The 113,826-nt window shown below is 52.8% G+C and carries 123 protein-coding genes, 1 tRNA gene and 1 pseudogene (1 of these 125 only partly in view); 40 read left to right on the top strand and 85 right to left on the bottom strand.

Going from position 1 to position 113,826, the window contains the following annotated elements; genetic code table 11:
* The 5 genes in view from VB016_02300 to VB016_02280 are tightly spaced (at most 4 nt apart) and all read right to left on the bottom strand, a layout consistent with a single transcriptional unit that may run on beyond the window.
* Positions 1–872: the 5' portion of a complex I subunit 1 family protein gene (locus VB016_02300; protein ID MEA4977372.1), read on the bottom strand. 301 nt of this gene lie to the left of the window's left edge; 872 of the gene's 1,173 nt are visible here — the first part of the coding sequence; it begins with the start codon at positions 870–872; its stop codon lies beyond the left edge, outside the window.
* Between the two features lie 4 nt (positions 873–876).
* Positions 877–2,043: an NADH-quinone oxidoreductase subunit NuoD gene (locus tag VB016_02295; protein MEA4977371.1), complete on the bottom strand. Its 1,167-nt coding sequence runs from the start codon at positions 2,041–2,043 to the stop codon at positions 877–879.
* Complete coding sequence (locus VB016_02290) at positions 2,043–2,522, bottom strand: NADH-quinone oxidoreductase subunit C (GenBank protein MEA4977370.1); 480 nt, start codon at positions 2,520–2,522, stop codon at positions 2,043–2,045. Before VB016_02290 ends, VB016_02295 begins: the two co-directional genes overlap by 1 nt.
* Before the next feature lie 2 nt (positions 2,523–2,524).
* Positions 2,525–3,088 (bottom strand): NADH-quinone oxidoreductase subunit NuoB, encoded by a 564-nt coding sequence (gene nuoB, locus VB016_02285; protein ID MEA4977369.1) that lies wholly within the window; start codon positions 3,086–3,088, stop codon positions 2,525–2,527.
* Entirely contained in the window at positions 3,079–3,441 is a 363-nt protein-coding gene (locus tag VB016_02280) for an NADH-quinone oxidoreductase subunit A (protein MEA4977368.1), read from the bottom strand. Before VB016_02280 ends, nuoB begins: the two co-directional genes overlap by 10 nt.
* Positions 3,442–3,552: 111 nt before the next feature.
* On the opposite strand from VB016_02280, the gene proC reads away from it, so the two are divergent.
* Positions 3,553–4,359 carry a pyrroline-5-carboxylate reductase gene (gene proC / locus VB016_02275; GenBank protein ID MEA4977367.1) on the top strand — a complete coding sequence of 269 codons (807 nt, stop codon included), beginning with the start codon at positions 3,553–3,555 and terminating at the stop codon, positions 4,357–4,359.
* 35 nt (positions 4,360–4,394) lie between these two features.
* Here proC and VB016_02270 read toward each other — a convergent pair whose 3' ends face one another.
* From VB016_02270 to VB016_02225, 10 genes are read right to left on the bottom strand one after another with little or no spacing between them, the layout of a single operon-like run.
* A complete protein-coding gene (locus VB016_02270) occupies positions 4,395–6,122 on the bottom strand; it encodes a TIGR04190 family B12-binding domain/radical SAM domain protein (GenBank protein ID MEA4977366.1) in 1,728 nt (575 codons plus the stop codon).
* Positions 6,123–6,125: 3 nt separating this feature from the next.
* A complete protein-coding gene (gene uppS, locus VB016_02265) occupies positions 6,126–6,902 on the bottom strand; it encodes a polyprenyl diphosphate synthase (GenBank protein MEA4977365.1) in 777 nt (258 codons plus the stop codon).
* Between the two features lie 5 nt (positions 6,903–6,907).
* A complete protein-coding gene (locus VB016_02260) occupies positions 6,908–7,858 on the bottom strand; it encodes a DUF1743 domain-containing protein (GenBank protein ID MEA4977364.1) in 951 nt (316 codons plus the stop codon).
* On the bottom strand, positions 7,859–8,569 hold the full coding sequence (locus VB016_02255) for an RNA 2'-phosphotransferase (GenBank protein ID MEA4977363.1): 711 nt from the start codon (positions 8,567–8,569) through the stop codon (positions 7,859–7,861). It abuts the gene before it with no gap.
* Positions 8,566–9,459: a tetrahydrofolate dehydrogenase/cyclohydrolase catalytic domain-containing protein gene (locus VB016_02250; protein MEA4977362.1), complete on the bottom strand. Its 894-nt coding sequence runs from the start codon at positions 9,457–9,459 to the stop codon at positions 8,566–8,568. Before VB016_02250 ends, VB016_02255 begins: the two co-directional genes overlap by 4 nt.
* Before the next feature lie 36 nt (positions 9,460–9,495).
* Complete coding sequence (locus VB016_02245) at positions 9,496–10,293, bottom strand: polysaccharide deacetylase family protein (protein MEA4977361.1); 798 nt, start codon at positions 10,291–10,293, stop codon at positions 9,496–9,498.
* A 1-nt stretch (position 10,294) separates the two neighbouring features.
* Positions 10,295–11,809, bottom strand: a complete 1,515-nt coding sequence (locus tag VB016_02240) for an AMP phosphorylase (protein MEA4977360.1) — start codon at positions 11,807–11,809, stop codon at positions 10,295–10,297.
* The gene (locus tag VB016_02235; protein ID MEA4977359.1) at positions 11,806–13,047 is read right to left on the bottom strand and encodes a RuBisCO large subunit C-terminal-like domain-containing protein; all 1,242 of its coding nucleotides are present in this window, start codon (positions 13,045–13,047) and stop codon (positions 11,806–11,808) included. The genes VB016_02240 and VB016_02235 overlap by 4 nt, the downstream gene beginning before the upstream one ends.
* Before the next feature lie 5 nt (positions 13,048–13,052).
* A complete protein-coding gene (locus tag VB016_02230; GenBank protein MEA4977358.1) occupies positions 13,053–13,979 on the bottom strand; it encodes a ribose 1,5-bisphosphate isomerase in 927 nt (308 codons plus the stop codon).
* Between the two features lie 34 nt (positions 13,980–14,013).
* The gene (locus VB016_02225) at positions 14,014–14,502 is read right to left on the bottom strand and encodes a ribonuclease III domain-containing protein (GenBank protein ID MEA4977357.1); all 489 of its coding nucleotides are present in this window, start codon (positions 14,500–14,502) and stop codon (positions 14,014–14,016) included.
* Positions 14,503–14,583: 81 nt separating this feature from the next.
* Between VB016_02225 and VB016_02220 the strand changes: the two genes are divergently transcribed.
* Positions 14,584–16,089, top strand: a complete 1,506-nt coding sequence (locus VB016_02220) for a hypothetical protein (protein ID MEA4977356.1) — start codon at positions 14,584–14,586, stop codon at positions 16,087–16,089.
* Here VB016_02220 and VB016_02215 read toward each other — a convergent pair.
* The 9 genes from VB016_02215 to VB016_02175 all read right to left on the bottom strand — a co-directional run bounded on the left by VB016_02215 (position 16,072) and on the right by VB016_02175 (position 23,359).
* Positions 16,072–17,100, bottom strand: coding sequence for a class I SAM-dependent methyltransferase family protein (locus tag VB016_02215; protein MEA4977355.1), 1,029 nt, complete (start codon positions 17,098–17,100; stop codon positions 16,072–16,074). The genes VB016_02220 and VB016_02215 overlap by 18 nt on opposite strands.
* Entirely contained in the window at positions 17,097–18,239 is a 1,143-nt protein-coding gene (locus tag VB016_02210; GenBank protein MEA4977354.1) for an NAD(P)/FAD-dependent oxidoreductase, read from the bottom strand. Before VB016_02210 ends, VB016_02215 begins: the two co-directional genes overlap by 4 nt.
* A gap of 2 nt (positions 18,240–18,241) precedes the next feature.
* Positions 18,242–18,889, bottom strand: coding sequence for a fructose-6-phosphate aldolase (gene fsa, locus VB016_02205; GenBank protein MEA4977353.1), 648 nt, complete (start codon positions 18,887–18,889; stop codon positions 18,242–18,244).
* A 4-nt stretch (positions 18,890–18,893) separates the two neighbouring features.
* Positions 18,894–19,832, bottom strand: coding sequence for a transketolase family protein (locus tag VB016_02200; protein ID MEA4977352.1), 939 nt, complete (start codon positions 19,830–19,832; stop codon positions 18,894–18,896).
* Positions 19,829–20,674: a transketolase gene (locus tag VB016_02195; GenBank protein MEA4977351.1), complete on the bottom strand. Its 846-nt coding sequence runs from the start codon at positions 20,672–20,674 to the stop codon at positions 19,829–19,831. Before VB016_02195 ends, VB016_02200 begins: the two co-directional genes overlap by 4 nt.
* Positions 20,675–20,679: 5 nt before the next feature.
* Positions 20,680–21,417 carry a proliferating cell nuclear antigen (pcna) gene (gene pcn / locus VB016_02190; protein MEA4977350.1) on the bottom strand — a complete coding sequence of 246 codons (738 nt, stop codon included), beginning with the start codon at positions 21,415–21,417 and terminating at the stop codon, positions 20,680–20,682.
* Between the two features lie 20 nt (positions 21,418–21,437).
* On the bottom strand, positions 21,438–21,734 hold the full coding sequence (locus VB016_02185; GenBank protein ID MEA4977349.1) for a transcription factor S: 297 nt from the start codon (positions 21,732–21,734) through the stop codon (positions 21,438–21,440).
* 71 nt (positions 21,735–21,805) lie between these two features.
* The gene (locus VB016_02180) at positions 21,806–22,603 is read right to left on the bottom strand and encodes a hypothetical protein (GenBank protein MEA4977348.1); all 798 of its coding nucleotides are present in this window, start codon (positions 22,601–22,603) and stop codon (positions 21,806–21,808) included.
* Positions 22,604–22,762: 159 nt separating this feature from the next.
* Positions 22,763–23,359: a hypothetical protein gene (locus VB016_02175; GenBank protein ID MEA4977347.1), complete on the bottom strand. Its 597-nt coding sequence runs from the start codon at positions 23,357–23,359 to the stop codon at positions 22,763–22,765.
* A 211-nt stretch (positions 23,360–23,570) separates the two neighbouring features.
* Between VB016_02175 and VB016_02170 the strand changes: the two genes are divergently transcribed.
* Positions 23,571–24,806, top strand: a complete 1,236-nt coding sequence (locus VB016_02170; protein MEA4977346.1) for an MBL fold metallo-hydrolase — start codon at positions 23,571–23,573, stop codon at positions 24,804–24,806.
* Complete coding sequence (gene nadC, locus VB016_02165) at positions 24,803–25,618, top strand: carboxylating nicotinate-nucleotide diphosphorylase (GenBank protein MEA4977345.1); 816 nt, start codon at positions 24,803–24,805, stop codon at positions 25,616–25,618. The genes VB016_02170 and nadC overlap by 4 nt, the downstream gene beginning before the upstream one ends.
* On the opposite strand, the gene VB016_02160 is transcribed toward nadC, so the two are convergent.
* Complete coding sequence (locus VB016_02160) at positions 25,615–26,388, bottom strand: heterodisulfide reductase-related iron-sulfur binding cluster (GenBank protein MEA4977344.1); 774 nt, start codon at positions 26,386–26,388, stop codon at positions 25,615–25,617. The two genes, nadC and VB016_02160, sit on opposite strands and share 4 nt — an antisense overlap.
* Positions 26,385–26,813, bottom strand: coding sequence for a 4Fe-4S dicluster domain-containing protein (locus tag VB016_02155; GenBank protein MEA4977343.1), 429 nt, complete (start codon positions 26,811–26,813; stop codon positions 26,385–26,387). The genes VB016_02160 and VB016_02155 overlap by 4 nt, the downstream gene beginning before the upstream one ends.
* A 65-nt stretch (positions 26,814–26,878) precedes the next feature.
* Here VB016_02155 and VB016_02150 point away from each other — a divergent pair, with 65 nt between their 5' ends.
* Entirely contained in the window at positions 26,879–27,082 is a 204-nt protein-coding gene (locus VB016_02150; protein ID MEA4977342.1) for a hypothetical protein, read from the top strand.
* A gap of 39 nt (positions 27,083–27,121) precedes the next feature.
* On the opposite strand, the gene purH is transcribed toward VB016_02150, so the two are convergent.
* Together purH and VB016_02140 are read right to left on the bottom strand one after the other, a co-directional pair.
* Positions 27,122–28,663: a bifunctional phosphoribosylaminoimidazolecarboxamide formyltransferase/IMP cyclohydrolase gene (gene purH / locus VB016_02145; GenBank protein MEA4977341.1), complete on the bottom strand. Its 1,542-nt coding sequence runs from the start codon at positions 28,661–28,663 to the stop codon at positions 27,122–27,124.
* Between the two features lie 136 nt (positions 28,664–28,799).
* On the bottom strand, positions 28,800–30,404 hold the full coding sequence (locus VB016_02140) for a glutamate synthase-related protein (protein MEA4977340.1): 1,605 nt from the start codon (positions 30,402–30,404) through the stop codon (positions 28,800–28,802).
* A gap of 221 nt (positions 30,405–30,625) precedes the next feature.
* Here VB016_02140 and VB016_02135 point away from each other — a divergent pair, with 221 nt between their 5' ends.
* The 4 genes from VB016_02135 to VB016_02120 are packed head-to-tail and all read left to right on the top strand — an operon-like array spanning position 30,626 to position 32,564.
* Complete coding sequence (locus VB016_02135) at positions 30,626–31,219, top strand: METTL5 family protein (protein MEA4977339.1); 594 nt, start codon at positions 30,626–30,628, stop codon at positions 31,217–31,219.
* A 6-nt stretch (positions 31,220–31,225) separates the two neighbouring features.
* Positions 31,226–31,786: an exosome complex RNA-binding protein Csl4 gene (locus tag VB016_02130; protein ID MEA4977338.1), complete on the top strand. Its 561-nt coding sequence runs from the start codon at positions 31,226–31,228 to the stop codon at positions 31,784–31,786.
* Positions 31,783–31,941, top strand: a complete 159-nt coding sequence (locus tag VB016_02125) for a hypothetical protein (GenBank protein MEA4977337.1) — start codon at positions 31,783–31,785, stop codon at positions 31,939–31,941. Before VB016_02130 ends, VB016_02125 begins: the two co-directional genes overlap by 4 nt.
* Complete coding sequence (locus VB016_02120; GenBank protein MEA4977336.1) at positions 31,929–32,564, top strand: tRNA 4-thiouridine(8) synthase ThiI; 636 nt, start codon at positions 31,929–31,931, stop codon at positions 32,562–32,564. Before VB016_02125 ends, VB016_02120 begins: the two co-directional genes overlap by 13 nt.
* Here VB016_02120 and VB016_02115 read toward each other — a convergent pair whose 3' ends face one another.
* The 7 genes from VB016_02115 to VB016_02085 form a co-directional block, all read right to left on the bottom strand.
* The gene (locus VB016_02115) at positions 32,565–32,819 is read right to left on the bottom strand and encodes a hypothetical protein (protein ID MEA4977335.1); all 255 of its coding nucleotides are present in this window, start codon (positions 32,817–32,819) and stop codon (positions 32,565–32,567) included.
* 24 nt (positions 32,820–32,843) lie between these two features.
* Positions 32,844–34,727 carry an ATP-dependent DNA helicase gene (locus tag VB016_02110; protein ID MEA4977334.1) on the bottom strand — a complete coding sequence of 628 codons (1,884 nt, stop codon included), beginning with the start codon at positions 34,725–34,727 and terminating at the stop codon, positions 32,844–32,846.
* A 38-nt stretch (positions 34,728–34,765) separates the two neighbouring features.
* Positions 34,766–35,152, bottom strand: coding sequence for a DUF6015 family protein (locus VB016_02105; protein MEA4977333.1), 387 nt, complete (start codon positions 35,150–35,152; stop codon positions 34,766–34,768).
* Between the two features lie 16 nt (positions 35,153–35,168).
* Complete coding sequence (serA, locus tag VB016_02100; GenBank protein ID MEA4977332.1) at positions 35,169–36,758, bottom strand: phosphoglycerate dehydrogenase; 1,590 nt, start codon at positions 36,756–36,758, stop codon at positions 35,169–35,171.
* Entirely contained in the window at positions 36,755–37,822 is a 1,068-nt protein-coding gene (locus tag VB016_02095) for an aminotransferase class V-fold PLP-dependent enzyme (protein MEA4977331.1), read from the bottom strand. Before VB016_02095 ends, serA begins: the two co-directional genes overlap by 4 nt.
* Before the next feature lie 89 nt (positions 37,823–37,911).
* Positions 37,912–39,066: a pyridoxal phosphate-dependent aminotransferase gene (locus VB016_02090; GenBank protein MEA4977330.1), complete on the bottom strand. Its 1,155-nt coding sequence runs from the start codon at positions 39,064–39,066 to the stop codon at positions 37,912–37,914.
* 61 nt (positions 39,067–39,127) lie between these two features.
* The gene (locus VB016_02085) at positions 39,128–40,201 is read right to left on the bottom strand and encodes a formate--phosphoribosylaminoimidazolecarboxamide ligase (protein MEA4977329.1); all 1,074 of its coding nucleotides are present in this window, start codon (positions 40,199–40,201) and stop codon (positions 39,128–39,130) included.
* 140 nt (positions 40,202–40,341) lie between these two features.
* Here VB016_02085 and VB016_02080 point away from each other — a divergent pair, with 140 nt between their 5' ends.
* Both VB016_02080 and VB016_02075 read left to right on the top strand, forming a co-directional pair.
* Positions 40,342–41,667: a single-stranded DNA-binding protein gene (locus VB016_02080; GenBank protein MEA4977328.1), complete on the top strand. Its 1,326-nt coding sequence runs from the start codon at positions 40,342–40,344 to the stop codon at positions 41,665–41,667.
* Positions 41,664–42,569 carry a glycerol dehydrogenase gene (locus tag VB016_02075; GenBank protein ID MEA4977327.1) on the top strand — a complete coding sequence of 302 codons (906 nt, stop codon included), beginning with the start codon at positions 41,664–41,666 and terminating at the stop codon, positions 42,567–42,569. Before VB016_02080 ends, VB016_02075 begins: the two co-directional genes overlap by 4 nt.
* Before the next feature lie 21 nt (positions 42,570–42,590).
* On the opposite strand, the gene amrB is transcribed toward VB016_02075, so the two are convergent.
* From amrB to VB016_02060, 3 genes are read right to left on the bottom strand one after another with little or no spacing between them, the layout of a single operon-like run.
* Entirely contained in the window at positions 42,591–43,409 is an 819-nt protein-coding gene (amrB, locus tag VB016_02070) for an AmmeMemoRadiSam system protein B (protein ID MEA4977326.1), read from the bottom strand.
* Positions 43,410–43,450: 41 nt separating this feature from the next.
* Positions 43,451–44,074 (bottom strand): 30S ribosomal protein S2, encoded by a 624-nt coding sequence (rpsB, locus tag VB016_02065; GenBank protein ID MEA4977325.1) that lies wholly within the window; start codon positions 44,072–44,074, stop codon positions 43,451–43,453.
* 13 nt (positions 44,075–44,087) lie between these two features.
* Positions 44,088–44,258 carry a DNA-directed RNA polymerase subunit K gene (locus tag VB016_02060; protein ID MEA4977324.1) on the bottom strand — a complete coding sequence of 57 codons (171 nt, stop codon included), beginning with the start codon at positions 44,256–44,258 and terminating at the stop codon, positions 44,088–44,090.
* Positions 44,259–44,408: 150 nt separating this feature from the next.
* On the opposite strand from VB016_02060, the gene VB016_02055 reads away from it, so the two are divergent.
* Positions 44,409–44,891, top strand: a complete 483-nt coding sequence (locus VB016_02055) for a DUF2240 family protein (GenBank protein MEA4977323.1) — start codon at positions 44,409–44,411, stop codon at positions 44,889–44,891.
* A 3-nt stretch (positions 44,892–44,894) separates the two neighbouring features.
* Here VB016_02055 and VB016_02050 read toward each other — a convergent pair whose 3' ends face one another.
* Positions 44,895–45,404: a multiprotein bridging factor aMBF1 gene (locus tag VB016_02050; protein ID MEA4977322.1), complete on the bottom strand. Its 510-nt coding sequence runs from the start codon at positions 45,402–45,404 to the stop codon at positions 44,895–44,897.
* A gap of 111 nt (positions 45,405–45,515) precedes the next feature.
* Between VB016_02050 and VB016_02045 the strand changes: the two genes are divergently transcribed.
* The gene (locus VB016_02045) at positions 45,516–46,724 is read left to right on the top strand and encodes a proteasome-activating nucleotidase (protein ID MEA4977321.1); all 1,209 of its coding nucleotides are present in this window, start codon (positions 45,516–45,518) and stop codon (positions 46,722–46,724) included.
* Positions 46,725–46,726: 2 nt separating this feature from the next.
* Here the strand turns inward: VB016_02045 and VB016_02040 are convergent, their stop codons facing one another.
* Positions 46,727–47,503, bottom strand: a complete 777-nt coding sequence (locus VB016_02040; GenBank protein MEA4977320.1) for an ATP/GTP-binding protein — start codon at positions 47,501–47,503, stop codon at positions 46,727–46,729.
* 97 nt (positions 47,504–47,600) lie between these two features.
* Between VB016_02040 and VB016_02035 the strand changes: the two genes are divergently transcribed.
* The 3 genes from VB016_02035 (at position 47,601) to VB016_02025 (ending at position 49,341) form a co-directional block, all read left to right on the top strand.
* Entirely contained in the window at positions 47,601–48,182 is a 582-nt protein-coding gene (locus VB016_02035) for a DUF998 domain-containing protein (protein MEA4977319.1), read from the top strand.
* Positions 48,183–48,204: 22 nt separating this feature from the next.
* The gene (locus VB016_02030; GenBank protein MEA4977318.1) at positions 48,205–48,576 is read left to right on the top strand and encodes a hypothetical protein; all 372 of its coding nucleotides are present in this window, start codon (positions 48,205–48,207) and stop codon (positions 48,574–48,576) included.
* 108 nt (positions 48,577–48,684) lie between these two features.
* Positions 48,685–49,341 carry a DUF120 domain-containing protein gene (locus tag VB016_02025; GenBank protein MEA4977317.1) on the top strand — a complete coding sequence of 219 codons (657 nt, stop codon included), beginning with the start codon at positions 48,685–48,687 and terminating at the stop codon, positions 49,339–49,341.
* Between the two features lie 3 nt (positions 49,342–49,344).
* On the opposite strand, the gene purQ is transcribed toward VB016_02025, so the two are convergent.
* Genes purQ through VB016_01995 form a run of 6 tightly spaced genes read right to left on the bottom strand, consistent with a single transcriptional unit; the run spans position 49,345 to position 55,853 of the window.
* Positions 49,345–50,151, bottom strand: coding sequence for a phosphoribosylformylglycinamidine synthase subunit PurQ (gene purQ, locus VB016_02020; protein MEA4977316.1), 807 nt, complete (start codon positions 50,149–50,151; stop codon positions 49,345–49,347).
* Positions 50,148–52,478 (bottom strand): phosphoribosylformylglycinamidine synthase subunit PurL, encoded by a 2,331-nt coding sequence (gene purL, locus VB016_02015; protein MEA4977315.1) that lies wholly within the window; start codon positions 52,476–52,478, stop codon positions 50,148–50,150. The genes purQ and purL overlap by 4 nt, the downstream gene beginning before the upstream one ends.
* 4 nt (positions 52,479–52,482) lie before the next feature.
* Positions 52,483–52,722: a phosphoribosylformylglycinamidine synthase subunit PurS gene (purS, locus tag VB016_02010; GenBank protein ID MEA4977314.1), complete on the bottom strand. Its 240-nt coding sequence runs from the start codon at positions 52,720–52,722 to the stop codon at positions 52,483–52,485.
* Between the two features lie 47 nt (positions 52,723–52,769).
* The gene (locus tag VB016_02005; GenBank protein ID MEA4977313.1) at positions 52,770–53,531 is read right to left on the bottom strand and encodes a tRNA (adenine-N1)-methyltransferase; all 762 of its coding nucleotides are present in this window, start codon (positions 53,529–53,531) and stop codon (positions 52,770–52,772) included.
* 38 nt (positions 53,532–53,569) lie between these two features.
* Complete coding sequence (proS, locus tag VB016_02000; GenBank protein ID MEA4977312.1) at positions 53,570–54,994, bottom strand: proline--tRNA ligase; 1,425 nt, start codon at positions 54,992–54,994, stop codon at positions 53,570–53,572.
* A gap of 4 nt (positions 54,995–54,998) precedes the next feature.
* Positions 54,999–55,853 (bottom strand): ribose-phosphate diphosphokinase, encoded by an 855-nt coding sequence (locus VB016_01995; protein ID MEA4977311.1) that lies wholly within the window; start codon positions 55,851–55,853, stop codon positions 54,999–55,001.
* Between the two features lie 92 nt (positions 55,854–55,945).
* Between VB016_01995 and VB016_01990 the strand changes: the two genes are divergently transcribed.
* Positions 55,946–56,245: a DUF357 domain-containing protein gene (locus VB016_01990; protein MEA4977310.1), complete on the top strand. Its 300-nt coding sequence runs from the start codon at positions 55,946–55,948 to the stop codon at positions 56,243–56,245.
* On the opposite strand, the gene VB016_01985 is transcribed toward VB016_01990, so the two are convergent.
* Genes VB016_01985 through VB016_01965 form a run of 5 tightly spaced genes read right to left on the bottom strand, consistent with a single transcriptional unit; the run spans position 56,229 to position 59,581 of the window.
* Positions 56,229–57,032, bottom strand: coding sequence for a pantothenate kinase (locus tag VB016_01985; GenBank protein MEA4977309.1), 804 nt, complete (start codon positions 57,030–57,032; stop codon positions 56,229–56,231). The genes VB016_01990 and VB016_01985 overlap by 17 nt on opposite strands.
* Before the next feature lie 53 nt (positions 57,033–57,085).
* Positions 57,086–58,276: a bifunctional phosphopantothenoylcysteine decarboxylase/phosphopantothenate--cysteine ligase CoaBC gene (coaBC, locus tag VB016_01980; protein MEA4977308.1), complete on the bottom strand. Its 1,191-nt coding sequence runs from the start codon at positions 58,274–58,276 to the stop codon at positions 57,086–57,088.
* A gap of 1 nt (position 58,277) precedes the next feature.
* Positions 58,278–58,865: a dTMP kinase gene (gene tmk, locus VB016_01975; protein MEA4977307.1), complete on the bottom strand. Its 588-nt coding sequence runs from the start codon at positions 58,863–58,865 to the stop codon at positions 58,278–58,280.
* A gap of 36 nt (positions 58,866–58,901) precedes the next feature.
* Positions 58,902–59,288, bottom strand: coding sequence for a Toprim subdomain protein (locus tag VB016_01970; GenBank protein MEA4977306.1), 387 nt, complete (start codon positions 59,286–59,288; stop codon positions 58,902–58,904).
* Positions 59,285–59,581: a DUF167 domain-containing protein gene (locus VB016_01965; protein MEA4977305.1), complete on the bottom strand. Its 297-nt coding sequence runs from the start codon at positions 59,579–59,581 to the stop codon at positions 59,285–59,287. Before VB016_01965 ends, VB016_01970 begins: the two co-directional genes overlap by 4 nt.
* Positions 59,582–59,668: 87 nt before the next feature.
* Here VB016_01965 and VB016_01960 point away from each other — a divergent pair, with 87 nt between their 5' ends.
* On the top strand, positions 59,669–60,415 hold the full coding sequence (locus VB016_01960; protein MEA4977304.1) for a hypothetical protein: 747 nt from the start codon (positions 59,669–59,671) through the stop codon (positions 60,413–60,415).
* Here VB016_01960 and VB016_01955 read toward each other — a convergent pair.
* The gene (locus tag VB016_01955) at positions 60,399–61,166 is read right to left on the bottom strand and encodes an MBL fold metallo-hydrolase (protein ID MEA4977303.1); all 768 of its coding nucleotides are present in this window, start codon (positions 61,164–61,166) and stop codon (positions 60,399–60,401) included. The two genes, VB016_01960 and VB016_01955, sit on opposite strands and share 17 nt — an antisense overlap.
* Positions 61,167–61,177: 11 nt before the next feature.
* Complete coding sequence (locus VB016_01950) at positions 61,178–61,654, bottom strand: CBS domain-containing protein (GenBank protein MEA4977302.1); 477 nt, start codon at positions 61,652–61,654, stop codon at positions 61,178–61,180.
* 121 nt (positions 61,655–61,775) lie between these two features.
* On the opposite strand from VB016_01950, the gene VB016_01945 reads away from it, so the two are divergent.
* Positions 61,776–61,852, top strand: a tRNA-Lys gene (locus VB016_01945).
* 211 nt (positions 61,853–62,063) lie between these two features.
* On the opposite strand, the gene VB016_01940 is transcribed toward VB016_01945, so the two are convergent.
* Positions 62,064–63,725 carry an MFS transporter gene (locus tag VB016_01940; GenBank protein MEA4977301.1) on the bottom strand — a complete coding sequence of 554 codons (1,662 nt, stop codon included), beginning with the start codon at positions 63,723–63,725 and terminating at the stop codon, positions 62,064–62,066.
* A 126-nt stretch (positions 63,726–63,851) separates the two neighbouring features.
* On the opposite strand from VB016_01940, the gene VB016_01935 reads away from it, so the two are divergent.
* Together VB016_01935 and VB016_01930 are read left to right on the top strand one after the other, a co-directional pair.
* Complete coding sequence (locus tag VB016_01935; GenBank protein MEA4977300.1) at positions 63,852–64,448, top strand: DUF5714 domain-containing protein; 597 nt, start codon at positions 63,852–63,854, stop codon at positions 64,446–64,448.
* Between the two features lie 240 nt (positions 64,449–64,688).
* Entirely contained in the window at positions 64,689–65,810 is a 1,122-nt protein-coding gene (locus VB016_01930; protein MEA4977299.1) for an acyltransferase, read from the top strand.
* A gap of 38 nt (positions 65,811–65,848) precedes the next feature.
* Here the strand turns inward: VB016_01930 and VB016_01925 are convergent, their stop codons facing one another.
* Positions 65,849–66,655 carry a DUF1638 domain-containing protein gene (locus VB016_01925; GenBank protein ID MEA4977298.1) on the bottom strand — a complete coding sequence of 269 codons (807 nt, stop codon included), beginning with the start codon at positions 66,653–66,655 and terminating at the stop codon, positions 65,849–65,851.
* Positions 66,656–66,753: 98 nt separating this feature from the next.
* Between VB016_01925 and VB016_01920 the strand changes: the two genes are divergently transcribed.
* On the top strand, positions 66,754–67,233 hold the full coding sequence (locus tag VB016_01920; protein MEA4977297.1) for a peptidylprolyl isomerase: 480 nt from the start codon (positions 66,754–66,756) through the stop codon (positions 67,231–67,233).
* A complete protein-coding gene (locus VB016_01915; protein ID MEA4977296.1) occupies positions 67,230–68,060 on the top strand; it encodes a methanogenesis marker 8 protein in 831 nt (276 codons plus the stop codon). Before VB016_01920 ends, VB016_01915 begins: the two co-directional genes overlap by 4 nt.
* On the opposite strand, the gene VB016_01910 is transcribed toward VB016_01915, so the two are convergent.
* The 13 genes from VB016_01910 to VB016_01850 form a co-directional block, all read right to left on the bottom strand.
* Positions 68,053–68,412 carry a twitching motility protein PilT gene (locus tag VB016_01910; protein ID MEA4977295.1) on the bottom strand — a complete coding sequence of 120 codons (360 nt, stop codon included), beginning with the start codon at positions 68,410–68,412 and terminating at the stop codon, positions 68,053–68,055. The genes VB016_01915 and VB016_01910 overlap by 8 nt on opposite strands.
* 4 nt (positions 68,413–68,416) lie before the next feature.
* Positions 68,417–69,655 (bottom strand): translation initiation factor IF-2 subunit gamma, encoded by a 1,239-nt coding sequence (locus VB016_01905; GenBank protein MEA4977294.1) that lies wholly within the window; start codon positions 69,653–69,655, stop codon positions 68,417–68,419.
* A complete protein-coding gene (locus VB016_01900) occupies positions 69,655–70,056 on the bottom strand; it encodes a 30S ribosomal protein S6e (protein MEA4977293.1) in 402 nt (133 codons plus the stop codon). Before VB016_01900 ends, VB016_01905 begins: the two co-directional genes overlap by 1 nt.
* A 112-nt stretch (positions 70,057–70,168) precedes the next feature.
* Positions 70,169–71,224, bottom strand: a complete 1,056-nt coding sequence (locus tag VB016_01895) for a bifunctional phosphoglucose/phosphomannose isomerase (GenBank protein ID MEA4977292.1) — start codon at positions 71,222–71,224, stop codon at positions 70,169–70,171.
* Positions 71,225–72,970, bottom strand: a complete 1,746-nt coding sequence (infB, locus tag VB016_01890; protein MEA4977291.1) for a translation initiation factor IF-2 — start codon at positions 72,968–72,970, stop codon at positions 71,225–71,227.
* A 58-nt stretch (positions 72,971–73,028) separates the two neighbouring features.
* Positions 73,029–73,484, bottom strand: coding sequence for a nucleoside-diphosphate kinase (gene ndk, locus VB016_01885; protein MEA4977290.1), 456 nt, complete (start codon positions 73,482–73,484; stop codon positions 73,029–73,031).
* A gap of 4 nt (positions 73,485–73,488) precedes the next feature.
* Positions 73,489–73,722, bottom strand: a complete 234-nt coding sequence (locus VB016_01880; GenBank protein MEA4977289.1) for a 50S ribosomal protein L24e — start codon at positions 73,720–73,722, stop codon at positions 73,489–73,491.
* Between the two features lie 4 nt (positions 73,723–73,726).
* Positions 73,727–73,939 carry a 30S ribosomal protein S28e gene (locus VB016_01875; GenBank protein MEA4977288.1) on the bottom strand — a complete coding sequence of 71 codons (213 nt, stop codon included), beginning with the start codon at positions 73,937–73,939 and terminating at the stop codon, positions 73,727–73,729.
* A gap of 11 nt (positions 73,940–73,950) precedes the next feature.
* A complete protein-coding gene (rpl7ae, locus tag VB016_01870; GenBank protein ID MEA4977287.1) occupies positions 73,951–74,316 on the bottom strand; it encodes a 50S ribosomal protein L7Ae in 366 nt (121 codons plus the stop codon).
* 98 nt (positions 74,317–74,414) lie between these two features.
* Positions 74,415–75,071: a hypothetical protein gene (locus VB016_01865; protein MEA4977286.1), complete on the bottom strand. Its 657-nt coding sequence runs from the start codon at positions 75,069–75,071 to the stop codon at positions 74,415–74,417.
* A gap of 1 nt (position 75,072) precedes the next feature.
* Positions 75,073–75,687 carry a hypothetical protein gene (locus VB016_01860; protein ID MEA4977285.1) on the bottom strand — a complete coding sequence of 205 codons (615 nt, stop codon included), beginning with the start codon at positions 75,685–75,687 and terminating at the stop codon, positions 75,073–75,075.
* Between the two features lie 39 nt (positions 75,688–75,726).
* Positions 75,727–76,656 carry a hypothetical protein gene (locus tag VB016_01855; protein ID MEA4977284.1) on the bottom strand — a complete coding sequence of 310 codons (930 nt, stop codon included), beginning with the start codon at positions 76,654–76,656 and terminating at the stop codon, positions 75,727–75,729.
* Positions 76,653–78,107: a hypothetical protein gene (locus tag VB016_01850; GenBank protein MEA4977283.1), complete on the bottom strand. Its 1,455-nt coding sequence runs from the start codon at positions 78,105–78,107 to the stop codon at positions 76,653–76,655. The genes VB016_01855 and VB016_01850 overlap by 4 nt, the downstream gene beginning before the upstream one ends.
* A gap of 11 nt (positions 78,108–78,118) precedes the next feature.
* Here VB016_01850 and VB016_01845 point away from each other — a divergent pair, with 11 nt between their 5' ends.
* The 3 genes from VB016_01845 to VB016_01835 are packed head-to-tail and all read left to right on the top strand — an operon-like array spanning position 78,119 to position 80,942.
* Positions 78,119–79,270 carry a glycosyltransferase gene (locus VB016_01845; protein MEA4977282.1) on the top strand — a complete coding sequence of 384 codons (1,152 nt, stop codon included), beginning with the start codon at positions 78,119–78,121 and terminating at the stop codon, positions 79,268–79,270.
* On the top strand, positions 79,270–79,857 hold the full coding sequence (locus VB016_01840; protein MEA4977281.1) for a hypothetical protein: 588 nt from the start codon (positions 79,270–79,272) through the stop codon (positions 79,855–79,857). Before VB016_01845 ends, VB016_01840 begins: the two co-directional genes overlap by 1 nt.
* The gene (locus VB016_01835) at positions 79,854–80,942 is read left to right on the top strand and encodes a glycosyltransferase family 4 protein (protein ID MEA4977280.1); all 1,089 of its coding nucleotides are present in this window, start codon (positions 79,854–79,856) and stop codon (positions 80,940–80,942) included. Before VB016_01840 ends, VB016_01835 begins: the two co-directional genes overlap by 4 nt.
* A 40-nt stretch (positions 80,943–80,982) precedes the next feature.
* On the opposite strand, the gene VB016_01830 is transcribed toward VB016_01835, so the two are convergent.
* Both VB016_01830 and VB016_01825 read right to left on the bottom strand, forming a co-directional pair.
* Positions 80,983–81,906, bottom strand: coding sequence for a branched-chain amino acid transaminase (locus VB016_01830; GenBank protein MEA4977279.1), 924 nt, complete (start codon positions 81,904–81,906; stop codon positions 80,983–80,985).
* Between the two features lie 23 nt (positions 81,907–81,929).
* Complete coding sequence (locus VB016_01825) at positions 81,930–82,292, bottom strand: acetolactate synthase (protein ID MEA4977278.1); 363 nt, start codon at positions 82,290–82,292, stop codon at positions 81,930–81,932.
* A gap of 71 nt (positions 82,293–82,363) precedes the next feature.
* On the opposite strand from VB016_01825, the gene VB016_01820 reads away from it, so the two are divergent.
* Both VB016_01820 and VB016_01815 read left to right on the top strand, forming a co-directional pair.
* Entirely contained in the window at positions 82,364–83,092 is a 729-nt protein-coding gene (locus tag VB016_01820; GenBank protein ID MEA4977277.1) for a glycosyltransferase, read from the top strand.
* Positions 83,089–83,979: a glycosyltransferase gene (locus tag VB016_01815; GenBank protein MEA4977276.1), complete on the top strand. Its 891-nt coding sequence runs from the start codon at positions 83,089–83,091 to the stop codon at positions 83,977–83,979. Before VB016_01820 ends, VB016_01815 begins: the two co-directional genes overlap by 4 nt.
* On the opposite strand, the gene VB016_01810 is transcribed toward VB016_01815, so the two are convergent.
* From VB016_01810 to VB016_01795, 4 genes are read right to left on the bottom strand one after another with little or no spacing between them, the layout of a single operon-like run.
* Complete coding sequence (locus VB016_01810; GenBank protein ID MEA4977275.1) at positions 83,974–85,005, bottom strand: HAD-IIIA family hydrolase; 1,032 nt, start codon at positions 85,003–85,005, stop codon at positions 83,974–83,976. The genes VB016_01815 and VB016_01810 overlap by 6 nt on opposite strands.
* Positions 84,998–86,008 (bottom strand): kinase, encoded by a 1,011-nt coding sequence (locus VB016_01805; protein ID MEA4977274.1) that lies wholly within the window; start codon positions 86,006–86,008, stop codon positions 84,998–85,000. The genes VB016_01810 and VB016_01805 overlap by 8 nt, the downstream gene beginning before the upstream one ends.
* Positions 86,005–87,045, bottom strand: coding sequence for an NDP-sugar synthase (locus VB016_01800; GenBank protein MEA4977273.1), 1,041 nt, complete (start codon positions 87,043–87,045; stop codon positions 86,005–86,007). Before VB016_01800 ends, VB016_01805 begins: the two co-directional genes overlap by 4 nt.
* A 31-nt stretch (positions 87,046–87,076) precedes the next feature.
* Positions 87,077–87,952 (bottom strand): ARMT1-like domain-containing protein, encoded by an 876-nt coding sequence (locus VB016_01795; GenBank protein ID MEA4977272.1) that lies wholly within the window; start codon positions 87,950–87,952, stop codon positions 87,077–87,079.
* An 84-nt stretch (positions 87,953–88,036) separates the two neighbouring features.
* Here VB016_01795 and VB016_01790 point away from each other — a divergent pair, with 84 nt between their 5' ends.
* Together VB016_01790 and VB016_01785 are read left to right on the top strand one after the other, a co-directional pair.
* Entirely contained in the window at positions 88,037–88,201 is a 165-nt protein-coding gene (locus tag VB016_01790) for a zinc finger domain-containing protein (protein ID MEA4977271.1), read from the top strand.
* A gap of 9 nt (positions 88,202–88,210) precedes the next feature.
* Positions 88,211–88,480, top strand: a complete 270-nt coding sequence (locus tag VB016_01785) for an elongation factor 1-beta family protein (protein MEA4977270.1) — start codon at positions 88,211–88,213, stop codon at positions 88,478–88,480.
* Between the two features lie 30 nt (positions 88,481–88,510).
* Here VB016_01785 and VB016_01780 read toward each other — a convergent pair whose 3' ends face one another.
* From VB016_01780 to VB016_01765, 4 genes are all read right to left on the bottom strand, one after another.
* Positions 88,511–89,542 (bottom strand): glycosyltransferase family 4 protein, encoded by a 1,032-nt coding sequence (locus VB016_01780; protein MEA4977269.1) that lies wholly within the window; start codon positions 89,540–89,542, stop codon positions 88,511–88,513.
* Positions 89,543–89,617: 75 nt separating this feature from the next.
* Positions 89,618–90,622, bottom strand: coding sequence for a hypothetical protein (locus VB016_01775; GenBank protein ID MEA4977268.1), 1,005 nt, complete (start codon positions 90,620–90,622; stop codon positions 89,618–89,620).
* Positions 90,619–91,962, bottom strand: a complete 1,344-nt coding sequence (locus VB016_01770; protein ID MEA4977267.1) for a glycosyltransferase 87 family protein — start codon at positions 91,960–91,962, stop codon at positions 90,619–90,621. Before VB016_01770 ends, VB016_01775 begins: the two co-directional genes overlap by 4 nt.
* A 115-nt stretch (positions 91,963–92,077) precedes the next feature.
* The gene (locus tag VB016_01765; GenBank protein MEA4977266.1) at positions 92,078–93,100 is read right to left on the bottom strand and encodes a glycosyltransferase family 4 protein; all 1,023 of its coding nucleotides are present in this window, start codon (positions 93,098–93,100) and stop codon (positions 92,078–92,080) included.
* A gap of 152 nt (positions 93,101–93,252) precedes the next feature.
* On the opposite strand from VB016_01765, the gene VB016_01760 reads away from it, so the two are divergent.
* From VB016_01760 to VB016_01745, 4 genes are all read left to right on the top strand, one after another.
* Positions 93,253–94,233 (top strand): glycosyltransferase, encoded by a 981-nt coding sequence (locus VB016_01760; protein MEA4977265.1) that lies wholly within the window; start codon positions 93,253–93,255, stop codon positions 94,231–94,233.
* On the top strand, positions 94,230–95,141 hold the full coding sequence (locus VB016_01755; GenBank protein MEA4977264.1) for an NAD-dependent epimerase/dehydratase family protein: 912 nt from the start codon (positions 94,230–94,232) through the stop codon (positions 95,139–95,141). The genes VB016_01760 and VB016_01755 overlap by 4 nt, the downstream gene beginning before the upstream one ends.
* Before the next feature lies 1 nt (position 95,142).
* Positions 95,143–96,843 carry a hypothetical protein gene (locus tag VB016_01750; GenBank protein ID MEA4977263.1) on the top strand — a complete coding sequence of 567 codons (1,701 nt, stop codon included), beginning with the start codon at positions 95,143–95,145 and terminating at the stop codon, positions 96,841–96,843.
* Positions 96,844–97,044: 201 nt separating this feature from the next.
* On the top strand, positions 97,045–98,115 hold the full coding sequence (locus tag VB016_01745) for a bifunctional phosphoglucose/phosphomannose isomerase (protein ID MEA4977262.1): 1,071 nt from the start codon (positions 97,045–97,047) through the stop codon (positions 98,113–98,115).
* On the opposite strand, the gene VB016_01740 is transcribed toward VB016_01745, so the two are convergent.
* Positions 98,086–100,710 carry an ATP-binding cassette domain-containing protein gene (locus VB016_01740; protein ID MEA4977261.1) on the bottom strand — a complete coding sequence of 875 codons (2,625 nt, stop codon included), beginning with the start codon at positions 100,708–100,710 and terminating at the stop codon, positions 98,086–98,088. The genes VB016_01745 and VB016_01740 overlap by 30 nt on opposite strands.
* Positions 100,710–101,507, bottom strand: coding sequence for an ABC transporter permease (locus VB016_01735; protein MEA4977260.1), 798 nt, complete (start codon positions 101,505–101,507; stop codon positions 100,710–100,712). Before VB016_01735 ends, VB016_01740 begins: the two co-directional genes overlap by 1 nt.
* Positions 101,508–101,730: 223 nt before the next feature.
* Between VB016_01735 and galE the strand changes: the two genes are divergently transcribed.
* Entirely contained in the window at positions 101,731–102,714 is a 984-nt protein-coding gene (galE, locus tag VB016_01730) for a UDP-glucose 4-epimerase GalE (protein ID MEA4977259.1), read from the top strand.
* A gap of 305 nt (positions 102,715–103,019) precedes the next feature.
* Positions 103,020–104,003, top strand: a complete 984-nt coding sequence (locus VB016_01725; protein MEA4977258.1) for a nucleotide sugar dehydrogenase — start codon at positions 103,020–103,022, stop codon at positions 104,001–104,003.
* Positions 104,004–104,197: 194 nt separating this feature from the next.
* Here VB016_01725 and VB016_01720 read toward each other — a convergent pair.
* The 4 genes and pseudogenes from VB016_01720 to VB016_01705 form a co-directional block, all read right to left on the bottom strand.
* A pseudogene (locus tag VB016_01720) lies at positions 104,198–105,040 on the bottom strand (glycosyltransferase family A protein).
* Positions 105,041–105,377: 337 nt separating this feature from the next.
* Entirely contained in the window at positions 105,378–105,941 is a 564-nt protein-coding gene (locus VB016_01715) for a hypothetical protein (GenBank protein MEA4977257.1), read from the bottom strand.
* Between the two features lie 20 nt (positions 105,942–105,961).
* On the bottom strand, positions 105,962–106,630 hold the full coding sequence (locus VB016_01710; GenBank protein ID MEA4977256.1) for a hypothetical protein: 669 nt from the start codon (positions 106,628–106,630) through the stop codon (positions 105,962–105,964).
* 62 nt (positions 106,631–106,692) lie between these two features.
* A complete protein-coding gene (locus VB016_01705) occupies positions 106,693–106,860 on the bottom strand; it encodes a hypothetical protein (protein ID MEA4977255.1) in 168 nt (55 codons plus the stop codon).
* A gap of 390 nt (positions 106,861–107,250) precedes the next feature.
* Between VB016_01705 and VB016_01700 the strand changes: the two genes are divergently transcribed.
* The 4 genes from VB016_01700 to VB016_01685 all read left to right on the top strand — a co-directional run bounded on the left by VB016_01700 (position 107,251) and on the right by VB016_01685 (position 111,889).
* Positions 107,251–110,040: a glycosyltransferase gene (locus VB016_01700; GenBank protein MEA4977254.1), complete on the top strand. Its 2,790-nt coding sequence runs from the start codon at positions 107,251–107,253 to the stop codon at positions 110,038–110,040.
* Positions 110,041–110,551: 511 nt separating this feature from the next.
* A complete protein-coding gene (locus VB016_01695; protein MEA4977253.1) occupies positions 110,552–110,992 on the top strand; it encodes a hypothetical protein in 441 nt (146 codons plus the stop codon).
* 61 nt (positions 110,993–111,053) lie between these two features.
* Positions 111,054–111,389 (top strand): hypothetical protein, encoded by a 336-nt coding sequence (locus VB016_01690; protein MEA4977252.1) that lies wholly within the window; start codon positions 111,054–111,056, stop codon positions 111,387–111,389.
* Entirely contained in the window at positions 111,374–111,889 is a 516-nt protein-coding gene (locus VB016_01685; protein MEA4977251.1) for a hypothetical protein, read from the top strand. Before VB016_01690 ends, VB016_01685 begins: the two co-directional genes overlap by 16 nt.
* A gap of 70 nt (positions 111,890–111,959) precedes the next feature.
* Here VB016_01685 and VB016_01680 read toward each other — a convergent pair whose 3' ends face one another.
* Positions 111,960–113,438: a transposase gene (locus VB016_01680; GenBank protein MEA4977250.1), complete on the bottom strand. Its 1,479-nt coding sequence runs from the start codon at positions 113,436–113,438 to the stop codon at positions 111,960–111,962.
* Positions 113,439–113,826: the final 388 nt, after the last annotated feature.

Below are 113,826 nucleotides of genomic sequence, written 5' to 3'. Positions count from 1 at the left end.
CATTTCATTCCGGCGTACTCTGTCTGCCATCCCTCGACCAGTTCGGCCTCTGCTTCTGCCAGGTCGAAGGGCGAACGCTCGGATTCTGCACACGCACATGTGAAGAACACGATGAAACCTATGAACAGCGGGATGATGTACCACATCGATTCGTTCTGAGCGGCCACTATGCCGCCGATATTGAATGTTCCAGACAATACTGCCACGGAACATACGATGATGAGCATCGGAATCTCGTATGATATCATCGACTCCGCAGCCCTCATTCCTCCGATCAGAGAATATTTGTTGTTCTGCGACCAGCCGGAAACCAGGATGAAGAATGGCGCCAAAGCGTACAGCGCCATAACGATCAGGAGACCGGAATCGAAGTTCACGATGTAGAACCTGTCGGAAAGAGGCAACATGCACGCAACAAGGACCGACGTGCCTATGACCAGTGAAACGGTCCACATGTAGGTCATTTTGTCGATCTTCTTGGGCATGGTGTTCTCTTTCATGAAGGTCTTGAGACCGTCGGCGACGCACTGCATGAATCCCTTCATGCCTATCATGGTCCCTCTTCTGTCCATGAACCTTCCGAGAACTTTACGCTCTTCCCACAGCGATATCAGTACCCCGACGAATATCACCAGGAATATCAGCAGCGCCAGTATGATTATCGCGAACGCGTTGACTACGGCATCTGATACCAGCCATTCCGAAAGCCAGTTCCCGGGTATCAGAAGGTTGATGAGCCAGGCTACAATTCCTCCTAGGAACTGGTACACCTCGAAACCGATGTCATAGACCACGTTGTACGTGTCGTACGGATAGTACGCGTTGGACATCGGGTCCCCATATTGAATCCAATCTTTCATTGAAGAAACCATAGTATCACCTGTCCGTTTCTCCCATGCAAACATCGATCATAGCCATCACTGCCGGAACATCGGCGACCCTGACTCCTTTGACCATGGGCCTCGATGCGGATATGTTAGTGAACAGCGGCGCGCGGACCTTAAGCCTGAAGGGCTTGTCCGTGCCGTCCGATATCAAGTACATCAGCGACTCGCCGCGAGGGTCCTCGAGCTTGCAGAATGTTTTTCCTGCCGGTACCTTGGAAGGTACCTTGAGCCTATAGGGCGCATTCTTGCCGAGAGCATTGATCTTGCGGACAGCCTGCCTGATTATCTCACAGGACTGGAACATCTCTTCGATCCTGACCATATATCTGGCATAGGTGTCCCCTTCTTTCAGGACGGGCACCTCGAAATCGATGTGCTCATAGTTGTCGTACGGGTCGTCGCGACGCAGGTCGAAGTCTACTCCGCATCCTCTCATCGCGGGCCCCGTTATGCCAAGGTTGGCGCACTGCTCGCGCGTGAGATAACTGATGCCTTTCATCCTCGATACATAGATCGAGTTGGTGTCGATCATATTGATAATGTCCCAGAGTGCTTTCTCAAAGCGCTCGGTGCACCTCATTACATCCCTGTCAAATATATCGGTAGTGTCGTTCCTGACTCCGCCGATACGCGGGTAGTTGGTGGTCATCCTCTGACCGCACAGCCTGACATTAAGGTCGAGCCAGTATTCCCTCTCCCTCATTCCCCACAGGAAAATCGTGAGGTTACCTAGGTCCGTTCCGACGGCCGCAAGCCACATAAGATGCGACTGGATACGGCAGATCTCGTCCGCCACTATCCTGATATACTTGGCTTTCTCGGGAACTTCTATCCCCAGGGCTTTCTCAACGGTCATGCAGTAGAGGTGAGTATAGGTCATCGATGCCGAATAGCAAAGACGGTCTGCCATCGGGATGATCTTCGGATAGGTCCTGTTCTCGGCCTCTTTCTCCCAGCCGCGGTGCAGGTAACCGATAACGGGTTCCGCATCCGTGACTATCTCTCCGTCGACCCTGACTTTCAGTGTCCAAAGTCCGTGGGAGAAGGGATGCTGCGGACCCATGTAGATCCACATCTGGTCCGTTTCGTACTTCTCTTTCCCGATTCTCTCCTCAGGAGGTGAATCGAATGTGTCTATTGTATTTTCGACTACCATCATTCCTGCCCCCTTAGTTTATAGGACTTCCTGAACGGGAAGAACGTATATGTGTCCGGAGTGAGAAGCCTCTGTAGTTTCGGGTGCTCATCGAAAATTATCCCGAAAAGCTCGAACGTCTCCCTCTCGTGCCAGTTCGCGCCTTCCCATACGAGTGCGACCGAGTGCACGTGGAGATCGTCAAGCGGTAGCTTGGTAAAGATCTCGATCACCGTTCCGCTGTGATAGTTGGTAAGGAGATATATGACCTCCAAATGGTCGATCATATCCGCGCCCATGACGATCGTGCAGTGCTCGAAAGTCAGGTTGTCGTGGATGTAGTTACATACGTCGAAAGCATCCTTTTTGTCCAAAATCTCCGCATGAACGCGGCGGACATCGGTCTTGCTGACCGTTACCTTCCCTTTGAATTTTGTTTCAAGTAGATGCTTTATCTCGGAGACCGAGGGCTCCTGATAGATCGCTTCTGTGTCCATCATCTTCAGTCCTCCAGGAAAACGCCTCTGTTGAAGTAATCGCCGATTTTCTTCTGAAGCAGCATGAAGCCGTCGATCATCGCGTCGGGCTTAACGGGGCATCCGGGAATGTAAAGGTCTACTGGCACAATCTGGTCGACTCCCTGAACGCAGTTGTAGGAATCATACCAGGGTCCGCCGGAAATGGCGCACTCGCCCATGGCTATGACCCACTTGGGGTTGGGGATCTGCTCGTAGAGACGCCTTATGGAGGGACGGACCTTCTTTCCGATCCATCCGTTAATGAGCAGAATATCTGTCTGCCTCGGGGATGAACGATAGATGATTCCGAGACGCTCTGCGTCGTGCCTTGTCGTAGAGGCGGATGCCATCTCGAGGGCGCAACAGGCCAGTCCCCAGTGCAACGGGTGCATGGAGTTTTTCATAGCCCATGTCCAGACAGGACCTGTGAGCTTGTCGACGGTTTTCTTGGTCCCAGCGCTTAGAAGGTCGTTGATGACCAGAGTGGACCAGTCCATGAACTCTTCCGCGCTCATGGCGACGGCATGAGGGTACAAACTCATATCCATATTTTTTCCTCCTTTTTGAGCGCATAAGATACGCCCAGGATCATCACGCCGAGGAATATGAGAATCCAGATGCGAGCCATGGTCGATAGACCGGAAAATCCTACAGCCCAAACCATCAGAAGGGTCGCGACAAGGTCGAAAACCACGAAAATGATGGCAAAAGCATAGTATTGGAACCTGAACTGGACGTGTGCGTCCCCTATCGGTTCCGACCCGCACTCATAGGTTGACTCCATCCACGGCGTCGTTTTCGTAGGTCTTATAAACCTAGACACGACCCACGCTAGCGGCGCGAAGCCCATACAGACCACGCCTAGTACCATCAGCGGAATGTAGTACGTTATCAGTGACATTGGGGCGTCGCGACGTCTTAAAAGTATATAACGATTGAGTCACGCATTTTCCCTATTGCGCGAGCGCGGGAACAAGTTATTATGGAGGTAACCGATTTGCCTATGATTCCAATGTCTGTCAAAATCGGTTTTATCGGCGCGGGTAACATGGCTTCCGCTATGATCGGAGGCATAATAACGAGCGGACTTTACACAAAGGACGAGGTGGTCGCTTGTGCTCCGAGCGCTTCTACGAGGGACAAAGTGTCAGCGAAATACGGCATTAAGGTCTACGGGACCGCTGCGGAGGTCGTTCGCCTTGCAGATTTCATAGTACTCTCGGTAAAACCGAACCAGCTTCAGGACCTTTTTGCGGAGGAGGGGCTGAAATTCAATAGCTCCCACCTCATAATGAGCATAGTTGCAGGAGTGAAAATCTCTACTTTAGAGACGTATGTGCCAGACTGTAAAATAGTACGAGTTATGCCCAATCATTGCTGCCTTGTAGGCGAGGGTGCCGCGGGTTATTCCCGGGGGATAAGGGCGACAAACGAGGATATGGAGAGGGTCCGCGGCGTGCTGTCTTCGTCCGGAATGGCAGAGGAGGTAAAAGAATCGGACCTGGACGCTGTGACCGGAATAGCGGGGAGCTCCACGGCCTTCATGTACATGGTCATTGACGCAATGGCCGACGGAGGCGTCCTATGCGGACTTACCCGCGAAAAAGCGATAAGGCTTGCGGCCCAGTCGATGCTGGGTTCTGCGAAAATGGTTCTAGAGACGGGGGAACACCCGGACAAGCTGAAGGACAGCGTGTGCTCTCCGGGAGGGACGACCATCGAGGGCGTCCGCGTCCTTGAGGACTCGTGCGTCAGGGCGGCCTTCATAGCAGCAGTCGAAGCGAGCACCATAAAGTCCAGGGAAATGGGGCGCAGGTGACCTTCGCGCGCTCTTATATTACTAGGTAATGATAATTAGCGATGTCTGAGCGGGAACAGCAATCCCCTGAGCGCCCTGGGGGCGCTGTACCATACGGGTTTGGTGTCCCAGGCCAGGTCTTCCTTCTCGCATACCGTGGAGTTCATCATCTCCATTCCTTTCTCTTTGATCCCCCAGAGGAGCGTCTCGCGCTCCGCGGAGTCCCGAACGGCCATTATCTTGTCGACCTCATGCATTAGTGAACGTGCCAACTCGGTCCTCTCGGTACGGTCGATCAACCGTGACTCCGATATCCTGCCGGCCTCGAACTCACATTGTGCCAGTACATTGGCCGCATCGTAAGATGTCTCTGCTATCCGGTCACGGGTCATAAAATCGGTCTCGTAGGACAGCGTTAGCTTCCAAGAAGGGCTGTCCAGCAGCACGCGGTGCTCCTCCAGTGTCCTCGCGTAGAATTTATAGCCCCATTTATCGGGCTCTTCGAAGGCTCTGCTACCGGGATCGACGAAGGGCGAGAAGGGAGAGTTGTATATAAACAACCCATCTTTCCTATCGACTAGCGACCATAGTTTCTTTGATGCTCTGGCACTGTTGACGGCCGACTCTGATGACTGGAATGGCAGCCCGGTCATATAGAACAGGTCCATCCGCATACACCCTCCTTCAAAGGCGTTTTGGACTGTTTTTTCGATGTTTTCGTTGGTGTATCCCTTGCCGAGCGCGAAACGCACCTCTTCATCGTGGGAATCGGGTGAGAACTCGATCGTGTACCCGCCGTCGAACGCGTGGTCCAGTGATTTGAAGTAATCGGCACTTGCACCGTTGAACAGCTCGATCACGACGTGGTTGTCTATCCCACGTTCCCTGACAGACCTGAGAAACCTTTCGGAGTAATCGTCTCCGTTCTGCCTTATGTCCCCTACGACAAAGATCGGTGCTTTCATGTAGCTCTGTATCGCATCGAGGTCCTCGGCCAGTTTCTCCGGGCTCCTGAATGCCGGTCTGCTCCTGCATACCACTTTTCCGTTCGCGTAATGCGATCCGCCGCATTCTGCACAATTCAACGAGCATCCGCGTACCGACAGGGCCATCGTGAGCGGTTCGGAATCCCAACCTGCCCACGGAAGCGAGCTCTTGACGTCCATGGTCTTCAATACACCCTTGATCATGGTGCCGTAATCGAAAATCACATCGTCCAGAGTATCTGGAACAAATGTCAAGCCGTTGTCATGGACTTTCCCCTGGCAATCCTTCCAGACCAGATTGGGAACTTCCGACATGTCCCCTCCGGACTCGAGGGTCTGCATCATCTTGACCGTCGGCTCCTCGGTAGAATCGCCACGCATTACGAAGTCTACCTCGGGACGGGCGATCAGCTCTTCCCAGAAGTACGATGATGTCAGCCCTCCGAGCTCCACCTTCGCATCCGGATGGTGCTTCTTTACGAGCTTGGCAAGTTCCAGCGCCCCGTGGGCATGGGGCATCCAATGAAGGTCGATAAAGTATACCTTGGAATCGAGCTTTCTGATAGCCTTCTCGGCATCGTACTTCTCGCTCATCAGCATCCTTACCGCGATGTTGACGATCCTTGTCTTGAAACCGGCCCTCTGCAGGTGGGCACTTAGGGTCATGAACCCTATCGGGTACATCTCGAACACCGGCGAAGAAGGTATCACATCGCTCACCGGGCCGTAGAATATCGGCTTTTTCCTGAAATCATAGACGCTGGGGGCGTGTATGAACACTGCATCGTATCTTGTCATCGTTCACTTCCCATAGCGCCTTCCGCGCTGCTGGTACGTCCTTATGGCACGCAGGAAGTCGATGTACCTGAACCCGGGCCAGTAGACGTCTGTAAAATAAAGTTCTGAATATGCGAGCTGCCATAGGAGGAAATTGGATATCCTGACCTCCCCGGAGGTCCTGAGCACCAGGTCCGGGTCCGGGGTGTCGGACGTATACATGTGCTCAGACAGCATGTTCTCGTCGATATCTTCCACTTTTATGTTCCCGTCGGCCACCTTCTGGGCGACGCTCTTCACGGCCGCTATGATCTCCTGCCTGCCACCGTAGGCGATGGCCATGTTGAAATGGTAGTCGGAATAATCTTTCGTCTTCTCATCGGCGTAGTCCGCAGCTTCTTTCACATGATCTGGAAGCATCGTAACGTCTCCGAGGACCTTGAGGCGGACCTTCTTCTCGTGGACCCTGGGGCTCTCTGCGAATTTGATCAGGGACTGCCTCAGCAGTTCCATCAGGAATTCGACCTCGTCTTTCTCCCTGTTGAAGTTCTCGGTTGAGAAAGCGTACACCGTCAGGAATCTGACCCCGTCCTCCACGCACCAATTGAGCACTTCCTCCAGCTTTTCGCTGCCGAGTCTGTGCCCCTCCTCTTTTGTCTCCCCTCGCTCCTCCGCGTACCTGCGGTTGCCGTCCATTATTATGGCAACGTGTTTGGGGACCTGGCCCGCAAGCACCTCCTTCCTGAGCTTTGTCTCATAAGTGGAGTATGCCTTGTTGGTCAGTATATTTGAGATCGGCATCTATATCACTCGAAATCGCTGGGAATACCTGCGGCACGGACGCCCATGTCGAAGCATCCTATGGCCGCCACCGCACCGATTACTCCGCCCATGCCCGTAACGGAGATTATCTGTACGCCGTTCTCCTCGGCCAGTTTTATCGCGGCCTGGTGATCGTAGAGCACTGTTTTGGCGCTCCATCCGAAATCGCTCAGTTGCTCTGGTATTTTGAGCCCCTTATAAACGGCCATTACGGCTTCTTCAGAGTATGACTCCTTCCTCACGAAATCTACAGCGTACTCTATTATCTTCGGTACGTCTTCCTCGACAGCAGCGAAAGATATGGCTGTAGAGCAGCAGTTCGTCGTCTTGCTTGGTACGTCGGGGTTGAGTTGGATTATCTTGTGCTCGATGAACTTGCCGTAGGGGCATGACCTTCCGAGCTTCATTCCTACGACCCATGTGGCACCTTTCTCTTTGGTGTCCGTGTCGTCTATCCCGATGACGAGACGTATCATCTTGGGGGTGACGATTTCGACGCTGGCGGCATGGGCGCCGCCCATCTTGAAACCGTCCGGATATACCGTCTCGATGACGTCCGGGCATTGCGGGATGCATGCACCGATCCCGACCGACGCTCCTGCGAGCCCTTTCCATACGGTGCGGACACGGTCTCCCTCGACCTTGAGCGAAGAAACGCCCTGTCCTCCCAGGTTGGCGGAGACGGGTCCGAAGTTCAGGGCCCTCTCGCCTATCTCGACGTTCATTATCAGAGTCTGGCCGTCCAGATCTATGTCTTTGATTATGCCGCCGGTGCGGCGGCGGTTGACTATATCCCATTCTGCCGGACCTCTGGACGAGCATACCTCGACTATCTGTGCTATGCCGTTATCTTCGTCCACCATGGTGTAGAACCCGCGGCAGAACAGGGGGCCGTATTTTGCTTTGACCTCGTCCGGCTTCAGGATAGTTGGCATTCAATCCTCCTTTTCCTCTTCGTGTCCATCTTCTGAAGAATTTTCATCTTCGTAATCGTCATCGTCGTAGTCGTCTTCGGGCTCCGCGGCGAGGTATAGACATTCGGGAGGGACTTTATCGCACAGGAATACCGTCTTTGCGGCTTTTCCGACTGGAAAACCGGCTTCTGCGCAGGCATATGTGTCCACGGCTATGATGACCGGGTCCTCGCTGCGCACGGAGCCCGCCGTTACCGCATCATCGTATGTCAGGGACAGATGGACCATCGCACGGTCCGTCGGCATAAGGCCGGCTTCGAGGATCAGTTCCGCCTCCTCGTCGGTGGCCGGATAATATAGCTCCTCGGGGACGTTGTCGGTCGGCAGGTTGAGCTCCAGCTTTACAGTGTGCCCGTAGGTCGCCCTGACGTCCGCTCCGGATAGCTGGTACCTGCCCTTCGGGTCCGTCTCGACCATTGCCTCGATGTGGTGGGGCCTGAGCCATTTCCATCTGTTCTGGTCCCTGCTTTTAACCATCGAAACGATGTCGCGTGTGTCCACGAAACCCTGCTCATCCATATCTGGATCCCCGTTGCCGTGCCTGAGGATCGCCGCCATGCTCCTTCCGAGTTTTTCAACCTCGTAGTCGCTCATTATGAATTTACCTTCCTCGCCGCAGAGCGGGCACAACTCGCCGCGGAAATAACCGTGTTCCTCGCACTCGTGTATCATTGACTGCACTTCCTCTCGTAAGTCCTCTCCGCCGCATGGACGGTGTTGGACATGAGCATACAAATCGTCATCGGGCCGACGCCGCCGGGGACCGGCGTTATGGCCGACGCCTTCTCTTTCACATTCTCGTCGACGTCTCCTACGAGACGCGTTCCCTTTTTGGAGTTCGGGTCGGGTATGTGGTTTGTCCCCACGTCTATGACGACCACTCCCTCTTTAACCATATCGGGAGTTATGAAACCCGCTCTTCCCATCGCCACGATGAGTATATCCGCCTGACGGGTAATCGAGCCGATATCTTTGGTCCTGGAGTGAACCACTGTGACAGTGGAGTTTGCCCCTTCGGCCTTCTGCATCATCATCGCCGCCATCGGTTTCCCGACGATGTTGCTCCTTCCCACTACCACTACGTGCTTCCCGTCGGTCTGGATCCCGGAGCGGATAAGAAGTTGCTGGACGCCGGCCGGCGTCGCGGGAAGGAATTCGGGGTCTCCGACTAGCATCCTTCCGACGTTGAAGGGATGGAAGCAGTCCACGTCCTTAGATGGGTCTATGGCGTTTATCACCGCCTGCTCATCTATGTGCTTCGGTAGCGGAAGCTGTATGAGGAATCCATGGATGTCAGGGTTTTTGTTGAGGGCACCTACCCTGGCGAGAAGATCTGCCTGGCTCGTGTTCCCGGGCATGATTATCGTGTCCGAATGCATCCCCAGTTCCTGGCACATCTTGCCTTTCATGCGAACGTATGTCTGGGATGCCGGATCGTCGCCGACAAGTACCACGGCGAGTCCCGGAGTGATGCCTTTTTTCTTCAGCGCGGCTATCCTGGCCTCGAGCTCCCCGTATATCTCCTGGGAGATCTCTTTACCTAGGATAAGTTCGGCGGTCATGCTACCGTGAGCGAACCGAGCTTTATATTTATTACTTTAGCGCACGTCGTAATGCTTTGCCGCCTCGGGCAGGGTCTCGGCCGCGAATCCCATATCCAGTATCCCGGCTATCGCTTCTCGGACATTATCTGTGTTCTCTTTCGCAGCATGTTTGGAAATAATCCCGCCGTCTATGAATTCCGACATGTGCCAGCTGTGTGTTGCTAGTATGAATACTCCGTTCTCCAGGCGGGAGGCCATCTCGACGTAGTCCTCCGGAGAACGCTTTCCCTCATGCATCGGCCAGAGGTACCCGACTATCTTTTTGTCTGAGGCGTCCCTGCCAACCGGTACCGGGAATTCCAGCACTCCGCCCAGCTTGTAAGGAATAATCTCTTTTTCCATCGGCTGGTACTTTGAAGAGTCGTACTTTATCCCGATCTCGGCAAGTATGGAAGGGACCTCCTCGGACATCTTCATATAAGGCATCCTTGAACATCTGGGTCTTTTACCTGTAAGATCCTCGACGGTTTCGCATGCCTTTGAAAGGACCTCCTTTTTCCCTCCCGGTGGAAAAGTACCGGTGAAATCCTCGTGGTCGAAACCGTGTATGCCCACCTCGCGCCCGGCCAGATGCTGGGCGCCGATGTTCGACAGCGTTCTCGCCTCGGCGAAATATGTGGCATTTACGCCCATCTCGTCCAGTATCCCTGTAAGCGTTCCGATCCCCTCGCCGGAGGACTTGAACCTGGGCGCGGTGCCGAGGCCCCTGTTGTATGAGCCGGCCTGGCTCATTCCGGGTACGGGGATGTTGGCATCCCTGTCTACATCGACGGTAAAGCAGAAGGACCTCATATCATCTTTTTACATTTGGTACCGACATGCGTTTGATCAACATACCTTCGATGTCCACAGGCTGGTATCTTTCGGCCAGGACCATTGCGCGCTGCAGCTTGGCTTCGTTGTCCGCGTATATCTCCATCAGAACTTCCCCTGCCTCGACCCTCTGTCCTTTCTTGCGGAACAGCAGCAGGCCGGCCCCCTTGTCGTTGGGGGATCCGGCAGCCTTCGCGACGGCTACGATATCCTTGTTCTTAATCCCGTGAACGTATCCGCTCTTCGGGGACCTGAACTCCGCCATGAACTGCCCCGGCTTGAGGTCTTCGGACTTTACGTTGCAGTCACCGCCCTGGGCGTCTACGATCTGTCTGAACTTCTTTAGCGCCTCTCCGGAGTCGAGGATCTCTCTCGCCTTGACGTTGCCGTTGGACATCCCGCTCATCTCCAGTATGATCCCGGCGAGCTCACATGCCTTCTCCGCGACACTGGCAGGATGCCCCTGGCCCTCCAGTATGCGTATGCATTCCCTCGCCTCCAGGTTGGGCCCGACCGCGCTTCCCACAGGCTGGTCGGCATATGTTATCGCGCATTCGACATGTATTCCCAGCTTGTCGCCCAGGTCCATGAAGTCCCTCGCGTAGGTACGGGCGGCCTCGATGGTCGGGACCTTTGTGCCTGCTCCCATCGGTATATCGATAAGCAGATATTCTGCGCCGATGGCGAGCTTCTTGCTCACTATGGAAGCCAACATCTGGGCGCGCGGGTTTATCCCCAGCGGGTGCTCGATTTTTATGACCAGGTCGTCCACGGGCGCAAGGTTGATGGCCCCGCCCCATGCGAGGACCCCTCCGATCTTCTCGGCGACCTCCTTCAGACGTTCTGACGAAAGTTCCACGTCGCAGAACGTCTCTACGAAGTCGGAAGTTCCGCAGGCGCTGCTTATCGCGCGCGAAGACGTCTTCGGTAACATTAGGCCCGCGGCGGCAACGATGGACACTACTATCGGCGTGACCTTGTTACCGGGGACCCCTCCCATGCTATGGAAGTCATATACTGGCTTTCTGTCGAAGACTATCCTCTCCCCGGTATCGACCATCGCAGTGGCGAAGTCGGCGATCTCGTCGATGCACATCCCGTTTATGTAAAGGGACGTCAGCCATGCGGATATCTCGATCTTGGACAGCTTTGTGTCCAGTATATCGCGGACGATACCGAATATCTCGTCCTTGGAAAGAACCTCTCCGTCCATCTTTTTACGTATGCTGCGTACCGACTCGGGAGATTGTGCGAACTCGACGGATACCGTGTAGCCGTCCTTGGCCCCTATGGCCGCCATCGTCTTTGCGGGCACCAATATGGTGCCCCGCTCGACCAGCGTATCCGTCCTGCTGACCAGGGCTGTTGCAAAACCTTTGTTCTCAAGCCTCACCCGGTCGTTCTCTTTGACCCCGATCTCCTCGCAGTCGTCGTCATGCATCAGGACCGTCGGCTCGGACGAGTCCACATCGAAATATTTTACATTCAGTTTCATTCTTTAAGCCCCCATTTTTCAAGTGCCTGTGCGAGTTCCTTGTGATCCTTGGCGTATTCCTTCAGAGGTATCCCGTCGTAAATAGCACTGACCGCCTGGGACATGGCCATCGCTCCGCTCCTCACTCCGCCGGGATGCCCTGCCACGCCTCCTCCCGCCTGTATCTGGACGTTTAGTCCTGACGCGCGTACCATCTTCTCCAGCATTCCGGGGTATACTCCTCCGGAACATACGGGCATTACAGTCCTGTATTGCGAAGAGGGGTCGAGACACGCATCAAGGTTGTCGTGGTCTCCTTCGATGTCGCCGGACATCTTGCCTGCTCCCAGCGTCCCGATGTGCAACGCATCTCCTCCGCACATCCTTATGATCTTGACCATTGGAAGCATCGCTATCCCGTGCTCCGGATTTTTTGTCATTGCACCATGCATCGTCCTGTGGACATGGATCGGCACCTTTATCGAAGGGTCCTCGGCAAGGGCCTGAACCGCCCCGAACCCGCATGTTATCACATCGACCATAAGCTGCTTGGCCCCCCAGCCCTGGGCCCTTTCGGCCACTTCGAGTATCTTGTCGCCGTTGGTGCTTACGTTAACCGCGTGCACCATCCTGTGGCCCTCGCTGGCAAGCCTGTCGAGAGATTCGGCCACCGCTATAGTGCGGTCCTGCATCGGGCAGAACTTCTGGTCCACGAGTGTCTCGTCGTCCTTGCTGTTGGTCAGTCCTCCCGCCCCGGCCTCATAGACGTATTCGGCCGTCTCCTTCGGCGATAGCCCTATCTTTGGCTTAACGATGGTTCCGATCAGCGGCTTCTCGGGGCGTCCGAGTATCTTCCTCAGACCTTCCGCACCGAACCTCGGCCCGTTGTACATCGACCTGATGCTCCTCGGAAATTCTATGTCCTCGAATCTGACCGCTTTGAGGGCCTCGAGCCCATAAAGGTTCCCCGATACCACGCTGAGTATCTGCGGTATACCTCCGACCTCTATGCTGAAATCGACGTCAGGGAATGCTATCGTAACCAGGTCCCCTTCTATGGCCAGAACCCTGGCCCCATAGTTCGCAAGGGTTTTCTCGGTCAGCGTGGATATGCCTGTCCATGTTCCAGTGGACTGCTCGGCCGCAATGGCCTCTGCCGCCTTCTCTATCGGAAGATCTGTCGTGACACGGTATTTGCAGACCACATCGGTTGCCGGGTCCGCCTCCTCTCCCAGATGCAGATATGAAAATCCTGCCATTTGGTTCACTCCTCAAAAAGGCTGTCGCCGAGCTGTCTGACCATCACTTCGTAGACTGCGCCCGGATGTATCATCCCTACATCGGTTATTATCGCATCTATGTATGCCGCAGGCGTGCTGTCGAAAACAGGGTTGAATATCTTTACGGATTCGGGGATCTCCCCCTTTTTGACGACCTCGTCGAGGCTACGCTCCTCGATAGTCACCATATCGCCGAAAATGGTCGCCGGTGAGAATTTGTATGTTTCACTGCAGACATAGAACTGCACCCTGGCTTCGTGCGCGGCAAGTGCCAGCTGCGACGTGCCGATCTTATTGATAAGCGCGCCATGGGAAGTTATTGTGTCAGCGCCCACGAATACCTTGTCCACTTCCTTCATGACCGTCCGCACGGCGCTGTCGACTATCAGGGTGGTATCTATTCCTGCTTCGGCAAGCTCTTTGACTGTGATTATTCCCTGCCTCCATGGGCGGGATTCGGTCGCATAGACCTTAATGTCCTTGCCCTGACGGTGGGCTTCTTTGATGACGCCGATCGCTGCGCTGCTGTTGCAGTGCGTCATTATAACGTCGCCGGACTTGATGCGATTGGCACCGATCTTGGCTATCGTCGCCACGGCTCTGGCCGATATCTCGACGAACTCTACGGCGTTGGAAGAGACCGTATCTCTTGCCTCCTGTAGTGTCGATACGGTGGACAGACCCCTCATTGTCGCCCTGACCCCGTTCCAAAGAGAAACTGCCGTGGGGCGGGATGCTATCAGGACGTCGGCGCTTTTCTTGATGTCGCGGCGAAAATCTTCCAGCGACGTGCCCTTGTAATCCATGGCGAAATCGCCCATTGCGGAAGCTCCGGCACGTGCAATCCTCCCGGCACCTCGAATGGTCATGTTTCTGATGGATTCCGCCGTATTTTCAATGATTTCTGCCACAGTTGATAATGTCCATTCCCCATTAAATACGTGACTAGCGCACTACAAGGACTTCCTGGACTATCCTTCGGACATCTTCGATCCCATAGGTCAGGTAGATTGCGGCCAGCAGTGCTTCGAACGCATCGGCCCTCATGTTCTCGTTTACTATAGGCCTCTTCGTCATGGGGTCTGTGTGCCCCCCGCCAACGAGAAGTATCTCGTCCAGCCCGATCCCGTAGGCAATGACCGCCTCGGATATGTTGCGGTTACGGACGATCTCCTGTTTCAGTCCTGTCATCCTCCCCTCGGTCAGATCCGTGTTTCTATAGATGTGCTCGCAGGCGACGAACTCCAGAACCGCATCGCCGAGGAACTCCAGCCTTTCGTTGTTGCACATGTTGCCGGCCTCGTTGGAATAACTGTCATGAACAAGTGCGGAAGCAAAAAGCTCCAGGTCGTTGTCCGGGATGTTCCTGTAGCCGAACGGCGGCTTCGCAAGGAGCTCCCTGATCGCCCTCTTATGCTGCCCTAATACGTCCACGCTCGGTAATCCTGTTCGAAATATTTGTACTGTTCATGGCTCGCATTAGGATTATTAGCCTGTATGCCGTTGCGTGTCAGCATGGCAGGCAAAAAGCGCATCAGAATGAGGGGAGTGAAACATGCCTCGAAGCGGCTTGAGGAGGAGCTTTTAGACCGCTCTGCCGAGCTTGCGGCCGATCCCGGGATCCTCAGACCGATGTGCGCAGGAAACTGCCGCAAGTGTCATTTCGATAAGACTTTCAAAGACATCGGAGTGATAGCAACGCATGCCAACAATTCCGATGCTTTACTCAAGGATGCGACCAGAGGAAGCGACGACATCGTCCGCGCATATGCCGGGACTATCTCCCTGGCGGCCGCGGGCACTGCACCTTTGCTCGCCACCGCCAAATTGGGCGAGGAAAAGATCTCCTATGCCGTTAGGGGAACTGTAGGGGCCGACAAGCTCATCGGCTGCCAGTACTACAACGACCCGAAGATCAGACTCTTGATGTACAACACCATGATCAAGAAGAACCGTCTGTACCTGTACTCTTTCGGCGATAACATCGTGTGCTCGGACAAACCCAATATGCCTGAAGATTATCTTTACGACACATTCTGGGAGACCCCTTACGAGTTTCCGGACGATTCCCTCGACTGCGGGCACGATGCCCTCGCATCGCTGGAGATAAAAATAAAATCCCTGGGCCAGAGCATTCGCATATGCTCGGACTGCGCAAAGGATATCTCCACGGTCCAATACATCATTTCTCGGATAGCTACTATCAATCCCCTCGACGACATTGAAGTTTCCGTGGTCCACAAATACCGTAAGGAGGGAGATGACGGAAGGGTGATGATCGAAGGCGATACCCTAAAAAAATACGCGGGAGGAGGGAGCACCGACAAGAGCCTCATCTCATCTGTGATGAGGACAGGGATGGACAGCCTCAAGAGCGGGAGCACCGCGACTTATGTCGTAGGGAAAAAGAATTACGGTTCCGACCTCAGCGCTTTCCTATCCTCTCTGAAGGGTTCCGACGAGGACCGGGATTCGCTCAGACTTTTCCTTGAGAACTTCCCCACGCCTGTTGTAATAAGGACCGAAAGAGTGAACGAGGCTCTTTCGGCGGTCTGGGAATCGAATTACAAAAAAATCATCGAGCTTTCGACCTCTAAAGAAACTGCAGATTCTATGGGGGATGTCTCCAAAGGTGTCCCGGCGGATGCGCTTTCCTATGCAAGAAAAAAGTTCGCACTGGCCGATGTGATGGGGTCGCTTCCGGTTTTCCAGAAATCGGGCCCGATAACCCAGATGTGCGACAAACTTGCCAAATCGGCAAAGGTTGGAGGCGCGAAGATGGTGCTGGATTCCCTAGAACGCGGTTTCGCAAAGGACGGCAGGTTCCGCTCCATATCCGCGTCCTTCCTGGCCGCGTGCGACAGATCGGAGAAGTACCCGTTCAAACTTTCCAAGGACGAATCGGAGTACATGGAATATCTGGTGCCGTTCGCAAAGGCGCTCATCGAGTCGGAGCCTTCAAAATATACCAGCAACATGAATACTATGCTGACCGCCTGCAGCTCAGGCGAATCTGTCTGAGATCCTGACGTCCGCGACATAGTGGGATACGGACGGGGCAAAGGATTTGACCTCCCTTATACCCAGTATATCGAAATCGTTGCATACTTCAGAAAAGATCCTGCTTATGCGTTGCTCTTGTTCGCCTGTAGGGAACGTGTCGTGATAGTGTATTGTTCCGCCGGGGCGTATCATCGACATGGCCTTCGGAAGGAACGCGGAGGTAGTCTGTACGTATCCCATGATTATCCTGTCGGCGAAACACTGACCCGGAATGCTGCGGTTATCGCCCAGCATGGGGATCACTTTGTCAATGACCCCGTTGAGCTTTACGTTCTTCAGCAGGAATCTGTAGGATTCAGGATTCTTCTCACATGCGAAAACCCTCCTGGCACCTGAGAATTTGGCTATCGGCAGAGTAAAGTACCCTATGCCTGCGAACATATCGACAACGGTTTCTCCGGTGCAGTCTGTTACGCGCATCCTCATCCTTTCATCGGTATTCCCTGACGCGAACATCACACGTGTAACATCGAAATCATACAATATGCCGTTCTCCAGCCTTACGGACTCGGTCGCGGTACCATAAATTAATTGGGTGCTGGGTCTTCTGAATTCACCCGATATGCCCGAAATATCGGCGCACACTGTTTTAACCCCTAGGACGTCCGCATATGCCCGCCCTATCTCCTCTTTGTAACCTATACATATGTCGGGAAGCTTTATTATCGCCACATCGCCGACAAACTCCCATTTCATCGGCAGGACTGACCTGATTTCTTCAGGAAAATGTGCCAGCACGTCAGATATCCTTCCCTGAGGAGTCATTCTTTCTATGGAATATGCCGTTGTTTCGCAGAGTTCGAACCTTGCCTGCGCTTCTGCGATCCTTTCATGAACTATGGGTACAAGCTTGAATTTACCTGCCTTGGAGATCTTTGCCGTCCTGTCGGCTATTCCTTCGGATATTAGCTCAGGGATGATTTCTGAAGCTATGTCCTGGGGCACCATTGCCGCAGTAACCTTTTTCATAATATAGCCCTCAGGACCACCGGCAGGAACCTCGCCATGTCCCTGATCCTCATTTGCGAAACTACAGAGCTGGGTCTGTCCAAACTTATTCCGTCCAGCACGCTCCGTACAGATTCGTGGGATGTGGCAAGGTAGGCTCTGTCAAAATCTTCATCATCAAATTTCAGGTATGCTTTCCTAAGCCTGTAACCGTTGCGCATCTCTCCGCCTACCGCTGCCTTCCATCTTTTTTCGTAGTGAGACATTGCCTTTATTGAAAAGTCGCCCGATCCGAACGATGCGTCGGCCGTCTCCTTGAGCGCATCCGCGGACCTGAACGCGGGATATAGACCTCCTCCGGATATCGGTTTGACCTGCCCGGCGGCGTCTCCTATGAGCATGAGGCGCTCGCCATATGTCTTAGCCCGTCCCCCCAGAGGGATTTTTCCCGAATATTTCTTTATGACTTCTGCATCTTCCAGGCCGGATGCCTTCAACAACGACCTCATGTATTCAAAGGGGGGTCCGGCAGACCAAGATGTGCAGAGCCCCACGCGGACGCATTCGCCGAAGGGGATCTCCCATGAGAAGAACCCGGGGGCCACTTTCGAACCCAGCCTGATATTGATCATGTCCTGCTCTTCATACGTCTTACGTACGTCCATCTGGAATCCGCGAACGTACTCCCTTGGCCCGTTGTCGGTTCCGAGCGACATCGCCACCTTGGAAGAGTGACCGTCCGCACCTACGATGAGAGAACATTCAGTGGCGCCGTTTGTCGATTCGACAGTGACGCGGTCCGTGACCCTGTGGCCGATATACCGTTCGTTGTACCTGTATTCGGCACCGGAATCCTCCGCCTTCCATGCCATTTTGCGGTCCATGTCTGCCCGGTCTATCACGTTCGCTTTGGGCCATCCGGACCTGACAGATATCCTGCCCCCTCCGGGAAAAAATACATTGGCCCCGTATAGTACGTTCAAAATGTCCGGGCGTACGCCGGAGAGGCCTATGACGTCGTCGGTGACCAGCCCCGCACATTCCATGGGGGTGCCTGATTCGCGGTGCTCCTCGAGAACCAATACGTCGCGGTCCCTGGCCAGCAACTCCGCCGCCTTGCTGCCTGCCGGTCCGCCGCCGATTACGACGGCTTCGCGCATGATCACTTCTTCTTCGTCTTCTCGTAGTCGGAGATGAACTTGGCGATGCCTTCGTCCGTCTTCGGGTGAGAGACCATTTTCAGAAGAATATCGTATGGAATTGTAGCTATGTCGCATCCGGAAAGGGCCGCGTCCAGAACGTGGACGGGGCTCCTTATGCTGGCCGCGATCACTTCCGTCCCATAGTCGTAGTTGCCTAGCACGCCGCAGATCTGGTTGAGCAGATCGATGCCGTACATCCCTATGTCGTCGAGACGGCCTATGAACGGAGAGACGTATTTCGCTCCGGCCTTCGCAGCCATCAGCGCCTGTTGGGGCGAGAATATCAGCGTCATATTGACATCGATGCCCTCGGAAGAGAGGACCTTCGCGGCCTTCATCGAGTCGATGCACATCGGCAGCTTCACGTTGATATTCTTGTGTATCTTAGACAGTTCCCTTCCTTCTTTTACCATGTCTTCCCATTTCGGGGACATGGCCTCAGCGGATATCGGCCCGTCGACGATCTGTGCGATCTCCTTTACACGTGTCCTGACGTCCGTGCCTTCCTTAGCGATTAGGCTGGGGTTCGTGGTAACTCCATCGAGTATGCCCCAGCTGTTGATCTCCTTGATCATGTCCAGATTTGCGGTGTCTATGAAAATCTTCATATTGTCATCTCTTTTTCTTTATTGCCCTGCGGGCCGCTTCCGCTATATCGCTGGATGTGAGCCCATACTTTACAAAAAGCTCGGCAGGGGACCCGGATTCGCCAAACATGTCCATTGTGCCGATCCTCTGAACGGGCGATGGCAGTTCTTCAGAAATCAGTTCCGAAACCGCGGACCCGAGTCCGCCTATGATGCTGTGCTCCTCGGCGGTGACGGCACACCCAGTCCCGGACACGGATGCCAGGACTGTTTCTCTGTCGAGCGGTTTTATCGTCGATACGTTGATCACTTCAGCGGAGATGCCTTCTTTCCTCAGCTCTTCCGCGGCCTCGATGCAATTGAAGACCATCTGCCCGGTACCGAACAAAGAAACGTCCTTCCCCTCGAGGAGGACCTTTGCCTTGCCTATCGTAAATTTCTCGCCCTCTTTGCTGACAGTGGGAACAGGCGAGCGACCCATCCTCATGTAGACCGGTCCGTCGTATTCGGCTATGGCCATCGTCGCCGCGTACGTCTCGTACGCGTCCGCAGGCGATATGACCGTCATGTTCGGAAGAGTGCGCATAAGCGAGATGTCCTCAAGGGCCTGGTGGGTCGCGCCGTCCTCTCCCACGCTGATGCCGCAGTGGGTCGCCACTATCTTGATGTTCAGTTTAGGATATGCCGCACAGAGCCTTATCTGCTCCCAGCACCTTCCTGTCGCGAATACTCCGAAAGTGGATGCGAAAACAGTCTTCCCTTCGGCAGCGAGACCGGAAGAAATGCCTATCATGTTCTGCTCGGCTATGCCGACCTCGACGAACCTTTCGGGACAGACCTTCTGGAACTCCGATGTTTTGGTCGAACCTGCCAGGTCCGCATCCAATACCACTATGTCTTCACGGCATGCGAGGGCCCTGAGCGCCTTTCCGTAATAGTCGCGTTGCGCTAACATCTGGCTCATCTGCAGAACCTCATTGCTTCCTCTAGTTCGTTCTCAGCGCAGACCGCCTCTTCTTGGTTACAGCTCTTTCCGTGGAAGGCCACATTGTTCTCCATGAACGAGACGCCTTTGCCTTTTATCGTGTTCATTATGACCACTGTGGGCCTGGTGCGGGCCCTCTTGGCCCAGTTGCAGGCATTGATTATCTGTCCGATGTTGTGGCCGTCTACCGTGACGACCCTCCATCCGAACGACTCCCATTTGCGTTCCAGTGGCTCTATGCTCATCACATCGTCGGTACAACCGGATATCTGGAGACGGTTGCGGTCCACGAAAGCCACAAGGTTGTTGAGCTTGTATTGGGAAGCGAACATCGCCGCCTCCCAGTTCATTCCGCTCTGCAGCTCGCCGTCGCCGATAAGACAGTAGACCCTGTGCTTCTTACCGTCCATTTTGGCTGCCAGCGCAAAACCGCAAGCCATGCTGAGGCCCTGTCCCAGCGATCCCGTGGACATCTCGACCCCGGGGACCTTCCCGCGCACCGGGTGCCCCTGGAGCCTGCTGTTGATCTTTCTGAGAGTCATCAGCTCGTCGACCGGGAAGTACCCGGATTCGGCCAGCGATGCATATAATATGGGAGCTACGTGCCCTTTGGAAAGTATGAACCTGTCTCTTCCATCCCATGAGGGATCGGAGGGGCGGTGGTTCATCACCCTGAAATAGAGCACGGCCATAAGGTCGGCGGACGAAAGAGAGCCTCCGGGATGCCCGGACCCGGCCTCGGACGTCATCTCTATGACATCGAGCCTGAGTTTGTTTGCGACTTCCTTTAGCTCCTTTTCGCTTTTGGCCAACCTTATCACCAAAATCAGTCGCTCTCTATCCTCGGAGCCAAGAGGTAATCTACTTTGCCTTTTCCTTCCGCTATCTCGAACCTTATATTGATCGGATAATCTTTATCGAGCTCGATGTTCACGACCGTACCTGCGGGAATCGCCTTTACCAGGTTCGCGAAATAATCGAGGGGGAAGAGGCTGCAGTATGTTCCTTCGGCCTCGAGACTTACAAGTTTCTCCTTGGGAACTATCAGGCTCGCAGAGTCTGTGTCTCCCTCACACGAAAGCTCGAATCCTTCCGGGCTCGCTGTGAGCGCGATGTGGTCCGATATTGTCTCGGATGCACGGATGCCCTGCTGTAGCTCGTCCACGGCAATCCTCACCTTGGCGGATAAAGAAAGCTGCGGAACCTTTGGATCGTTCATCCCCGAAGTGTCCACCAGGTGCATGCGGCGAGTGATATTCCCCACCTTGAATATGAGTTTACCATGGTCGTCGTCCTGCTCTATGGTGATTATGTCACCTGACGATGCCAGTTTGAGCACGCTCTTCACCTTGTCGAGATCGAGCCCGATCTCTGTCTCGTCGGCTACGTAAGATTCGAAGGCGCCGGCATCGATGCGGAGCTCTATCATGGCAACATGTGCCGGGTCTACCGCTTTCAAGCTCATTCCCTCGGGATCCACGGTGAACTTGACCTCGTCAATGAGCGTGGAAACGATATTTACGAGCCCCTTCATCGTATCGGACTTTATCTCTGCCTTGAACATTGTTTCACCTTCTGGATTGCTCAATATTCTCTCCAGGAATGGTTGCACTTGCAGCAACGGTAAATCCTGGTTTCGGGTTCATCGGCGGCACGTGTCTGCCTTATGACAAAGTATGCCTCCGTATGGCTGCAAAGGGGACACGCTATGCGCGTCTTGGGAAGTGTCGCCACATCCTCCTTGATCACAGTCATTTCCTTTTCGTTGGAGCCGGTGACGATTACGTGCGATGCTCCGATTTCCTTTTCTTCGTCGCAAGCGCTGCAGACGTACTTCCCTTCATTAGGGAACATCAAAGATCCGCACTGAGAACAAAACAAGCTATCACTGATATCCCCATTGGATGACGATATTAATAAGTTATCACGCGCACGAGGATTAGCATCCGTCTTTACTTCTGGACACCATCTTTACCATTGCCGTGGACCTCGGAGCGCCTAAGAATATCTGAAAACGGGCTCTGGGTCTTTTCATGTGAAGATGCGGTCGGCGTGACCCCTTCACCAACGGTCGTTGTTACCGCCTGCACTGTAGTTGTCACCGCTTTCTTTTTCATCGACGCTGCGGCGTCCGAACGCTGCCTGGTATCCTTGCCGACGCTTACTGCCGATTCCCTGACGGATGTGCAGTCGTTGTAGGACTCGAACCCCAGCTTCTTGCCTTTCTCATAGAGTTGCACAGACCTTGCCAAAGGCCTGATCGCCGAATAGACCGCCCCTGACGCAATAAGCGATGTGGCTTCCCGGCGGTACAGGCCGGAAAGGGAACCGCCTACGCAACCGAAGGCGACCATTATGCCCAGAGGCGTCAGAGCTAGCTCCGCCGTCCCGGGGTTAAAGAAATAATTGATATAAATCCCGGCCCTCGAGTATACTCCTATCAAAGTGCCGGCTGCCGCATCCACAGCCGTATTTGGGAACCCCGCGGGGCCGAGAAGATAATATGAAGCGGCCATTACGGCCAACATTAGGCTGCCACCAGCTATGGAAGAGGAGATAGCTCCTTTTATGAATGACCCAGATCTTCTGCCGACATAATAGCCTGCTACAGCTGGGCCTATGAATGGGATCCACCACAGTACGGCGGCCAGGGCGAACCCTCCGGCCATAGCCCTGCCTGTGCTATACGGTGCGTTGCCGCCTGCGCCACCAATATTTTTGGCTGACGAACTATACTTAGTAGTTTGCATCCCATCTCCCCTTATTCGTTATGCGTTTAATAAGTTTGGGTAGAACGTCCCGGCAATGGGCTCTCGATCCCTGCTTCGCCCTTACGTCGAGCATCGTGTTTTTGGGACAGCCTGGCTGTTTGTTTTTTGTAGGCTTTGTAGGCTTCCTTATCTCTGTATTTACTTTGTTTTGTAGTTCTTGCCGTTCTTATTCCACTTGAAATCTTCGGCCTCCGGCTCCAGATCGTATACTGCCATCATAAGCGAGACCATGATCACCCAGACGAGAGCAGATATGATGAATGCCATTCCGTACAGTATGTTCGAATAGTACGTTACGGCCATTATGAGCGCCAAAACTATCGACAGTATCAGGGACACGTACTCTCTGTTGACGGCTCCGCTCAAAGCATCCATCAGGGCGGCCAGAACGATCAGGGCGACGAAGATCGAGACGAAATTCGCCTCGACGTCGGGCGCCTGGTATCCGATTATAGCCAAAGTTACACCGGCGAACACTGTCGCGATACCTCCGATCATGTGCACCGGCCCGTCCCTGCGGGCGGCAAACCCAATTCCAAAGAGGGCCCCCAGTGCACCCGCGGACGTCAGGCCTATCCTGTAAATGTCATCGACTAGCAGCTCCGCCGGGTCGCTGGAACCGACCTCCCATGTGCTGATGCCGTTTGAGGCCGACCACAAAGTGGCCGCATATATTATTGCCGCCATAATTCCAAAGAACCCAAAATAACTGGTACTGCTGCGTGCTTGCCCCATGGACACCGTTAAGTATTGACCGATATTTTAAGTTGTGGCACATTTGATTTTCCAGCCTATGAAATAACTCTTTAGCATATAAGGAAACTAAATATACCGCGATACAATAGCCAGTTTAGGACTTGCACATTATGTCCTGATTTACAGTCAAAGGAGAGGCGTTCTGCCCCTCTTTTTCACAGCCTATGGCAATATAAAAAGGAGAATAACAATGAAAGTAAAATATCGATTTTTGGGCGGCGCGGATATAGTCGGCCGCATGGGACTTACAATGGAAGGTCCTAAAAAGACAATCCTGATTGAATACGGGCTGAGCCCTTCCAAGCCGCCCGAGTATCCGATGCCCGCGCCGCGCGTGGACCACGTGTTTTTGACACACGGCCACCTCGACCACTGCGGCATGATCCCTGTGGTTTGCGGCGGGCAGGACTGCGAGCTTTTCACAACACCGGTGACCGCAGAGGTAGGAGAACTTCTGATGAACGACTCGCTGAAGATCGCCAAAGCCGAGAACTACCCTCAGCCATATTCTGCCGGCGATATCGAGAGAACCATGAGCAACGTGGTCCCGCTGACGTTCGGCGATACTATTGAGATCGGAAAGGCGGACGTTACCCTTTACTCGGCAGGGCACATCCCGGGAGCGGCCATGTTCATGTTCGAAGGAGATACCACGACACTCTACAGCGGCGACATACACACTGCAGACCAGAGATTGGTGCTGGGAGCTAAGCCGGTCGGTTGCGAGAACCTGTTCATCGAAGGTACCTATGGAGGGCGCAATCATCCCCCGAGGAGCCAGACCGAGGTCCAGTTCCTCAACAAGGTGCGCGAGGTCGTGGAAAGAGGCGGGACGTGCATCATCCCCTGCTTTGCAATCGGCAGGACACAAGAGATCATGTTGCTGCTGAAAGACCTGAAGTACGAAATGTGGGTCGACGGCATGGGGCGCTCCGTTACACGCATGTTCCTGGATTATCCTGAATACCTGCGCGACCCCAAAAAGCTCAGGGCGGCAAAGAGGAATTTCAACACTGTAAAGAATTCGAACATGAGGCGCAACGCCTCCAAGGGACAGGTCATCGTCACGACAGGCGGAATGATGGACGGCGGACCTGTGCTGGGATATGTGAACAACGTCAAGAACGACCCGAAGAGCGCGATCCTAATCGTCGGATATCAGGCCGAAGGCACCAACGGAAGCCTGCTCCTCGAGCAGGGCAGCATGGTCATTGACGGCGAAGCATACAAGATAGAATGCGAAGTGCAGAGGTTCGACTTCTCCGCTCATGCAGACCACAGCGAGATCATTGACTTCATCCAGAAATGCGATCCGAAAAATGTCGTCTTTATGCACTCGGAGGTCAGGGAACTGTTCCTCCCCGACCTGCAGGACTATAATGTGATCCTGCCGGAACTGGGAAAAGAATTCGAACTGGAAGTATGAGCATGGTCGGCCTTGAACGTTTTTTGAAAGAGGACATAGGAAGGGGCGATGTAACGGCCGGCCTTATCCCCGATGTGAACGGCAGAGCTTCGATCATCTGCGAGGAAGATGCCGTGATAGCAGGTCTTGAAGAAGCTTGCGAAATATTTTCGATTATCGGAGGGGACGCCACCGCCCTTGTAAAAGACGGAGCGCGCGTCAGAGCGGGAACAAGGATCATTTCGGTGAGCGGCCCCGTGAGGGGGCTGTTGAGCACCGAACGTACCGCCCTCAACTTCCTTATGAAGATGAGCGGGATAGCGACCGCCACATCTGCGGCCGCAGACCTGCTCAGGGAAAAGGACCCGGACATCCTTGTCTGCGGCACCAGGAAAACAACTCCCGGATTCCGAGAGTACGAGAAGAAGGCCGTCAGGCTCGGCGGCGGAGCCGAGCACAGGTTCGGACTGGACGACATGGTCCTGATCAAGGACAATCACATCAAAGCCTGCGGATCGGTCCGCAGCGCCATGGAGAGGGCCTCTAAGGCACCTTTCAACCTGAAAATAGAGATAGAGGTCAGCAGCATCGAGGACGCTGAGACGGCGGCAGAAATGGGGGCCGACATAATAATGGCGGATAACATGAAACCCGTCGACGTGAAAAAACTCCGCGCCGCGGTTCACAAAAAGAATCCGAGGGCGCTAGTGGAAGCCTCCGGAAACATCACGCTAGCGAACGTGGCGAAGTACGCCGGGTGCGCGGACCTGGTTTCGATGGGCTCCCTGACCCACTCCTCCGGCTCCATACAGTTCTCGATGGACCTGGATTAAAGCTTGGTGCGATGATATCTGGAGGTGTCCGCCCCCCATCCCATGGAACGGGCGACCACTTCCGATATGTGCATCACTGGATATTTCGCAGAGATGTCCAGTCTGCGGAAGCAGAAAACGCACGATACCACTGCGAACCCTGCACCCGCTTCCTTGAACTCGCCCACCGTGTCCTGAAGAATTCCGTTGGCTATCTGGTCGTTAACTCCCTGCAGACCTCCCCCGCAGCACATGGGCTTCCTGATGACTATGTTATTACATCCTGCCGCGTCGAGTATCTCTGACATCATTGTGCCTGCATCCGATCCCCTGATTTTATACGCAAACTCCCCGTGACATCCGGGAAAAACTGCACCCATGCCATCTGCTGGCACTTTAGCCAGCCTGCGTATCCCATCGATGTTCTCATACAGGAATTCTAGCAGGCCGCGGACGTCCGCCGTCCCGAAATCCATTCCGACCTTCGATAGCCTTTCTTTGGCATCTGCGGCGCCTTCTTCGGTCTTTAGGGCTTCTTCCGATGACGATAATGAAAGATTGCATCCCTCGCAGAGGGTCACCAGCGATTCTCCGCGGTTCATCGAATGTACCATGCTCCCGACAGACATCCACATGTCCGGGTCCATCGACCTCAGGCCTGTGGGCTCGAAACAGCACATGCTGCACCCCGACGGAGATATCTCGATCTCCAGCCTCTCCGCTATGTACCTTACTGCCGACTCGACGAACGGGAGCCTCGAACTTACCGTACATCCCGGGAAAAGCTTCATTGTACCCTTCTCCCGGACATCTTTTCCAACTTCTCGGGCACTCCTGGATCTCTGCATATTTTTGAAAGGCCGAACGCGTTGCGTTCTTCGTCGGTCGAACCCGCTGTGCTCATCGTGTCTCCCGCCTTCCTGAAATTTCCATAAACCCTGCCGAACCTTTCCGGGAAGTTGCCTGCCTCCGCTTCGTTATTGCGGAGCGCCAGCACCAATCCTGCTACCTCTATCCCCTTAGGGCACACCATACTGCACCTGTGGCACATCAGGCATGTCCAGGGATCTCCGGCATAATTTCCTTCTCGGACCCCCAATACCGTCTCGTTAGGTATGATGCCTCCATGCTTTGCCGATGGGCAGTTCCGTGTGCATTTCTTGCACTGGATGCATTTCACCAGTTCGAACTTTATCGCGAGGGCCCCTTGTTCCATGTCCGCATATCTACCTTGATTTAGATAACGCTTGTTTTTTACCTGAGTTTCGCATTGTCCTATGCATGACGATAAATTTCAGCGATTATCCGTGCGAGATCTGCGGAAAAACTTCCACCAACTTCGTTTACGCGGCGTTTGTCTGCGACGATCCCGAGTGTATCGAGAAGGCGCGCGTTGAACGCGGAGGGCCGGGAGGGCACATGAAGAGGAAGGCCGAGGGGAAACCCATCATACCGGGCGACCTTGAAGAACGTTCTAGAAATTAATGAACGGTAAATTGTTTTTTCATTGCTGGCACTGTAACATCAGTGTCTGAATACACGGCATCCAGTGAAAACCATGGCGATGTTGTGCTCGTCGGCGGCATCGATGACCTCCTGGTCCCTGATACTTCCTCCGGGCTGTATTATCGCGGTGATCCCCGCCTCCGCGGCCGTGTCCACCCCGTCCCTGAAAGGGAAGAACGCATCCGATGCCATTACGCACCCCTGAGTGGGTTCGTTGGCCTTCATGGCCGCTATCTTGGCGGAATCCACACGGCTCATCTGTCCGGCGCCGATCCCCACCGCACGCTCGCCCTTCACATATACCACTGCATTGGACGTAACGTGCTTCGCGAGCTTCCATGCGAACAGCAGCGAGTGCACCTCTTCGCCCGTGGGTGCACGTTTGGTGACGACAGTAAGCTTCTCCGGGTCGATCTCCAGATCCTCGTCCGTCTGTACCAGCATGCCTCCCTGGACCTTCTTCATCTTGTATTCGCGGTGCCTCTGTCCGGGCCCTATGGGACGTCCGGTCCTGAGTATCCGAAGATTCTTCTTGGTCATCAGAAGCTCTAGGGCCTCGGGGGCGTAGTCCGGGCATATTATCGCCTCTACAAAATGTTTCTTGACCTCTTCCGCGGTTGCCATGTCGCAGTCCCTGTTCAGGGCGATCACGCAACCGTATGCCGATAACGGATCTACATCGTACGCCGTTACAAAGGCCTTCGCGATCGTGTCGGCGGACGCCAGTCCGCACGGGTTGGTATGTTTCATTACCACAGCGGTAGGTTTCTCGAAATCCATTGCAATATCGAGCGATTTGTCAAGGTCCAGGATGTTATTGTAGGATAGCTGCTTACCATGCAGCTGCTCCGCCTTGGGTACCGTCGTCCCTTCCGTGAAGGGGTCCCTGTAGAACGCGGCCTTCTGATTGGGGTTCTCCCCATACCTGAGGTCCTCCACCTTTTCGCTGGGAATAGGGAACGAATCGGGAAATCCCTCGCAGAACTTCGAGTGCATCCTGCTGGCTATCATCGCGTCATAGTTCGCCGTGGCTATGAAGGCCTCCGCCATCAGTCTGCCCAAGGTCGCCCGGGATATCTGGCCGCCCTCTTTCATCTCGCTCAGAACATCGGAGTACTGGCTCTTGTCGGTTATGACTGCGACGGACTCATAGTTCTTGGCTGCCGCGCGTATCATGCTGGGCCCTCCGATATCGATGTTCTCGACTATCTCTTCGAAAGAGATGCCGTCCTTGAGGGCGGCCTCCTTGAACGGATACAGGTTGATGACCACCATGTCGATCGGCGATATTCCCATTTCCTCGATCGCCTTCATGTGGGCCGGCATATCCCTGCGTGCAAGAATTCCCGCGTGCACCTTGGGGTGCAATGTCTTGACACGCCCGTCCAGCATCTCCGGGAACCCGGTGAGTTCGGATACTTCTGCCGCCTTCACTCCGTTATCTTTCAACAGTTTGTACGTCCCGCCTGTGGATATTATCTCGACACCCGCGGACTCCAGCTCTTTAGCAAAATCGACTATGCCGGTCTTATCTGAAACGCTGATAATCGCCCTTTTGATCTTTACCAGTACTATTCCCCCTCGTTAGAGGCGCAAACATTTACTGCGTGCATGCCCCGGAGGGTTTCGCTCTACAAAAATATATCATCGGGCCGGCCCCTAGATCCGACCGGCCCGGAAAAAGTTTGATGAAGTTTTAAAGGAACTGCTTCATCACGCGGTCTGCCCTGTCCTCTAGGGTCTCGACCCCGGTGACCCTGTTCGCGATCTTCGTGAGGGCTACGATGTCCTCGTTCTCGATCGAGTCCAGGGTGAACCTGCGGGTACCGGCCATAAGCTGCTTCAGACCCTCTCCGAGCCTGTCGTGCATGTACGTGTAGAGGGCGACACCTCCCCAGGGGATGTCGGTTCCGAGCTCCTTGTCGGGGTACATCTTGGCTACCGTCTTGCCGGATATCATGTACTTTTCCGGCTGTTCTCCGTACTGCTTGGCGAAACCGGCCGGAAGCTTGCCTTCTGCGGCGAGCTCCGCGAAGTGCTTACCCTTCATGGCCGCGGTGATCGGTGCCCTCGCCATAGCTATGGACTTGCATATCGGTCCGTCGCCCATGTCCGAAAGCGCGAACGCCTTGTACATCTGCGATTCGTTTACGAATCCTCCTGCGAAAGAAATGTCGGGAACATATCTTCCCTTCTTTCTCAGGTACCAGGCGCACTGCATTACCTGTGCGTAGAGCCAGATCGTCGGGGTGCTGAGCTCGTTCATGTGCATGACCGGCGACATTCCCGTTCCGCCTCCGGCACCGTCGAAAGTGACCAGGTCCAGCTTGGCTTCGGAAGCCACCTTCATCGTGAACGCCACTGCCTCCGGCTTATAGGCCCCGGTCTTCAGGAACACGCTCTTGGCGCCCATGGACCTGAGGTTGTCTATGTCTTCGAGGAACGACCTGCGCTCCGGGAACCCTACGCGGCTGTGCCTCTCGAACGACTTGAATATGCCTGCCTTGAACGCCTCTTGGACGGCGGGATCCTCCGGGTCCGGCATTACTATGTATCCGCGGGCCTTGAGCTCGAGCGCCCTTTCAAGAGTGTTGAGCCTGACCTCTCCGCCGATCGCCTTGGCCCCCTGACCCCACTTCCTCTCGATGACCTCCACGTCCAGCTTGGACAGCCCGTATTCGTCCACTCCTCCGCGTTGGTCCTCGACGTTCGTCTGGAGCACGATGCGGCCGTTCTCTCCGTCCCAGAAATCCATGTAGGACTTCACGCGGAATGCCAGGTCCTTGGAGGACTGCACCTTTCCGTTTGAGTATACTGCATCGCCGTCCATTCCGCAGACGTTCTCTCCTATGACCTCACACACACCAGAGATCGCCGCACCGGACGCCAGCTCGCGCCAGTTGGTCTTCGCCACCGCGGTTGATCCCAGTCCTGCGATGTGGAAAGGCAGGGACATCTTGATGGGGTTCTTTCCCCTTGAACCTATGACCGTGTTGATCTTTGCATTCTCGAAGAACGCCACGTCCGAGCTGGGCTCTATTCCCTTGGCCCCGAGGAGCTCGGCCATTATCTGGAAGTGTGACCAGTCCAGGAAATAGTCCTTGTTCGATGCGGCGGTGCTCTTTCCGAAGTGCTCCTGACTGGGGTATAGGACTTCTCTTCCCCTGAAGGCTCCCTTGGCTACCTCGCATATAACGTTACAGTCCTCCGTGCACACCGGGCACATGCCGCTGACAGGGCAGACGTCCTTGACACGGGTCGTCGTATCGGTCGTCGACTTCGAGTTTTCGATGGTATACATTTTTGATCTCCTTGGCAGCGTGAGGCTGTCTATACTCGAATATGCACTTTTCAGATATAAATGTAACCGTTATGTATCGATTATTTTCGATAATATTAGACAAATGTCTAGCCATAATTAGAATAGCTAGATGCCGTATTATTGAATATCATAATATGGTCGCGAATATCGTAAAGACTCCTTTAGCGAAAGATATTAACGCAGAACGTATCACAACGGCGATGAAGAAACAGGACCTGGAGATCGCCCTGGAGAGGCTGGAGCCTATTTCGGAACCGGATGCCTCTCTCGAGCAGTATCCTACGCCCGCCACTGTGGTCGCGGACATAGTCTTCGAGGCCTACCGGAGCGGGGACGTCGCCGACATGAAGGTCTTGGACCTTGGTTGCGGCAACGGTGTTTTCGCCATAGCGGCGACGCTCATGGGCGCGGGCACCTCGCTGGGTTACGATGTCTCGAAAAAAGCCGTCATGACCGCCGAGAAGAACGCGCTTTCCGCGGGCGTTGACTCTGCATTCTTCGTTTCCGATGTAAAAAACGTAAATGAGGGGGCCGACACGGTCTTTATGAACCCCCCTTTCGGGTGTCAGACCCGTAACGCTGACCGTCCTTTCTTGGACAAAGCTATGGAGCTCTCTGAATGCGTCTATTCCGTGCATAAAGCGGAAACGACAGAATTCGTCATCAAATACTGCGAGAAGAAGGGAAGGAAAGCATCCCTTTGTAAAGTATATAAGTACGATATTCTTCATACATTCGAATTCCATAGAGAGAAGAAGCGCAGCATTGAGATAGCTGTTGTTAACATAAGGTGATTTGATATGAAGAATAAAATTGAGGTTTTCCCCGGGGACGAGGTAGCAGTAGAAGAAGAGTATCTTGCGTCGGACGGGACCTTCGCGGATAACGGTAAAATTTACGCATCCCAGATAGGATATCTGGTACTGGACGACGAAGAATGCGTCGCCAGGGTGATCACCCCTAATCCCCCCAACATTCTGAAGTACGGCGACGTGGTGTACGCGATCGTCGCCGATATAAGGAACACGATGGCCACGGCGGACGTGGTCGCCAAAGACGGCACCGAGAGACAGGTCGGCGGAGAGACCTACGCTACGCTCCACGTGTCGAAGATCTCGCCCGGTTACACCGACGATGTCGGGAAGGAGCTGAGGAAGGGAGATTTCATCAGAGCCATGGTGCTTGATACCGAACCTTCCCTGCAACTTACGACCAAGGACCAACATTTCGGCGTGATACGCGCATTGTGCGGAACATGCAAGACCGAAATGACCCGTAAAGGAATGGGACTGTACTGCCCTGAATGCAAGTACTCCATGCCCAGAAAGCTCGCGGACGACTATGGGAATGTCAAATTATGAGCAACGAACAGGACATAGAATCACTTAAGGCCGAGGTCGTCGCGCTCAGAGCCGAGGTCAAAGACCTAAAAGAGATAATCGGCGGACTATACGGGATGCTGGTCGACGAAGAGGGCTTCGAAGGAGCCCCCGTTCAAGGGGGATATATTACCTGAAGCTCATCTCACTGATATCCGGCGGAATCGATTCGCCCGTCGCGGCCTACGTGATGGCCGAGGCCGGCGCAGAGATCGTCCTTCTGCATATGGACAACACTCCGTACGGGGACGGCAGGTCCTTGGAGAACGTCAAGGTGCTGGCCGAACGGCTGAGAAAGATAACAGGTCAGGACGTTCCCCTTTATTCCGCGAAGCACGGCCCGAGCCAGACCCGCATAAGCGAGACCTGCGACACAAGATATCAGTGCGTTATGTGCAAGCGCACCATGCAACGCACCGCCAAGGAGCTTGCAAAAAGACTGGGCTGTACCGGGATAGTGATGGGCGATTCCCTGGGTCAGGTAGCCTCGCAGACACTTCGCAACATACGCGCAGAGAACGCCGGACTGGAATTCCCAGTCCTGAGGCCGCTTATCGGCTACGATAAATTGGAGATCGAGGAGATCGCCAAAAACATCGGAACTTACGAAATATCCATACGTCCGGCGGTCGGATGCACGATCGTACCCAAGGGGCCCGTCACTGAGGCCGAACTCCTTAAGGTGAGGGCCTTCGATGCCTCTTCTGACATCGACGCGATGGTTTCCGCATCGGCAGACTCTGCCGTGCGCATATCGTGATCAATAGAACGCCGGACAGTACGCCACATCTTCCTTGTCGTAGACCATATCGATGGTCACTCGGTTGATGTATTTGGCCTGAACCACAGAGATATACAGGATATTTTTCCCGATCTGGATTTTTATGTCGTTCGGCTTCGGGGGCTTGACGGTTATCGGGACAAGTGCTGGACCCGTGCATGCTGTGCACACCCTGTAGTCCCTGCCCTCTGCCAGAATTTTCTTCTTGACGTCTTCGTCTACCTCGATAGGCATGCGGTTCACAAAGTTCACCTTGTATTAATTTTGTTCCCTTTCTGCGAAGAATTCTACGATGTCCGAACACGGGTAGTCGGTGGGGCGCGCGTCTATCCCGTCCAGCACGGACGCCCTGCGGTCCAGTATTATCGCCGCCCCCGCGTCGTTCTCGGACCTGATCAGCCTTCCGATCGCCTGTCTGATCCTGCGCGTGGCCGGTATTTTGGATGCGTGCTCGAAACCATCTCCGAAAACGATCTCGCAGTATCTTGTGAATGCCTTGTGTTTGGCCGTCGGCCGAGGATACGGAATCCCGATTATCACTGCGACCTCCAGGTCTTTATCGGGGAAGTCGAGCCCCTCGCTTATACGTCCCCCTGTAACGGCGAATAATACGCTGTGCGGGGTGCTCCTGAACCCCTCCACTGCCTCCATTAGATCGATCTGGCTCATTCCCCTGATCTCGTAGAATATGTCCTTCCCTATACGGTCTGGAACTCGGCCCCTTATGAATGTGTCCATCAGTCTGTAGGATGGAAAAAATACGGCTGTGTTTCTGTCCGTGCATCTTACGATATCGACCGTCCGCTGCTCCATCCTCTCCACGTTTCCGGGGTCGCTCATCTCGTCGTATTTGGTGGAAACGTCGGTGACATACTCGATCAAAAGGTTCTCGGGATCGAACGGCGATCTGAAAATACGCGCTTCGGCATCCTCCAGCCCCAGTTCCGTTACGTACTCGTCGAGAGGTGCCAGTGTCCCGGACATATGTATTGACGCGTGGAACTCCGTCAGTGGTCCCGACGCCTCCCTGGGGTCCATGCAGTAGACTTTTAGCTTGGTGTTATCGCCGCCTATGACGAGCCTGACGTAAAATCCCTCTTCGGTAGAGTACCAATGCTGAAGAAACCTCCCGAGGGAACCGATGTAGCTGCGAGGGAGCTTCTTCCTCTTTTTCTTAGACTCGGAAACGGCTTCGCCGATGTCCAACAACGCCCTCTGAATAGCCGATATCGTCCTTGAGCTTACGCCCAGGCGCTCCATCAGCTCGTCCTGCAGGAAATACGGGGGGACCAGGCCGTCTTCCTCTACGAGATATTCCGCAGAGGCCGCTACGATTATGTCGTGGACGACTCCTGTGAAATCGGTTACCGTAAGGCCTTCCGCCACCTCGGGGTTCCCCATTTCCCTCGCTTCCCTCTCGGCAAGTGCCAGTGCATTGAGGCTGTATTCTGCGGTCATGACTTCTCTAAGATAGTCGGGAAGGTTGTGGGCCTCATCTACCACGGCTATCATCGATCTCAGCGGAGCGCCTGCCCATTCGATGAAATGATGAAGGACCGGAGGCATGAAGACGAATGGATATGGCGCTACGATCACGTCGGCCTCCGGCAATGCGTGCTTCATGAGTTCGTAAGGGCAAAGTTCGCCGTCCTCGCAATATGAGTTGAACTCCTCCTGCGAGGGGTGTCCTTTCCTAATATACTCAATAACGCTGGGTATATCTGTTTTCTCTATGTTTTCAAAGTATTTGCAGGCGCATACGCCGTTCTCTTTACGCTTGTACTCGGAACACAGTTTTGAAAGTTCTTCGGGGGTCCCGGTGGCAAGTTCCGGATCTCCCGCCATCATCGGGCATGTGGAGGCCTTCCTCCCTTGGAGAGGGACGCATAGCAAAGGCATCTTTTCCGATATGCGGGCGCATTCCGTCACTACCTGTTTGTGCTGGGACTTTGTCCTCGTCAGGTACACGACCTTGCATCCGGTGGACTTCGCCGCATCTATCGATGCCACCAGGGACGAGATGGTCTTGCCTGTCCCTGTACCGGATTCTACAACTGCGGCCCTGCCCGTTACAGCCGCTTCTCTGAGAAAATCGACCATCTCCCGCTGTCCTTCTCTGAATGGGTACGGGAAAAGGTCCATGCGGGAGTACCCGCATGGGAGTAAAAAGTATTTGGGAATCAGGACCTCTTCCAGATCTCGTCCGGAAGTGCTTCGTAGAACGAATCCTCGGCCTCTGCCTCGGCCTCGCGCTTCATATTGCCGCCTATCAGGTCCTCTATCCTCTTCTTCCTGAAGAGCCAATAGTGGATCCTCCACTCTCTTCCGTCGTACAGGGTGGTCTCCTCGCGCTCGGTGGTCAGGATCCCTGCGTCCTCCAACATGTAGAAGGCATCGCGGTCCTCGGGCTCCAGTATGTTGTCTATTATCCTGTCGGAGTAGCCGAAAAAGTTGAGTACGTGAAGTGCCAGCTGATACGCCTGCTCCTCCTCCATCTCCCTGCTCGCCTCGCGTATGCCGTTCTTTATGGCCTGTGTAAGCTCTTCGACTGTGATTATTACTTCCATACCTTCGCCTCCTTATTCAGTTGTCCACGAGATCGATGAACTTCGCGTCCTTCGCCCCGGACACCTTAACGATGTTGTCCAGCACTTTGACCGGAACATCCTGGTCTACGATCAGAACCATCATCGCGCATTTTCCGGACCTTCCGACGGCCATCTGTGCGACGTTGATGTTCGCTTCTCCGAGTGCATTGCCGACATGGCCGATGACTCCTGCCGCGTCCTTGTAACGAATATATACCATATCGCCGGACATGGGGACCTCGAAGCTGTAGCCGTCTATTCCCACGAGCCTCGGCTGTCCGCCGAAGACCGTACCGCGTATCGTGCGGGACCCCTCTCCCGATACTATCCTGACCTCTATGACGTTCGCGTAGTCCTTGACCTCGTCGGTGGAAGACTCTTTGATCGCTATGCCCTTGCCTTTGGCGATGGGCAACGCGTTGATCATATTGGCCTGTCCCGGGCCGATGATGTTCTTCAGGACTCCGATCACCGTGTATATCGTCAGCATCTTTGTCTGTTTGGATGCCAGACCGCCGCGGAACGTGACCTCGAGCTCGTCTATCGGCACGTTGCCGTTAAGCTGGTGCGCCAAGACTCCCATGCGCTCGGCCAGCGGGACATATGCTTCCGTCTCCGGATCCAACTTCCCGCGGGGCGCGTTGATTGCGTTGGCTATTACTCCGTCCTTTAGATATTTAACAACGTTCTCTGCGACTTCCGTCGATACTCTCTCCTGGGCCTCGACCGTGCTTGCACCTAGGTGCGGCGTGGTCACCAGATTATCGAGCTCCAGAAGTTTCTGTTCCGCCTCGCATATAGGCTCCTCGCACCATACGTCGAATGCCGCTCCGGCGATCCTCTTGCTCTTGAGCGCTTCGTACAGCGCGTCCTCGTCGACGATCCCGCCGCGTGCCACATTGGCTATCCTGGCGTTGGGCCTCATCATGTTGAACTGGGCCGTGGAGATCATGTTCCTGGTGTCGGGAAGCAGGGGCGTGTGTATCGTCATGAAGTCCGATATCTTCAGTACCTCGTCCAGCGTCGTAAGGCGGACGCCGATGCTGTCCGCGACGTCCTTGGGAAGAAACGGATCGTAACCGACCATCGTCATGTTGAACGCCTTGAGGCGTTTGGCGACTTCTCCGCCGACGCGTCCGACGCCTATTATGCCCAGCGTCTTGCCGTTAAGCTCGACCCCGGTATACTTGGAACGTTTCCACTCTCCTCTGTGCATCGAGTCGTGTGCGAACGGGATGTTCCTCGCAAGAGACAGCAGCATCGCGCATGTGTGCTCGGCCGCCGAGAGGATGTTGGCGGACGGAGTGTTCATCACGAGTATGCCTTTCTCGGTCGCCGCGGGAACATCGATATTGTCCACCCCCACGCCTGCACGGCCGATGATGCGGAGCTTCTTGCCCGCTTCTATCACTTTCTTCGTGACTTTGGTGCCGGACCTGATTATCAGACAGTCGTAATCGACGATCTCTTTGCACAGTTCGTCCTCCGAGAGGTCGGGTTTCACGTCTACCGGGAAACCGGAGTCTTTCAGGATTTTAAGGCCCTCTTCGTTGAGAGGGTCGGAAACTAGGATTTTAGTGGTCATTTCATCTCCTCCAGTATTTCGTCCATGACGGAAAGGAGCTTCTTTACCCTTGCCGGGGTCAGATCTCCCATGTGTCCGATCCTGAACGTCTTTTCTTTAACGCCGCCGTAGCCGTTGGATATCTCGTATCCGCGTGACTTCAGCGATGCGTGGAACTTATCGAAGTCCAGCGGACCGCGGTTGAGGACCCCTATCGTGTTGGACTGGAAACCTTCCTCCGGGAATATCCCGTACAGTTTCTTAGACCATGCCTTTACAAGGTCTGCCATCTCCTGGTGCCTTCTGTACCTTGCGGGCATCCCCTCGGCCAATGCTTTGTCCAGCTGGAAGTCCAGCCCGTACATCAGGGACACGGGGGGCGTGGTCAGTGCGTAGTTTTCGTCGCTCTGTTTCTTGATCTTCAGCAGATCCGTATAGAAACCGCGGTTGGTGACGGTCGCGGACTTCTTGAGCATCTTTTCCGAGCATATCATCATTCCCAGCCCGGGAGGAAGCGCCAATGCCTTCTGTGTTCCGAATATTAGGGCGTCCGGCTCCATATCCTTGATGTTCAGGTCCATGGCGAACGCGGACGTCACCGCGTCGACGATGACCAGGGCGTCGGAGCTCTGCCTGCGGACCTCTTCCGCTATAGCGGTAGAATCGCTGAAAACTCCTGTGGAAGACTCGTTGCTGACCCAATGCACGGCCTCGATGTCCTTCTTCACAAGGCCTTCGATGGATTGGGGCCTGATCCCTTTGCCCATGGGCACTTCGACCTTTTCGACGCTCTTGCCGTTGAGCTGTGCGACCTCGATCGACCTGTCGCCGAACGAACCGCCCGTTATTCCGAGCGACCTGCCTGCCACTCCGTTCCTGATGGCGCCTTCGATCATGACTGTGGCGGACCCGGCGACCATAAGGACGTCCATGTCCGTGCCCAGGGCCTTCCTGGTCTTTTCGACGATCGCACCGTGGAGCTGCTTGTATTCCTTAGACCTGTGGGTTATCATGGGCCTGGCCATGGCCTGAAGGACCTCTGGCTCTACGTTAACGGGGCCGACCGTGAAAAGTTCTCTGTTCAAATGGAATCCCTCTGCCCATCCTGCCAGATGCAGGCGAACGAGAACGGCTATGCCCTAACCTATATTTATTTTGACGGACGCGCACGCGTTCAGAGGTCCGCGAGGAACTTCTTTATCCTTTCAAAGCCCGACCTTATCTGGTCCTCGCTGGTGGCATAGGATATCCTGAAAAATCCTTCTCCCGCCGGTCCGAACGCAGACCCGGGGGTGACCGCCACGTGGGCCTGCTCGAGGAGCCTTGTAGCCAGCACGGACGATTTGATGTCGGAGCTGTACTTGGGAAACAGATAGAAAGCGCCCTGCGGAACGTTGACGTCGAGACCTTTCATCTCGTTTATCAGGTCCACTGCGAGGTCCCTGCGCTGCTTGAACTCCCTGACGAACTTGCAACGGTCGTCCTGATTGCCCTTGAGGGCCTCGACGGACGCCTGCTGTGCGAAAGAAACGCAACACGATATCGAATGCGACTGAAGCTTGTTCAGATCGGAGATGCAGTTCTCGTTGGCTATCGCCCATCCGATCCTCCATCCCGTCATGGCATAGGTCTTGGAGAGCCCCGAGACCGTGATCGTCCTGTCGAACATGTCGGGGAAGGATGCGATGGAGAAATGCTTCCCGTCGTAGATCACTTTCTCGTAGATCTCGTCGGACAGCACCATCAGGTTGTACTTTACGGCGATGTCCGCGATCTGCTTGAGCACGCCTTCCGGCATGACGCACCCCGTCGGGTTGGAGGGCGAGTTGATGATTATCATTTTTGTCTTGGGCGTTACCGCGGCCTCTACAAGCGCCGGGTCGACGATGAATTCGTCCTCGAACTTCGTCGGGATGAACACTGGCACCGCGCCTGCGAGGCGGATGCATGCCTCGTACGATACCCATGCCGGGTCGGGCAGAATGACCTCGTCCCCGGGATCGAGATATGCCAGAGACGTCATGAAAATCGCCTGCTTGGTAGGAGTTATAAGAACGTTGGCGCCCCTGCAGGGAATGTTGTTCTCGCTCAGAGCTATCTCGGCGACAGCCCTTCTGAGCTCGGGTATTCCCGGCGACGGGGTGTAATGGGTGAAACCGTTGTTGAGAGAATCTATGCAGGCGTCCACGATGTTGCTCGGCGTCGTGAAGTCTGGCTCTCCCATTGAGAAAGAGATTATGTCCTGTCCCTCAGCCTTCAGTCTGCTGACCTTGTTAGAAATTGCGACGGTCCCTGACGCCGGAATATTCTTTAGTCTCTCTGAAACCATATAACGCCTCTCGGTTTACCTAGCGGTTATTGTTTAGGGGTATATAATGGACCCTACAACCTCATGTAAGGATGGATTTCAGCCTTCCGTTCTCGGCTGCATTCTTTATATCCATGGCCATGCGGCCCGCCGTGCTCAGCCCGGGATATATGAAATCGGCGTACGGCGATCCGGAAACGAACGGGTTGGTCCCTGCGACTATCCTCGCAGATATCTCGAACACCTTGAACTGCAACTTATCGTTGACCACCGTCTCGAGGCAGAACGGCCCCCATATCCCGCCGAACATCTCGTATGCACGGTCGACGACCCTCTGTCCCATCTCCAGCGCCTTCGGAAGAAGCGACTCGCGGAGGACGACGGGGGTGTTGCCGGTGACCACGAAAGAGGGGTAGAGGCCATGCCTCTTGGAGTCCTCTATGGACCCGAGCTTGTACATCTCGTCGATGTTGCTCTCGTCGCGGCGGTCCATCGACATCAGTTCTATGGAGCCGCCATCGTCGCACCTGTAGCCGTCGGCCTTGAAATGATCGTAAAAGTAGTGGATATAGTACCTGGTCCCAAGGCAGTACTCCTGAACCGTGTAGGGCTGGGTGTTGTCTATGGACATTTTGAAATCCGGGTAGTCTTTGGCGATGAAGAACCCGCGTCCGCCTTTGGCCCCGTGGTACTTCACCATTACCGGCTCGTGTATCTCCCTGGCGTCCGATATGAGGCGCGGCATCGGGACCCCCGCAGACGTTATCCACTCCCTCTGCATTGTCCTGTCGGACTCCCATGAGAGGACGGCGCGGTTACCGTACGAAGGCACGGCGAAGTCCTCGAACCTCTTCGTCCCCATGTACTCGACGAACGAGCCGTGCGGGATTATCACCGTGTTCATGTCCTGGAGTTCTCCAACGCGCGCCTCCATCTCGTCGAAGTCGCTGTACTTTATGATCTTGTCCGGCTTGGCCAGCGGGAACGCGTCGTAGTACTTGGTGTCGTGGGAGATCGTAAGTCCCAGTGTCTTAAAGCCCATCTTACGGGCCCCGTGGAAGATCTGAAGCGAAGAATGCGAACACAGTGTCGCGATAGTAATGTCGGCGGGATCGTACCCGTCAAGAATCTCATCGATCTTCTTCTTGGGAACCATATCCTATGATAGTTATAATGCATTTAAAGATTAGGTCGAGACGTCGCGCGGGGACGATTCGGAATAATCGGCGACCTTCCGATTAAGTTTATAAGAGACAATGCATAGATGGAAATACCGCGAAAGCGGAGGTCGATAGAATGAACGAACAAGAACTAACACCCCACTATGAAGAACTGAAAAGGGTGCTGAAGGACAAGGTCGACGACGAACAGATCATGAACGAACTGAAGAAGTACGTCAACGAGTTCCACATCTCCCCCGAGGCAGCCAAGAGAGGAATACTCCGTAAATTCGGAGTGCTCGAGCAGACTCCGTTCCAGTCCTCGTCCCTGGTCAAGAAGATCGGGGATCTGAACGGCACGGAGGCGAGCGTCGATATGCTGGTCAAGGCGATATATGTCGAGAAGAAGGACATAACGGTCAAGGGCAGCCCCAAGACCATAATCTCCGGACTGATAGGCGACGAGACGGGCACCGCATCGTTCACCGTCTGGGAGGGGAAACAGGTCGAGATGGAGAAGGGCGCCGTATACTGGTTGAAGAGCGCCTACGCCAAAACCTGGAACGAGAAGATACAGATCAACATCGGCGCACGCGGAAGCGTCGAAAAGGCCGACGGAATGCGCGTAGACGTACCGGACCGGAGCATATCCATGGAATCCTCCGACGTCAAGATAGGGCGGATCGCGGGAGGGATGGGGAACGTCACCGTGACCGGGCGCATAATATCCGCCGAGGAACGTAACGTTACGGTTAAAGGCGAGCCCAAGACCGTCTACTCCGGGATGATCGCCGACGACACCGGAAAAATCCAGTATTCTGCATGGAACGATTTCGGCCTCAAGGAGGGCGAGACCGTCTGCATCAAGAACGCGTACATACGCTCTTGGAAGGGCATACCTCAGCTCAACATGGGCGAGAGGTGCGAGGTCAGCAGGGTCGACGACACTTTCGGCAACGATATAGCCGATGTCGTTACCACCAAGAAGATAGGCGACATAGTCAGGACAGGCGGCGGGCTGGACATCAACGTTGCCGGGACCGTTGTAGACATGAGGCGCGGCAGCGGCCTGATCGAGCGGTGCCCGGAATGCAACCGGTCCATAATCAACGGAGAATGCCAGGCTCATGGAAGGGTGGAGCCCGTCATGGACCTGAGGATGAAGCTTACGCTCGACGACGGTACGGGCGCCATAAGCGCGATAGTCAACCGCGAGCTCACGGAGCGCCTGACGGGCGTGACGCTGGGCATGGCCCAGGGGCTCGCTAAGGCAAGAGGCAACATGGAGCCCGTCGAACGGGAGCTGGCCAAATCGATGCTCATCCGGAGGCTTTCGGTTACCGGGAACGTCATGAGCGACGATTACGGACCCATGATGATAGTAAGGGCTGCCGAGGTCGTCAAAGAGGACCTGACCGCTGAAGCTAAAAAACTCCTCGATGAAGTGGAGGCGTCCCTATGAACACCAGGGAAACGGCATGGAGGCTTTTCGCAGGCGAACTTAACAGCTCCTCGGCATCGGTGAAGGGCGACGAGGAGATGTCCCCGGCATATCTGGTGACAAGGCTGGGCGCCATGGTTAACAGGGTGCTCGTGGCCGGCGTGCTTACGGAAAAGGAGAACATCGGCAATGAGGACGAGCCTCTCTGGAGAGGGCGCATTCAGGACGTCGGCGGGAGCTTCTTCATAAATGTAGGAAAATTCCAGCCCGAGGCCGCGTCGGCCATAGCCGAACTGGAAGTACCGGCGTTCGTGGCCGTGGTCGGGAAAGTGAAAACTTATACGGCGGACGACGGACGGGTGTTCGTCTCCGTGAGGCCGGAGACGATCGTCCAGGTACAGGAGGACGTGCGCAAGCAGTGGATCCTGAGCGCCGCCGTATCCCTATGGGAGCGCCTCATCAGAATGAAAAAAGCGATAGCCGTTAACAGCACGTCCGAAAAAGACCTGACCGCGGCGGGCTTTTCTGTCGAAGAATCCAAAGGAATAGACATCGCCCTCAACAAGTACGGGATGCCTGACTCTTCCCCCTATGTGAAAACGATACAGGATGCCCTGAGGATGTTGCTTCCCGACAGCGTCATAGACTTCGGGTTCCCCGAGGACGTAGGCGGATCTCCGGACGAGATAGATGTCGACCCCGAGCAGTCCGTGGCAAACCGCCAGGACATGGAGGACACGATACTCCGCATCATCACCGAGCTGGACACAGACGGCCGCGGCGCGCCTAGGGACGAGGTGGAGAGGCGTGCGGAAGCCGAGGGCATATCCGCAACGGAGCTCGAGGAGATATCCGACATCCTGATGGACAACGGAATGGTCTACGAGCCCGACCTAAAAAGACTGAAGCGCATCGATTATTGATTCGCCACCAAACCACTTACATTATTTTCTGTACATTACCGCCGAAGCGTATCCTACCACCGCTTCCGGATCTCCGCCGAGGGAATCGTATGAGTCCGAGTACTTCAGGACCTCTGCGCTGCCGGGGGACGAGGCCAGTATCGCGGTCGCTATCGGGCCATAGCCGCATGCGGATATCCTCTTGGCTCTGACGACGTCGAATATCCCGTCTGCATCCAGAGAAACTATGTTCCTGATGACCTCTGCGTCCAAAGCTGTGGCCCTCTGTTTCGGGACATAATGCGACATATCGCTGGATGCGATTATTACCACGTCCTTTCCCTTGCAAACCTTTGCCAGAATGTCCGCCAGGCGCCCTGCCGTCCTGCGGTCCTGCTTCGACATGATGATCGGTACAATGCGAGGATCGGGGTCGATGTACTGTATGAACGGGACCTGCACCTCTATGGAGTGCTCCAGCCTGTGTGCGTCAGCGCTGTCGGGGACCAGGTCCATCAACGCGCCGATCATATCCTTATCTGTTTTGCAGGGGCCGAGCGGCGTAAGGTAGTCGTCGGAGCACATAACGAAATCGAAAGGGACGCCGTGGTGGTCCGGACCTATGATTATGTAAGTTTCGGGAAGCCCGTCCTCCCTGATACGTTTGTAGGTATGGGCCGCGTTCATCCCGGACGCCATGTAGCCTGCATGCGGAGAAACCGCAGAAACTATACGTCTGGCACTTCCTTCGGGGCCTGGGATTCCGGGACCTAGTCTGTGACGGAAGCATGCTTCGATATCAAGGACGAGGTCCTCTTTTTTCAGAGGATAGAAACGCCCTGCGACTGCCGGGTAACGCATGAAGAAGTTAAGGGGGTTTGAGTAAAAGAGTTTTTACCGGCTCAGAGCTTGGCTTCGAAGTCCTCGATCTCCATCTTGAAGTCGGCGGGGTCCTTCAGATCTCCGCGGGCCACGAGCACCTCGCGGGTGAGGAGCCAATAGACGCATGCTAGCGCGCGCCTTCCCTTGTTGTTGGTGGGAAGAATGAGGTCGACGTTGCGGGTCTCATTGTTGGCGTCGCACATGGCGATGATCGGGATTCCAAGGTTAAGGGCCTCGTTGAGCGCCTGTTTGTCGGCGGCGGGGTCGGTGACCAGAAGGATCTCGGGCTCGACGAATCCGGGGTTGACCGGGTTTGTGAGCGTTCCGGGGACGAAACGTCCTGCGAACGCAGGCGTCCCGATGGCCTTGGAGAACTCCCTTGCGGGCCTCTGCCCATACTGCCTTGCCGATACTACGAGGATCCTCTTAGGGTCATAGCGTGCGAGCATCGCCGCGGCGACCCTGATCCTCTCGTCCGTCTTCTGGACGTTAAGAACGTACAGGCCGTCCTGTCTGACTTTGTATATGAAATCCTTCATATCGGCGCTTTTCTGCTGGGTACCGATGTGGACACCCGATGTAAGATATGTGTCCTCTGGCACCAGCAGTTCAGTTTCGATTTTAACGCTATCCTCGTCGCTCATGTAAAAATGCCTCTTAGTTTCTAACGACAGTGATCGGGATCATGTCTTTTTCATATTCCAGCATGGCTATGTCGATGGGATCGATCAGCTTCTCGGAGTAGTCCACGAGAACTGGGGCGCCGTATGAAATCTGCAACGCCCTGGAACCGATGATCCTCGCTTTCTCAAATCTAGTGTACTTCATGTTCACCACACAGGATGTCCCTCTATCAGGGTGACCGATATAAACCTTTTGCAAATTTTGTTTCCCTTATTTTTATTTGTTAGTTGAACACTAATAACGCGCGCGAGGGGCGTGCAAGCATATTTTTACAGTGAGCGATATCGCCGTACGATGGCTGACGAGCTTACTGTCTGCGCCGCCGCATTCTTCCGTAACAAGGGGAGGGACGTGGTCGCCGAAAAGGAATTCACCATGGGTATTTCCCTCGACCTGAGATGGATGTCCGTAAAGGAGTCCCAGGCATTGATGGATGCCATGGTCTCATCTGGTGTGCTGGAGCTCAAAGACGGTTATCTCCGCCCGAAGTTCGACGGGTCCGGGCTCGAGATCCCCATAGCCTACAGGCCGTCCGCGGAACTCATAGGCTCCCTCGCATCCAAGAAGAAAAAGACCGAGAACGGGCTTTTCCCCGAAATGGTATCCATGGCTGAAAAGAGCGGCATGAGGCGTGCTGGGTATATTGCAGCATGCAACGCTTTGCAGAAGAAACTGGATGTTGACATAGAGGTCGCCGGGGTCATAGTCCTCAGGGACATAGGTGCCGACGTCTCCTCTCTTTACAAGAAGGTCTACGACGCTGTCCTGAAGAAATGACCCTCATTTCTTCTTTATGAAGTCGCCGAGGGTCATCTTTCCGGATGAATTGCCGCCGGTGGACAGGCCTGCGCCCGACAGAACGGTCTCCAGGAGCTTGATGTCCAGGGCCTTCTCTATCTTCTTGACTAGTTTGTCATCGGGAACGAGCCTGTTCGCCTCGATCTTGGCTATGGTCCCCTTCTTTTCGCTGATGAATTTGGAAAACTCGTCCAAGTCCATTCCTTTTGCCTCTCTGGCCTCGCGTACGACCTTGCCGTAGTTCTCGACGACCTCGACCGTCTTTGCCTGGGCGTAGACGTCCTTGGTGCCCATTCTCTTCTCGCGTTTCTCAAGCCTCTGCTCGATTACCGTCCTGCTCCCCCCGGTGGACTGGCCGGAAGACTGGGGAGACAGTGAAGCCTTATAATCATCTCCGAATCTGGCACATTCGGGACAAACCTCTAGTTTAGCGCCGTCGATCATCACCGATTTAGTGAACGGCACGCTTTTACCGCACATCTCGCAGGGCATCGAACCTCAATTGTGTGCTCTGATAATTAATAACTACGGTCTAAAAACTGGCGCAACGCGCGTTAATGACGAAAAGTAATAAAGACGAGAGCGTATAGCCCTCGAGATAACATGGTGGATCAGGCCGAAGGAGTGACTGCGGAACTTAAAGCGAAGATTGTATCGCTGGAAGAAAGGAACGTACGTCTGATGGAGGATCTTCAAAACGCTGAGAACGAAAAGCGCTTCTCGGAGAGCGAACTATTCAGATTGCAGAAGGATCTTACCCGCGTCAGGACCGAATTGGAGAGGCTCAGGAGCCCCCCGCTTATCATAGGCTCCCTTAGAGACGTCCTACCCGACAACCGCGTCGTGGTCAAGAGCTCTACGGGACCTGATTTCATTGTTTCCGTTTCGGAATACGTTCCGAAGGAGGACCTGGTCCCCGGAGCCCGTGTTTCACTGAACAAGCAAACGCTGGCGCTCATGAACATACTGCCGTCCTCGCTCGACCCCATAGTCACCGGGGCGGAGATCATAGAGAAGCCCGATACCACTTACGACGACATAGGCGGGCTCAAGCAACAGATGCTGGAGCTCCGCGAGGCCGTCGAGGACCCCCTCCTCAGGCCCGAGCTTTACACGAAGGTGGGAATAGAGCCTCCGAAGGGAGTTCTGCTCGTTGGTCCCCCGGGGACCGGAAAGACGCTCATGGCCAAAGCCGTCGCCAACGCCACCAACGCGACGTTCGTCAGGCTTGTAGGGTCCGAACTGGTCCAGAAGTACATAGGCGAGGGAGCCAGATTGGTCCGCGAGCTGTTCGAGCTTGCAAGGGATAAGGCTCCGAGCATAATATTCATCGACGAGCTAGACTCCGTCGGAGCTAAGAGGCTGGACGCCGCTACGTCCGGCGACCGCGAGGTCCAAAGGACACTCATGCAGCTTCTGGCCGAACTCGACGGATTCAAGCCCACGGGCGACGTCAAGATCATAGGGGCCACTAACAGGCCCGACATCCTGGACGATGCTCTGCTCAGACCCGGAAGATTCGACCGTATCATAGACGTCGGAATGCCCGATGCAGACGGAAGGCACCAGATCTTCAAGATACACACATCCCACATGAATATCGACAAGGACGTCAACCTCAAGACGCTCGCAGAGCTCACGGAAACCGCCTCGGGGGCGGAGATCAAGAGCATGTGTACAGAGGCGGGAATGCTGGCCATCAGGGACGGCCGCGACATGGTCACAATGAGCGACTTCATGAGGGGTAAGGAAAAGGTAATGGAGGCCGGACGCAACAAGATAAAGGCTGCGCCGGCCTATATGTTCGGCTGAGATCAATCGTCTATCTCGCCGGGCTCTGCGTCCGCACCACCGTAGAAGGATAGCTGCGATGCCGCATATATCTCGGCCATGCCTATGGACTCCTTCGCGGAAACTCCCCTTACTTCGCCGAACACGCCCATAGAGTCCATTGCCTTGAAAAGCTCGACGCCGACAACGGTCTGCGGCTCGGAGTCGTGCTCCATCAGATCATAATAGAGCGAGTCCGGGTCCGAGAACCATCCCAGCATCCTGTCCCTTTCTTCTTCACCGAGAATATCGGACTTTGACAGCAGGCCGAATGTAGGCAGCTGGAGCCTGAACTGTACCAGTGCCGACAGTGTCATTGAGGTCACGAACCCGTTGGGATTCTTGCACAGAGCGGGGTCCGAAAGATAGATCAGCATGGAATTCTCCTTCCCGAACGCTTCCACGGTCATCTTCGAGGACTCCCTGAATGCGAACAGTTCAAGCTGTCCCGGAGTGTCGATGAGCAGATAATCGGACCTCATCGTGTTGATTATGTCTGTCATTTTGGATATGTTCATGGCCATGAGGTCGGCGGCGACGATCTGTGCACCGTTGGGCCCCAGTCCGTACTCCTCCATGACCTCGGCCGTGTTGACCCATTCGCGGATGTCCACATCAGGTTCGTATGGCAAGGTGTCGGTTCCCGGGTCCAGGTTCAAGATCAAAGCATCGAACCCCTGCTCGTCCAGCCAGTTCTTGTAAGCCGCAACAAGTGTGCTTTTACCGCAACCTGCGGTGCCGACGAAAAAGATATTCTTCATGTCCACGGACAGTCCGTATATCGATTTAAGGTTGATTAAACCCGGAGAGAGTCGTAACAAGCATTACCGTTATTAACCCCTGGACTAATTCCGTCGCATGATATCGGAAAAAAAGAGTGGCGCAACCTTCGCCATGCTTGGCCTGATTGCCGCCTCTCTGTTCTTCGTATTGATGGTACTGGCAATCGCCGACGGCTCCGACTGGGTATTGGGCGAGGACCTCATAGAGGTGCTCGCTGGATCCGATGCGGGCGTGTATCTCAATTCGGGCATTGCTCTGGGAGGAATACTGCTTGCCTTCGCATCCATCGGAATGGTTTTCGATGGGGGCCGCCGCGCAAAGACCGCGGAGGGCGTGCTACTTATGATCTCCGGAATACTCCTTGTCTGGGTCGCATTCTTCGAACCTGAAAACCTGGTACACGATGCCGCGGTCATACTGGTCTTCGTAACCTTCGTATTTGCGATGATCGCTTCCATGTACGACGACTTCATGGATAACCGCAGCATGATGTTCGGTGCTTTGACCGTGTTCCTGACCATCATCTCGATCGGAGCGTACTTCGCATACGACGTCGCAATGTACCAGATGGTCTGGATAGTCGCGGCGGCGGTCTGGATTATCGCCAGGAGCGCAAAGGGCCTGATGCATGAACCAACGATAAATAAGAGAAAGTAAATCACAAAGGAAGGTAAATGAAATGACAGTAAGACCTAAAATCGTAAAGGCCGGCTTCGGGTTCGGCATAATAGGCGGTTTGATTGCGATTGTCGCAGCGATAATGGCCTTCGCCCCCGAATCGGTGACAGCGGCCAACATGGGGCTGGGCTTCCTGGTCGCAGTGATTTTCTTCGCTCTCGGAGGAATGTTCATGACCAACGGTCCAGGAAGCTGGGGCATAGTCGTGTTCATGGCGGCTCTCGCGACCGGTGCCGCGGTCGCGGTCACGATGTACGAGTCCATCGACATCTGGTTCGGAATCATTCTCGCGGTCATCGGCGTAATCGAGATTGTGATTGCGGCCAACTCCAAGACGGGCCGCTGGATCAAGGCAGACAGACTTACAAACTAAACGATCGGGCCGTCCGGTAGTCCCGGGCGGTCCGTTTTATATATATCAAATATAACCTATCTACAAATAAAACGGTAGTATTATAACTGGTTTTTTCCATCGACATATGTGGACGATAAATACACATCCGCACTGAAGAGAATCGCTTTGCTGGGCGGAATGGATGATTATATCGCTGTATCCTCCAGAGAACTTGGGGATACGCTTGAAATGAGCCAACAGTCCGCCTCGAAACGGATATTGGAGCTCCTGGACGAGAAACTGATAGTGCGCGACCTCGGGGCCAGAAGACAACGCATAAAGCTGACCCAGAAAGGAGTCGACGAACTAAAGAGGGAGTACAACGAATACCGCAGGATATTCGAGCTCACCGACCACGTGACCCTCAGGGGACATGTGGCCTCGGGAATGGGGGAAGGAGGATACTACATATCCCAGCCCGGGTACATCGAGCAGTTTCAGAACAAGCTTGGGTTCAGACCGTTCGAGGGTACTCTCAACATCGCCGTCGACAAAGAGGACACAGGGAAGCTGGAGGTCCTCAGAGGTACCGCAGGGCAGCTTATCAGCGGCTTCGAAAGCGAGGGGCGGACCTTCGGGAACGTTGTCGCTTATAAGGCCAAGATCAAGAACATCGACTGTGCCATCGTGGTGCCGGAGAGGTCACATTACGCCGACGTGATAGAGGTTGTGTGCCAGTACCACCTGAGGCGTACTCTAAGCCTGAACGACCGGGACCCCGTAGAGGTCAGGGTCAACATCTGAAGTTCACCTTAGGCTCTTCATAACCGACCTGAAGACCATCATGCCGTCCCCTTCCTCGGGACCGATGTTCCGCGTCCAGTCGGGACGGGTGAAACGGGTCATTACACGCTCGGGGTGGGGCATCATGCCCATGACGTTGCCTGCCGGATTGCATATGCCTGCTATGTCCGACGGCGAGCCGTTGGGGTTCCACGGATATACGGCGTTGCTTCCATCCGGATTAACGTAACGGAACACTATCTGACCGTTGTCCTCGAGCTTGCTTACGAAGTCCGGATCGTTGCTCATGAGCTTTCCTTCCGCATGTGCGGACGGGAACATAACAAGACCTTTCTTCGGGATCTCGGATGCGAATATGCATTTTCCGCGGTCATCGTTCCTAAGAACGGTGGGGCGGCATTCGAACCTCCCCGAATCATTGGTATACAGCGCGGCGGTAGGTACCTCTGACATCGCCCCTTCCATGGCAGGCAAAAGACCCAGCTCCACCAATATCTGGAACCCGTTGCATACGCCCAATACGGGTTTTCCGGATTCCACGAACCTCTTCAGCTGCGGCCCCATCAGGCTTCTGATCCTTGCCGCGAATATCGCTCCGGCCCTTACATAGTCGCCTGCAGAGAACCCTCCCGGGAACGCAAGTATGTCGTAGTCCTCGAGGTTGCGGGCGAGCCCTGCGGGGGCGTTCTTCTCCATCTGTTTGAGGTGTACCTTCTCCGGAACCGCGCCGACCATGCTGAATGCATCGGCCATCTCGTCCTCGCAGTTCGTGCCCTCTATCCTCAGCACGCATACTCTGACTTCTTTCATGATTGTCCCCCCATGATCTTCCATATAGGGTCGTTCCATGCCTTGCGCATCTCCTCGACCTCTATGATCACGCCTGAGTCCCTTAACTTCAAAGAGTTTCCGCCGGTCTTGCCTATGTTGTGTGCGGAACCTCCCATTATCTTCTCGAACTCCTCCGCGTTTTCTTCAGAAACTTCGGCTATCCAGCGAGTGTTGCTCTCGGAATAGAGTACTTTGCGGGGCGACATGTCGGCCGCCTTCCTCATATCGAGGGCCGCGCCCATCTGTCCCGAGATGCACATCTCTGCGACCGCGACGGCTATGCCGCCGTCGGAACAGTCGTGGCAACCGGATATGAGGCGTCTGTCCATCGCCTTCAGAATCTTCTCGGTCAATTCGCGGACATCGTTGACATCGACTGTCGGCACGGCTCCCTGTTTTCCTCCGAAAACACGGTATAGCAGCGACCCGCCCAACTCTTCCTTGGTTTTGCCGATAACATAGATCCGGCTGCCGGGCTTCTTGAAGTCAGCGGTGACCGCTTTCGATATATCGTCGATGATGCCGCAGCACAGCATCATAGGTGTCGGGAGCACTGACGCACCTCCCGGCGCCTCGTTGTATAGGCTTACATTTCCCGAGGGGATCGGAATGTTGAGCGCCTTTGCGAAATCGCCTATGCCGCGTACGGCCTCTCTGAATTCCCCGAGCCTTTCCGGCTTTTCGGGATTCCCGAAGTTGAGGCAGTCGGTCAGCGCGTTAGGCATCGCACCTACGGCCACGACGTTGCGCCATGCCTCGTCCACGGAGGACATTCCTCCGTTGTATGGGTCCAGCGCGGTGAACCAGGGATTGCATCCTATGGCGGCGGCCAGCCCTTTCATGCTTGACGGAACGGGACGGAGGACCGATGCGTCCCCGGGCCCGGTCTTGTTCATCTCGCCTACCATCGGGTGGACCACCGTAGCGGCTCTGACATCGTGGTCGTACTGCCTTATCGCCCACTCCTTGGATGCCACGTTCGGGTCCGAGAGGAGCCTCAATATTATCGCGCGGTCGTCCGGAAGACGCGGAACGCGCTCGTTCTCGATCGACGAAACAGGGGGGGCGGCGTAAGGCCTGTGGTAGAGCGGACCGGCCGTCAGGAAATTCTGATCCATTTCGAATATCTTCTCTCCGTGCCAGAATATGCACGTGCGCTTGGTGTCCGTCGTCATTGCCACCGGCGTTGCGAGAACGTCCCATGCATCGAAAACCGCCAATACGTTTTCGAGGTCCTCGGGCTTGCACGTGCACATCATGCGCTCCTGGGACTCTGATACCCATATCTCCCAGGGCGCAAGCCCGGATTCCTTGAGGGGGACCTTTTCGAGGTTCACGTCCGCGCCGCATCCCGCGTCCAGCGCCATCTCGCCGACGACGCAGCTGAGCCCTCCTCCTCCCAGGTCCTTCATCCCGGTTATCAGATGTTTCGCGTTGACCTCGAAGCATGCGTGCATCACCGGCTCCTTGGTTATCGGGTCGCCGAGCTGCACGGAGCCCCTTGAATCCTCGTCCGAGGTTTCGGTCAGTTCGCGCGATGCGAAGTTGACGCCGTGTATGCCGTCGCGGCCGGTGCGGCCGCCTATGAGGACCATTACTTCTCCCGGCCCGCCGGCGTAGTTCTTGGCGAGGTCGGCGCGTTTTACAAGTCCCAGGCATGCGACGTTCACAAGGCAGTTGCCCGTGTATCTTTCGTCGAAGAACATTCCTCCGGTTATGGTCGGTATCCCTACCCTGTTTCCATAATCCCTTATTCCTGATACGACGCCGCTCATCAGGTAGCGGGGGTGTTTGGTCCCGGGGGGAAGGTCGCCCTTCCTGTCCGGATATCCGAAGCACAACGGGTCCGCCAGAGCTATAGGCTGCGCGCCCATGCACACCACATCCCTTAGGATCCCGCCTATCCCTGTCGCCGCACCTCCGTACGGTTCGACGGCAGACGGGTGGTTATGACTCTCGATCCTTAGAGCGTAGCCGTAATCGTCATCGAAGACCATCACTCCGGCGTCGCCCCTGGAAAGTACGTCGTCGCGCCCTATTCCGAATACGAACTCTTTCAATATCGCCTTGGAGCTCTTGTAGCAGCAATGTTCGCTCCATGCCTGCCCGAGCGACTGAAGCTCGATGTCCGTGGGATCTCTTCCTTCCTTTTGGAAATATTCCTTTATCGTCTTCATCTCGTCGAGGGACAGGCTCAGAGCCATGTCTCGCGATATCTTCATCAGTTCTTCGTCCGACGCCGATCTTATCGATACTTCGAAAAGCTCGAAGGGCTTGTCGATTTTGATCATCAGGTCCTTGACCATGTGATCATCTCACGGTCACTTTGAAATTCTGGATCACGGGGTTGGCGAGGAGCTTCTTGCACATCTCCTCTCCCTCGGATACCGCTTCTTTATGGGTACCTTCGACTTCTATGTCGTAGACCTTGACGGTCTTGACCTCGCCGACCCCTTCGAATCCCAGGGCCTCCAAGGCTTTCTTGGTGTTCCTGCCCTCCGGGTCTGCCACCCCTTTCTTGAGCTCAATGCGGATCTCTATTACTGCCATTGCTACGAGTAAACGCGCGCACCGATTAATATGTTATGAAAAGGAACTCAGGAACGTTTCCTTCCGAAAATGAGGTATCCCGTATGGCCCAGCATCTCGAAGGATGGGCGAACTCCGCCGGGATGGACCTCCATCCCCCTCTGTATGTTCTCCATCGCCTTTACTCCGGCGAATCCGCGCTCCCGGAGTGCCAGCACCGATGATTCGAGCTGGTTCGCATTGGGTACGTAAATGCATATCCTTCCGCCCAGCCTCAGATGGGGCAACATGTTGTCAAGCGCGAGCCATGGGTCGGGCATGTCCATGGTCAGTGCATCGGCGATGCATTCGAATTCCACATCCTTGGCGTTGCCCATCACGCATTCCCAGCATCCCTCTGCACCTGTGCGGGAAATGTTGCGCCTGGTTCTTTTCGAGTTCTCTTCCTTCAGCTCGACGGTCACCACCTTTCCGGAGGGTGCGACCGAATTCAACAGGGCCGTGGTCAGACCTCCCGACCCTGCACCTACCTCGATGACCGTGGTCCCGCTCCTGATGTTGCAGTTCAAAAGTATGGTCGCAGCATCTTTCGGAGTTATTATCTGGGCGCCGCGGTCCAGTGACTCTATGAGCTCGATAACGCCCGGCCTGAAAACGGTGAAATCGTTTCCGGCGATTTTGACCACGGAACCGTCGTCCGCGTCCGCGAACTTGGAGCCGTCGACCGTTCCGAGCGACTGCACCCTGATCATTTCGAACGCCATCCTGAACCAGTATCTCTTGCCGGAGCTGTCCTCCAGATAGACCGGCTCTCCCTCTTGGAACGTCATGGAAGTTCAATACTCTCCGGAGTAATAACCTGTTGCGTTCACATCGGATGGGCGGCGTATGCCTGATTCTCGGAATCCTTGCCGCAAACCGCACATTTGCCCTCGAACTTCGGCGCTTTGTACGGGGTGCCCAGTATCTTGAAGCCCGTCGTATCTTCGAACTTATGTCCGCACTCCGGGCTCCCGCACCAGCACATCCTCAGTATCCTGTCTTCCTTGGTGTCGTCCAGGTCGGCCTTGGGCGCATCCTCCATCGATAATATGTCGGACACCCTGGATTCCTGGACGGCCTTTGCCCTTGCGTACAGCGTGGCCGAAATATCGTCGAGCAGGAGCCTGGTGCCTGCGGATACGGAGTCCATTGCTATCGCGCCCTTTTCCCCGTTGTCTCTCCTGGCGAACGATACAACTCCGTTCTCCAGGTCCCTGGCACCTATCTCTATGCGGAGCGGGGCCCCGCGCATCTCCCATTCGTAGTACTTGGCGCCGGGCCTTTCGTTCCTGTCGTCCAGCTTCGTTCTGACGCCCGACCTGTTCAGTATGTCTGTCACCAGCTTGCAGGCATCGATCACCTGTTCCGGAGACTTTTTCGATATTATCGGTATGACCACTACCTGGAAGGGTGCGATGGGCGGCGGAAGGACCAGTCCTTTGTCGTCGCCGTGCACCCCTACGACCGCTCCGAGCAGGCGCTCGCTCATTCCGAAAGTTGTCTGATGGGCGTGCTTGTGCTCTCCGTTCAGGTCCTCATAGGTTATGTCATAAGGGATCGAGAAGTTGGTGCGGTAATGGTGTATAGACCCTATCTGCAGAGTCCTGCCGTTGGGCATGACGGTGTCTATTCCCACTGTATAATGGGCTCCGGGGAACTTGTCCCAGTCCGTGCGCACCAGAAGGAAGTGGGGGAGGCACAGCTCATGGGAGATCTTCTCGAGCATCTCTATATCTTCCTCTATCTGCAACTGTGCATCTTCTTCCGTTGTGTGACAGGTGTGCGACTCGAAGAAATGGATCTCGCGGACCCTTATGAACGCACGCGTCTGTTTCGTTTCGTAACGGAAGGTGTTGACGATCTGGTATATTTTCAGCGGGAGGTCCTGATGGGACCTGATCCATAACGAGAATATAGGGTACATCGCCGTCTCAGAGGTGGGTCTGAGGACCAGGGGTACGTCCAGCTCGTTTTCTCCGGCGCGTGTGACCCAGTAGACCTCGGCGTCGAATCCCTTGATGTGCTCCTTCTCCTTTCTGAATTCGGTCTCCGGGATCAGGAGCGGGAAGTTCACCTCGCCGTGCCCCGTTGCGTCCAGCTCCCTGCGGGTGTAAGAATCGATCATGGTCATGATTTTCCATCCGTAGGGGGTCCATACGTTCATTCCCTTTATCGGGTACCTTTTGTCGCAGAGTCCGGCGGACTCCACTATCTCGTTGTACCATTCACTGAAATTCTCTTCTTTCTTCATTTGCTCACCGCTTCAGCGCTTCGGCGATTATAGGTGCGACCGAGATGTGCGAGAGCTCGTTCTCCAACGTGTTGCAGCACAGGATCGAGTCCAGAGAGCTTCCGGTGAGCCTCTCTATAGCGTTGTTGACGAACACGCCGTGGGTGCATGCGACGGAGATCGACTCTGCTCCGGCCTCCCTGAGTGCATGTGCGGCGGCGATGATCGTGCCTCCCGTGGAGATCATATCGTCCACTATCAGGACGTTCTTGCCCTTGCAGTCCACCTGGGCCGGCGCTATCTTGACGTCCGAGCCCGAGAGACGGGTCTTCTCCAAGTGGTCGTACAACAGGCCCATCCTGTTCGCCACGTCCTTGGCGCGCCCTATTGCGCCGAGGTCCGGCGAAAGCACGAGGTCTATGCCCTTGTCTTTGAAATATTCGGCAATGGGCCCCGTCGCCTTGAGGTCCTGGTGGGGACACTTGAAGTAGTCAAGAACGGACTCCTTATGGATGTCCACCGTGATTATGTCGTCACAGTCCAAGCCGAGGTGCCTTGTCATAACCCTTGCGCTCTCCGGCTCTCCGAGCTTGAAGACCCTGTCCTGCCTGGCATATCCGAAGTACGGTATGACGAGGGTTATCGTCTTCGCACCGAGGCGCCTCACGGCATCCTGGAGAAGAAACATCTCGATCATGTTTCCGTCCGGGTATGTGTTCTGAACTATCACGACGTCGTCGTTCAGTTCTTTGTGGTCGATCCTGGTGTAGCATTCTCCATCCGGGAAGCGGGTGGTAGCAGCCTGCACATAAGTATATCCGAGAATGGCGGCCAGTTCTTTGGCGAGGTCTCTGGATGACGATCCGCCTACGATTATCATAATTCGGCGATATCGCTCGAATGATATTATCTTATCTGATTTGCGCACGTCCGCTCATTAATATTATATCGGACGAATTGCATCATCTGGGTATGCCTGCGCAGGACGTCGTGACCGAAGAGAAGATAGAAAGATATCTCGACATCACCGCCAGAGCGATGGCAAAACTGAAGGTCGCCGCTCCCGAGAGGTCGTTCGGCAGAAGGATGGCGGACGATTTTCTGAATATGGCGAGGTCCTATTACGAGGATGCCAAACATTTCCGCGACGAGGGGGATTTCGTGACCGCCTTCGCGGCCGTCAACTATGCCCACGGATGGCTGGACTGCGGAGCGCGCATCGGTCTTTTCGATGTCGGCGGGGACGATAAACTTTTCACTTTGTTCGAGTGACGGATGCCTCGTCGGGACTTGCCGAGCAATAGAACATCCGTATTTCGCCGAGGGCCGATCTCGCCTCGGTCATGGGGGCATTGGTGAATATGCTGTTGCCCAGCATGCACATGGAGGCCATGAATCCCCTGTCCTCCAATTCTCTGATCGCCAGATCGATCTCCGGGCTCCTTATGCGGGCTTTTTCGGAGAATTTATTGGATATTTCGAACAGACGTTCGAGAGAGGGCTCCCTGAGGAAACTGTCCATCGCTTCTGAGCCGGCATCCCTGATCCCTATGTACTTTTCCCTGTCGGAGAGGACGTCTCTTGTGTTCAGCGATGGGCCCAATACCGCCAGAGTGAGTTTTCCAACGTTCACGTGGAAGTCCTCCACTCTGCCGAACGGCGGTATTCCCGCGACGGTGCGGACCGGTTGCTGGCATTTGCCCATTATCCCCGCGACATCGCCTCGGCCGCCGCCGCCTAAAAGGTCTGCAACATGTGCGGCGCGGTATCCTTCCGACTTGTTCTTACCTGTTATACGGCATATGCACAGAGATACTGCCACGGCATCTGCTGCCGACATTCCGAAGCCCTGCCCGACGGGAAGGTCATGCCTGACATTGATCTCGTATCCTCCTGTCGGGTCGATGGCCCTTACGGCCCCCCTGATAATCGAATCGCTTGCCGTCCCGTCGTTCACCTTGGTCACTATATCGTTTCCTGGGCAGGGAGCGACCTTAACGGTGGTTCCCAGGCTCAGCCTTATCCCGGCACCCCTCGACCCCGCGCTGAGCGGGTCCAAGGAGGTTATCGGTTGGAAGAAACAGGTAATATGTCCGGGACAGAAAGCCGATATCATAATCTCTCCGAACAGAAATCCAAAATGTAGTCGGATATCCCAATCTTGGTCCCGGATATGTCTATGGCCTTCTGTTTGGTGACCAGGATCGCCGAGGAGGAGGATTTTCCGGCCGCGTCTATGTCGTTGGCCACCACCGCGCTGAGGTCGTACTCCTCGAGACGCGCCCTGGCGCGCTTGATCAGCTGTTCGTCGGTAAGGCCCGACTCCGCCTTGAACCCTATCACCTTTTCGCACTTCTTGCGTATCAGGGGCAATACCTTGGGAACGGGGGCGAAATCCGCCTCGAACTTTTCATCGCTGGGTATCTTGCCGTTGAATACTTTTGTAGGGGCGAAATCGGAAAGTGCGGCCGGGACTATCACTATGTCGTGGTCCAGCCCGTCGACCATGCCGACCAGTTCGGCGACCGTCTGGAAACGCTTGGACTCCACATAGCTTGGGATCTCCACGTTGCATCCGCCCATCCAGAGCTCGACCTCCGCCCCGCGTTCGAAAGCGCGTTTGGCGAGCGATATGGACATCGCCCCCGTGGAACGGTTGGTGATGATCCTCATATTGTCTATCGGCTCCTCGCTGCGCCCTCCGACGATGAGTATGCGGCGGCCGTCGAGGTCGTTGCCGCAAAGCAGTTTGAACGCCCATGCGACAACCTCGTCCCTGGAGGCGACCTTGGCTCTGACGCCGTCCGAGTGGGGGCCTATGAACTTTGCGCCCATCTTCTTCATTTTCTCGATGTTCTCCGCCACGGCGGGGTTCTTCAGCATCGCATCGTGCATGGCGGGTGCCACCGCGACAGGCAGATTGTTGCCCAGAGCAACGGTTGCCATAGATGTCACGGCCGTATCGTCTATGCCGTTGGCGATCTTGGATATCGTGTTGGCCGTCGCAGGATAAATTATCAGAAGGTCCGCGGTGCGGGCGTCTCCCATCAGTTTTACGTGCTCGGCCTGCCCGGTGAGTTCGGTTATGGGCTTTTTCCCGGATGCGAACTCTATGCTCTGCGTGGTGACCATGTCGCATGCCGCCTTTGTCATGACCGGTATCACCGTTGCGCCGTGACGTATCAGCTCCCTTATCGTCGAGAAGCAGTCCGTGGCGGCGATGCTTCCCGTTATCCCGAATACTACGGTCTTACCTTTCAGCCTGCTGCTTTTTTCGCAATAAATCTCTTCTGATGGATGCATTTTACTCACCTATGATCTTCATCGTTTCTCTCAAAACTTCGTCCCTGGAACATGAGGCGTCGATGATCTGGAAACCGTTCTCCCCCGCTATTCGAAGATAATTTTTACGTACCCTTTCCAGATAGTCGGCGACTTCGTACTTGCTTCTGGCACCGCGGGCCCCCACGCGGCGCATCCCCTCCTCGGGACCTATGTCCAAAAGTATCGTTATGTCCGGCTCGATGACCACCGGGCGGTTCAATTCCTTCAGCCATTCCGTCTTGGACTCCGTTCCGTTGAATTTAGCCGATTGATATGCTATCGTTGAGGCGTAATATCGATCGCAGAGAACGGTCTTTCCCTCTTCCTTCCATTTGGCTATCTCGGCGGTGTGGCAGGCACGGTCGGCAGTGAACAGTAACGCCTCGGCGTCCTGAGATATGCATTTCACGGCGCCGCTCCGTATCAGCTTTCCGACGGGCCCGTCCGTGGGCTCCGCGGTTACAACCGTACTGACGCCTTCGGACTCCAATATCTCTGAAACTTTGTTTATCAATGTGCTTTTCCCTGCACCATCGATACCTTCGAAAACGATGAAACGGCCTGCCATCCTAATTTATTCTAATGGCCTCGGAATATATTATGCTTATACTGCCAGGCGATGTACCAGTTCGTCGAGGGATTGCACATCCTTGATGTCGATCCTGCAAAGTTCCGCCAATCTGCTTCTGACCGATGTGTCGTACTGGACGTCGAGAGCGTTAAGGTGGACCTCGAGGTCCGAGGCGATTATGTCGCCCTTCCTGTCCCAATCCGTGAGAATGACTGCTTTTTTCTTTTTATTTGCCGCGTACTCGGCGGCCCTGATCGGTCCTCCCGATGCCTGTACGGTGTAAACGTCGCCGAATATGCCCAGATGCTCCAACGCCGTGACGTCCCTGCGGCCCTCTACGAGTATCACCCTGTCCCATGACATCTCTTCCAGCGCCCGGAGCGCCTCGACTATCCTCTCGTATCTCTCGGCATCGCTCATATGGCACCGCCGAGCTTCGCCATCGCAACATCGGCGTCCCCTTCTATGAGCACTGTCTTCCGTCTATCGGTCGCGCCGCCTATCACTACGGCCCTCATCCCGGTTATACCGCTTATCACATCCTCGACCTCGCGGTTCGCCTTGCCGTCCAGGGGGGGCGACTTAACCCTGACTATCAGCCGCTTCCTCCACTCGTCGAAACCGTCGGGGCCGGAGACCGAAGAACGCGGCGAAACATAGAGGCTGACCTCCAGTCCGCCCTTCGTTTTCCGTGAAACATCCGAAAGCTGCATGGGACATGATGGCCCAGGAACGTTATCCCTTTTTCCCATCGGTCCTGGAACGATTAGATAAAATATCGACAGACCATAGTGCATCCGATGCAGACGGGAGCATACAAGCCGATGAAGTTCGAGGACCTTTCAGAGGTCTACAGGGAGGAAAGGTCGAAAAACCTCCTTTCAGACGTCAGGAGCGACCTATATCCTGCGATGACCTCGCTTCTTGCGTCCCTTAAGGCAGATTACGACCGTTTCCTATCCAATGACCCTGATTCCATCATGTGCGAGGGCGCCAACCAGCGCCGCAAGAAGGCGAACCGTCTGGCTAGGGAGATCGTTGCCCTGAGGATGCAGAAGATAAGCTCGATGGCCCTCCGGGCGGCCGGGGGGGCGCAGGGAGTGACCGACATACTTACTCCCGAAGAAAAGACGTATTATGCCTCGGTGCTCGAGGCCTCGAACATCCATATGTCGTCCATAGACAGGATGACGGGGCACGTGAAGTACGAGATACGCCCCATAGATGTGGCCAAGGAGGTCAGACCGCCTGTCCCGAGGGCCCCTGAACCGCAGACCCTCAAAGACATACCGGTCTTCGACGACGGGCCCGAGGACTTCTCCGAAACCGAGGAGATAATATCGTCGCCCGAGCCGGCCGTGTTCGCAGACGAGGAGCACGAAGAGCCGGATTATGTTCTCATAAGGGTCTTGGAAGACCTGCCCGTGTTCGCGGGTCCCGACCGCGACTATGATCTGAAGAAGGAAGACCTTGTGACCATGCCCAAAAGCATGGCCGATGCACTGATATCGAGGAGCAGGGCCGTACTTGTCAGGCCTTCGCCCTGATGGTCCTTGTATCGCCGGGGAACTCCAGGCAGTCTATGTTGAGACGTTTCTCGCCGATGATCCGGGACACCGTGTCGCGGGCCGTGTCGGGCGTGTTGTTGGTTTTGCTCAGATGAGCCAGGAATACTTTGCGCCCCTCCCGTTTCGTACGCATTATCGCGTTGGCGCAGGCTACGTTCGAAAGATGCCCGATATCGCTGCCGATAAGCCTTTTGAGGCTCGGCGGATACGGCCCGTCGGTCAGCATGCGGCTGTCATAGTTCGACTCGATTATTGCCAGGTCCGACATCGACAGCGCGTGCTCCACCTGATAGGTCAGCTTGCCCGTGTCGGTCGCCACAAGGATCCTTGTGCCATCGATCTCGGTCATGAATGCGTTGGGTTCTGCCGCGTTGTGAGATGTCGGAAGCGGAGTTATCCTCATGCCGCACAGATCGAACGGCGTTCCGGTCGATATCTGACGGAAGTCTATCTGGCCTAAAGTACAGGATTCGAAGGTCGGCCTGTTGCAGTATACCGGGATGTCGAGCTTCCTGGCGGTCGCCCCCGCGCCGGAGACGTGGTCGCTGTGCTCGTGGGTAAGCAGCATCGCCTTGATGGACGTCGGGTCTACGCCCTCCTGGTCCATCAGCGCCATTATCCTGCGGCAACTGATGCCCGCATCTATCATGATCGCCTCGCCGTCCGACTCTATGATAGTACAGTTTCCGTCGCTGCCACTGGCCAGAACATGCGCTTCGAATAATCCCATCCTTTATGCCCTCAGACCTTTTTTTTGTAAATGTGGAACACTATGTCCCCTCTGGAAATTATCCCTACGAGGACGCCTTTCTCCAGTACCGGGACACGGTTGATCTTCCTCTCGAGCATCGCCTTGAGCACGTCCACGATGACCGCGTCGGGGGTCGTGGTCAGAACGCTGCGGGTCATTATGTCCTCCACCTTTGTGTTGGAGACCTCGTCGGCCGCGTCCTGGAGAGCTACGTTCTCGATCTCGGAGTCCATGGGATAGGAAAGCATTTTCCCGCCCCCTGTCCCCATCTTCTCCTGGCGTCTGACAATGAGGTTGAGGATATCGTCCTCACTGATTATACCCACAAGGTGGTTCCTGTTGTCGACCACAGGAGCGCCTGAGATATTGTCGACGGCGAATTTGATGGTCGCGCGCTTGACGGTGTCTCCCGGTTTGAGCGTGACGACCTGCGTCGTCATGAGATCCCTCACTTTGAGCTGCGTCATCTTGGCACGTTATAGGTGAATTCGGTTATATTCATTTGTACAATCACCTGGTTTCTTCTATTATCTGGAGGATAAAAACAGACAGGTTTATTAATGAAAACAGGTTGTAGAGGTTTCGCAGGGGCCTGTAGCTCAGCTAGGTAGAGCGTTCGACTCTTAATCGAACGGCCAAGGGTTCGAATCCCTTCAGGCCCGCCATCTCATAACTTATCTCGCCTAAAAGGCGGTCGAACTTGCAAATACGCTTGAATTTTTAATGACTGAATGGCATTCGTTTATTGTTCTGTGAAAACGGAGCCGGCAACCTAAACATTATCGTTCAATTATTTTTATAAATATATCAATATAATAAAACGGGAAGTGGTTTGAAAAATCCCGAGGCCCGTGGGCCTTCCAGGATGTTTTGTATTTACTGGGTCTTACGGCATATTAGGACTGGGCATGCGGCCATCCTTGCGACTCTCTCAGCCACGCTTCCCAAAAGGACCCTCGAAACGCTGGTACGTCCCACCGAGCCGCATACTACCAGGCTATGATTGACCGATTCGTCCACTATGGCTTCCGCCGGGTGTCCCACCACTATCTTCGGCACGACCTCGATGTCTCTTTCGGCCGCCTCTCTGAGCACATAATCGATGGCGTCCTTCGACACCTTGTTGCTGAGACTTTTGATGTCCTCCGCCGATGGGACGTTTCCCGTCGCCGAGGCATAGTATTCCGTATCGAAGACAAAAAGCGCCGTCACCTTAGAAACATTGATCCTGGCTATGTCCAATCCCTTGCGTACGGCCAGATTGCTGGTCTCGCTCCCGTCGGTCGCGATCAGTATGCTGTCGTAAAGCGAAGCGAACCGGGAGGGCTCCCTCTGCTCGACTGTCCTTTTCTTCTCTTCCTTTGACTTCTGCCTCGAAATCATGGTAACGGCGGCGAACACGGCGCATATACCCAGTACGAATATTCCGATGTAGATGAACGTGCGGAAATATGTTCCGGCGGCCACTATGACCGGCGCAATTATGATCGACGACGAGAACGTACCGATGTTCATCGCCACCGAGTAGCCGCCCATTATCTTGCCGGACCCTCCTGCCTGGGAATAGTAAGAAAGGCTTCCTATGACGGTCATCGTGATCAGGCCCATTCCTATTCCCACGAGGACCATCGCCGATATTATCGCCAGGATGCTCGAAAGGTTGAGTCCGCAATATGCCAGACCTATGAGGAACAAAGCGACGACGTATGCGTTCTTATCCTTGAATTTGTTGGAAGAGCGTGCATATAGGAGGCTGAACGCCGCCTGTGTCACTCCGAGGGCCCCGAGCATCAATCCACAGACGGTCAAGTTGTATCCCAGGTCCGTCATGTGATATGGCAGGTTCGTGGGAAGGATGAACATCAGGAACATTGCCATGAATATCATCGCATAGCAGAGCGCCACCTTGGAACGCTTGTTGGGGATCACCATGGCAGGCATCATGCTGTCCATCTGTTCGACCTTGGCCGGCTCACGTATCGAGAACAGCGCGAACAGGAGTATGGGCAGACCTATGAGATAGATCAGGAAGGGCTCCTGCCATCCCATGTCGGCAAGGGAGCCGCCCATGGTCTCCAGGAAAAGTACGCCTACACCCATCGCCGCAGACTGATAGCTTATTACCTTGGCCCTCTCCGCGCCCGAGTAATACTCGGCCGTAAGAGCGGTGGTAGCGGTAGATATGCCCGCGATACCGATACCTAGAATGAAACGTCCGATCAGAATGGTCTCAAGGGTGTTCAGGAAAAATCCCGAAAGCCCCGCGACGGTGAATATCACAAGGGAAACGATGAATACTTTCACCTTGCCGAACCTGTCGGCGAGATATCCGACCCCCATGCCGGTTATTGCGACGGCCAGGGCCGGCAGGGTGACCAACAGCGAGATGACGACTGTGGAAGTCTCCGGAAAGGCCTCGCTCATCGGCTTGAGCGCGGGTGCGACGGCGGCGGCCCCCATGAGGATGATCATTGAAGAACAGAGCAGCGTGATCAGCGTCAGCTTGTTGGGTTTGAAGCCCTTTTTACGTTCACTCACAACTCGCTCAATGTGAACTTTTATTTATCGTTTTCCAAAACAAAGATCGAATCCAAGCCGATGGGCGGGCTTTACATAACCCATGTTTAAAGCCTGTTATTTAAGCCGGCAATATGTCTACCGTCCATGATCAAAATAGATGAAGTGTGTCCCGATACCAAGATCGCCGACCCCATTGAGAGGGCGATGGATTACTGCCTTTCCACCGATTCCAAGGACCCGATCAAGATCCTGAGAGCGCTCATGAAAGACCCTGCGATACCTTTCCATGGCCCGGTCCACCATTCGCTGGTACCATTCGCAGTTCTCACGGCGTACAAGAACAGCGGAGGAGATATCGACCTCCCCCTCGCCATGAAGAAGGCCCACGAGCGCGGCTCCATCATACCGGGAGCGGTCTGCGGACACTGGGGCGCATGCGGCGCAGCGCTGGGATGCGGCATATCGTTCAGCATCATCACCGGGGACGGCCCGTTGGCCAAGGACATCTGGAGGAAGGACCAGATCATGGTCTCGCGCTGCCTTGCGAACATAGCGAGGTTCGGAGGCCCGAGGTGCTGCAAGAGAGATGCGTACCTTGCGATACCCGTAGCCGCAGAGTTCTTCAAAGAGCACCTGGGAATCGAGATGGAGATCCCCGGGAAGATCACCTGCTATGTGTCGGAAAAGAACAGCACCTGCCTGAAGGAAGAGTGTCCTTTCAATCCCGGGCACAAGGGATGAATCTGTTACCGGGCGGACCCGGTGTTCGGAATGATTGCTATCGCACCTTGGAGCGGTATTTTGCTCCGAGAACGGTACCTGAGCCGTTCTTTCATATTATGTGAACAGGGCAATCCTCTCGATCGAGAACTGCATAGAGTGCAGAAGCTAAAAGCCAGAGATATTTCTTTATTCTGTTTTGCCTTGCCCCATATTATTCGATGCCTTTTCATAATTGAATTATAATTGACACTTTGTCGTATGAAGAACAACATGCCATCTGTACCCGAATCGGACAGCGCTTTCTCCTTCGAAAGAACAAAACGACTTAAAGGCATGCTGATCCTGGGCGTTTTTCTTTTTCACTTTTGCAACTTTTTTCCCACTGAGGTGAGGCCGGATATTGGGCACACGATGGTTGGTGCGTTTTTCATGCTTTCAGGCTTTGGACTTTTAGAAAGCTTCAAGAGAAAAAAGAACTACCTCGATGGATTTGTTGGCAAAAAGACGGCCAGACTATTGGTCCCTGTCTGGATCGCCGGAATAATTGTATTGATAGTTAATTGGACTGTGTATAATAATCATTTAGTTCTGACTGAAAATGCATATTTATACGATGTCATCTCCGGCGGAGTAACAACTACTGGCACCTGGTTTGTCGTCGAGCTGATAATACTCTACATGTTTTTTTACCTCGCTTTCAAGTATTTAAAAATGAAATGGGCAATTGTCGCAGTTTCTTTGGCGACGTTTTTATTGATGGTTATATTGTCTCCGCAAAAATACGGCATGTGGTACGCATCTGGGATGATGTTCCCGGTCGGGCTTATAATCTCATATTGGAAAGATAAAATAGAGTCGTTTGTACCGCACCTAATACTGGCTATATCGATAATCGTTTCAATTATCCTTGCATTATCGATGGAAAATCTCAGAATGACTTCGTTTTCAAATCTATTATTTGGAAATCTACAGTGCTTATTTGTTTCGCTTTTTATAATAGCGTCCTTACTTACCAGAAAAACTGGATTCAAAATCTGGATCTTGACCTTGTTGCTTTGTAATGTAGCTTATTTCCTTCTTGGAACAATGTTACAACTTGGACCGAATCTTATCACAGCCATGCCTGTGATCACTGCACTCCTGATTCCAGCAGGCACAGATATCATATCTCCTTTGACGAACTTCTTTGGAAATATATCATATGAGTTTTATATAATTCATGTAACAATGTTATATGTTTCCAGAATCTGGTTCACTGAGATGCTGTCGTGCTTCATGTCCAGCTTAATTCTGGCTTTGATAGTGGCAATTATTATCAATAAAGTCACCAAGGTTTTCATCGATGATAAGAAAAAAGATGCTTCTCTGAAATCCAGTTGATTATTGGAATGACGTACCGATAGATCTGCTTCTATGATTCAGGATCCGAGGATCTCCTTCGCGTCGCTGTATATCTTCTCCGCCGGATAGGTGCAGGGCCATTTCTCTTCGCCTTCGATGATCTTGAAATCATATTTTTTGGCGAAGTCTTCGGTTGCGCGGTCCATGTCCGCCCTGTCGCCCAGCCCCGTATCTATCTTCACCACGGTGTCGTATCCGCACAGATCGAATATCCACTTCATCATTCCGACGTCCCTCTCCGGCATGCCTTTGAACATCTCGTTGGCCGCCATGAAGTCCTCCCAGTTCGTTGCCACCGCGGGCGTGAAAAGCATCTGGCCGGTGTGAGCTTTCAGAAGTTCGCGGTACTTGTCGAGGCCCCCGACCGCAACGCCGACGCAGTCGTCGCATACTCTGCCCGATTCATCCCTGAAGACGACCGCCGGGCACAACCCTTTCTCCTCGGCCCACTTGGAGATGTCCCATCCGTAGTTCCCGCACATTCCGTAATAGATTGCGATTACTCCGCTGGATGCCGACGCGTCTGTGATCTCTTCCTCGATCTTGGCCCGGAGATCTTTCGGCTCGGCGTGAAGTCCCAGATCCAGCATTTTGATGACTATGGAGAAACGGGAAGGTTCGAAAGTCTCTAAACCGTTGTTGAACGCCCGTCCGTCTATCTCGGTATACGGAATGCCGTAGCGATCGAGCTTTGCCCTCAGGCTCTTTGAAGGTTCGGCCTCTACCAGGTAGATGTCCTTGTCCTCGGTATCCCTTCGAAGGCAGTATATCAGCTCGTCCTCGAGTATCGGGCATCCTATAACCGTAAGCACCCCTCTGGTCATAAATTACGGTACATTTCAGTCCATATAAATGTTTGATGTCTTTTCCATCGGACGATGGAACAGCAACAGTTTTTATTACACGGCATATATCAGCAATCATGACCGACGTTATACTGCACACGAACATGGGCGACATAACACTGAAACTGTACACCGACATGCCGATAACCACCGGAAATTTCATCAAACTGGTTGATAAAGGCTTCTACAACGGGATAATGTTCCACAGAGTTATCGACGGCTTCATGATCCAGGCCGGCTGCCCCCAGGGGACCGGGACCGGAGGTCCGGGATATACCATAGAGGACGAGTTCGGCAAAGGTCACTCCAACGTCCGCGGGACGATCGCAATGGCCAACACCGGGCGCCCCCACACCGGCGGTAGCCAGTTCTTCATCAACATGACCGACAACACATACCTTGACAAGGAGAACAAGTCCACCCCGTACGCGCACCCCGTGTTCGGCGAGGTCGTAAAAGGCATGGACGTCGTCGACGCGATAGGCAAGGTAAAGACGGGAAGGAACGACCGCCCGGTGAAGAATGTCGTCATCGAGAGCGCCGAAGTAACGGAATGATCATGTCTAGACACGTCACCGAGTGCCTCGGAAAGACCAAGGTCGTTGTGGAGGATGGCAAGATCGTCGAAGTGGGAGAGCCTCAGCTGAAGAGGTGCCCGCTTTTCGGGAAGCACCGCGGGATCGAAGAGTTCGACACCGAATCCGTACGCAACAACATACAGTTCCGCATGAATGACTTCGGCCTCTTCACCGAGGACCGCAAGGTCAGGATGCCCGACTTCCTATCTTTCGGAATATCGGAGATACTCGGCACGGCGCTGAAGCACGGTGCGATCGACGCTGCGGTCATAGCGGCCGACGGATGCGGTACCGCCGTGGTCACCGACCCGGAGATCGTCCAGGGAATGTGCGGGCGCATCTCTGCCATAATCGAAACATCACCTATCGAAACCGTGATCGCCGCGGTCGGAAGGCACAGGGTCCTCGATCCCGATACTGCGGAGATCGATATGCTCGCGGGACTCGAAAAGGCATATTCGATGGGTTTCCGTTCGGTCGCCGTAACGGTATGCGGAGCCGATGACGCCGTGAAGGCCAGGGACTCCTATGGATACAGCGCCGTTATCATGGCAGTCCATACGTCGGGAACTTCCTACAGGGACGCCGTAGTGCTTTTCGACAACTGCGATGTCATAACCGCATGCGCTTCCGCAACCATACGTCAGGAAGCAAAGAACCGCAACGTCGTAACTGCCGGAAACAAGGTCCCGATCTACGGAGTGAGCGATAAAGGGAAAGAACTTGTCAACTTGAGGCTGAAGGAGATCGGAAAAGAGCCTTGGACCGGAAATCCGCCCGAAGACCCTCCTTCGCCGCTTATCTGACATCTACTACCAGATGTGTTCCGGAACGAAGGTACATGACCGGGATGCCTTCCTTCCTAAGCTTACTCCTGAGGTCCTTATCGTTCGTCAGTACATGCGCTCCGGTGCTCTTTGCCAGTTCCAGGACCGAAGCGTCCCCCGAGGAGCTTGTCTGAATTATTTCATAACGCCTTGCGAGCTCTAGCGCCACGGGAGCGAACTTGTGCTCGAGGCGCTTAAGCTCGCCGATGATCGGCCCCGGGACGATGAAATGAACGTCTCCGAGGACCTCGCGGACGGCGAGGTCGAGGTTAAGCCTGACCTCGAACGGCATAAGGAGCGCATTCGTATCAAGAATAACGTTTGTGACCATGGTCTCACTGTTCTACGAGGCCGTATCCGATGAGCCTCCACTTGTTGGAGATCCTTCTGGATATTGCGACCCTCTGCCCGGGCATCACGCACACGGGTATTTTCAGGACCACGTCGGCTGAACCGTTTCTGGCGCTTTTTACCACACCTACTGTGGTTGCGGTACCTACGCTCAGCATGAGCGGCTCGTTGCTCTTGATCTCTTCGACACTGAGTTCGGACGAGGAGCCTACGACACGTTCCATCAGCACGGTCTGCATTGTGAAATCGTTCACGACGGCGGGCAGTTTACCGGGGGACCCCAGCATCGTGCCTGTAAGGCCGTCCGACTTTGTTATGGACGGGTCGAGCTCTGTCCCGATGGCTATAAGCCCTCCGGGCTCCACGGACTTCACCATGTGACCCCCTCCCTCGAGGGATGTGATTTTTGCAGTGATCTTTTCGTAGGTCATCTTGCCTGCGACCTCTACCCTTCTGCCCGGGACGATCTCGATCTCGTCCCCTATCTTGAGCCTGCCACGAATGAGGGTTCCTCCTATGACTCCCCCTCTCAGGTCCTTAGGCAGTGTACCAGGCGAGTTGATGTCGAAAGAACGGGCCACGTGCATCAGCGGAGAGGACTCGGTATCTCTGTTGATCTTGTGGATTATGTGCTTCTGGATGGCCTCGATCAGCATATCGATGTTCACTCCGTGGTTTGCCGATATCGGTATGATGGGCGCGTTCTCGGCCACCGTCCCTTTGACGAAGGCCTTGATCTCCCTGTAGTTATCCAGGGCCTGTTCCTTTGTGACTATGTCTATCTTGTTCTGAACGATCACGATGTGCTCGATGCCTATGATCGAAAGGGCCATGAGATGCTCTTTGGTCTGAGGCTGTGGACAGCGCTCGTTCGCCGCGACCAGAAGCAGGGCGCCGTCCATGAGGGCAGCTCCGGAAAGCATGGTCGCCATAAGAGTTTCATGCCCGGGGGCGTCAACGAACGACACCGCCTGAAGCAATTCGGCCTCTGAACCGCAGTTCTTGCACATCTTTTCAGTGCCATAAGCTGCGGCGCCCTGGCACTGCGGGCATTTATAGAATGCTACGTCAGCATATCCGAGGCGGATGGAGATCCCTCTCTTCACCTCTTCGGAGTGACGGTCGGTCCAATCCCCGGAAAGCGCTTTGGTCAGCGTTGTCTTGCCGTGGTCGACATGACCGATCATCCCGATGTTTGCCTCGGGCTGCTTGGGGACCTTCATCATTTCTCCGCGGGAGCTGCGCCGGAGGCGAAGGTCTCCTCAACTGATTTGGGTCCATACTCTGCGATGGCCATGTTGATCTGTACGATCTCGGCCGAGATTGTGGAACCGCGGACAGCTGTCCTCTTCCTCTCTCCTGGATATTTCTCGTGGAATCCGAGACCGTCGGAAAGCAGGAGCTTTCTCTTCTTCGCGCCGGGAAGGTCCTTCCTCATGGGAGTGCCGTTTCCGTCGCTTCCGCCTGTGATCTTTAGCTTGTAACCGGGGAGCCCTACGAAAATTCCGTCTACGACCTCTCCGATGTTTTTACCAATCAGAGAGTTCGCGTGGTGGCCCGACACGGCAACATTGTATGATTTGCCCGTCTTAACGTCATTGACGATAGTTTTGAAGTCTACCATTTGAACACCTGTAGAACCGCCTTAGCCGAGCGTTGCTTATATACTTTTTGATAAGGAGAAGACTCGATAAAAGGGCTTCGCGCATGGTCTGGTACACAGAAGGTACACCGTCTCATCGGACGGATATCTTTTTCTTGCGGCCCGTCAGGAGCTTTGTGAGACGGGATTTGAACTCGTCGATGGACGCGACGCTGCTGGGGTCCACCCCCGAGATATATGCCAGATACAGGGATACGTAGTCTCCGATCATTACCGATCTGATGATCTTCTCCGTTACGTTCTTGCCGCGTATCTTCAGTACCATGGGCTCCATGCCGTAAGATCTCAGCGTCTCTATGGATGCGTTTATGGCGTTCCGCTTGTACTTGTTCATCCTTTCCTCGTAAAGGAATATCGGCATGCACTTGTCCCTTACGTCTCCCTCGGACCAGCCCGATATCTCGTTGTGGCTGAACTCAGGTATCGAACCGGAGAAGGCCATCATCTTCGAGTTTTCATTCATCTGGCTCTTCCACCTGAGGGCCGAAGATGCTATGTCGGTGGTGGAATAGATTATAGGCACCTTGCCGTCGATCCTGCGGGCCACCTCCCACGCTATGCTGGTGTCGCTGGAGAGCTCGTCCCTGAGCACCTTGAGCTTGGGGAGCCCCCTTTGTATGGCGATCTTGCTGGTGGGATCTCCCAGCGCGTCCATGATGTTGATCGTGATTCCCAGTGTGTAGCCCAGGGCACATCTGGGCTGGAGTCCGGGAGTCACCTTGATTATGAAATCTTTGTTCTTCTCGGCTCGCTCCAATATCTCGCCGCCCGATGACAGCACTATTATCTGGGCATTCTTGGCTATGGCCTGCTCGTACATCGAGAGCGTTTCCTTGGTGTTGCCGGAATAACTTGAAATTATGACCAGTGCGTCCTTGTCCACCCATTCCGGGATGTCCGGGAAGCGCTGGATCTTGATGGGGCACTTCGCGGAGTCTGCCACGCAGTCGGATATGATGTCGCCCGCGATCGCCGAACCTCCCATCCCGCAGAACAGGATCACCTTGAACTTGAAGTCCATCTTAAGAGGGACCTTCATCGATTCCTCAAGGTTGTCCAAGAATGCGTATATATCTCCCGCGATATCGCTGGGATCCTTTTTCAGAACACTTGAGGCTGTATACTTCACTCACATCCCCCAGAACATGTCTTCTTTTCTCTTTATGGCGATGAGCTCTTCCATAGCCGCCTTCTCGTCACCGTTCAGGTCCATGTTCGGAAGTTGTTTTACCGATGACTCCAACAGGTCCACATACAGGACGTCGCCCTCGTTTATCTGCCTTCCCGCAGTAACGCCCTCTATGCCGACGGCGACCTCGTCTCCCTGAGAGGCCTCTTTCAAAGTGTCCTCTCCGGTGTGGATGCTCTTTATCTTACCGGCTTCTGCGCCCGTCGGCGTGACGAGCTTCTGACCTATCCTTATTTTCCCTGCTATCACGCGAACGCCGACTATGGCGGGCTTGCTGACTCTGAACGTACAGTTCGGGAGCAGGAGGATCTTCGCCGGGAACGCGAACTCGGAGCGCTTGTCGGTCTCGGCCTTCCTCTTGGCCTCGTCGCGCCACAGCACGTATTCATCGATCAGCTGGTAGACTATGGGATTTGTGAAGACGGCTATCGGCTGATTTTGAAGCTCGGCCTCGGCATCCTTGGAAATAGTCACATTGAATCCGAGGATGACGCTTTCGTTCCTGTCCCCGTATGCCGCCTCGACGATGTCCCTTCGGGTTATCTCGCCTATGCCGTACTTCCTGATGGATATTCCGGCCTGTTTCGCCTCGAAGGCCAGCGCCTCCAGCGATCCGACGGCGTCCGCCTTGATGGATATTCCGGCCTCTACGATATCGACCTTGATCTGCGATTCTTCTTTGATGGTTGAAATTAGCGGGTCGTTGGGCCCGCTGACCACCATGATCGGACCTCCGGCGATGGCGCCGTCCACATTCTGGCACGATATCTTGACGCCCGCCGCCGCGTTGAGCTCCTTTACGGAATCGAACCTGTCCCTCGGGTCGCGTATCTCGTCCAGGGGCTTCGGTTTCAATATGGCCTTTATCTTTGTGAGGATCGGAGCGCCTCTCGTTCCGAGCGCAACGGTGTCGCCGCGGCGGATGGTGCCCGAATAAAGAATTATGTCCAGGGTCTTCCCGAGCCCGCGCTCCTCCTTGATCTCCAATATGGTTCCTTTGCCGGGACCTTCGCTCTTCTCGAGCCTCGACTCGAGGAAACGCTGTGCCAGGCCTATGAGCACCAGCATCAGGTCTTGGATCCCCTCGCCTTCTTTGGCGCTGATAGGCACGAGTGCGACGGTCTTGGTGAAGTCGTCGATCCTGTCGTAACGGTCTGCGTAAATGCCTTCCTGGGACATCTGCGCTATGATGTTGTACATCTTTTCGTTGAACACTTCCATCGTACGTTCCTGCTGAGACTTCTCGGAAAGGATGAACGGACGGCCTTCGACGCTGTTCCACCCCTGTATCGTATCGATCTTATTCATCGCGATGACGAACGGTGTCTTGTACTGCCTCAGAATCCTTATCGACTCGATGGTCTGGGGCATCAGGCCCTCTTTGATATCGATCACCAGTACTGCGAGGTCCGCCAGGGAACCTCCTCTTGCACGGAGGGTCATGAATGCCTGGTGCCCGGGCGTGTCTATGAACAGAAGTCCCGGGACGTTGAATCTCTTTTTACCTAGAATTTGGGCACACATCTTGTAGATGTGGTCTATCGGCACTTCGGTGGCCCCTATATGCTGGGTTATCGACCCGGCTTCTCTGGCCTGGACAGACGTGCCTCTGATCCTATCCAGAAGCTTTGTCTTTCCGTGATCAACGTGACCGAGCACGCTGACGACCGGTTGCCTTATTGCCATTCGAAACCATGCCCCCACCGTCAGTTATATTTAAAGGGTTTAATGGGAAATGGTTTTCTCACTCGTAAATCCACTTGTCTGAGTCGCGCTTGTACTCGACGAGCTCTTCAGGCCTGAAGAAGATGGATATCTCCCTCTTGGCCGATTCTGCCGAGTCGGACCCATGGATCATATTCACGCCTGTGACCATGCAATAGTCGCCGCGTATCGTCCCGGGAGCGGATTCCTGAGGATTGGTTTTCCCCATGATGTTCCTGCAGACCGCGACCGCGTTGTCTCCCTCCAGCACCATCGCCAGCACGGGGCCGGACGTGATGTAGTCTATCAGAGAGTCGTAGAACTTCTTGCCCTTGTGCTCTCCGTAGTGGAATTCCGCGGTGTCTTTGGAGATCTTCATGAACTTCATAGCCACGATCTTCAGGCCCTTCGTCTCGAAGCGTGAGACGATCTCGCCGCAGAGTCCGCGCTGGACTCCGTCCGGCTTGATCATCAGGTACGTTCTTTCGATTGCCATGGAATCACTTGTTCTCTTCTGTAGCGCGCTTCTCTTCGAACTTAAGGCGGGCTGCTTTCTCGTCGCCGGCCTTCATGGTCCAAGCGGTCTTTCTGGGGACCCTCTTGAGCTCAATCATGTTCTTGTAGCACTTGTTGCTGTCGAAGAAGAGAACGGTTCCATCCCTCTTCACATACATCTTGCCGGTACCGGGCTCTATGTCGGTGCCGCAGAACGAGCATCTTCTAATCTCGACCAACGTCTCACCTCATTCCCAGTTTCCTGGCTTCTCTCGAGGTCTCTCTCAGCATGAGGATATCCCCCATCCTGACCGGACCCATGATATTCCTGGTGATGATCCTTCCCTTGTCACGACCGTCAAGTACACGGACCTTGACCTGGGTGGCCTCACCGGTCATCCCGGTGCGGCCGATAATCTCTACGACCTCCGCGGGGATGCTGTCAGTGTCTACCATTCAGATCACCATCATTTCTTGAGATTCTTTGCTGCCTGGGCAATCTCTTCGCAGAGTTGTTTGCCTTTGCCTACATCTATTATAGCGATAGAGGCCGTCGGCTTCTCGAGGCCGATCGAGTTTCCGAGTTCCGCCTTGCTGGGTACGTAAATGTACGCAACGCCCCTCTCTTCGCATAGTGCGGGAATGTGGGCGAGGATCTCGGGCGGGTCGACGTCAACTGCCATGATGACCATTGCCGCGTCTCCGCGCTCTACGGCTTTCGTAACTTCGTTGGTTCCTTTCTTGATCTTGCCGCCGTCCCTCGCGATCTCCGCGAGCTGGTAGGCTTTGTCAGAAAGCTCTTTCGGTGTCTCAAACTTTACAAATACAGACATTTAGATTACCTCTTTCCGGTCAATGACCTTCATCAATCATCGGCTCTTTAGAGCAGTGTTGCTATCTATTGCTCATATAAATTAATTGCTGGTCGCCGTCATTCGGTGCGGTGTGCGTGCCCTGCCAACTTCGTCAGCCTGGGATGCAGCCTGAATTCCTTTGCTGCATCGTAATCGGGATGTCTGCCCATGAACCATCTGACGTAAAGGGCGACCACTATCCCGCCGAGGGTGTTGGAGAGCATGTCCCTCATCGTATCGAACGGGCTGTACTGCATGTTGGTGCCCGAGATTATGTCCACCACCAGCTCGAAAACCTCCCAGTACACGCTCAGGGTCAGCATTCCGAGGACTATGAAGATAGACAGGCCCCTCTTCCCCAGCCGGACCTTTTTGTCATGGCCGTCCACGACCATCAGCGCATAGAAGACGCACAATCCCACCACTACCGATGATACTGTATGGGTGACCGAGTCGTACCAAAGCAGGTCGTCGTACTGCATGAAAAGCACACCGTACCCGTGGATGAATATCGCCACCTCGATCATCAGGACGAAAAACATCGGCAGCCTCATGATCTTTGCACGGCGGAACATCATCGGCACAAGACAGAATATCGAAGTGAAGAGGCCTGTGTTCAGCTGATATTCCAGCCTGTCCTCGAAAAAGTAGGAGCGGATGGTCAGTATGAGAAGGGCCGCGAACGCTATGACGCATATCGCATCCGAGACTGTATCCTTTTTAGATTCGTCCATATCAGGCGCCCCCTTTCAGAAGTTCCGATTTTTCCGTCCTCTGCGTCCAGAACCTCATCGCTAAAGCCACTATTATCGTCACGGGAACGGCCACGGTGGGCGGGGTCATGAGCTGGGAGTTCATCCATATCCTGGTATCGTCCATACCGGCGCCCTGGAAATCCGTATTGAAGACCGGCTCGCCCTGGAAGTACATCGAGGCGAACTGGATAAAAAGATACATTGCAGATATAGATAGGGCGAAAAGCAACGAGAAAAGAAGTATCCACCGCTTGGAGAGTACTATCTCGGTAGATGCGTCGATAAGCAGTGCCAGCATGTAACCGTATACCACACAGGTCCACGACTGCAGGACCAGGGAAACGACCCACAGGTCATACGTCCATTCAAAACACATGTATCCGCCGAGTGCCGCCTGGGCGGCCATCGGCACCATGGATGCGACGAGCAGGAAACCGTTGTAACCTCTGCCGCCGAGATATTTTTTGGGATACAGCACCAGCACGATACCGATGGCGGATACCGCGAGCCACATCCAGTCCACATCTGTGCTGGCCACCGATATGGCGGCGACGGCTAACGACAGTAACACGGACACAATATCCAATGGGGACATCGGACTGTGATTGGAACGTCGTATAATAAGAATTTGCAGTTAGGCGTTGACCGACTGGAACCTTTCCCCGTAGACTGTGTAATAGCCGCCCATATGAACATACACGGTCACGTTCTCTTCGGCGCTGGCGGCATATGTGATATCGCCGCTTATGTTGCCGTTTACGATACCTTCCCGGTAGTCCAGCACGGTCGTCGCATATGTTATCCCGGAAGCTATTATCTGGGCGCAGTCCGAAGAGTGGTCGTCGTCCATATCGCCGCCTACAAAGACCATTGTCCCTTGGGAGACTTTCATTGCCGTGATCGAGCTGTAACCGCTCTCGGACACGTAGGCAAGAGGGGTCCCGATTTCGGACCTGAGGCCGTGATAGACGTTGTGGGTCCTCAGGCGGAGCTGGTTGCATATGTCGCCTGAGCGGCTCACCTTTTCCTGGCCGGCCGATGTGTTGAAACTGTCAGCGGTCAGGCCGAAGGGGAGAAGATACGTATCGTCCGGGATCTCGGAGCAGCCGAACCAATATATCGAACCGCCTGCGTCCATCCAGTCGGCGAACAGCGGGTCCGTTGCGTCCCCGTCATAGATCTCTTCGGGAAAAAGCCCGAAGGGGAAGAGTATGGCCCGCCCCGTCGCATCGCCGTTCATTTCCCCGAGAACTTCCGCAACTTCCGCTAAGATGATATTTGTAAATCCTCTCAACTCCAGCTCGTTCTCGATGCTGGCATAGTAGTTGCTGCCGTCCAGGCATATTATAAGCTCCGTCACGGGCGAGACGCCGTGGTTGTCCAATGCGATTACATTGTATTCTATGGATTCCGACGCTTCCAGCGTGTACTCGGCCCCGGATATGCCGATATCTAAGTCCGATCCGTAGCTGTAGGGATTGACAAAATAAATGCTGGCCTCCCCGATGCCGACCATCGTTACCACTGCGACGATGACGATCATTATGCCGACGTTCTTTTTCACGGGGACTCCTCCTCCGTGGACCTGTCTCTCCGATAGTTACAGATGTAAGTTACGAAGACCGAGTAGATTGAAATGGTCACTGCCGCGCCCATCACTATGTTCAGGAGCGTCTGCCTTGTGATACCTGTCATTATCTCGGTGTTCAGCCACCCGATGCCGTTAAGTATCGTCTCGGAGGACACCAGTCCATAATATATCGAATCCTGGAAGAAGAGCGCGTAGCTGTTCATGGTGATGGCAAAAAGCGTCGCCGTTACTGCGATGGATATCAGCGGCACGATGTACCTTTTTCCCGGAGGAGTGTCGGCGGTCGCCACCACGCATATCAGAAATGGCAGTATCAGAAGAAGGTACGTGGGGGTGGGGGTCCACAGGAAAACTGCCGCGGAGCTCAGCAACAGCAGCAGCATCAGATTGCGTTTGAAAACATCATTCGGGATCCTGTACGCCACGAATGCTATAGCCAGTTCCAATATGAATATGACCGGCTGTAGCGCGACCACCACCAGGTTCCCGCTGGAAGTGATCGTGTCCCACATAGATGTGGCCGACCCGGAGATGGTGGAGACGCGCGAGACCACAAACCCGAAGGCCTCCGCAGTGGTCCCGTGCATGAACTGGGGAAGGAATATCAGGAAGGCCGCGACCAGGAACCCTGCCACGGCATATGCAACGGACCTTATCTGCACGGCCTTGTCGTCGTGCTTTCTTACAATGCATACGATGAATATGAAAACAAGATAGGCAGGGAAGAACTTGGTGAATGCGGCAAGGCAGAACATTGCCCCTGCCGTCGCGTACTTTCCATCCATTATAAGAAGCAGCGTCAGAAGCATGAACATGATGGAGATGTTGTCGAAGGTCCCCTGCGCCGCAGATGCGTAGATCACTATGGGGCAGATGAACCATAATCCGAACGCCAACGTTGCCTTCTTCTCGTCATGTCCGAGCTTTTTGACCATCTGATAGATCAGATAGCCGCATATGATGTCCACCAACGTCAAAAACGACTTGACCAGTATGCTGAATCCGGGAGATACCACCATCTTACCGTAGTACTCCCATTCCGCGCCCATTACCGGGAGCAACGGATCCGCAATGGTTCCGTAAGAGCCTATTCCGAACAGAAAATTGGCCAGAAGGCCGATGAACCCCAGTATGTACCCCCATACCGGAGTGTAATAGTAGCCCGAGATGTCGTAGAGCCCCTGCCCGGACTGAGCGTGCTGGATAGTGGTCGCCCAGAATCCGATATCGTAGTTGTACGTGGCCAACGGGATAAGCACGGCCCTTACGATTATCCCCGCTATGGCAAGAAGCACTATGGGTTTCTTGAAGAATAGTCTCAGGACATGCGCTGAGGGGCTCGGCTCGGCACAATCTCCCATGATGGCTCGAATAACTTCTGCGTATATCAGCGTTCGGACAAGGATTATAACATCCGATATCATTGGCCGCCCCCATGCGTATAGCCATGTTGACCGACAGCTATTATCCCACACGGGACGGGGTGGTCACTTCGATAACCACTATACGCAAATCGCTGGAGGATCTGGGACATGAGGTCTGGGTCGTCGCCCCGGACCCGGGAGAGGATAAGAGAGTGAATGACGACCATGTCCTATGGCTCAGGTCCGTCAGCTTCAAAACGTACAAGGGCTACTTCGTACCGGTATTGCCCTCGGCGGACTATTCCCGGATGCGCGGCCTCGACCTTGACGTCATTCACGTACACGGGGTCGCTACAATGGCCGTGAGAGGACTTATACTGGCACATTACCTGAAAATACCTGCGGTCATGACATTTCACACAATGGTCGACGATGTGATGCAGCAATACTCTCCGATACGTTTACCGGAGGGGAAGCTCAGAGGGATGGTATGGCTATACCTGAAGAACGCCATGAAGAGGATGGACGCCGTCATCGCTCCCACGGAAGCGATAGGGAAGGAGCTCACTGGACATTCCCAGAAGATCAGGCTTCTCCGCGTGATACCCACGGGCGTGAACACCTCGGTATTCCGCCCCGGGCTTGATGGCGGAAGGTTCATCGAGAAATATGGATTGGATGACAGTAGAATAGTCCTTTTCGTGGGCCGTATCTCTTTCGAGAAAGAGATCGATATGGCAATACGTGCCATGAAGAATGTCGACGGAGCGTCCCTGATCATCGCAGGAGCAGGGCCCCAGAAGGAAGAACTAGAGGGTCTTGTGAGGGACCTCGGTATGGAAAATAAAGTAAAATTCCTGGGATTCGTCCCGGATGCGGACCTGCCGTACGCCTACGCGGCGGCGGACGCTGTGATATCCTGCTCCAGGTTCGAGACCCAGGGGCTTTCCATCCTTGAGGCGATGGCCTCCGGACTGCCGTGCGCATGCCGCAATGCCAGGGCCTTCACGAGCATAATCAGGAACGGTGAGAACGGGTTCCTGTTCGACGGAGAGGAGGGATGCACGGTCGCCATTGAAAAAGCCTTGAACGCAGGTGACGAAGTGAGAAACGCCTCGCTCGAGACCGCCAGGGGCTGCTCGGCGGAACTTTCGGTAGAAAAGACCGTGGACCTTTACAGAGAGGTCATAGAAGCCAAAAAGAAGAGATCGGAGGAAAAATAATGTTCAGTATAAGCGAGTGGATGCTCGGTGTTTTCGGCCCCTACGGCGCGGCTGGAGTGATCCTGTTCGTTGCGTTGATATTCTTCATCGACGCGGTGTTTTTCCCGACGCTTCCCGAATTATTTTTCGTTATCGGCTTCATGTACATGCCTGAGAGCATAACATTCGGCATCGCGCTCCTTGTGGCCGCTTCCATCGGCGAGGTCCTCGGGATAGCGTTGCTTTATGTGATAGTCGAGCGCATCCGGATGCCCGAAAGGATAAAGAAGGTGGCCAGTAAGTATATCGGGTTCCTGATGGTAAGCGACGAACGGATCTTTCTGGTCAACCGTTTCGCACCCATGGTGCCGTTCGCGGGAGCTTTCATCTCCATGGTCGAAGGCTGGCAATTCAGAAAATGCATGTTCTACATCGTGCTGGGATGCTATCTCAAGTTCGGCGTTATACTGCTGTTCAGCAAGTTCTTCTACGTGTTCTTCAGCTCAGATATGGCCCAGACCTTCACGATAATAATGGTGTTCGTCATCATAGCGGTAAGTTTCGCAGCATCCCTGCTCAAAAGGAAAAAGGAGGGCATAGAAGGGTGAAGTTTGTAGACGTCAACCCGTTCTTCTATCCGTACAGAGGCGGCATAGAGCACAGAATGCATGATACCGCAAGACTGCTGGCACAAAGAGGACATGACGTTACGGTACTGACGAGCCGGCTGCCCGATACCTCTGAAGAGGAGATGACGGAAGACGGCTACCGCATCGTCCGTCTGAAATCCAAATTCATCGATATATACAATCCCCCGTTCGTTTCTTCAAAAGGGGTCCTGGAATCATTGAAGTCGATGGACCCGGATGTTGTAAATTATAACTATCGCTGGGCTCATTCGTACAACAAAGACCTGAAACAATACGACGGAAAGAAGATTTTCACATACCACAACGTGTGGGGCGAGGGCATAGGGTGGCAGTCCAAGCTCTCGGAGTTCAACGATAACAGGTTCAGGGGAACCTTGGAGACCTTCGACCACATAATCTGCGTCAGCGACTATGTCAGAAAAGACCTGGCGTCCAGAGGCATACCGGACGGTAAGATGACGGTCATACCTTCCTGCCTGAGCTCGTTCCCGGAGAGGTCCTGCGAGGAGGGGGATTTCATCCTCTCCCTGGGACGTCTGGTAAGGACCAAAGGGCTCGAATATCTGGTGGAGGCCATGAAGAGCGTGGACTGCAGGCTCATAATATGCGGTAAAGGTCCGGAGGAATCCAGATTGAAGAAACAGATCGGGAAACTGGGCTTAGACGACAGGATCGAGATGAAAGGGTATGTCGGCGAGGAGGAAAAGGCCGAGCTTATGGGGTCCTGCAAATTCTTTGCAATGCCATCGTTATTTGAATCGCTGGGTCTTGCCTCGATAGAGCTGATGTCTTACGGGCGGCCGATCGTTTGCACCGACGTGAACGGCCTTCCCGAAACCGTTGGGGCCGCCGGATGCGTCGTTCCGCCAAGAGACCCTGCCGCCCTTGCGGGTGCGATGAACTCGCTTCTTTCCGATGAAAATAAGAGGCGGGAAATGGGATCTTTGGCCAGGTCCCGCGCCGAGATATACGATTGGAACAACCACATCGGGCGGCTGGAAGAAGTCCTGGGCACAGTGGCGCAGGGAAGGGACGTTCTCTAAAAATAAAGGCATAACCCGCCGATCGGCGGGTAAATGGTTTTCAGTTTACGTAATCCAGCCATTCCTCGTACTTGAGGTCCTTGCCGGTAACTATCTCGTGGAACTTCTTACCGATCTTCCTCGAGGTCTCTCCGACCCTTCCCGTACCGATGGTCCTGGCGTCTATCACCGTGACAGGTGCGACCTCTGCAGCCGTTCCCGTCATCCAGACCTCGTCCGCGGTTATCAGCTGGGTCCTTGAAATCTCTGTCTCTTCAACAGTGTATCCCATGTCACGGGCGACCTGTATGACCGAGTTCCTGGTTATGCCCTCCAATATGCACTCCGACGACTGCGGGGTCATAATCTTGCCGTCTTTGTAGATGAATATGTTCTCGCCGGTGCATTCCGCGACGTGTCCGACCGAGTTCAGCATGACCGCCTCGTTGGCACCCTGGCGTATGGCCTCCCTTTTGGCCAGGCAGGACGTTACGTACGCACCGTTGACCTTGGCTCCGGCCGGACCGCATAGGTTGTCGGGCCTTTGCCATGACGACGTTATGAGCTTCATCCCGTTGTCGCTCTCCCCCAGATAATTGCCCATGTAGATCGCTGTTATCGACATGCTTGTGGGGACTCCGACTGGATTGAGGCCGACCTCTTCGCCGCTCAGGAAAATACAGGGCTTGACATAATCGACCTTTTCGTTCTTCCTGACGGTCTCGAGTATCGCGTCGTAGATCTCCCTCTCGCCATAGGCCTTACCGCCGAACTCCATTTCGAATCCCATGACCTTGCATCCGCCGACCATCCTTCGAACGTGGTCCTTAAGCCTGAAGACCGATTTTCCCTTCGGTGTTTCGTAGACACGTATGCCTTCGAATACGCCCGTCCCGTAGTTCATGGCGTGAGACATGACGTGAATCCTCGCGTCCTCCCAATTGACCATCCTGCCGTTGAACCAGATTAATTTGCTCTTTTCCATCTAGATCCTTCCGTTGAAAATGATTATAGAGCGTTCAGCGCGGAAACGTACTTGTCCGGAGCGCTCATTTCTATTATCTCGTCGACCTGGTCGGAACTTCCGACCACACCGACGTTGCCCTTGGATGTGGACAGTAGCGCGTAAGCGGACTGTCCTTCCTCTGTGACAAGCTCGGACTCGTAAATGTCCTGAAGCTTTTCGAGGCGTCCCATGGCCGTCACCGCATCGTTCTTGTCTATAACGGAGAGTACCATCCTCGACTTGCCGGGCTGTTCGCACTTCCCGACGACGATCGTTTCGACGTTGATCTTGTTTCGAGTGAATTCGCCCATGACCCTCTGCATGACCCCAAACTCGTTTTTAACCACAAGTGATATAACGTACATGGCTTGCGACCCGTCGCGTAATAACGGTGCGCATATATGATATAGTCGTTTCGGATAGTAGGTATGGTCCAATGGGAGATTCTTCGTGCACCGTCATACTACCCACTTACAAGGAAGCGGGGAACATCCAGAAGATGGCAATGCGCCTTAGGGAACTTTATCCCGACTTCTTCATTCTCATAATGGACGATAACTCAGGGGACGGCTCGAAGGAGCTGATAGACGACCTGAATGACCCTATGATCAAATTCATAGAAAGGGACCCTGACGACAGAGGTCTGTCCGCCAGCATCTTCCAGGGAATTACGGAAGCTGGAACAGAGTTCTTTATCAATATGGACTCCGACTTCCAGCACCCTCCGGAGGCCGTAGGTCCTGCATATAAGCGTCTTTTGAACGGTGCGGACCTCTGTGTCGGCATAAGGGAGGACAGGACGGCGCTTTCGCCGGTCAGGTGGCTTGCCTCTTGGGGCGCCCATTTCATGGCCGCGATGACGCTGTGGCTGAGAGACAAGAAGAAATCCGGCGACATAATGAGCGGCTTCTTCGGAGGAAGGACCGAACTTTATCAAAGCGTCATTCTTGCGTACGGGGCCGAGATGGACAAAAAGGGTTTCAAGGCCCTTTTCGATCTGCTGAAATTCGGACCTTCCGAAATCAACATCGGAGAAATCGCTTTCGTTTTCGGAAAAAGAGAGGCGGGCGAGTCCAAACTTAATAAAACCGTTATACTATCTGTACTGAGACAGTGCGAACCGTTCGGGAAACTGATGGCGCGCGTCGCAGGGAGATTCACATGAGTTCCGGAATCCAGGTCACTATCGGAATCTGCGCGTACAACGAAGAGAGCAATATAGAACGCTCGATACGCTCGGTCTACGAACAGAGGACCGATGGTTTCGAGATCGCCGAAGTCGTAGTTGTTTCAAGCGGCAGCACCGACGGTACGGACGACATTGTTTCCGGACTGCTTGCGGAATTCGATGACCTGAGGTTCCTGCCTCAGAAGAAGAGGGAAGGAAAGAACTCGGCGATCAACTACTTACTTGAAAACAAAAAGACCCAGATCATAGTATTGCTGAACGCGGACAACGCGTTCGGAGATAACGGCGCCCTCAGCAATCTTATAAAGCCGTTCTCCGACCCCAAGGTCGGCATAGTGGGCGGTCGCCCGGTTCCAACCAATGACAGGAATTCTGTCGCAGGTTTCGCCTCGCAGATGCTTTGGACTCTCCACCATCACGTCTCCGCCGTCCATCCGAAGATAGGCGAGCTTGTGGCGTTCAGGGATATCGGGACCAGACTGCCTATGGGCACCCAGTCCGATGAGGATATACTCCGCATGAGGCTCGAAGAGGCCGGTTACAGAGGAGCTTACGCTCCAGACGCCGTTATACGCAACAGAGGCCCCGACACCATTGCCGATTTCATCAAACAGCGCACCAGAGTGAACATCGGCGAGCGCTACATGAAAAAAGAATACAGCTACGACATACCGACCTGGGACTACAGGCTGCTGGTCGATGCGATGTTCGGGGCCGTCAGAGATATGGGCTTCCATCCTGTCAAGATCGCCCTGACCGTCGCCATGGAAATGTTCTCGAGGCTGAGGGCTACCGTCTACGTCAGATCGGACAGGGGAGACATGAACGTCTGGGACCCTGTTTCGACGACGAAGAAGTTATGATCCGAGTATCTGGTCGACGGCATCTTTCAGAGTGAACTTTTCGTCCACGCGTATCGTCCTGCATCCGATGTCGCGTCCGAACTCCATGTCTTTCTCCGCATCTCCGATCATATAGGAAACGGACGTGTTTATTCCGTGCTTCCTTACTGCGGCGATGCCCATGCCCGTCTCGGGCTTCCTGCAACCGCATCCTTCCTCGGGCGTGTGCGGGCAATAGAAGATATCGTCTATCCTGCCTCCGCCTTCGGCGACCTGTGACTTCATCTTTTCGTGGATCTTTGCAAGTGTCCCATCGTCCAGATATCCGCGCCCTATGCCGGACTGGTTCGTCACTACTATGACCATATATCCTGCCATATTGAGCCTGGCTATCTGCGCGGGAACGTATTCGAAGACGTTGAAATCGGCGGGGTCGCTGCAGTATGGGACATCGGGAGCCATGGTATTGTCGCGGTCCAGGAACACGGCCTTCGGTCCGTACATCTCCCTCTCGATTATTCCGCATATCGTGTGGCAGGCGACGAAATACCCCTCCTGTATCCTGGGAGTTTCGGTCGTGTTGATGGTCACTGCCACATCGGCTATGTCCTTCATGGTGCCTCCGGGGCCGGTGAACGATATCGTGGTCGCCCCTTTCTCCTTGGCGGCCTCCATTGCCAGTATTACGTTCTTCGATTTTCCTGAAGTGGACAGCCCGACTACGGCGTCCCCCTTCCTGCATATTGCCTCGATCTGACGCTTGAACACCATATCGTAGCTGTAATCGTTGCCTATGGCCGTCACGGGCGCTATGTTGGAAAGGCACACGCCCGCCATGGCGGGGCGCTCCATCATGTATCGCCCTGAAAGCTCGGCGGAGATATGCTGCGCATCGGCGGAGGAGCCGCCGTTCCCCATGAATATGACCTGCCCGCCGGCCTTGAGAGATCTGATCATCGCGTCTGCCGCGGCGCGTATCTGTTCCGGAGCGATACCGGTGATCGCTTCTGCGCTCCTCTTCAATTCCTGCTGAATGATATCATTCATTTCCGCCCCTCCATGCCATTACTCCATTCTGTTCGAACAGGAAATCCGTTACCACGGCCCCGTGCTTCATCAATTTTTCGGACACCACGAACTTCTTGTCATATTCGCAGATGAAAAACATAAATCCCCCGCCTCCTGCGCCGGATACCTTGCCTCCGATCGCCCCGGCGGACAAAGCCGCGTTATAGAGCTCGTCTATCTTCGGGTTGGTGATCTTGTCCGAGAACTGCTTCTTGTACTTCCATCCGATGTCGAGAAGCCTGGCCGTCTCCTCTATGTCGTCCTTTTCGAGAGCGGAGGCCATGTCGCGGGCTATCTCCTTGCTGATGTCGAGCGCGGATTCGTTGTCGCCTTTCTTGAACGATTTCACCTGCGAATCGATGATGTTTGCAGACTCCCTTGTACTTCCGGTGTAGCACAGCACGGATCTGCACTGGAGCTCGTTCAGCGTGTGCTCCTTCAGTTTTATCCTGTTGACGTCTACTCCGTCGGACCTGAACTTCATGAGGTTGAAGCCTCCGAACACCGCGGCATACTGGTCCTGCTTTCCTCCCTTCAGACCTATGTCTTCCCTTTCCAGCTCGTACGCGAGCTTCGCCATTTCATGGCCGGTCATCTTTTCGCCGATCCATTCGGCTATGGCCGCTATCGCCGCCACGATGACCGTCGACGAACCTCCGAGGCCGGAGCCCGGAGGAGCGTCCGACTGCAGGAGCATGTTGAAACCTTCTTCGATCTCGAAGTGGTTGGTCACGGCCTTCACAAGGTCCATGTTTCCGTCCAGGGGCAGAGGCCCGCCGTCCAGGGGCGCTTCATACTTCCCGTAGTTGGTCGATTCTATCGACATCCTGTTCGTGTCGTTGGGAGTGATCGTGCAGTAAGCGTATTTCGAGATGGTGGAGTTGAAAACGGCGCCCCCCTTCTGAGAGGCGTAGGGGTCCACGTCGGTCCCGCCCCCTGCCATTCCTATCCTCAAAGGCGCCCTAGAGCGTATGTACATCATTTCTTCACCTCGTTATCGACTATAATGGTTCCCGGTGCGACGTGCGTTCCGTCACCCAGGACAGAACCGTCTATCACCGAGCCGCATGATATCGTGCAACCGTTGCCCAGTATGCTGTTGCTTACCTCAGCGTTCTCTACCTTGCAACCGTGCATTATCAAGGAGCCTTTTAATCTGCTCCCTGCTACCCTGCATCCCTTTAAGATCACCGAGGACTCGGAACTGGAGTCCGATATGCTGGAACCTTCTCCCAGGAAGAACGGCCCCTCTATACTGGTGCGCGAAACGTCGTGCGCGGTCCAGTCCTCTTTGCCGAACCGTTTCTCGGCGGCTATCAGATTGGCGCCTATCAGATCGGATGGGCGGCCCACATCGCGCCAGATCCCGTTGAGCATGTAGCCCTGTATCCTGTCACCCCTGTCCATAAGCCTCGGTATGAGCTCCTTGGAAAGATCGTACTGGGTATTTTCGGGCACCAGGTCGAGGATCCTCTTTTCCAGAACGTAGACTCCTGCGTTGATAAGGTTGGAGAAGGCCTCTTCCGGCTTCGGCTTCTCCTTGAATTCGGATATCCTGCCGTCCGTCCCGACCCTGGCGATACCGAACTCGCACGGATTATCGACAGGAATGAGCGACATTGTGACCGTCGCTCCGGAGGAAAAGTGCTCATTTATCTCCTCTTTCATGTCAATATCGGCGAATACGTCCCCGTTGGCCGCGACAAACGTATCTCCCAGCATGTCTTCGACCTTTTTAATCGCCCCAGCGGTTCCAAGAGGCTCGTCCTCGAACGAATAGGATATATGGACGCCCAGTTCCGAGCCGTCCCCTATGGATTCTACGAGCTGCTGGGACCTGTATCCGCAGGCCAGAATGACCTCTTTTATGCCGGCGGCGGCCACCGACTCGATGAGGTACATCAGGCACGGCTTGTCCAACACCGGCAGCGCGGGCTTGGGGCAGGTCTCCGTAAGCGGCCTGAGCCTGGTACCCTTGCCTCCGACCATAATGACTGCCTGATCGATCTTTTTGGTCATTGTATCACCGACCTAAACGCCGTAGATTATATTAATTGCGTACTTTAGCTACGCGCACGACGTTCGTGCCCATATCCACGCCCAGCGAATCCGCCACGGGCACACACTTGGCCCTCAGTATGAAGGCGACAGGCACGACAGTCTCCCTTTTTCCCAAGGACTCGTAGTTGGCCATACCTTTGGATACGACGACGCATGATTTCACCATTGCATCATTTATTTCGTCTGGCACATTTAACGGTATGCCGATTGCGAAGGCCCCGGTTCCGATGATTCCGTCCAGCTCCGAGTCAAGACCTATGCGCAAAGCGTCTTCCATGGTAACATCGTTCAGAATCGGCTTTCCCCTGACGACTCCGATTACCTTTTTTCCGGTATTTTTAAGCTCCCGGATTAATATTTTATCAAGCTGGCTCTCTCCACAGTTATCGAAAAGATACAGTATATCGCCGGGATTGTTCAGTATGTCTTTCAACAGGTCCGTATCGTCGGAACCTATGCCCTGTGCCAGAAGATCGTCGAAGATGCCGGCGAACTTGTCCGGGCTCTCGATCGAGCTCCCCTGCCCGAAATCCATTATGTTACCGGCCAGCGATACGGTTATCGCCGCCCTGAGGCGATCGCACGACCGGTCTACAAATCGGCTTGCCTTTTCGAGAAGACGCCCGGCCACCTCGTCCGCTCCGATCTTCAGCTCCGAGTAGGGATCGGACACTCCCATCGCCGCATAAGCGCTCCGGTGTATCTCGGTGGCCACTTCGGCGGAGTTCCGGCCTTCGGCGAATTCCTCCGCATATGTTGCCAGCGCTGCCGAGAGCGCTCTGAACTCGGTACCGTTACCGGCGAGCCTTGCCTGGAACAGCACTCTCCTCAGCAAACAGGGTACGCATTCGGGCCTGATATCCATGCGATATGATATCCTGCAACATTGATACGATTTTCTATAGGGCATAGTGCTCTGTTTAAATAGAAAGAAAAGTATCGGAACCGCATGGCAGACAAGATATGCTCTTCATGCGGCGTCAGGCTCACTGGCAAGGGCAACACGTTCTTCAAGTGCCCCAAGTGCGGGGACCAAGAGGTCGGCAGGTGCGACCAGTGCCGCGACCAGGGTATACACTACGAGTGCAAGAAATGCGGATTCGTCGGACCGTGAGGTATTAAAATGCCTCAGATTGTAGCCGGATATGATATATTTCCGACCGGTACCGAGGTCGACATGGACGCTATCGCTAACGCGGTTTCTGGAATACTCCCTAACGGCGTCTCGATCACCGAGTCATCGATAAAACCGGTCGCCTTCGGACTCATGAAGGTGGCCGTCGGATTCCTCATCGACGATTCGGACGAGAACGTCGGGACAAAACTTGAGGAAGGCCTCCGTTCGATCGCGAACGTCGAGAACATAGAATGTGTCTCGATGACCAATCTCTAAAAACCAATTACGGCGTTTCATACGCCTTTCTTACATTTTTTTGTAAATCTTCCTGAGCTTTTCGCCGTAGTCTTTTCCAAACGCGGTCGAGTACTTTATCCCGTATTCTATAACTTCCGCCATGCGCTCGCCGTCGGCAAGCAGTTCTGAGGCTTTGTCTACCATGTCGGTCACGTCGCGGCATGGTACCGCGGCACCCATGACTTCCGGCGGCATCTCGGCGTCTTCGAAATACAGCACCGGCGTCCCGCACATCTGCGCTTCCAATGTTGTGATCCCGAGGCCTTCGAAGCTTGAGGTGTTCAAAAGGAATCTGCTTCTGCCGTACAGACTGCGGAGCTCTCCCACAGACAGATTTTTGATTATTTCGACCGACCCGCTCAAATCCATTTTTGAGATCCAATCATCAATCTGGTCCCTGCAGGGGCCTGTTCCGCATATGATCAGCCTGAATCCATCGAACCCGGGCCTTTCAAGCATCTCTTTCAGCACTGAAAGTGCGGCCTTAGGGTTCTTCCTCTCCGTTAAAGACCCGACAAAAGTGACGATATCCTCCTTCGATATGTCCTCTCTGAACATCTCGGATTTGGGGGGGTGCATAGCGACGGTTATCTTTTCCGCAGGGATGTTGAGTGTTTTTATCATGTCTTCCTTGGTCAGCGGAGATATCGCAATGAACTCGTCGGCATAAATCTTGGAAATTATCACGGATGTGCGCCAAATGAATCCCCAGGACCTGGTATTCGACTCGTTCTTCTTAATTACATGATGGAACGTAACGATGCGCCTTGCCTTTGTAAACGGCAGGAAAAGCGCACAGTGTTCCGCCGTTGCATGGATTACATCGGTGTTCTTCCTTCCCCTTATGGTCTCCATCATGGGCGCCAAGATATTGTTGAACAAAAGATTCCTGAACCCGTGCTTGAGGTTGATCTCAAAGGCGACCGGCTCGACCTCGCAGCCCATTTCCTTAAGCTGGGTCTCGAGAAAATCCGCATAGTAACCAATGCCGGATTTGTTGTTGGTGCCTTCCTTCAGAGATCTTATAACCTGTACCTTCATCGTATTCCGATCTCCGTGTGACGATAGCCAGCACCTTAAGGTTATTTGTAATTTTGTAGCGATATGCTTCACATCTCAGTAGCTGAACGCCCTGGCATATATCTGCGGCGCACCGACGTATATGTAAAGCACGTAATCCTTGAGGGGATCTGTTTCCATCGTCCTCTTCACGGTCGAATGGAACAATTCGCCGGAATCGTGTTCCGCTATTTCCGACTTATATGTGAGTTTCGACGCGATCACCTGGGCGATCATAGGCATCGTATTGATCGCAGGCTTGCCGCCGAATATGACGATCATGCCCTCTCCCGCATTGCATTTGGTAAGAACAAGAGAATCGTAACCGCCCGATGTGAATCCTATCGATATACAATCGGTCAGATTCTGAGTGTTGATCCCGAATGTCGAATCGTTGTACATCACCGACAGATCTTCACCGATACCGTAGTCTGCAGACTCTTCGGTCGCATAAAGCGGCCAGGCCTCTCTTCTGATATCTTCGTCCGGGACGCCGAGGAAATTTGCCCCGTATCCGCTGTCGATCTCATCGATCCCCTCGACCGAGGATATGAAACTCCCGAGAGTGTATCCGGTCCAGTAAAGAACACCGCCGATCTCCAGCCATTTGAGAATTATGCTGTCTGAACCGCCGTTGTAGATCGTATCGGGCAGTACGCCGACCTGTATTATCAGCCTGGAATCGGCCTCGCCGTTGGATATGTCCTCTTCCAGCTCGGCCTTTATCTGTTCCGCATCTACCATCGTATAATCCACGTTGCGCAAAGATAGTTCGGAGCGCAGAAGTTCGGTCTTTTCCCGCAGATATGTCTCATCGTAATGCGATATGTAGCTCGGGTCGTTGTATATCATCAGGCCGTCCGGTATCGACATTCCGGTATCGATCAGAAGCGAGTCGTAATCCGAGGACGTGTTGGAGCTGACCTCGTATTCTATGCCTCCTTCGACGCTCCATGAGCTTGCTCCCGTGTGATATGGGTTCACTCCGTAGATCATTACCTGCCCTACGACCATGAACGCCACGATGGCTATCGCCAGAATATACAGCGACCTGATCTTCACTCTACCGCCTCCCTGGCGTGTTTAAGAGTGTAGGCGGCGGCGATGATACAGGATATCCCGGGAACGAACAGCAGCGGCAACGTATAGTACATTATATCCCAAGACAGGGGCTGGAATTGGAAGTAGCTTGTAATCGCGCTACCCAGGTCCAGGAGCGCGGTCTCGTTGGCCAGCGTGTAAAGTATCCTGTTACCGAAATTGAAGATGTGATGTACTACCATCAGAACGGAGAATAGAAGCCAAGGGATCAGCCACTCCCTCCTTCCGCAGTATGCGACGGCGAGCGCGATAACGGCTATCGCAATCACCGGGTACGTCGGTATCGGCGGCCAGATGAATACCATGCAGATGGACATCACCGATGCCATGACTAATTTTTTATCGTCGTCGCCGTCCCGCATGAAGATCAGCATCGATAGTATGGCGATGAGCAGGAATATTATCGGGAATGCGTAAATGAACTTGTCAGGAGTCGGGTCGGCGAAAAAATCCAAAAGGCTTCCTCCTCCGGAAGAGGAGCTTTCGACACGGTCGCCGAAGAACTTCAGGGCCGACGAACCCTCGCCGTTCAGTAGGATAGGCAGCAGGACGATGGTCGCCATTAATGCAAATCCTAAGGCGTACATCGCCATTCTTTTGAAGATGTCCTTCCACCGGCCTTCGCTGCGTGATATTATGTAGCATATCACTGCGAATCCTATAACGATCGGGAAGAGCTTGGTGAATAACGCCAGGGACAGCATCGCCCCCGACAGCATATACTGGTTTTTGGTAAGCGAGTATATCGAAAATATCATCAGGAACGCGGATAGCGAATCGAACATACACGCCACCGATGACGACCAGATGACTAGCGGCGACAGGAAGAACAGCGCGAAACCTATTTCCGCCTTCCTGCGGTCCCCGGTCTTTTCCTTCACCATCGCGTATATCAGCCAGGAACAGGCGAGATCGATCATGGTCAGAGGTATCTTGTAAAAGAATGTCAGGGCCATGGACGAGATATATATCTGGGAGAAATCGGAAACTGCAGAAGATCCAACGAGCAGTTCGGACATCTCCCCCGCCTGGAAGGGCAGAAGATTCCAGATGTACGTCAGCGCTGAAAGGAAGTATCCGTAGACCGGCGGATAATAGAAGTTCCCCGCTTCGTAAAGGGTTTGCCCGCTCTCGAAACCAGCGCCTGTGATCACGAAGAACGACAGATCGAAACTGAATGACAGAGGGCCCAGTACCAGCCTCAGCGCCATGCCGATGATGAAAATGTAAAGCAGGTTCCTTCCGATCCTGCCGGCGATCGGCTTTTCACTTCGGGTGCCGGAGCGGTTAAAGAGTTCCACGTCAGACCGACCTCTTATGAATATTTAGTTATTGCTGGGTATATATTTCGTGCGTCTGTTTTGAGAGCCGTTGCCCGTCATGTAAAAAAGGATTTTATGTCCGAGATCGAAAATATCAGGGAAACTCCCTGCCGAGGACCTTGGAATATATTTTGAACAATTCTTTAGAATATTCCTCGGGATCCAGGCCGAACGACGCACCTTCGGTGACGGACCTTCTGTATGGATCATCCATGGCCAGCCTGTACATGTTCTGGGCGAAACCCTCTTCATCCTCCGAGGGAACGAAATATCTTGTAGCTTCCTTTGGTATCTCGGCATCTCTGAAGAAGACGACGGGGGCCCCGCATGCCTGGGCCTCCAACGCCGTAAGTCCCAAACCTTCGTGCATCGACGTATTGGCAAAGACGGCCATCTCGTTATAGAAGGTTAGCAGCTCGTCCTTTCCCAGATTCGATTTGAACTCGATCCTGTCTGCGATCCCCAAAGATTCCGAAAGTAAGACGAGCTCGTCCTTCATCGGCCCGTCGCCGCATATGACGAACCTGTATCCGTCCGTACCCGGCATCTCCGTGAACCTTTTGAACGCCCTAATCCCCGCCGGCACGTTCTTTCTTTCGATCAGCGTCCCGACGAACCCGATGATCTTGCCCCTGGGCTCCCCGAGGTCCCTGAAGCGCGGGTCGATGGTATGTTCCAGAACGAAAACTTTATCGGGATCGGCTCCAAGCTGCCCGATTATCTCGTCACGTGTCTGCTGCGATACTGCGATTATCGCATCCGAATACTTCACCGCACGCTTTGCGGCCATCTTCCATACTGCTAGAAGCAGTGGGGAGTTTCCCTCCCTGCTTTTGGAAACGTGGTGGAACGTGACCACCTTCTTCCCCTTGATGCGGGGGAATGCCATGCAGCAAAGCTCGTCTGTAGCGTGATACAATTGGCAATCTGTTTTTCTCAGAATGCGAGCGGGATCGATGAAGCCCTGCCTCAGGCATTTCGTATATCCTTCGTCGGTGGACAGTTTGAAGTAGACGTCTTCGTGGTCTACCCCGTTCTCCTCCAGCAGAAATTCCAGCATGTCCGAGTACGACCCGATACCGGTGCCCTTTGTCTCCGTATCGGGATAACGCCTCATTAAGATCAGTTTGGTCACGTGAACACTGGTGGCTCAATGCACTCTGCGGTTTATATTAACTCTCGGTCTTTCCGAATTGAAGATAAATCTTTCGTGGAGAAACTATAAAGTAACAATCCGTACAGTATCCCGCTGGTGTCCGGTTGGTAAGAGTGAGTATTGTCATCCCTGTTTACAACGAATCCGGGTCCATCGAGCGCGTTTCGAGGGCCCTTGGGGCCCAGGAGTTCGAAGGGATGGAGGTCATATTCGTTGTGGACAGCAAGACCACGGACGATTCCCTCAAACAGATACGGGACATGACCAGCATACTGGGCGATCACCGCGTGATAATCCAGAAGGGGAGCGGGGTCCTCGGCGAAGCGCGGAACCTGGGGCTTGCAGCCGCCCGAGGCGATTATGTCTGGTTTCTGGACGCCGACGACGTCCCTTACCCTGACTTCATGAAGACGATGTTCGGCATGGCAGAAGAACATCGGGCGGATGTATGTCAGTGCAACTTCGTGCGTTCCACCGACGTAAATTATAAAGAGCCGGAATGGGACGCCCGTATAACGGTCATGACCGGGCGCGAAGCGATGTGCTACCGAGCCAATGAAATGATACCCGTGACGGCATGGTCGATGCTTATTCGAAGAGAGTTCCTCATCGAAAATAAATTAAAATTCATAGAGGGGAGCTACGCCGAAGATATTGATTTCATCTATCGCGCGCTTGAGAAATGCAAAACATACTGCTACTGCGACAAGCCCATGTATCTTTATTATCAGAACCCCTCCTCGATATGTTTCACCAAGCAGAACGAACGCGGGGGCGGCGAGGTGGACGTCTATTCGGATCTTTACGATCATTTCGACATGAACTATAAAGCGTTCAATGAAGAATTCGGAAGAAGATCGGCGCTGATGAGGGTCCGGTCGGCCGCCCATATGGACGCGGGACACTTCGTAGATTACATCAAAAGCAAAGACTGTAAAGATATGATGAGGAAGGAGCTAGGCGACCCTTTGTCCCCCGAATATGTATGGCTCAGCATCTGGCCCTCCTCCTATTATGTTGTGATAAACATATTTTTAAAGTACGTCTATTACAGAAACGGGAAGATATTCGGCAGGAGGCTTAAACACAGATGAAGGCTCTGGTGACGGGAGGTTCGGGTTTCATAGGAAACCACCTGACAGACCGCCTGCTGAAGGGAGGCTGGGAAGTTATATCGGCGGACCGCGGTCCGAACCTAAGGCCCAAGAACGACAGGTTCAGGTCTGTTTGCGTCGATGTCGCGGACGTTGACGGACTGGCGAAGATCGGCAAAGGATGCGACGCGGTTTTCCATCTGGCCGCGAATACGGATGTCCGGCCGAGGGACGAACTTCCTTCGCTGGAGTTCGAGCAGACCTTTCTGACCACCAGATCGGTACTTGAGTGCATGAGGCTTAACGGGATCGGTAAGCTTTTCTTTTCTTCTTCGTCCGCGGTATACGGAAACCGGGACGGCCTGCTCAGAGAAGATATGGGCGACCTCCGCCCGGTTTCTTACTACGGAGCGTGTAAACTGGCGTCGGAAGCGCTCATAAAGGCGTACTCGGCCATAAATGGCATCGACTCACTGATATTCCGTCTTCCGAACGTGGTGGGCCCGAACATGACCCACGGTGTGATTTTCGACTTCATGAGAAAGATAAAAAACGACCCGCATACGCTGGAAATACTGGGTGATGGAAAGCAGGAGAAACAGTATGCCCACGTTTCGGACGTCGTGGAGGGAGTCATATACTTCTTAAAACGCACCAGGGGCGTCGAGGTGTACAATATTTCGAACGATTCCTCCATAACGGTCAACGGGATAGCGGACATCGTCTGCGAGGAGATGGGCGTCAGGCCGGAATACAGGTACACGGGGGGAAGCATCGGCTGGGAAGGAGACGTCCCCCGGTACATGTTCGACATATCCAAGGCACGGGCGAAGGGATGGACCTTCAAATACGATTCCGAAAGCGCCGTAAAGGAATCTGTAAAGGCAGAGCTGGCACGGCCGTGGTGATATGGACGCCGACCAGATCCTGAAAGAGATAGAGAAGTACGGTTGCGTTTCTTTCGATGTGTTCGATACCTTGCTCCTGAGGCCTTATGTGACCCCGGACGATCTTTTCCGCCACATGGAACTCCATTTCCGCAGAAAGGGATTTGCGGACGAACGTATCAGGGCTGAAAGGACGTCCCGTTCTAAAATATACGAAGAGGTCACGCTTGACGAGATATACGGGGAGATAGACGACAAGTTCAAGGACCTGAAAGATCACGAGCTTATGTTCGAACGGCAGGTGCTCCTACCGAACCCCGAAATGAAAAAGGTGTTCGATATCGCCAAGAATTCCGGCAAACGGATAGTGATCCTTTCGGACATGTATCTTTCATCGGATTTTGTTTCCGAAGTGCTAGCGAAAAACGGCTATGAAGGATATGAAAGACTGTATATGTCGTGCGAATACAGGAAGAGCAAGCACTCGGGGGAGCTTTTCTCAAGGGTCCTTGATGACCTTGATATCGAATCTGATGATTTTATCCACATAGGCGATGACAGGGTTTCGGACTTCGGAACACCATCGAAGATGGGAATAAGATCGTTGAAGTACCGCAAAATTATCGAAGGTTACTTTTCCGCTCATAAAAGAGAAAGAAGATATTACAAAAGAAAAAAGAACCTGGAACGTTCGGTCACCGTAGCGATGGACGCATTACATGAAATGAACGTCCCCGATGATGATTTCTGGTACGGGCTGGGATACAGGTACGGCGGCCCTCTGAACTCCGCCTTCGCTGCGTTCATCGAAAAGAACGCCAAGAAGGACGGAGTGCTCCTGTTCATAGCCAGAGACGGCTATAACGCCCAAAGGGCGTACAACATACTTTACGGCGACATCGAAAACCATTACGTGTATGCGGTAAGAACGTTCAACATATTGTTCGGGATCAACGGAAGGGACTATCCGGGATACGAAGAAGATATAGTACGGTATTTTTCAGATGTGCCCGCGGTCGAAGATCTTACCGGCGGTTATAAGGACAGGTTCAGAGAGAACCGGCAGTTGTTCGAAGCTCTCATGGACGAAGAACTTGATGAATACCGCCGTTACATTGAAAAAATTGTAGGTTCCAAAGACGACGTTTACGTTATCGACGCTACCACGGAGAAATTCTCGTCGCAGAAACTGATCGAGAGGGCCTCCGGAAAAAGAACCAGAGGCATCTATTTCACGTTGCTTTACTCCAAATCCGAAGATAAGGCCAAAGGATTCCATGACGACCATAGAGTATTCCTCGAGCTTACATCCATAGACCTGCCGGAGTTTTTAATGACCTCGAACGAGAACAGAGTGCGTAGCGTAAACGTATCGGGAGAGCCCGTATACTGTATAGAAAGAAATTCCGTAGAGAATTACAGAAACTATGCTTCGGATAAAATTACGGCAGGGTCCGAGGATTACGCAAAAGACCTTGTTTCGATTTTCGGAGAATACGTGCCGGATATCAGTTATGATGCGGTCGGTAAATGGCTACGCTGTTTCTACAGGAATATGCATCCTGACGAAATGAAAATGATGAAAAATATCAAATGGGCCAGCGACCCGGCCCACAGTGAATACCATCATATCGTTTTCTCCGTTTCCGACGCTCCGTTATTGCTGAAAAACAAGTTCAGGGATTACTTCCGCAGCATGATGGCCAGATTGAATAAGAAATGACGGCCGTACATCCATCCGAACATATGCAAAAGCTAAGACTGGACATTTTATGTATATAATGAGATAATAACATTTATCTGATTAATTTTAAATATATATTGATATAATTTTCATAACCTCAATTACATTTATATCGCCATATTCATTTCATCGCTGGAGCGATCTGCGATTATGGACGGACAATAGGGTTGTTATAAGGAAATGCAGGGCCAGATCGACAGGTTCGTCGACGACCTAAGAAATTCCTTTGACCTTGCTCCCGGATTTAACATAGACTTCAAAGAGTGCGACGGCATAGTGCTCTGCGGGATGGGCGGGTCCGGCATATCCGGGGATATCGTCAACGACATGTGTTGCGATACCTCCAGAGTTAAGGTCGGCGTTCTGAGATATCCCGTTTTCCCCGGCTGGGTGTCCGACAAGACCCTCGCTGTGATCTCCAGCTATTCCGGCAATACATGGGAGACGAAAGCGATGTACCGGGAAGCCGTAGATAGAGGGTGCCGCATAGTCGTCATCGCATCCGGCGGAGAAATCTGGGACCTGGCAGAGGAACACGGCGATATCCTGATACCTCTCTGCAACGGCGTACAACCGAGACAGGCCATCGGCCTGATGATCGGCTACATATGCAAGATAATAGACCTCGTTGCCGGCACTTCGTTGGAGAAACAGGTCGTCGATTCCTTCGGAAGCCTCAGGAAATACAATATCTGTCTGAGGAACGAGCGCGATAATGTCGCAAAAGAGCTTGCAGAGCATATGTCGGGCAAGATACCGGTGATAATCACAGATACATCGATGGCGTCCGTTTCTTCCCGCTGGAAGAGCCAGATATCCGAGAATTCAAAAATGATCGCTTTCAGTTGTGTGATGCCGGAGTTCAATCACAACGAGATAGTGGGATGGTCTACCGGTTCGACCGAAATGCTGGCCCCGATCGTCATCATGCCTGAAACCCAGATTTCGGAGATGAGAGAAGTCGTATGCGCAAGCGCTTTCACCATGAGACATTACGGTACGGACGTCCATACGGTTAAGATAGAAGGCGCCACCAGGGCCGAGTGCATACTCAAAAGTGTGATGCTCGGAGATTATGTCTCATATTATCTGGCACTTATGAACAGGGTGGACCCGATAGGCGTAGAGCCGATAAAGATGCTTAAAGCCGAGATTGTGAAAAGGTGCAACGGTAATACCGAAAAGAAGATGTGCCCGTGCCAAATCCGAAAGCAAGATGATTCAGCCTATGGCCTTCAGCTTGTTGCGTGAGAATGCGTCTCCTAAAGATGCGGACCTCTCCAGCCAGAGCCTGGCTTTTTCAATATCCTTCGGTACTGATTTTCCTTCGAGATATAGGTTGCCCAAAGAGCGCATAGCTGCGAGATTTCCGCCGTTTGCTAACTGTTCCAGGCGTTTTAGAGCGAGTTCAAAACTTTCTTCGTCCGTTTGACCGGCACCACGCATACCTATGATTGCTAGTATCGAATTGATGTTGCCTTGTTCCGTGGCAGTTCTGAAATATTTAATTGCTTCTGCGGGATTTTTCTCGGTGCCTTTGCCGTCCCGATGCATTATTCCCACAGTATGTGTTGATCCGGAATCTCCAAACTTTGACGCGATATTATACCAATATAGTGCCTTATTCTCATCCGTTTCTACGGCGATACCATTCGAATAATAATTGCCCAGGGTTCTCATCGCGAATAAGTTTCCCTTCAAGCAGATATCTTCCAGGCCTTTCAATGCATGGTCGAGAGCTTCTTTATCGGCAGCCCCTGATCCATACATGTTGATTATCGATACAGCGGATATGGGGTTGCCGGAAATAATCCCTTCTTTGAATAATCTTATCGCTTCTTCTGGATTTTGCTCAACAAGTGTTCCGTCACGATACATCTCTCCCAGTTTCTGCATGGCGCCCGGAAGGCTCGATGCTGCTGCGATCTTCAGATATTCGACGGCCTTTTCGCCATCCGCATCCACTACGTTGCCGTTGGCGTACATGTTGCCGATAGTGACGGCGGCCCATGGGTTCCCGCTTTTCGCTAGATTGTCCATAGTCTTTATGGCCCTGTCCATAGCGGATTCGTCGGCAAGACCCAGTCCGTATAAATTTGACAACCTGACGGCCGAGTTCAAATGCCCGTTCTCTGCCGCGGAATTGAAAAGAGATACCGCCTCCGAAGACTTCTTCTCCGCCTCTTCGCTGTCTGCCAACATCATCCCCATCTGATACTTCGATTCGGCGTTGTTGTGCTCCGCGTTGACGGAATACCATTTCATGCCGATCTCCGGGTCGTAAACTCCGTTCTTGCAGTGGGAGAACGAGTCGGCCAGGATGTTGATCTGACGCAGAAGGTCATGCTCCGAGTAGAGTCTGAGCCAACGATCAGACTCGTCCTCATTCTGATTAACACCTTTTCCCTCACGATACATTATGGCCATCTGATAGATTGCATCTAGATTGTTGTTCTTCGCAGCCATTTCATACCATCGAAAAGCTTCCGATTCATCGCTTTCTACTCTTATACCGTCGCGATACATATTTCCAAGAGTCAGCTGGGACAATACGTGACCGTTTTCTGCCGCCTTCCTAAGCCATTCTAAATGTTTCGATATGTCTTTTTTCGGACCGTTACCGTCACGATACATTATCGAAATCTGGTACATTGCATTTGCATTGCCGGAATCTGCAGATTTTTGAAACCATCTTAATGCTTTCGACCGCTCTTCGTTGTTCCAGGCCGTCTTCATTATAAGGTCTGCGTAATCGTAATACAGAGACGGATTTCCAGAGGGCAGCAATTTCATGAAATCTTCGGCCACCTCTTTTCCGAAATCTGATTTTTCCTCTGTCAATAATCTGGAGAGCTTGGTGCGCGCATCGCGGTTGCCTTTCCTTGCGGCGCTCATATACAAGTCCAGCGCCCTTTCGCGTTCCTCTAATTTACCTTCCCCAACTATTATGTCAGCGAGATTAATCTTCGCCTCTTCATTACCATAGCCAGCCGCCCTCTCGAACCATGCTATTGCAGATTCCGTATTCTTGTCGACGTTAATTCCGTCACGGTACATGCATCCCAGCGCATTTTGTGACGCAGGAACTCCAGATTCGGCAAGTTCTTCAATCACTTCGAAGGACTCCGCCAGCTCCGTCTCATAATGCCCACATACAACGCTCGGCACACCTATTTCCCTTATCTTTCCTTTGTCGATCCATGCAACCCTATCACACATTTCCCTGATGGTCCCCATTGCGTGTGAGACGATTATTATTGTTTTTCCCAGTCCCTTCATGTTCGAGAAGTGTGCACCGGATTTCTTACTGAATGACAGGTCTCCCGTTGAAAGGACTTCATCTAGAATCATTATGTCCGCATCAACATTAATCATTATCGCGAACGCTAGGCGGGAGGACATTCCCGATGAATAAACTCTAACTGGCAAATCAATATAGTCCTCTAGTTCTGCATACTTAACGATGTCTTCAAATCTTTCGTCAATCTGTTCCTTTATGAAACCATACATAGATCCCTTGATGTAGATATTCTCCCTACCACTCATATCCTGATGGAACCCCATTCCCAGCTCAAGTATGCTGGCAACCCTTCCATTAATATCAATATTGCCAGAATCTGGCGTCATTATCATAGATATTATCTTTAGAAGTGTACTTTTTCCAGACCCGTTCCTTCCAATTATCCCAAATGTTTCGCCCTTCCTTATATCAAAACTTATGTTATCTATTATGTCGCGTGTAATTTTTTCAGTTTTTTTGAACAGACTCTTCTCGTTGTGTACGGCCACGCGGGTCCTAAATGACTTGCAAACATTACTGACCGCCACCGCAATGTTGTCTGTCATTATATCCTCTCTGCAAATCCATCTTTTAGCTTCTCAAAAGTCAACAAACCAAAAAATATCATTACTGCCGATATCAGTAAACACATCAACAGAATCTCTGAACTGGGTACAATGCCCCTGTATAGGATATCGTGAAAGCCTTCCACAAAATACGTCAGAGGATTAAACCATATTAATGTATATAGTATTCCAGTCCGTGACTCCGCCAAATAGAAAATTGGTGTCATCCAGAACAAGATTCTTGCTAATGCAGTAATTAAATACTCAAAATCCCGAGAGTACACTGAAATTGCCGATGTCAACAAAATCATGCCTAGTGAAAAAATAAACATCAATATTATTAGCAACGGAAGCGCCAACAGCCCTTCCAAACTTAATGGAAAACCAGTAATTACCATCAAAAATGCGACTATCGAATAAGCTATGAAAAATACTATGAGTGTATAAGATACCTGCGATAGCGGAAGGATTTCCCTTGGAAAATACATTTTCTTAATCATGCCAGCATTTGACGTTATGTTGGATGCTCCGCCCATTAGATTTGAGTTCATAAAGGAGAACGGAAACATCCCCACGCATAGGTATACCCAAAAATACGGTATGTCCTTACCCATAAAATTTTCGAACACTACATAGAATATCAATATTGAAATTGTTGGAGTCAAGAAATTCCAGAGGAATCCGAGCGCCGAATTCTTATATTTTCCGAATAGACTCTTCCTTATCAGAGAATATGACATGTATCTGAACTTATATAGTTCCCTCATTTTTCCCCATAATTTATCCTTAATTTTCAAAATGAACTCCCCTTCTGCGTTCTCTATAACTTAGTCGTACTTGTTTCTCGCGTTTAAAGATTAGTTCATTTAAATATGTGAAGACTTTTTGCGAATTGAAAAGAATGTTAAAAATACAAGGGCGATCATTGGCGTTTTTCTCTTTTTTGAGAAGTCTATATACCTGTTACTAGCTAACATATTATGTTTCCTATGAAGGGAAAATAAAGCGTGTTTGATAAATATGATTCAAAAATCAAAAAGAAAAATACTAGTAACCGGAGGCGCAGGGTACATCGGGTCCCATACTGTAAAGGAACTAGTGAAAAGAGGCTATGACGTTACGGTCCTCGACAATCTATCCAACGGTCGGATGACTTCTATTAATGGCGTTAACTACGTCAAAGGAGATATAGGTGACTATGCCGTAGTTAAAGAACTGCTTGTATCAAACGAGATAGATGCTATAATCAATTTTGCGGCTTTAGCATATGTTGGGGAGTCCGTTTCGAATCCCAGAAAGTACTACGACAATAATGTTGTAAGGGGAAAATCGCTTTTGGATGCCATAGTTGACTCGGGTGTGAAGAAGATAGTATTCTCTTCCTCCTGTGCTACTTACGGAATTCCGAAAACGATACCAATTAGGGAAGATGAAAAGCAACGCCCCATCAATCCGTACGGATGGACAAAACTTATGTTTGAACAGATGATGTATGATTACGACAGAGCCTACGGTCTTAAGTACATAAATCTAAGATACTTCAATGCTGCGGGTGCGGATGCCGACGGATCCATAGGTGAGGAGCATGACCCTGAAACGCACGTTATTCCGATTCTAATACAGAATGCGCTGGGCCTCAGAGACGGTTTTTCCGTCTTCGGCACAGACTACGACACCCGGGATGGATCCTGTGTTCGTGACTATGTTCACGTAACAGACCTTGCAGATGCGCACATACGAGCAATAGAATATCTGTTTGAAAAGGAAGCCAGTGACTGCTTCAACCTCGGCTCTGGAGAGGGAATAACGGTTCTGGAACTCGTTGAGGCAGTCCAGACAGTTACTGGCAGGAACTTTAAGGTATCCTTGGAAAAGCGCAGAGCTGGAGATCCGGATATACTAGTGGCTGATAACTCCAAAGCAAAATCTGTCCTAGGTTGGTTTCCAACTCATTCATCCATAGATAACATCATCAGAACCGCCTGGAACTGGCATAAAGGATAAAAATGAACATATGTGTCCGATTTTATTCCAGTCTCCTCTATGGCCGATAGTCACCAGAAAGACGCACTGATACAATATTTAATACGATCGAAGTGACAGACGAATATTCTCATAATTGAATCTTTCCTTATGGATTCCTGAATGTTACGCTTATCATGAATATCTATTCTTTTTGCTTCTAGCATTATTTCTGTTTCCAAATCATTTGACTAATCAAACGATTATCAAATTGGATTGGAACAACATCAATGTCTAAGCACAAGGATTGTACATAACTTAATTATTACGATGTTAGTATGGGATGCATGAAAATATCAGTGGTAGGTGCTGGATACGTTGGACTTTCACTGGCTGTGCTTCTTTCAACGAAGCACGAGGTTGTTGCATTGGATGTGATTCCGGAAAAGGTGAACATGATCAACAATGGAATATCACCAATTGAAGACAAAGATATTGAGCGTTATCTTATAGAAAAAAATCTGAATCTCCATGCTACGTTGGACTACGAAGACTGCAAAAACTCCGATTATTTTATTATTGCAACACCGACAGACTATGACCCAGAATCTAATTCGTTTGATACTTCTTTGATCGAAAATGCCATTATTGAGATTGAGAGAATTTGTCCTGAGGCTATAGTCGTAATAAAGTCAACAGTGCCAATAGGTTATTCCAAAGACGTTGGAAAAAGAATGAATATTTCAAAACTCGTGTACTCTCCTGAGTTTCTTAGAGAAGGCCATTCTCTCTATGATAATCTTCATCCATCAAGAGTCGTTGTCGGAATGACAGATGAAAACAAACAGGATGCGGAAGGGTTTGCAGAACTAATGAGGGACTGCTCTTTAGAAAAGGACACCATAATACTGATTTCGAATTCCACCGAGGCGGAATCGATAAAGTTATTCTCCAATTCTTATCTAGCAATGAGAGTGTCGTTTTTCAATGAACTCGACTCGTTCGCCGAGGTCAACGGTCTGAATTCAGAAAATATTATACGTGGCGTATCTTTAGATCCAAGAATAGGCGACTATTACAACAATCCCTCTTTTGGATATGGAGGATATTGTCTACCCAAGGATACTATGCAGTTACGTTCGAGCTATGGGAACACGCCTCAAGCGCTTATTTCAGCCATAGTTGAATCGAACGACGTTAGAAAGGAATTTATCGTCAGCAGAATAGCAAAGATGGCGTCCGGCAATTCAACCACAATAGGTGCATTCAGGCTCAACATGAAGGCTGGGTCAGATAATAGCCGCAAAGCAAGTGTCCTTGATGTAATATAGGCACTCAGGGATCGGGGATTCAACATTATAGTATATGAGCCTGCGCTAAATATGGGTCCCTGTTACGGATATCAGAATATATCGGACATTGAGGAATTTAAGAGACTTTCCGACATCATTGTTGCCAACCGAATTACCGATGAGTTGGAAGACGTTTCCTACAAAGTTTATTCCAGAGATGTTTATAGAAGAGATTAATTCTCGTGTCTGGTTGCCGTTTTTGAATGTGTGATTTTAAATAGCCAGTGCATCAGGAATGTCGCTGTTCCAATTAAGAAAAGCTTTTTTTTAAACATCTCATCATAAAAAAAACCTGTTGCACAAATAAACTGTTCTGGGTTCATTTTATACTTATTTGCATGTTTGATAAAAAGACTGAACCAGCCACTGGCCCTTCTATATCTGTTGTTGCTTATGCCATCTTGGCTCTTGTGTTTTATACCTGCTATTTCTGGAGAATATATTACATCATGCTTCTGTAACATCCTAATCCAAAGATCCCACTCCTGATTTGCTTTAAGTGACTCATCGAAACCTCCTATATCAAAAAATGATGTCACTGAAATCAGAGGCATGGAAGTGCACCCTATTACATTTTCTCCGAGTACTCTGATATCGAGATTGCAATCATCTGGAGCCTCTTTTAAAAAAAGATGCTTGCTACCGTTTGTATCATAAATCTCATAATTGGAGTAAACCATCGAAATTCCTTTTTTTAGAGCGAGAATCTGGTTTTCCAACTTATTACATACCCATTCATCGTCATCATCCAAGAACGCAATGTAATTTCCTTTTGAAATGCTGGCACCATAGTTCCTAGCTTGGTTATTGTTCAGTCCCGGCCGGTGTTTTATCTATATATTTTTTCTGTCGAGGGAAAGCACGTGTTTTAATTTTGATGTCGCCAACGAGAGATTATTGCTTGTATCTACAACCACTATCTCATAATCTATATAAGTTTGACAAAGAACGCTGTTTAATGACCTTTCGAGGATCTTAATCGGTCTATCGTACGTCGTCAATACCACAGAAATCATAAAGTTATCTTTCATTGCATCAACTCCACATATTTCCATTGATATTTACATTACTAAATCAAATTAATAAAATTCATTTCTTGTGTTAAATTTGTTCAATGAATTAGGGCCCGCCGGTTGTATAACAATAAACACATCTTTCAACATATTGGTTTGTGACACCTGATAAAGAAAATACAACAAATACTTAGTATTCTAAAAACGTATTTTTGAATTATAAATTACCATAATCAACCGATACGCGCCCTTCAATCCCAGGTTCGCTTAAGATTTGGTAACAAGGTCTCTCAGGTCCGAAGTTGTCGGTTCATCCATGCCAAGTCTCTCGAACAACAGCCTATTTCTTCGATACCTCGTTGAGGACCCATTTGTCCCCGATTTTCGATACTTTCGATTTTGACAGCTCGTTCATAACATCGGGATACCACACCTTCCGGTTCAGATCGGTGCTCATTCTGATCCTGTTCATCAGTTCGCATCTTAGGATCAGACTCACGAACTGAACAAGGACCAGGCCGTCTGCCGCCTTGTCGGTCTGAAAGTACCTCACACCTCCGGCCAGATTGGATTTCAGGATGCTGAAATCCGACTCAGCGTCATTCCTCTGCCTGTACATCGACAGCACAGAATCCCATGAACCGTCGGATGTCGTGAGGATCGCCATACGCCCGCACGTGTTCTCTTTGGCCGTTATCGCATTCCTCTTCCTCCGATACGCTACGTTCACGTTGTCATCGGAAAGTTCGAAATATCTCAGAATGTCCGTTCCGAACTGCTGCCTAAGCTTCCTGTGGATGCCTTCGGTCCATTTAGTATCGTACAATACCGTTTCGAAGGAATCCAATCTGGAATACAATGTCGTTATCTCGTCCAGTCTTCTGGCCTCATCCAGATATGACAATGCCCTGACCGTTCTCCCTCTTATCTCTGCTTTGTATCAAAATATCTGATGACCTCGCCGTTGAACACTCCCGTGTTCAGCGAGCTCATGTTCCTGACCGATTCCGATACAATCGTCTTGAAGATCCTCCTGCCCCCGGGAACAGGAGTTGTGAATCCTATCCCGCTATCCAGCAGCCTCAGAATATTGTTTTTGATGAAGAAACCGCGGTCCATCACGAAATGGATGTCATTGCAGCCCAATGATGAAACGAATAACGCCATGCTCTCCAATATCTTGACATCGGAGATGCTTCCTCCGTAAAGACGATGACAGAACGGCAATCCGGTATCCATCGAATGCACCATGCCCATGCTCACCTGCGGCATGCATATATTCCTATAATAGTCTCCATATTCCGCTCTGGACCTCCTCGACGATTCTGTTCCGAATGCCGAAAGATCGAATATGACCACACTTTTTCCGTCGTATCTTTCGAAAAAGAATCTGTTCCTTCCGTCTTCGTTTATCCCCGAAAGCGGTCTGTAAGGATCTCTCGAACCCATTCCGTCGTTGTTTCTGTACTCCGAAAGGATGGATTCCTGCATCAGATTGTCCGTCTGCCTAAGAAGTACCGGACGGACACATCTCAGAACGGCCAAAGTGAATATGTCCTCTGCTACATCTTTTTCAAAACATTCGTTCAACATCCTATCAAGACCGATATCGTCCGATATACACTGAAGAAGCCAGTATAGTCCGAATGTCTTGCTTACGGCGACAGCATCCCTCTTCCCCGATTGGACGGAATTGCCTTCGGTATCGCAGGGTACGACATATCGCGAACCTGTCTGGAGTTCTTCTTCTCGGGGTCCCAGACACCGGTCACACGATACAGATAGTGATTCCCGCCCACGGTCTTGATGTGGTCATAACTCATTATTATATGATAACGATGATATATAATGCCCGATATACTCAGGCCAAATCAGAAAAACAACACAAGAGAAACAACCTTGTTACCAAGGATTAAGCGAAGTTAGGTTGTATGGAGTCATAGAAATGATCTAGATGGGCTATAAAAATTTCCAATTACGCATTTCACCTGAAAAATGAATTGATTTTGAGTATTCCGATTAGCAATGCGCTTGTTATTAACGAGTGCCCGCTTCGTTGTGCAATACTCTATTGCTCAACTATTGTTCGGTTCAAATTACTATTCAACTCCAGATGTGGTCATTAATCTACCAAAGCTTATAATCCTGTCAACGCATGCTGGTCAAAGACGTTAGCACTTTGTATACTGGTTATTACTTTTTCAGGTGGTTTAATGAAAAAATATGCAGTGGTTTTTGTATTCGATGACAAATTTATTGGACCCACCAGCGCGGCAATATCATCATTGTTGATTAACAAAGCTCCCGATACCGAATTCAAAATTTATGCCTGTACCCCTGGACTGTCTGATGTCAGTAGAAAAATTATTATGGAATTTTCTACTCCGAAATGGGGCGCTGATGTTGAAATTCTAGTTGTGTCCACTGAAAAATATCAGTCCATTTACAAGGAATACGATGGTAACACGGGCGCTGGCTCAATAACAGCCCTGCTAAAATTCGAGATTCCAAATCTCTTGGATGAAGACATCGCACTGTATCTGGATTCGGACATAATTGTGAGGAAGGACATCTCCAATATATTTTCAACAGGTTTGACTGGCAAGTATGCAGGCGTTGTAAGAGATTCCGGAATAATATATAACAATGAAGGTTTGAGGGGGGCGCTTTCGAATTATTTTAATTCCGGAGTTCTACTATTAAATCTTGATGAAATGAGGAAAGACAATGCAACAATGTTGTTGGTAAACGCCAAGTCTGATTTAAATAATAATAAATTTGTTGATCAGGATGCATTTAATATAGTATTTGACGGCAAGATTGTCGAATTACCAATTGTGTACAACTGTCTAATCGTCAATCTGTGGAACTCTGCTCACAAGTTTGACATCAAGGACCTTAACGCCCTATATCATGTCGATTACTCATGTCTTTATGATCTCTACAAAGACGCGGCCATCTTCCACTATGCCTCCAAAAATAAACCATGGAAATATGGAGATATTCCATATGCAAAGGAGTGGTACGATTATTACAAAATTAGCCCGTATGCTCAGCCTTTGGAGAGATTACAACTAGATAATAGGGCCCATATCAAAAATATCCCAATAATACTAGCTACCGATAAAAACTATACTCCACAAACTGGCATCACTATTCTTTCCGCATTAGAGAACAGAAGATGCGATGCGAAATATTCTTTTTTCATTCTAACTTCTTCGACTTTTGATTATGATACTGATGCTAAATTCCAAGAAATAGTATCTAAATACGGTAATTGCTCAATTGAATATATCAAAATGGGCGATGATTGTTTCAATGATGTAAAATTAAATATCCCCCATATAACACATCCGACATTCTATAGGCTCATGGCCTCAAGTCTTTTTCCGCAATATGAAAAAATGATTTACATGGATTCGGATGTAGCCGTTGAGTGGGATTTGATGGATTGTTTTCTCACCGATCTTGGTGACAATTACATTGCTGGAGTAAAGGCAGCTAGTTATCATTGGGCCACTGACGGCAATGTGCAGTATTGCATTGAGAATGGACTGCCTGCAATAGATCAATATGTAAATGCTGGAATGTTAATCTTTAACCTGAAGAAAATTAGAGAAAATGGTATCGAGGAAGAGTTCATAGCGCTATCTAAGCTTGGACTTCGTTCTCAAGATCAGGATGTGATTAATCGAGCATGTTACAACCACATTCTCCATTTACCATACAAATTCAATTGTATGATTGCAAAATATGAAAAAACACCTGAACAGCTATTAAAAATATTTACTCAAAATGAAATAAATGAAGCCAACAATCGTCCAGTGATAACACACTATGCCGCAGAAACAAAACCCTGGGCGGATCTTTCATGTGCATTGGCCGACAGATGGTGGCATTATGCCAAACTGTCCCCCTATTATTACATAGTATTGAACAGATATCACGACGGTCAGGTTTTGGCTGGCAAGAAAGCACGCTTAAGTGGATGTATATCAGGAATCGTTGCTAATAAGCAGTTTGTGTTTATAGAGAAGAAACCGAAAAAAAGGACAATAAGGAGGACTATTATGGAAACGCTTAAAAAAATTAGGGGCAATAATAAAAAGAAAGAGAGCGCATCTGCACTGATTAAAGAGTTTGATGAAAAGTGGAAGTCGGCACCCGATGATGAAATGAAAAATCTTTTCATAAGGCTTGAAAACTCGACTGAAAGCAATAATCCTCAGATATATGGTAGATTGGCCCGTTTGTATCGTGATGGTAAGGGTACTGAAAAAAATATCAGCGAGGCCGCCAGGCTAATGAGGGTTGCCTTTGAGTGTGGTCTTGACTGGGCTCGTCGCGAGTATGTTGACATCCTAATCCAATCTGGTGCACCATATGACTATTCACAGGCATTTAAAATCTGTACAGATATGGCCAACGCGAATGATCCATTTGGACAGTGCAGGCTTGCCCGTATGTATCGTGATGGCCATGGAACAGATAAAGACACTGAAGCTGCACTGTACTGGTATGGAAGAGCTGTTGTGAAAAACACAGGTTGGGCAGGAGAATTTATTGATTTATTAATTTCTACCAGTGATGATGATAAATGCAATGAGGCCTTCAAAATATGTAAACCGCTCGCAGAACAGGGCATTTCCAATATGCAGGGGAGGCTTGCCCGTATGTATCGTGATGGCCATGGAACAGAAAAAAATCCAGAACTGGCTATATCTTGGATGATTAAAGCAACATCCAATAGTAAATCTTGGGCCGGAGAATGTATTGATTTACTTATGTCTGTTGATGATGAAACCAAATGGAAAGTAGCATTTAACATCTGTGAACCTATTGCAGAGTCAGGAAATGCTGGAATGCAGGGGAGGCTTGCCCGTATGTATCGTGATGGTAAGGGCGTGACAAAGAATATGGGGTTGGCTAAAGTTTGGTATCAGAAGGCAGTAGCCAATGGCAATAAATGGGCCAAATTGGAGCTGGATAATCTTAAGATGTAATATGATTGCATCGAATCGACATATTCACGTCATCATATAAGCTTTAAACTCCTCAAAAAGCTCTGATAGAACTCTGCCTTAGGTCTAATTAGCCCCAAGCTCAACGAGCTTTTGCAAAACTATTGCTAGCCTGAATACTGGACGATGGATGTGTCCCAATGGAATCTATTCATCTGTGATAAGGAAACAATTTCAGTTCAGGACGCTTTGGACTGCATCCTTCTTCCAATTTTGATTATAGCCCGAGTTTGACAAATAGGGTAATTTGTGAGCGCGTAACGTAAGCGCGTTCGATCCTCTCCTGTCATCATCTGGACAAACGATAAAAGCGGCCATCGGATCGTTTTAGTCGCTAAACCCCAAACAGGCAGATAGGCCGCCTCCACAATCGGAATCGAATCCTTTAAGATTACGGTCGTCGACCTGCGGGGTTTGGCGGGAAAAGAAGGAATATGTCTCGTAGAAGAAGCAGACTACACAAAAAGATACCGATGCCGACGAAAACATCACCATGACCGCAGGTAACAAGATCCTTGCGGAATCCGTGTTCCGGGAGATGGCTTTGGATATATTCCTTGACGGATTGAAGCGGCCTCAGGGCAACTCCGTTGCCGCCGAGACCGTCGCTCTCGTCGCCAATTTGATGGAGATGACAGGATTGTCCGTCAACCGTTTGGACAGATTGCTGGAGAACGATATCGTCCGCGAAGAGTATGGATTGGATGCGAATGCTCCGAAATCCGTGTACCGTACCGTGGAACGTCTAGGAAGGAACAGCGATGCGATCGTTGCATTTCTGGGACGTGTGCTGAAACAGAGATATAGTGTGAAGATGGATACCGTCTTCATGGACCGGACCTCGATGTACTTCGAGGCATCCCAGAAGGGCGTTTTCCGTGTGGGTTATTCCAGAGATCATAGATTGGACAGGCCCAGGTCACCGTGGGATTGAGCATGTGCCGCGATTCGGGGATGCTGGTAGGACTGACGGTGAATCCGGGGACATATTAGACGTGACGCATTTCGACGACACTCTGAAACAAGTGCTTTCGATACTGCCGGAGGGTGCTATGATAGTCTTCGATAACGGGGCGTACTCGATGAACAACGCAAGATTGCTGGATTCCGAGGGCTTGGGTTTCGTGACGCGCATGCAGCTGAACGCATCAGACGATGCGTTCGTGAAGGTTCATTGGAACGAGTGGGTGAGGATCGACGACGATATCTCATTCATGCGGACGAAAGGCAATCTCGGAAGGACGAGATACATCTTCAGGAACCTGAAGCTGCGTTCCGACATACTCCATCGTTATCGTGCGAAAGCCAAGCACGATTGGGACGAGATGTAGACGATCTGGAAGAACATGGATTCCGGGAAGAGACCGCGCAAGAAGTACCGCAATTCGAACTGTTTCATGACACGAAGCTATCGTATCAGTTCCCTTTCGGGGGAAGGAGCGAGGATGAAACTGTGGATATGGCCGTGAACAGTATGATGACAGGCCGCGAGGGACTTTTCGTGCTGTTATCAAACCGTCCGTTGACAGCTTCGGAGATCCTCGATCTGTATCATGCGAGGAACGATGTGGAGACGGCGTTCCGCGACCCGAAGCACGGAATCGATTGGAGGCCGGCTATATGCATATCCGAGGATGCCATAAGAGGTCGTATCCTGATATCGTTTCTCGCATTGTTCTGCATGTCCGTTGTTTGTTTCCTATATCCAGAGTTCCGCGGAAAGACAGCGGAATCGATGTGCGAGGGGCTGAACTCGTTCTCACTTACAGTTCTGGTGCAGAAAGGCATGGAGAAAAGACGTATTTTCAGCCCGAGTCTGACACTTACGTGAGGTTTTGACCTGGCTTTCGCTGAATGATTTCGCCATTGTACGTCCGATCCGCGTTCTCACTCGGCGTTCTTCAGACGAGAATATCGTCTATGAGCGTCTGTCCGGGTGCCTTCGGCACCGGAACAGACTCTTTTTGCCCCCACAGACGACGGATGATGCGTCCGAAATTGCTGAAAACACGTCTTCTCTCCATCCCATTCTGCACCAGAACCGTAAGTGAGAACGAGCTCAGCTCCTCGCACATCGATTCTGCAGTCCTCCCGCGGAACTCGGGATAGAGAAAGCGTATCATGGACATACAGAACAACGCCAGGAACGAGATCAGGGTACGTCCTCTGATCGCATCCTCGGAAGTGCATCTGGCCGGTCTCCAGTCAATCCCGTGTTCGAGGTCGCGGAACGCCGTCTCCACGTCGTTCCTCGCACGGTACAGGTCGAGTATCTCCGAAGCTGTCAACGGACGGTTCGACAGCAGCACGAAAAGCCCCTCGCGTCCCGCCATCATCCTGTCCACGGCCATATCCAAAGCTTCCTCCTCGGTCCTTCCTCCCAAGGGGAACTGATAGGACAATCGAGTGTCGACGAAACAATTCGAGTTACGGTACTTCTTACGCGGCCTCCGTCCCGAATCTATGTTCTTCCTGATCGTCTGCATCTCGTCCCAGTCGTGCTTCGCCTTGCTGCGATAACGGTACAGGATATCGGAACGCAACTTCAGGTTCCTGAATATGTACCTCGTACGTCCGAGGTTGCCTTTGGTCCTTATGAACGAGATATCCTCGTCGATTTCGATCCATTCATCACGATGCGCCTTCACGAACGCATCGTCCGATGCGTTCAGCTGCATGCGCGTCACGAATCCGAGACCATTGGAATCCAGCATCCTGGCGTTGTTCATGGAATACGCGCCATTATCGAAGACGATCATCGCATCCTTCGGCAGTATCGGAAGGACCTGCTTCAGCGTGTCGTCGAAGTGCGTCACATCCAGTATGTTCCCCGGATTCACGGTCAATCCTACAGGCATCCCCGAATCGCGGTCCATGCTCAATCCAACGGTCACCTGAGGCCTGTCAGGTCTGTGGTCCCTCGAATACCCTACGCGGACCACACCTTTCTGTGGTGCTTCGAAGTACATCGAGGTCCAATCCATGAAGACGGTGTCCATCTTCACCCCGTATCTCGACTTCAGTACGCGTCCTAGGAATGAGACGATGGAATCGCTGTTCCTCCCCAGACGTTCGACGGTGCGGTACACGGACCTGGGCGCGTTGGCGTCCAGTCCGTACTCCGCACGGATCACGTCATTGTTCAGCAACCTATCCAAACGGTTCACGGATAATCCCGTCATCTCCACTGAGTTCGCTACCAGAGCAATCGTCTCAGCTGCAACGGAGTTGCCCTGAGACCGTTTCAATCCGTTTAGGAACACGTCCAAACCCATCTCCCGGAACACGGATTCCGCAAGGACCTTGTTGCCCGCGATCATCGTCACATTTTCGTTCGGTGCCGGTATCTTCACATGCAGTCTGCTTCTCTTACGGGACATTTTCTCTCTTTTCCCGCCAAACAAAACAGACCTCGGACCGCAAGATTAAAGGATTCGATTCTGATGATAAAGACGGCCTTTCGGCCTGTTTGTGGTTTGGCGACTAAGAACTATCGAAAGGCCTATTCTATCTTTGCCCAGTATCGACAGGATCGCTATCGCTGAAGCTCACGCCATATTCTGAAAAAGAGCCCTATGTGTCAAACGCGGGTTTCAGTAATTTCGGACAGATCATCTGCCGTTTATGCCGAAATCCCCGGAATTGAGCTACATGCCTTATGAATTCTGAGGGGCAAGCTCGAGGTGCTCAGGGTCTTCGACCCCGAACGCCTCGAAGATCTCCCTCACGCGCTTGGTCTTCTCGGAACGCACGTTCACGCCGCGGTCC

The sequence above is a fragment of the Methanomassiliicoccaceae archaeon genome (assembly GCA_034928305.1).
Classification (GTDB): Archaea; Thermoplasmatota; Thermoplasmata; order Methanomassiliicoccales; family Methanomethylophilaceae; genus VadinCA11.
The sequence above is the reverse complement of the archived record's forward strand: the minus strand, read 5'-3'. Positions and strand labels throughout refer to the sequence as shown.

Coding starts and splice junctions, on each gene's coding strand:
- VB016_02270 (MEA4977366.1), bottom strand. CDS start 6,122: ATGACAAGATACGATGCAGTGTTCATACACGCCCCCAGCGTCTATGAT.
- proC (MEA4977367.1), top strand. CDS start 3,553: ATGTCTGTCAAAATCGGTTTTATCGGCGCGGGTAACATGGCTTCCGCT.
- VB016_01840 (MEA4977281.1), top strand. CDS start 79,270: ATGTTCAGTATAAGCGAGTGGATGCTCGGTGTTTTCGGCCCCTACGGC.
- VB016_01920 (MEA4977297.1), top strand. CDS start 66,754: ATGACCGACGTTATACTGCACACGAACATGGGCGACATAACACTGAAA.
- VB016_02200 (MEA4977352.1), bottom strand. CDS start 19,832: ATGAGCCAGATGTTAGCGCAACGCGACTATTACGGAAAGGCGCTCAGG.
- ndk (MEA4977290.1), bottom strand. CDS start 73,484: ATGGCAATCGAAAGAACGTACCTGATGATCAAGCCGGACGGAGTCCAG.
- VB016_02105 (MEA4977333.1), bottom strand. CDS start 35,152: ATGGAAGTAATAATCACAGTCGAAGAGCTTACACAGGCCATAAAGAAC.
- VB016_01845 (MEA4977282.1), top strand. CDS start 78,119: ATGCGTATAGCCATGTTGACCGACAGCTATTATCCCACACGGGACGGG.
- VB016_02260 (MEA4977364.1), bottom strand. CDS start 7,858: ATGCCAACTATCCTGAAGCCGGACGAGGTCAAAGCAAAATACGGCCCC.
- VB016_01750 (MEA4977263.1), top strand. CDS start 95,143: ATGGACGCCGACCAGATCCTGAAAGAGATAGAGAAGTACGGTTGCGTT.
- VB016_01935 (MEA4977300.1), top strand. CDS start 63,852: ATGATCAAAATAGATGAAGTGTGTCCCGATACCAAGATCGCCGACCCC.
- rpl7ae (MEA4977287.1), bottom strand. CDS start 74,316: ATGTCTGTATTTGTAAAGTTTGAGACACCGAAAGAGCTTTCTGACAAA.
- infB (MEA4977291.1), bottom strand. CDS start 72,970: ATGGCAATAAGGCAACCGGTCGTCAGCGTGCTCGGTCACGTTGATCAC.
- VB016_02155 (MEA4977343.1), bottom strand. CDS start 26,813: ATGGAACAAGGGGCCCTCGCGATAAAGTTCGAACTGGTGAAATGCATC.
- VB016_01970 (MEA4977306.1), bottom strand. CDS start 59,288: ATGAGCGATGCCGAGAGATACGAGAGGATAGTCGAGGCGCTCCGGGCG.
- VB016_02030 (MEA4977318.1), top strand. CDS start 48,205: ATGACAGTAAGACCTAAAATCGTAAAGGCCGGCTTCGGGTTCGGCATA.
- VB016_02110 (MEA4977334.1), bottom strand. CDS start 34,727: ATGGACCTTTTCCCGTACCCATTCAGAGAAGGACAGCGGGAGATGGTC.
- nuoB (MEA4977369.1), bottom strand. CDS start 3,088: ATGGATATGAGTTTGTACCCTCATGCCGTCGCCATGAGCGCGGAAGAG.
- VB016_02080 (MEA4977328.1), top strand. CDS start 40,342: ATGAACGAACAAGAACTAACACCCCACTATGAAGAACTGAAAAGGGTG.
- VB016_02040 (MEA4977320.1), bottom strand. CDS start 47,503: ATGAAGAATATCTTTTTCGTCGGCACCGCAGGTTGCGGTAAAAGCACA.
- rpsB (MEA4977325.1), bottom strand. CDS start 44,074: ATGAGCGACGAGGATAGCGTTAAAATCGAAACTGAACTGCTGGTGCCA.
- VB016_01795 (MEA4977272.1), bottom strand. CDS start 87,952: ATGGATATCAGGCCCGAATGCGTACCCTGTTTGCTGAGGAGAGTGCTG.
- VB016_01810 (MEA4977275.1), bottom strand. CDS start 85,005: ATGAATGATATCATTCAGCAGGAATTGAAGAGGAGCGCAGAAGCGATC.
- pcn (MEA4977350.1), bottom strand. CDS start 21,417: ATGTTCAAGGCAGAGATAAAGTCCGATACGATGAAGGGGCTCGTAAAT.
- VB016_01995 (MEA4977311.1), bottom strand. CDS start 55,853: ATGATAATCGTAGGCGGATCGTCATCCAGAGACCTCGCCAAAGAACTG.
- VB016_01790 (MEA4977271.1), top strand. CDS start 88,037: ATGGCAGACAAGATATGCTCTTCATGCGGCGTCAGGCTCACTGGCAAG.
- VB016_02090 (MEA4977330.1), bottom strand. CDS start 39,066: ATGGTTTCAGAGAGACTAAAGAATATTCCGGCGTCAGGGACCGTCGCA.
- VB016_01700 (MEA4977254.1), top strand. CDS start 107,251: ATGAAAAAATATGCAGTGGTTTTTGTATTCGATGACAAATTTATTGGA.
- VB016_01950 (MEA4977302.1), bottom strand. CDS start 61,654: ATGACGCAGCTCAAAGTGAGGGATCTCATGACGACGCAGGTCGTCACG.
- VB016_01930 (MEA4977299.1), top strand. CDS start 64,689: ATGAAGAACAACATGCCATCTGTACCCGAATCGGACAGCGCTTTCTCC.
- VB016_01815 (MEA4977276.1), top strand. CDS start 83,089: ATGAGTTCCGGAATCCAGGTCACTATCGGAATCTGCGCGTACAACGAA.
- VB016_01805 (MEA4977274.1), bottom strand. CDS start 86,008: ATGATGTACATACGCTCTAGGGCGCCTTTGAGGATAGGAATGGCAGGG.
- VB016_01740 (MEA4977261.1), bottom strand. CDS start 100,710: ATGACAGACAACATTGCGGTGGCGGTCAGTAATGTTTGCAAGTCATTT.
- VB016_01765 (MEA4977266.1), bottom strand. CDS start 93,100: ATGAGGCGTTATCCCGATACGGAGACAAAGGGCACCGGTATCGGGTCG.
- VB016_02135 (MEA4977339.1), top strand. CDS start 30,626: ATGAAGAAACAGGACCTGGAGATCGCCCTGGAGAGGCTGGAGCCTATT.
- VB016_01800 (MEA4977273.1), bottom strand. CDS start 87,045: ATGACCAAAAAGATCGATCAGGCAGTCATTATGGTCGGAGGCAAGGGT.
- VB016_01900 (MEA4977293.1), bottom strand. CDS start 70,056: ATGGTAGACTTCAAAACTATCGTCAATGACGTTAAGACGGGCAAATCA.
- VB016_01745 (MEA4977262.1), top strand. CDS start 97,045: ATGCAGGGCCAGATCGACAGGTTCGTCGACGACCTAAGAAATTCCTTT.
- VB016_02035 (MEA4977319.1), top strand. CDS start 47,601: ATGATATCGGAAAAAAAGAGTGGCGCAACCTTCGCCATGCTTGGCCTG.
- VB016_01850 (MEA4977283.1), bottom strand. CDS start 78,107: ATGATATCGGATGTTATAATCCTTGTCCGAACGCTGATATACGCAGAA.
- VB016_02055 (MEA4977323.1), top strand. CDS start 44,409: ATGGCTGACGAGCTTACTGTCTGCGCCGCCGCATTCTTCCGTAACAAG.
- VB016_01915 (MEA4977296.1), top strand. CDS start 67,230: ATGATCATGTCTAGACACGTCACCGAGTGCCTCGGAAAGACCAAGGTC.
- VB016_02295 (MEA4977371.1), bottom strand. CDS start 2,043: ATGGTAGTCGAAAATACAATAGACACATTCGATTCACCTCCTGAGGAG.
- tmk (MEA4977307.1), bottom strand. CDS start 58,865: ATGGCAGGCCGTTTCATCGTTTTCGAAGGTATCGATGGTGCAGGGAAA.
- VB016_02170 (MEA4977346.1), top strand. CDS start 23,571: ATGAAAGTAAAATATCGATTTTTGGGCGGCGCGGATATAGTCGGCCGC.
- serA (MEA4977332.1), bottom strand. CDS start 36,758: ATGACCACTAAAATCCTAGTTTCCGACCCTCTCAACGAAGAGGGCCTT.
- VB016_02290 (MEA4977370.1), bottom strand. CDS start 2,522: ATGATGGACACAGAAGCGATCTATCAGGAGCCCTCGGTCTCCGAGATA.
- VB016_01825 (MEA4977278.1), bottom strand. CDS start 82,292: ATGTACGTTATATCACTTGTGGTTAAAAACGAGTTTGGGGTCATGCAG.
- VB016_02235 (MEA4977359.1), bottom strand. CDS start 13,047: ATGGCAGGATTTTCATATCTGCATCTGGGAGAGGAGGCGGACCCGGCA.
- VB016_01705 (MEA4977255.1), bottom strand. CDS start 106,860: ATGAGTTATGACCACATCAAGACCGTGGGCGGGAATCACTATCTGTAT.
- VB016_02210 (MEA4977354.1), bottom strand. CDS start 18,239: ATGCGCGAAGCCGTCGTAATCGGCGGCGGACCGGCAGGCAGCAAGGCG.
- purL (MEA4977315.1), bottom strand. CDS start 52,478: ATGGTCAAGGACCTGATGATCAAAATCGACAAGCCCTTCGAGCTTTTC.
- VB016_01755 (MEA4977264.1), top strand. CDS start 94,230: ATGAAGGCTCTGGTGACGGGAGGTTCGGGTTTCATAGGAAACCACCTG.
- VB016_01785 (MEA4977270.1), top strand. CDS start 88,211: ATGCCTCAGATTGTAGCCGGATATGATATATTTCCGACCGGTACCGAG.
- VB016_02140 (MEA4977340.1), bottom strand. CDS start 30,404: ATGTATACCATCGAAAACTCGAAGTCGACGACCGATACGACGACCCGT.
- VB016_01860 (MEA4977285.1), bottom strand. CDS start 75,687: ATGTCCCCATTGGATATTGTGTCCGTGTTACTGTCGTTAGCCGTCGCC.
- coaBC (MEA4977308.1), bottom strand. CDS start 58,276: ATGCATCCATCAGAAGAGATTTATTGCGAAAAAAGCAGCAGGCTGAAA.
- galE (MEA4977259.1), top strand. CDS start 101,731: ATGATTCAAAAATCAAAAAGAAAAATACTAGTAACCGGAGGCGCAGGG.
- VB016_02215 (MEA4977355.1), bottom strand. CDS start 17,100: ATGAAAAAGGTTACTGCGGCAATGGTGCCCCAGGACATAGCTTCAGAA.
- nadC (MEA4977345.1), top strand. CDS start 24,803: ATGAGCATGGTCGGCCTTGAACGTTTTTTGAAAGAGGACATAGGAAGG.
- VB016_02175 (MEA4977347.1), bottom strand. CDS start 23,359: ATGGGGCAAGCACGCAGCAGTACCAGTTATTTTGGGTTCTTTGGAATT.
- VB016_01695 (MEA4977253.1), top strand. CDS start 110,552: ATGACCGCAGGTAACAAGATCCTTGCGGAATCCGTGTTCCGGGAGATG.
- VB016_02045 (MEA4977321.1), top strand. CDS start 45,516: ATGGTGGATCAGGCCGAAGGAGTGACTGCGGAACTTAAAGCGAAGATT.
- VB016_01710 (MEA4977256.1), bottom strand. CDS start 106,630: ATGTTGAACGAATGTTTTGAAAAAGATGTAGCAGAGGACATATTCACT.
- VB016_01965 (MEA4977305.1), bottom strand. CDS start 59,581: ATGCAGCTTTCGGATGTTTCACGGAAAACGAAGGGCGGACTGGAGGTC.
- VB016_02115 (MEA4977335.1), bottom strand. CDS start 32,819: ATGCCTATCGAGGTAGACGAAGACGTCAAGAAGAAAATTCTGGCAGAG.
- VB016_01725 (MEA4977258.1), top strand. CDS start 103,020: ATGAAAATATCAGTGGTAGGTGCTGGATACGTTGGACTTTCACTGGCT.
- purS (MEA4977314.1), bottom strand. CDS start 52,722: ATGGCAGTAATAGAGATCCGCATTGAGCTCAAGAAAGGGGTGGCAGAC.
- VB016_02125 (MEA4977337.1), top strand. CDS start 31,783: ATGAGCAACGAACAGGACATAGAATCACTTAAGGCCGAGGTCGTCGCG.
- uppS (MEA4977365.1), bottom strand. CDS start 6,902: ATGCCGATCTCAAATATACTGACCAACAAGGCATACTCCACTTATGAG.
- VB016_02240 (MEA4977360.1), bottom strand. CDS start 11,809: ATGAAACTGAATGTAAAATATTTCGATGTGGACTCGTCCGAGCCGACG.
- VB016_02255 (MEA4977363.1), bottom strand. CDS start 8,569: ATGATACACGAGTGCGAGGAACACGGTTATTTCCGCGGCGAGTTGTGC.
- VB016_02220 (MEA4977356.1), top strand. CDS start 14,584: ATGGCAGGCAAAAAGCGCATCAGAATGAGGGGAGTGAAACATGCCTCG.
- VB016_02150 (MEA4977342.1), top strand. CDS start 26,879: ATGACGATAAATTTCAGCGATTATCCGTGCGAGATCTGCGGAAAAACT.
- VB016_02130 (MEA4977338.1), top strand. CDS start 31,226: ATGAAGAATAAAATTGAGGTTTTCCCCGGGGACGAGGTAGCAGTAGAA.
- VB016_01990 (MEA4977310.1), top strand. CDS start 55,946: ATGCCTGCGCAGGACGTCGTGACCGAAGAGAAGATAGAAAGATATCTC.
- VB016_02245 (MEA4977361.1), bottom strand. CDS start 10,293: ATGAGGTCCTTCTGCTTTACCGTCGATGTAGACAGGGATGCCAACATC.
- VB016_01875 (MEA4977288.1), bottom strand. CDS start 73,939: ATGGTAGACACTGACAGCATCCCCGCGGAGGTCGTAGAGATTATCGGC.
- purQ (MEA4977316.1), bottom strand. CDS start 50,151: ATGAAAGAAGTCAGAGTATGCGTGCTGAGGATAGAGGGCACGAACTGC.
- VB016_01830 (MEA4977279.1), bottom strand. CDS start 81,906: ATGGAAAAGAGCAAATTAATCTGGTTCAACGGCAGGATGGTCAATTGG.
- VB016_02180 (MEA4977348.1), bottom strand. CDS start 22,603: ATGCAAACTACTAAGTATAGTTCGTCAGCCAAAAATATTGGTGGCGCA.
- VB016_02160 (MEA4977344.1), bottom strand. CDS start 26,388: ATGAAGCTTTTCCCGGGATGTACGGTAAGTTCGAGGCTCCCGTTCGTC.
- VB016_02085 (MEA4977329.1), bottom strand. CDS start 40,201: ATGGTTCCCAAGAAGAAGATCGATGAGATTCTTGACGGGTACGATCCC.
- VB016_02005 (MEA4977313.1), bottom strand. CDS start 53,531: ATGACGTTCCAAGAGGGAGAGCCGGTCTATCTGGAGGACAGCTCCGGC.
- VB016_01955 (MEA4977303.1), bottom strand. CDS start 61,166: ATGGGATTATTCGAAGCGCATGTTCTGGCCAGTGGCAGCGACGGAAAC.
- VB016_02280 (MEA4977368.1), bottom strand. CDS start 3,441: ATGTCACTGATAACGTACTACATTCCGCTGATGGTACTAGGCGTGGTC.
- VB016_01820 (MEA4977277.1), top strand. CDS start 82,364: ATGGGAGATTCTTCGTGCACCGTCATACTACCCACTTACAAGGAAGCG.
- VB016_01780 (MEA4977269.1), bottom strand. CDS start 89,542: ATGAAGGTACAGGTTATAAGATCTCTGAAGGAAGGCACCAACAACAAA.
- VB016_02060 (MEA4977324.1), bottom strand. CDS start 44,258: ATGAAGTACACTAGATTTGAGAAAGCGAGGATCATCGGTTCCAGGGCG.
- VB016_01905 (MEA4977294.1), bottom strand. CDS start 69,655: ATGAAGGTCCCCAAGCAGCCCGAGGCAAACATCGGGATGATCGGTCAT.
- VB016_02250 (MEA4977362.1), bottom strand. CDS start 9,459: ATGACCGCCGAACTTATCCTAGGTAAAGAGATCTCCCAGGAGATATAC.
- VB016_01680 (MEA4977250.1), bottom strand. CDS start 113,438: ATGTCCCGTAAGAGAAGCAGACTGCATGTGAAGATACCGGCACCGAAC.
- proS (MEA4977312.1), bottom strand. CDS start 54,994: ATGAAGAAAGAAGAGAATTTCAGTGAATGGTACAACGAGATAGTGGAG.
- VB016_02075 (MEA4977327.1), top strand. CDS start 41,664: ATGAACACCAGGGAAACGGCATGGAGGCTTTTCGCAGGCGAACTTAAC.
- VB016_02050 (MEA4977322.1), bottom strand. CDS start 45,404: ATGCCCTGCGAGATGTGCGGTAAAAGCGTGCCGTTCACTAAATCGGTG.
- VB016_01960 (MEA4977304.1), top strand. CDS start 59,669: ATGCAGACGGGAGCATACAAGCCGATGAAGTTCGAGGACCTTTCAGAG.
- amrB (MEA4977326.1), bottom strand. CDS start 43,409: ATGCGTTACCCGGCAGTCGCAGGGCGTTTCTATCCTCTGAAAAAAGAG.
- VB016_01925 (MEA4977298.1), bottom strand. CDS start 66,655: ATGACCAGAGGGGTGCTTACGGTTATAGGATGCCCGATACTCGAGGAC.
- VB016_01910 (MEA4977295.1), bottom strand. CDS start 68,412: ATGGTCACAAACGTTATTCTTGATACGAATGCGCTCCTTATGCCGTTC.
- VB016_01865 (MEA4977286.1), bottom strand. CDS start 75,071: ATGGACGAATCTAAAAAGGATACAGTCTCGGATGCGATATGCGTCATA.
- fsa (MEA4977353.1), bottom strand. CDS start 18,889: ATGAAGATTTTCATAGACACCGCAAATCTGGACATGATCAAGGAGATC.